This is a genomic window from Streptomyces sp. NPDC006174, assembly GCF_040614075.1.
Taxonomy (GTDB): Bacteria; Actinomycetota; Actinomycetes; order Streptomycetales; family Streptomycetaceae; genus Streptomyces.
This window is the reverse complement of the sequence record NZ_JBEXTJ010000001.1, coordinates 630,773-745,430: the sequence shown is the minus strand read 5'-3', so window position 1 is coordinate 745,430 and position 114,658 is coordinate 630,773. Positions and strand designations below refer to the sequence as shown.

The window sequence follows — 114,658 nt, the reverse complement described above, 5'->3', positions numbered from 1 at the left end:
TCTTCCTGCTCGCCTTCACCATCACCACCGTGACCGCCACGGTCGTCGCGGTGGCGCAGACGGCGATCCTCGGCGCCGGTGTCGACTCCGGCTCGGTGTGGCTGCGCGCCACCGTCGGCGTCGGGCTCTACATCGCGGCCCTCGGCCTGCTGTCGCTGGCCGTCGGCGCGATCGTCCGGCACTCGGCGGGCGCCATCACGGTCATGATCGCCGTGGTGCTGCTGCCGCTGGTCCTCGCGATGTTCATGTTCTCCGACAGCCTGCGCGACCTTCAGCGCTTCCTCTTCGAGTACTCGATCCCGAACCAGCTCGGCGCGCTGTACGGCACGGCGGTCACCGACTCCGGCCCGTCCGGCTGGGAGCCGCTGCTGCTGATGCTGGGCGTCGCGGCCGTGGCGATGGGCGGTGCCTATCTGGCGCTGGACCGGCGCGACGTCTGAGCCGGCGTACGTACGACTCTCAGTAGCGCGGCGCGTTCCGGGACCGCTGCACCCGCGTGGTGCGGCGGTCCTTCGCGTTCCAGCAGGCCTTGTGCCAGTGCCTGCGGTCGTCGATGCCGCCGAACTCGGGCCAGGCCACGAGGTGCGGGACGCCGGAGGGGATCTCCTGGTCGCAGCCGGGGCAGCGGTACCGCTTGCCCTGCGCGCTCGCGCCGCTCACCGGGCGGATCGACCACTCGTCGCCCTGCCAGCTCTCGGTGGCCCCTCCCCCGCCGTACCGTCCCAGCGCCGTACCGGGGTGTTCGTCGGGACTCTCGCCGCCACGGGGGCGGTTGCGGCGCGGGGACACGGGACACCTCACGGGGGCGGCACGGGCAGGTCGTGCTCCCAGCCTAGAGGCTGGCGCCAGGGGCAGGTGTCGGGTCGGGAAGGGCGGCGCGGTACGGCACGATCGGGCACGGGAGTGAGTTAGCGGAAAATCGCAACAACTTCACCTCGGACCGTGCCTTTGGCACGTGTCAGACGTTGTTGCCAGTGGGGGAGACACGCGTCGGCCGCGAGGAGGCAACACGCGATGCGCATCGGAACGTTCGTTCTGGCAGCTCAGTTCCCGGGCCAGGGACCGGGCGAGGCCCTGCACCGGGCCGTCCGGTCCGCCGAGGCGGCGGAGGAGTCCGGGCTCGACTCGGTGTGGCTGGCCGAGCACCACTTCGTGCCGTACGGGGCCTGCCCGTCCGCCACCACGCTGGCCGCGCTGATCCTCGGCCGGACCCGGCGGATCCGGGTCGGCACCGCCGTCAGCGTGCTGCCCAACCACCATCCGGTCGCGCTCGGCGAGCAGGCCGCGCTGCTCCACCTGACCAGCGGCGGACGGTTCTCGCTCGGGGTCGGCCGGGGCGGGCCGTGGGTGGACCTGGAGGTCTTCGGCGGTGGACTCGACGCGTACGAGAACGGCTTCCCGGAGGCGCTGGAGCTGCTGCTCGACTGGCTGCGGGAGCCGCGGGTCGCCGGGCGCGGGGAGCGGTTCGGCTTCCGCGAGGTGGCCGTGGTGCCGCGCGCGGACGAGCTGCTGGCCGACGGCTCGGCCGAGGGTCCCGAGGTGATCGTGGCGTGCACCTCGCCGAAGACCGTGCGGCTGGCGGCGGGCCGGGCGCTGCCGATGCTGCTCGGCATGCACTGCGGGGACGAGGAGAAGGCGGAGATGGTCGCTCTGTGGCGTACGGCGGCCCGCGAGGCCGGACATCCGCCGGACGTGGTGGAGCGGGCCGCACATGTGTCCGCAGGGGTGGCCCAGATCGCGGACGGGCCCGGGGACGCGGCGGAGACGCTAGTAAAGACGATGCCCGGCTGGCTGCGCCAGGGCCTGGACGCGCATGTCACGGTCGACGACCGGCACCGCGTGATGCGGGACCCGGTGGCGTACGCGGAACTGCTCTGCGGGCTGCATCCGGTGGGCTCGCCGAAGCTGGCCGCCGACCGGCTCGCGGCCACGGCCGAGCGGACCGGCATCACCCGCTTCGCGCTCCTGGTGGAGGGGTCGGGCGACCTGGCGGCGACCGAGGAGAACGTACGGCGCCTGGGCGCGGACGTGCTGCCGCTGCTCACCTGACCTGCGCCGCCTGTACATGCGAAACGACCTCGCGGTGGAGCGTGGAGCATGGAGCGTGATGCGTGATGCGTGATGCGTGATGCGTGATGCGTGATGCGTGATGCGTGATGCGTGATGCGTGATGCGGTGGAACGTGGTGCCGGTGGTACGGGAGCTGCCGCCCCGGAGCCAGTTGCACCTCCCGCGGCCCGAAGCGGCAGCAGAAGCGTTCAGCAGTCCCGTAGTTCGGGCGACTGGTTGAGCAACTGGCCCCTCACCGAAGTGAACTTGGCCAGCCGGTCGTCGACCGAGGCGTCCAGCGGGAACACCGCGACGCGGTGGCAGTTCTGGAAGGCGATACGCACTCCGAAGTGCCGCTGGAGCGCGCCGCGTATCGCATCACTGGCGAGCGCACGCAGCAGCTGGCCGCGCGCCTGCTCGTCCGGCGGCGGCGTCTGGTTGTCGGCGAACTGGCCGCCGTCCACCTTCAGCTGAGCCACCAGCGAGCTGATCATCTCCCACGCGAAAGGCAGGGAGGTCCGGACGCAGTCGACGAAGTCGGCTTCGTCGACCTCGCCTCGCTCGGCCTGTTCCAACAGCGCCGGTGAGACGTCGAGCGACATGGGTTCTCCTCTCGCGACCCCGGACGGTGACCGGGGCCTTACGGGCAGGGAAGAAGGGCGACGACGCAGCGTGCACGGGCGGCGACCTCCTGCATCCACGTTAAGCGCGCGGTGCAGGCCGCACCAGGAGATTGGGAACACAACCGGCCACCGAGCAAGGGGCGCAAAGAGGGGCAAGCCCCCTGTGCGCCTCCGTGCTGGGGAGCGAGTGACAGAGGTGGACTGATGGGGAAATCGCGTCGGGCCCCGGTAGTCGAGTAGCGTTGCCGACCATGCGTCTCGTCATCGCCCGTTGCTCCGTCGACTACGCGGGCCGGCTCACAGCCCACCTGCCCTCCGCCCCCCGTCTGATCCTGGTGAAGGCGGACGGCAGCGTCTCGATCCACGCCGACGACCGGGCGTACAAACCGCTCAACTGGATGTCGCCGCCGTGCACCCTGAAGGAGGGCGCCGGCGAGGAGGCGGGCGTCTGGACCGTGGTGAACAAGGCGGGCGAAAAACTGATCATCACGATGGAGGAAATCCTCCACGACTCCTCGTACGAGCTGGGCGTCGACCCGGGGCTGATCAAGGACGGTGTGGAGGCGCACCTCCAGGAGCTGCTCGCCGACCGGATCGAGATCCTCGGCGAGGGCCACACCCTGATCCGCCGTGAGTACCCGACCGCCATCGGCCCGGTGGACATCCTCTGCCGCGACGCGAACGGCGGGACGGTCGCCGTGGAGCTGAAGCGGCGCGGCGACATCGACGGCGTGGAGCAGCTGACCCGCTATCTGGAGCTGCTCAACCGCGACCCGCATCTCGCGCCGGTCAAGGGCGTCTTCGCGGCCCAGGAGATCAAGCCGCAGGCGCGCGTGCTGGCGACCGACCGGGGCATCGGCTGTCTGGTCCTCGACTACAACGCGATGCGCGGTATCGAGGACGACAAACTGCGCCTGTTCTGACCCACCGTCCGTCCACAGCCGGGTGTCCCATCGCGGGGCACCCGGCTTCCGTGTGTCAGGCCGCCGCCTCGGTGGGGTCGTCGCTCTCCGCCGGAGCGCCGGTGGTGGCCGTCGCCGTGGCGGTGGCGGACTCGGCGGGGCCGCTGGCGGAGGCGGAGGTGTCCGGCGGAGGCGGGCCCGGGTCCGGGGTCTCCGTGGGAGACGGCTCTGACGGGGTCGGATCCGGGTCCGGCTCCGACTCGGAGGGCGTCACGGTCGGGCCGGTGCTCGTGGACTGCGAGGGCCTGGGCGAGCTCCGGGTCGGGGTGGGCTCACCCGGGGTGCTGCTGCTCGGCCCGCTCGACGGCTCTCCCGTACCCGGTGAACTCCCGTCCGGCGACGAGGCGGACGGGGACGGCGAGCCGGAGGTGGTGGGCGCGGCGGAGGTGGAGACGCCCGGAGTGGCGGAGACCTCGTTGCCGGGGGCTCCGTCGTCCGGTGCGGGGACGTCGGCCGGCTGGTCGGCGGGGGTCTCGTCGTCCTCGGTGGACCCGGGTGACGACTGCTCGGTGGTGACGTTACGGCTGCCGCCCGGCTCCTCGGTGTCGCCGGCGGTGAGGCCGAGCGTGACGACGGTGCCGAGCACGGCGATGAGCAGCGCGCCGGCGCCCGCGGCGGCCAGGTTACGCCGCGCGCCGCCGAGGACCGCGCTCCCACCGCCCGCCTTCGGTGCGGCGGCCGGGAACGGGGCCACCACGGTCGGCTCCTCCTCGGCCGTCTGCCGGGCGAAGAGCGGCCCGGCCGGGAGGCCGAACGGCGGCGTACCGGCGAGGAGGTCGTGGCGTACGGCGGGCACCTCGTCGGCCACCTGGGGCCGGGCCGGAGGTGCGAAGCCGCCGGAACGGTCCGCGACGAGGGCCAAGGCGCGGCGGCCGGCCACCGCACCGGACTTGTCGGCGAGCGCGCCGCGCATGGAGATGGAGGTCTCCAGTTCCGTACGGGCCCGGTCGAGGTTGCCGGAGCAGAGTGCGAGGACACCCAACTCATGGTGGAAGTAGGCCTCTTCGGCGACCTCACCGGCGATCCTGGCGGCCTCCTGGCCCGCCCTGAGCGCCTTCTCCCAGGCGCCCCAGCTCATCCCCGCCGCCAGCGCGGGAGCGGCGCTGCGGGCCAGCAGGACGGCCGCGCTGGCCTGGCCCGCGTCGCCGTCGGGCACCAGGCGGCCCATCGCGGCGACGATCGCGTCGGACTCGGCGACGGCCCGCTGCGGTGTGACGGAAGGGTGCGAGACCCACCAGGCGTAGTGCTGGGCGGCGGTACGGGCGTGGGCTGCGGCTTCCTCCGCGTATCCGCCGGCCTCCAGCTGCGCGAGGACACCGGCGGCGAGCCGGTAGCGCGGGCCGGCCGGCGAGAGCAGTCCGCAGCCGGCGAGTTCACCGAGGGCGGCGTCCGCGTGGGTGTCGCCGACGAGGGCCGGCAGATGGGCCTGGTGGGGCACCTCGCCGCCGAGCGCGACGGTGAAGCGCAGGGTCTCGCGGGCCGCCTCGCTGAGCCGGGAGGCGAGCAGGACGGCGGGTGCGGCGCCTTCGCCGAGGCTCGGCAGCGGCACGTCCAGGGTCTCGGCGGTCGGCGCTTCGGGGACCGGCGGCGCGTCGTCCGGGCGTGGCTCGAAGTAGTCGTACTCGTCGAAGGCCGCGGGGTCCGTGTTGAGCCGGTCGCGCTGGCGCAGCAACGATCCGGCCTGGACGAAGCGGAGCGGCAGCCCCTCGGACTCGAACCAGAGGTCGCCGGCCCAGTTCCGCTCGTCCTCGGTCAGCGGGCGCTCGACGACCTTGGCCAGCAGCTCCAGCGAGGCGGAGCGGCCGAGGCCGGCGAGGAGGACCTCCTCCAGGTGCGCGTCGACGCCGGGCGGGGTGAGGTCGGGCGCGGTGCCGAAGAGGAAGGCGCACTCCGGGGTGGCTTCCAGGAGTCCGTCGAGCACGGCGCCGCCGATCTCCAGGTCGTCGACGATCACGACGGCGCCGATGGAGCGGACGAGCGCGAGCAGTTCCTCGGGTCCGGGTCGGTGGAGCGGGGCCTGGTGGATCGCGTCGAAGAGGCCGTACAACAGGTCGGCGGCGGTGCGCCGGTGGCCGCTGAGGCGGACGACGCCGTCGGGTGCCAGGTCCGTGCAGTCGGCGGCGACGGCGTCGAGCAGCGCGGTGCGGCCGGATCCGGCCTGGCCGGTGAGGCGGACGCTGCGGCCGCGGGCCAGCAGGGCCACCAGCCGCTCGCGCTCCTCCTGACGCTCCAGCAGCGGCAGCTGCGGAGCGGGCGGTCCCGCCGGTACGGGTGGTGCGCCGGCGCGTTCGTGGTCGGCGCGCTCGGTGGGTGTGCGGCGGACGGGCGGTTCGGGCTCGGAGCCGGGCGGGCAGGCCTCGACCTCGCTGCCGTCGACGGGGTTGACCGTGAGCAGGAGGTCGCCGACCGTGAGCTGGACGACGCGCACCTGCTGCGGTGCCGGCTGGCCGAAGTCGGCGGCGTTGGACTCCCGGGACGGCCGGCGACGGCCGTCGGAGGGGTCGGAGCCGTCGGCATTCTGCCCGTACTCTTCCGGCCCCTGGTGTGTCGGGTCCATCAACAAGTCCCCCAGACGCGTCGCGCTCGGTTAGCCCCTCCGGCCTCGCACGCCCCGCTGTCGCTTCCGGTCCGGTGCCTGCCTCGGGTGGGTGTCATGGGGCAGACGGCCGAACCCTAGACCTTCGCACAGTATCCACGCACGGGCGGGGTGCCATGCCGTCCGGGACGTCACATTCCGGTGAGGATTGCGCGTCTTGCGCCCCGGAGGTCCCTTCGTACGCGGACGCGCGGCCTCAGACGCGCGGCAGCGAGTCGGCGGCGATCCCGCCCTCGATCGCCAGGATGCGGTGCAGCCGGGTGGCGACCAGGAGGCGCTGCATCTGCGGCGGCACACCGCGCAGCACGAGTCGGCGTCCGGCCCGCCCGGCCCTGCGGTGGGCCCCCATGATGACGCCGAGTCCGGTGGCGTCCCAGGAATTCAGCTCGGTCAGGTCCAGCACCAGATCGCCGGCTCCGTCGTCGACGGCCGAGTGCAGGACCGTACGGGCGTCCGCCGCGCTTCGGACGTCGAGGCGGCCCCCGACGACCAGCTCGGCGTGGTCGCCCCTGATATGCATATGCGCTCCCCTGCTGTTGCTCCGTGGCGAGATCCGTCTGTCTGTTCTTCTCTTCCACAACTGACTGCCGCAGCGACAGGGAAGTTGCCGTCTGTAAGCGAACCGATACCGAATTCACTCGGTGGAGTGACGTCGGTTCGCCGGAGACCGCACACCGCCGGGTACACTCCCCGCCCCGACGGCGGTGGGCCGAAGGGGCAGGGATGCGGCTGCGGTCAGTACGTGTAGAAGCCCTGCCCGCTCTTGCGTCCGATGTCACCTGCGTCGACCATCCGGCGCATCAGCTCGGGGGCCGCGAACTTCTCGTCCTGCGACTCGGTGTAGATGTTGCCCGTGGCGTGGAGCAGGATGTCGACGCCCGTCAGGTCGGCCGTGGCGAGCGGGCCCATGGCGTGGCCGAAGCCGAGCTTGCAGGCGGTGTCGATGTCCTCGGCCGTGGCGACGCCCGACTCGTACAGCTTCGCGGCCTCCACGACGAGGGCCGAGATGAGCCGGGTGGTGACGAAGCCGGCCACATCGCGGTTGACGACGATGCAGGTCTTGCCGACCGACTCGGCGAACTCACGGGCGGTGGCGAGGGTTTCGTCGCTGGTCTTGTAGCCGCGGACGAGCTCGCAGAGCCGCATCATCGGGACCGGCGAGAAGAAGTGCACGCCGACCACGCGCTCCGGACGCTCCGTCACGGCGGCGATCTTGGTGATCGGGATGGCGGAGGTGTTCGAGGCCAGCACGGTGTTCTCGCCGACGACCTTGTCCAGGGCGCGGAAGATCTCGTGCTTGACTTCCAGCTTCTCGAAGACCGCCTCCACCACGACGTCCACGTCCGCGACGGCGTCGAGGTCGGTGGTCGTGGTGATGCGGGCGAGCGCGGCCTCGGCGTCGGACGCCTCCAGCCTGCCCTTGGCGACGAACTTGTCGTACGAGGCCTTGATGCCGTCCAGGCCGCGGGTCAGGGCCGCGTCGGTGACATCCCGCAGCACGACGTCCCAGCCCGCCTGGGCGGAGACCTGCGCGATCCCGGATCCCATGAGTCCGGCACCGATGACGGCGAGCTTCCTGGCCACGTTCGCACCCCTTGTTCTCTGTCCGCCTCTGCGGCGTCTGTTCACGGCGGTTCACATTGCTCTCCGGCGGAGATTAGTACCCGCCGGGGGCGCTGAGGCCGTGAAGAGATGCGCGTCACGTCTCGAATGACGGACATCACACCGAGACGTGTCATTCGGCTCCGCGCCACGCGTAGTTGAGGGCCTGAGCCTTAACTACGCTGGGCCCATGGTCAATCTGACGCGCATCTACACCCGGACCGGCGACCAGGGCACCACGGCCCTCGGCGACATGAGCCGCACCGCCAAGACCGATCTGCGGATCGCGGCGTACGCGGACGCCAACGAGGCCAACGCGGTGATCGGGACCGCCGTGGCGCTGGGGCAGCTGGGCGAGGACGTGGTGAAGGTCCTCGTACGGGTCCAGAACGACCTCTTCGACGTGGGCGCCGACCTGTCGACGCCGGTGGTCGAGGACCCGAAGTACCCGCCGCTGCGCGTGGAGCAGAGTTACGTGGACAAGCTGGAGGCGGACTGCGACCGCTTCCTGGAGGAGCTGGAGAAGCTCCGCAGCTTCATCCTTCCCGGAGGTACGCCGGGGGCCGCGCTGCTCCACCAGGCGTGCACGGTGGTCCGGCGCGCGGAGCGGTCGACCTGGGCGGCGCTGGAGGTGCACGGCGACGTGATGAACACCCTGACCGCCACCTATCTCAACCGCCTCTCCGACCTCCTGTTCATCCTGGCGCGCAGCGCCAACAAGGAGGTCGGGGACGTGCTGTGGGTGCCGGGCGGTGAGCGTTAGAGCCTGCTCGCGGGCTCGCGTCCGACCGCGTCGGTGTTCTTCGGTGCCTGCTTCGGGAAGAGCGTGTAGCCGCCGGCGATGATCACGTTGATGCCGATCACCAGGAGCATCGTCCGCTGCCAGCTCTGGAGCGAGCTGATGGCGCCGCCCGGACCGACGTACCAGACCGCCGCCTGGAGCAGGCCGAGCGCGACCGCCGCGGCGAGGATCCAGCGGGCGGCGGTGCGCCACTCGTGGACGGCTCGGGCCATGCCGTACTTCGGCGGTTTCACCGGCGGCGGGCCGCCGAACCAGCGGTGCGCGACCCAGGCGTCCACCTTCTTGATGGTGTGGTGGCCGAGGCCCACGGTGAAGCCGATGTAGACGGCGGCCAGTCCGTGCTTCCAGTCCGGCTCGGCGCCGTTCCTGAGGTCGATCACGGTCACCACCAGCAGCACGACCTCCAGCAGCGGCTCGCAGAGCAGTACGGCGGCTCCGAGCTTCGGCTTCCGCGCGACGTACCGCAACGCGAGTCCGGCGGCCAGCAGGACCCAGAACGCGACCTCGCAGGCCACGACCAGTAGGGCGATCACAGCACTCTCCTCCCGTTTCCTCCAGCCTCCCGTCCGCCGGGGCCGAAAACGTCGTCGGCGGTGAGGAAACGGGACTGCATCCTTCGATGTAGTGGCGCATCGGCCTGCGAAGGGAGGCCCGGCGGTGGTGCTGCGTGTTGGATGGAGAGGTGTTTCCCGCCATCCGCTTCCACCGCGACGACGTCGTCCTCGCCGTCTCCGGCCTGCTCGGCGGGCTGCTCCTGTGGCGGCTCGGCCTGCACACCCAAGGCGGCCGCCTCTTCTCCGCACCGTGGGTCACGCTCGTACCGCTGACCGCGATGGCCTCGGTGGAGCTGCTGCGGCGCAGCGCTCCGCGCACCGCGCTGGCCGTCGCCACGCTCGCGCTGGTCGCGGACCAGTTCACCCGTGGCAGCCTGGCGACCATCCTGATGTTCACGGACATCGTGTACGCGGCCGTGCTGTACGGGACGCCGGCCGCGGCCCGCCGGATCCCGGTGGCCACGCTGCTGATCACCGTCGCGTCCACGATCGGCTTCCTGGCCTGGTTCCGCAGGCCGGAGGCGCTGCTGATCGGTGTGGTCGTCGGGCTTGTCTCCTTCATTCCCGCGATCACCGGGGTCAGCGTGCGCAGCCACCGCACCGCCGCCGACACCGCCCGGCTGGCCGCCGTGCAGACCGCGCGGCTGGCCGAGATGGACCGGGTCCAGGCGGTGGTCGCCGAGCGGGCCAGGATGGCGCGCGAGCTGCACGACATGGTGGCGGGCCGCCTCTCGGCCGTGGCGATCCACTCCACGGCGGCCCTCTCCATCGACGACCCGGACACCTCGCGGAACGCGCTGAAGGTGATCCGGGAGAACAGCGTGGAGGGGCTCGCGGAGATGCGGCGGCTGATCGGGCTGCTGCGCGAGGGCGGCGAGGAAGGCGCTCCGGCTGCGGCGCCGACGCTGGCGTCGCTGGACGCGCTCATCGAGCAGGCGAACGTCAACGGGGCGCCGGGCGGGCTGGTCTGCACGCTGCAGGACAGCCGTGCGGCGGACTCGCCCGCGCTGCCGACGCCGGTCGAGCTGGCCGCGTACCGGATCGTGCAGGAGTCCCTCACCAACGCGCTCAAGCACGCGGCGCCGGGCCCGGTCACCGTGCGGCTCGGCCTGGCCGGCGAGGCGCTGACGGTCGAGGTGACCAGTGTGTCCGGCAGCCGTCCGGGGCCGACGGCGCCGGGTTCGGGGGCCGGTCTGGTGGGAATGGCGGAGCGGGTGGCGCTGCTCGGCGGGACGTTCGAAGCAGGTGGCGTGGGAGCGGAGTTGTGGCGGGTGCGGGCCGAACTGCCGGTACGGGAGAGGGAGATGCGGGAATGACGATCCGGGTGCTGGTCGCGGAGGACCAGGCGGCGGTACGGGCGGGGCTGGTGCTGATCCTCTCCAGCGCGCCGGACATCGACGTCGTCGGCGAGGCGGGCGACGGCGAGGAGGCGGTGCGGCTGGCGCGTGAACTCCGGCCGGATCTCGTCCTGATGGATGTGCAGATGCCGCGGCTGGACGGCGTGTCGGCGACCCGGCAGGTGGTGGCGGAGGAGCTGGCGGACGTCCTGGTCCTGACCACGTTCGACCTGGACGAGTACGTGTTCGGCGCGCTGCGGGCGGGAGCGTCGGGCTTTCTGCTGAAGAACACCGACGCCCGCGATCTGCTGGAGGCGGTACGGACGGTGGCGCGCGGCGAAGGGCTGATCGCGCCGGCCGTGACGCGGCGGCTGATCGCGGAGTTCGCCGGAACCACGCCCGTACGGAACGGGAGTTCGGCCGATCCGGCGGTGCTGGAGGCGCTGACGCGGCGCGAGCGGGAGGTGCTGGGGTGTCTCGGTGAGGGGCTGTCGAACGCGGAGATCGCGCTGCGCCTGGCGATGGCGGAGGCGACGGTGAAGACGCACGTCAGCCGGTTGCTGGCCAAGCTGGGGCTGCGGAGTCGGGTCCAGGCGGCGGTGCTGGCGCAGGAGTTGGGCGTCTGACGACGGCTGGGTGCCGGGCGCGGTCCGGGGCCGCGAAAGGCCGGATTCCGGTCCGAATTCGGGCCGGTTCCGGCCTTCGGTCTTTGGTCCAGACCTCTTGACGATTGGTCCAGACCTTCCTAATGTCACCCATCACACACTGCGGTGAGTACGAGAGCACCCGTACTCAGGGCGGCGCAGGGTTTGCAGTCCACCGAATCATCCCCGTTTGCTGGACCTCACCCGAGGAGCACCGTTGAGCACTGATACTCCCCCACGCCGTTCCCGATTCAGATGGATCCCGCTGCGCAGCGGCCGGTCCAAGGTCATCGCCGGTCTCACCGCGCTCGCCGTGCCGTTCGCCGCGATGGTGGGTCTCGCCACTCCGGCGGCGGCAGCCACCTCGGCCACCGCCACGTACACCAAGAAGTCGGACTGGGGCGGCGGCTTCGAGGGCCAGTGGACGGTGAAGAACACCGGCACCACGGCGCTCTCCTCCTGGACCATCGAGTGGGACTACCCCGCCGGGACCCGGGTCAACTCCGCCTGGGACGCCACCGTCACCAACTCGGGCAACAGCTGGACCGCCAAGAACCTCGGCTGGAACGGCAGCATCGCGCCCGGTGCCAGCCTCAGCTTCGGCTTCAACGGCTCCGGCCCCGGCGCGCCTTCCGGCTGCAAGCTGAACGGCGCCTCCTGTGACGGCTCCACCGTCCCCGGCGACAACCCGCCCTCCGTTCCCGGCGCACCCACCACCAGCGACGTCACCGACACCTCGGTGAAGCTGAGCTGGAGCGCGGCCACCGACGACAAGGGCGTCAAGAACTACGACGTCCTGCGCAACGGCGCCAAGATCGCCACGGTCACCGGCACCACGTACACCAACACCGGACTGACCGCCGGCACCGACTACACGTACGCCGTGCAGGCCCGCGACACCATCGACCAGCTCGGCCCCCTCTCCGCCTCCGTCTCGGTGCGCACCACCGGCGGTGGCGGCGGCGAGCAGCCCGGCGGCGACAAGATCAACCTGGGCTACTTCACCAACTGGGGCGTCTACGGGCGCAACTACCACGTCAAGAACCTGGTGACGTCCGGCTCCGCGGCGAAGATCACGCACATCAACTACGCCTTCGGCAACGTGCAGAACGGCCGGTGCACCATCGGTGACTCCTACGCCGACTACGACAAGGCGTACACCGCCGACCAGTCCGTCGACGGCAAGGCCGACACCTGGGACCAGCCGCTGCGTGGCAACTTCAACCAGCTGCGCAAGCTGAAGGCCCAGTACCCGCACATCAAGATCCTCTGGTCGTTCGGCGGCTGGACCTGGTCCGGCGGCTTCCCTCAGGCCGCACAGAACCCCGCCGCCTTCGCGCAGTCCTGCTACGACCTGGTCGAGGACCCGCGCTGGGCCGATGTCTTCGACGGCATCGACCTCGACTGGGAGTACCCGAACGCCTGCGGTCTGACCTGTGACACCAGCGGCCCGACCGCGCTGACGAAGCTCGCCGCCGCCACGAAGGCCAAGTTCGGCGCGGGCAACCTGGTCACCGCCGCCATTACCGCGGACGGCTCGGCCGGCGGCAAGATCGACGCCGCCGACTACGCGGGCGCCGCGCAGTCGTTCGACTGGTACAACGTGATGACGTACGACTTCTTCGGCGCCTGGGCGGCCAAGGGCCCGACGGCCCCGCACTCGCCGCTGACCCCGTACACCGGCATCCCGCAGGAGGGCTTCACCTCCGCCGACGCCATCGCCAAGCTGAAGGCCAAGGGCGTCCCGGCCAAGAAGCTGCTCCTCGGCATCGGCTTCTACGGCCGCGGCTGGACCGGCGTCACCCAGGCCGCTCCCGGCGGCACGGCGACCGGCGCGGCCCCGGGCACGTACGAGGCGGGCATCGAGGACTACAAGGTCCTCAAGAACACCTGCCCGGCCACCGGCACCATCGCCGGTACGGCCTACGCGCACTGCGGCACCAACTGGTGGAGCTACGACACCCCGGCCACCATCGGCTCCAAGATGACCTGGGCGAAGAACCAGGGCCTCGGTGGCGCGTTCTTCTGGGAGTTCTCCGGTGACACCACCAACGGTGAACTGGTGAGCGCGATCAACAGCGGTCTCAAGTAGCCCTCACGCCGTAACAACACCAGCGCCACCCCCCGAAAGCGCCGGGGAGACGGGTCCGCCCCCCGTCTCCCCGGCTTTTCGCCGTGTACGGGCCTTCGCCCTACGCCACGTTGACTCTCTGGCCGGGCGGTGCCGCCTCCAGCCAGGCGAGGAAGCCGGTCAGCGCGTCCTCGCTCATCGCCAGCTCCAGGCGGGTCCCGCGGTGGAGACAGCCGAGCACGACGGAGTCGGAGAGGAGCGCCAGCTCCTCCTCACCCTCCGGCAGGCGGCGGGCGATCACCTCGATCGCAGAACGCTCCAGGCCCCGACGGGGGCGAGGAGCGTAGGAGAAGACACGGAACCAGTCGACACGGTCACCGCTGTAGCGGGCGACGCCGTAGACCCAGCCTTTGCCGGAGGGGTCCGGCTCCTCGGAGACATCCCAGCGGAGCGAACAGTCGAAGGTGCCTCCGGACCGCTGGATCAGCCGCCGGCGCAGACCGAAGACGAACAATCCCACCAGGACCAGCACGATGACGGACACGCCCACCCACAACGCGAGGACCATCTCCACCGACCTCCTCGCATCGTCGAGTAACGGATAACGAACCGATTCGAACTGCATTGCACCTGCATCGCCTCAGCCGCGACACGGCTGGATTTCTCCAGCTCGGGCCGCGGCTGAGTAAAAACATCTGTCCGTGGGGGTGCTAGTGCACCGCCACCGCACGGAGACGGATCTCGGCGCGCCGCTCGGCGGCTCCGTCCGCGTCCGACTTCGCACGCTCTAGCGCACGCTCGGCGCGCTGGACATCGATCTCGTCCGCCAGCTCGACGATCTCAGCCAGCAGCGACAGCTTGTTGTCCGCGAACGAGATGAAACCACCGTGCACAGCGGCGATGACGGTACCGCCCTCGCTCGTGCGGATCGTCACCGGGCCCGATTCCAGCACACCGAGAAGCGGCTGGTGACCGGGCATGATGCCGATGTCGCCGGACGTGGTACGCGCGACGACCAGGGTGGCCTCGCCGGACCAGACACTGCGGTCCGCGGCGACCAGCTCCACATGCAGCTCAGCAGCCAAGGAGACTCCTCGGGTCACCACCCGGCCGCCTGGCCGGGTGTCGGTTCAATTCTACGGGGCGTGGTGAGGGGGGCGGGACCAGCCCCACCCCCCTCGGTGAGCCGACGGCTCAGGAGACGCCGAGCTCCTTGGCCTTCGCCTTGAGGTCGTCCAGGCCACCGCACATGAAGAACGCCTGCTCGGGGAAGTGGTCGTAGTCCCCGTCGCAGATCGCGTTGAACGCGGCGATCGACTCGTCGAGCGGGACGTCCGAACCGTCCAGGCCGGTGAACTGCTTGGCGGCGTGGGTGTTCTGCGACAGGAAGCGCTCGACGCGACGGGCACGGTGGACGACGAGCTTGTCCTCCTCGCCCAGCTCGTCGATACCGAGGATCGCGATGATGTCCTGGAGGTCCTTGTACTTCTGCAGGATCCCCTTGACGCGGCTGGCCGCGGCGTAGTGGTCCTGGGAGATGTAACGCGGGTCCAGGATGCGGGACGTGGAGTCCAGCGGGTCCACGGCCGGGTAGATGCCCTTCTCGGAGATCGGACGGGAGAGAACCGTCGTCGCGTCGAGGTGGGCGAACGTGGTGGCCGGGGCCGGGTCGGTCAGGTCGTCCGCGGGGACGTAGATCGCCTGCATCGAGGTGATCGAGTGACCACGCGTCGAGGTGATGCGCTCCTGGAGCACACCCATCTCGTCGGCCAGGGTCGGCTGGTAACCCACCGCGGACGGCATGCGGCCGAGCAGCGTGGAGACCTCGGAACCGGCCTGCGTGAAGCGGAAGATGTTGTCGATGAAGAGCAGCACGTCCTGCTTCTGCACATCGCGGAAGTACTCCGCCATGGTCAGGGCGGACAGGGCCACGCGCAGACGCGTCCCCGGCGGCTCGTCCATCTGGCCGAAGACGAGCGCGGTCTTCTCCAGAACGCCCGACTCGGTCATCTCGTCGATGAGGTCGTTGCCCTCACGGGTGCGCTCACCGACACCGGCGAACACCGACACACCGTCGTGCAGCTTCGCCACACGCATGATCATTTCCTGGATGAGGACCGTCTTGCCGACGCCCGCACCACCGAACAGACCGATCTTGCCGCCCTTGACGTACGGGGTCAGCAGGTCGACGACCTTCAGGCCGGTCTCGAACATCTCGGTCTTGGACTCGAGCTGGTCGAAGGCCGGGGCCTTGCGGTGGATCGGCCAGCGCTCGGTGATCTGCGCCTCGGCCTCCGGCTCGTTCAGGATCTGACCGAGGGTGTTGAACACCTTGCCCTTGGTGATGTCACCGACGGGGACGGTGATGCCCTTGCCCGTGTCGGTCACCGCGGCCTGGCGGACCAGGCCGTCGGTGGGCTGCATCGAGATCGCGCGGACCACGCCGTCACCCAGGTGCTGGGCGACTTCGAGGGTCAGCGTCTTGCGGGCGCCGGCCTCGGCCGGGTCGTCCACGTCGACGTGAAGGGCGTTGTAGATCTCCGGCATCGCGTCGACGGGGAACTCCACGTCGACGACCGGGCCGATGACCCGGGCGACGCGGCCCGTGGCAGCGGCCGTCTCAACTGTGGTCGTCATTACTTGTCACTCCCCGCGGTCGCGTCGGCCAGAGCACTGGCACCGCCGACGATCTCGCTGATTTCCTGGGTGATTTCGGCCTGGCGGGCCGCGTTGGCAAGCCGGGAGAGGCTCTTGATGAGATCCCCGGCGTTGTCGGTCGCCGACTTCATCGCGCGGCGGCGGGCGGCGTGCTCGGAAGCGGCGGCCTGCAGCAGTGCGTTGTAGATACGGCTCTCGACGTAGCGCGGCAGAAGGGCGTCCAGGACGTCCTCGGCCGACGGCTCGAACTCGAACAGCGGAAGGATCTCGCCCTTGCGGGTGCTCTCCTCCGCCACCTCGTCGAGCGAAAGCGGCAGCATCCGGTCGTCGAACGCGTTCTGCGTCATCATCGACACGAATTCCGTGAAGACGATGTGCAGCTCGTCGACGCCGCCCTCGGCCGTCTCCTTCTGGATGGCCTCGATCAACGGGGCGGCGATGCGCTTGGCATCGGAGTACGCCGGGTTGTCGGTGAAGCCGGTCCAGGAGTCCTCGACCTTGCGCTCGCGGAAGCCGTAGTACGCGACACCCTTACGGCCGACGATGTACGTGTCGACCTCCTTGCCCTCGGAGGCAAGGCGCTCCCGCAGCCGCTCCGCCGCCTTGATGGCGTTGGAGGAGTAGCCGCCGGCCAGACCGCGGTCGCTCGTGACGAGCAGGACCGCGGCGCGGGTCGGCGCTTCGGCTTCGGTGGTGAGCGGGTGCTTGGCGTTGGAGCCGGTCGCCACCGCGGTCACCGCACGGGTGAGCTCGGTCGCGTACGGCATCGACGCCGCCACCTTGCGCTGCGCCTTGACGATGCGCGAGGCGGCGATCATCTCCATCGCCTTGGTGATCTTCTTGGTCGCGGTGACGGCTTGGATGCGGCGCTTGTAAACGCGAAGCTGAGCGCCCATCGATCAGCCCTCGCCCAGGAGCTTGCCGTCCGAGGTCTCGAACTGCTGCTTGAAGGCGGCGATCGCGTCGGCGATCGACTGCAGCGTGTCGTCGGACATCTTGCCGCCCTCGGCGATGCTGGTCAGGAGGTCCTTGCGCTCGCGGCGCAGGTACTCCAGCAGCTCGGACTCGAAGCGGCGGATGTCCTCGACCGGGACGTCGTCCATCTTGCCGGTGGTGCCGGCCCAGACGGAGACGACCTGCTCCTCCATCGGGAACGGGGCGTACTGGGGCTGCTTCAGCAGCTCGACCATGCGCTTACCGCGCTCCAGCGATGCCTTCGAGGCCGCGTCCAGGTCGGAACCGAAGGCGGCGAACGCCTCCAGCTCGCGGTACTGGGCGAGGTCCACGCGGAGCCGGCCGGAGACCTGCTTCATGGCCTTGTGCTGGGCGGAGCCACCGACTCGGGAGACCGAGATACCGACGTTGAGCGCCGGACGCTGACCCGCGTTGAACAGGTCGGACTCCAGGAAGCACTGGCCGTCGGTGATGGAGATGACGTTGGTCGGGATGAACGCCGACACGTCGTTCGCCTTGGTCTCGACGATCGGGAGGCCCGTCATCGAGCCGGCACCCATCTCGTCGGAGAGCTTGGCGCAGCGCTCCAGCAGACGCGAGTGCAGGTAGAAGACGTCACCCGGGTAGGCCTCACGGCCCGGCGGGCGGCGCAGCAGCAGGGACACGGCGCGGTAGGCGTCGGCCTGCTTCGAGAGGTCGTCGAAGATGATCAGGACGTGCTTGCCCTGGTACATCCAGTGCTGGCCGATGGCCGAACCGGTGTACGGCGCCAGGTACTTGAAGCCGGCCGGGTCGGACGCCGGGGCGGCGACGATGGTCGTGTACTCCAGCGCGCCGGCCTCTTCGAGCGCACCACGCACGGAGGCGATGGTGGAGCCCTTCTGACCGATGGCGACGTAGATGCAGCGCACCTGCTTGTTCACGTCGCCCGAGCGCCAGTTGTCGCGCTGGTTGATGATCGTGTCGACGGCCAGCGCGGTCTTACCCGTCTGACGGTCGCCGATGATCAGCTGACGCTGGCCGCGGCCGATCGGCACCATGGCGTCGACGGCCTTGTAGCCGGTCTGCATCGGCTCGTGCACCGACTTGCGGACCATGACGCCAGGGGCCTGCAGCTCGAGGGCGCGGCGGCTGTCGGTCTCGATCTCGCCGAGGCCGTCGATCGGGTTGCCGAGCGGGTCGACGACGCGGCCGAGGTAACCCTCGCCGACGCCGACGGAGAGCACCTCACCGGTGCGCTGCACCGGCTGGCCCTCCTCGATTCCGCTGAACTCGCCGAGGACGATCGCACCGATCTCGCGCTCCTCGAGGTTGAGGGCGAGACCGAGGGTGCCGTCCTCGAACTTCAGCAGCTCGTTCGCCATGGCGGAGGGCAGGCCCTCCACCTTCGCGATGCCGTCGCCGGCAACGCTGACCGTACCGACCTCCTCGCGCGAGGCCGCGTCCGGCTGGTACGACTGGACAAAGTTCTCCAGTGCGTCCCGGATCTCCTCCGGCCGGATCGTGAGCTCCGCCATCTGGGTTCCCTGCTCTCCTTGTTGGGCCCGAAGTTTCTTAAGGGGGTCTGGGGGCCGACCCCCAGGAATCTTCTGCAATTTCTGCACGGCCCAACCGGGCCGCTGGTCTTGCTTGTTCTTCTGCGCTGCGCTGTGTCAGCCGGCCATGCGCCGGGTCGCCTCGTCGAGGCGATCCGCGACGGTGCCGTTGATGATCTCGTCACCGACGCGCACCGAGATCCCGCCGAGGACCGCGGGGTCCACGTCCAGGTTCAGGTGCATGTCGCGGCCGTACAGCTTCGCCAGAGCGGCGCCGAGGCGCTGCTTCTGCCGGTCGCTGAGCGGCACCGCCGAGGTGACGACGGCGACCGCGCGGTCGCGGCGCTCCGCGGCCAGCTTGGACAGGGATTCGATCCCTGCCTCCAGGCTACGTCCCCGCGGCTGCGTCACCAGGCGGACGATGATCCGCTCGGTGACCGGCTGCGCCTTGCCGCCGAGCAGGCTGCGCAGCAGCTCGCTCTTGGCCGAGGCGGTGGCCGTACGGCTGGTGAGCGCCGAACGCAGCTCCGTGTCGGAGCCGACGATCCGGCCGAACCGGAACAGCTCGTCCTCGACGTCGTCGAGGGCGCCGCCGCGCTGGGCGGCGGTGAGGTCTGCCGTGTTCGCCAGCTCCTCGACCGAGTCCACCAGATCACGCGACTGCGACCAGCGGGAGCGGACCAGCCCGGAGACCAGGTCGACGGCTTCGCCGCTGACCTGACCGCTGAGCAGGCGCGCGGCCAGCTCGGCCTTGCTCTCGCCGCTCTGGGCCGGGTCCGTGAGGACCCGGCGCAGGGAAACTTCGCGGTCGAGCAGCGCGGTGACCGATGCCAGGTCGTCGGCGAGGGCCGCCGCGTCGACCGACGTGTTGTCGGTCAGCGCGTCGAGCCGCTCGCGTGCGGCGGCCAGTGCCTCGCGGCTCGCACCGTTCATCGGGCAGCCTCGGCCTTCGCCTCGAGCTCGTCGAGGAAACGGTCGACGGTGCCGCTCTGCCGGGCGTGGTCCTGGAGGGACTCGCCGACGAGCTTGCCGGCCAGGTCGGTGGCGAGCTTGCCCACGTCCTGACGCAGCGCGGAGGCAGCGGCCTTGCGGTCGGCCTCGATCTGGGTGTGGCCGGCGGCGATGATCTCTTCGCGCTGCCGCTGACCTTCCGCCTTCATCTCCTGGATGATGACGGCACCCTGCTCCTGCGCCTCCTGGCGCAGACGAGCGGCCTCGTGGCGGGCCTCTGCGAGCTGAGCCTTGTACTGCTCAAGAACGCTCTGCGCCTCGGTCTGAGCCGCTTCGGCCTTCTCGATGCCACCTTCGATCGCCTCGCGACGCTCGTCCAGGGCCTTGTTGATGGCCGGGAGGAGCTTCTTGTAGAAGACGAAGAAGACGATGCTGAAGCAGATCAGGCCGATGACAATCTCGGGCCAGACCGGAAACAGCGGTGACTGCGGCTCCTCAGCTGCCAGATGCAACATGGTGGACCTTTCGTCGAAAACGTATCGTCAGGTCGCCTGGACTACTTCGGGTAGATGAAGGGCGCGACGAAGCCGATGAGCGCCAGGGCCTCGATGACCGCGAAGCCGAGCAGCATGTTCTGGCGGATGATGCCGGCCGCCTCGGGCTGGCGGGCGATGGCCTGCACACCGTTACCGAAGATGATGCCGATGCCGACGCCGGGGCCGATCGCCGCGAGGCCGTAGCCGATGGTGCCGATGTTGCCCGTGACGGCTGCGAGAGTCTCAGACATGGATCTGTGATTCCTTCTCTTGAGTGGCCGGTGGAGATTGCATCCACCGGACGTCTAGGGGGTGTCCGGGTGGTGGCCCGGGTGTCCTCAGTGCGCTTCTTCGAGCGCCTGGGACAAGTACGTGGCGGTCAGCACGGTGAACACGTAGGCCTGGAGCGCCTGAATGAACATCTCGAAGACGGTCAGGGCCAGCGTCACGGCGAACGAGGCGGTGGCGTACACGGTGCCGAGCACGGTGCCGAGCATGTACCAGGTCGCGATCGTGAAGACCAGGATGAGGATGTGACCCGCGAACATGTTCGCGAAGAGCCGGACCGCCAGCGTGAAGGGGCGCACGAAGATGTTCGAGACGAACTCGATCGGCGTCAGGATCACGTAGATCGGCTTGGGCAGGCCGCTCGGCACGCACAGGTTGCGGATACCGCCGACGAAACCGTTGTTCCGGAAGGTCACCGACATGTAGACGACCCAGACGAGCAGGGCCAGTCCGACCGGGTAGGCGATGAGCGAGGTCACCGGGAACTGTGCGAGCGGGATGATCGCCCACAGGTTCATCACCCAGATGAAGAAGAAGAGCGACACCAGCAGCGGGACGAAGGGCTCGCCCTTCTTGCCGATGATCTCCTTGGCGATGCCTCGGTGCACGAAGTCGTAGAGGATCTCGGCGACCGACTGCAGCTTGCCGGGAATGACCTTGGGCTTGGAGAAGCCGGCCCAGAACAGGCTCACGATGACGATCGTTCCGATGATCGCCAGCAGCATCGGCTTGTTGAAGTCGACCGGACCGATACTGAAGATCGGGTCGAAGATGAACGACCACGCGCTCGGGGCTGGGAATCCGCACGAGCCCTGGAACAGGTGGCAGTCAACCTCGAAGGCGAGCGTCTGGGCGTCAGCAGTCACCAGGAGCTCCTTCTGCATGGCGCATGGATACGGCTACCTCGTTGTATCGGAGCGGCTGGCAGCCGCAGGTCGGCACCGGACTGGTTCTTACGGTGAGGAGGCGGCGGCCGGGCCCGAAGCCTCGCGATGAATCAGGCGACAGCCGTGTTGTCCGCGCCCGCAGTACCGCAACCGAGACCGGACGATAGCAGCATGTCGAACAGGGCTTTATCCCGGCCCTACTGGTCATGCTTCCTCTTGGTTCCACCCGGGGCGTTTTGGCTCTCCGCCTCCGGATCGACGTACAGGGTCTTGCTCCTGGCGTGCAGAACGGTCTGCGTGGTGATCCAGGTGATCACCGAGACGACCAGCGTGAGGGCGAAGACCTGGAGGTCGAAGAGAGTCGTGTTCCTGATGGCCATGATGAGGCCGAGCAGGAGCACCAGCTGGACCGAGTAGACCAGCAGCCCCATGCCCTGGAAAAGATGCGGCATCGACCTGGCGACCCACTGCAACGCCAGCTGTCCGAGTGCCATGAAGAGGATGACCACCACGCAACCCACGACAGCGCCGATCGCTCCCTCGCCGCCGGCGACGAGCCCGCCGACAAGCGTGGCGATGGCTCCCACCGCGGCGGTGGGGGTGGCGATGCGCAGTACTTCGCGCATGTCGGACTGCATGGCGGCAGCTCCACTGGTCTTGGGGAGGAATGGGGCGTCGTCATGGACGAGCGTAGGCCCGGTCCGCGAGGCGGATTTCCGGGTCCGAGGACCGTCTCACTAGGGTCCTTCGGCTCCGTCACCGGGTCTCGTGAACGGTATCACAAACTATTTGATGAGGTCTTTACCTGGAAAGTGTGCCAACTGTCACACATGAGAGTTAATCCGCGCGTGTGTGCACGACAAGACGGCGCAATGTCTGGTAATGCACCGCGGAATCCGAATCGTCAGCGCGAAGAGTCGATCGACCGGCGTTCAGGGAGACGCGAACGAGCGCCGATCGCGGTCGCCCCGTTGACGCCGGACACTCCGACCGTCACCGGAGCCCGTTCGGAGCTCTCCTCGCCCATCTGAGCGTCTTCCGGGGCCTGTTGGGGCCCGGAGGTCGCGGGGGCCGGCTTCTCGTCGTACGAAGGTGAGGAAGCCTGCTCCGGAGCGGGGCGGCGGTAGCGCGGCGGGACGAAGCGGTTGGCCCAGTGCGGAGTACGCGGGGTGAAGCGCGGCATCAGGAGTAGAACCAGGCCTGCCGCGCTCGCCGCCACGATGACGAACACGATCCACGACGACGCCGAGTGGACCGAGTAGCCGACGGTGCCGAAGGCGATCAGAGCCGACCAGAAGTACATGATCAGCACGGCCCGGCTGTGCGAGTGGCCGATCTCCAGCAGGCGGTGGTGCAGGTGGCCGCGGTCGGCGGCGAACGGCGACTGGCCGTTCCAGGTGCGGCGGACGATGGCGAGGATCAGGTCGGCGGCCGGGATCGCGATGATCGTCAGCGGCAGCACCAGCGGGATGAAGACCGGGAGCATCGCATGGGTGGCGCCGCGCTCGCTGCCGTCGAAGAAGATCTGCATGACGTCCGGGTCGACCTGGCCCGTGATCGAGATCGCGCCCGCCGCCAGCACCAGGCCGATCAGCATCGAGCCCGAGTCGCCCATGAAGATCCGCGCCGGATGCATGTTGTGCGGCAGGAAGCCGATGCACATGCCCATCAGGATCGCCGCGAACAGCGTCGCCGGGGAGGCCGCCTCGATTCCGTACCCCATCCAGAGGCGGTAGGCGTACAGGAAGAACGCGGCCGAGGCGATGCACACCATGCCCGCCGCCAGCCCGTCCAGGCCGTCGACGAAGTTGACCGCGTTGATCGTGATGACGACCAGCGCCACCGTGAGCAGCGTGCCCTGCCACTGGGTGAGGGCGACCGTGCCGACACCGGGGATCGGCAGCCACAGGATCGTGAGGCCCTGGATGACCATGACGGCGGCGGCGATCATCTGGCCGCCGAGCTTGATCAGCGCATCGATCTCGAACTTGTCGTCGAGCACGCCGATCAGCCAGATCAGAGCAGCACCCGAGAGCAACGCCCGTGGCTCGTTGGAGAGTTCGAAGACACCCTTCAGGTTGAAGAGGTGGTCGGCGACGATCAGTCCCGCACACAGTCCGCCGAACATGGCGATCCCACCGAGCCGGGGTGTCGGCTCCCGGTGGACGTCGCGCGCTCGGATCGCGGGCATCGCCCCGACCGCGATGGCGAACTTACGCACCGGCCCGGTCAGCAGATAGGTCACCGCTGCCGTGACACAGAGCGTCAGCAGGTAATCACGCACGGGCTGCCCCACAGAATTCGCCGGCCATCCAAAACCCACACCCTAGTCTCAGGAACAAGGACTCCACGGTACGGGTGATGGTTGCACAGGGTTCGTCTGCCCCGGATGCGACGGAGTCCAGACTCCGGATACGGCACGGCCGACCACTCCGCGTACGGAACGGTCCGCAGCCGCGGATACGGAGCGCCGACTACGCCGGCTGCTGCGCGTACGGCGGATTGCGCGCGGCCAGCTCCCGGACCTCCGCCGCGATCGGGCTCACATCGCCCGGCTCCCGTACCGCCGCTCCGAACAGCGCCGCGATCCGCGCCATGTCTCCTTCGTTCATGCCCTGCGTCGTGACGGCCGCGGTCCCCAGCCGGATGCCCCGCGCGTCGCCGTACGGCAGCGCGCAGGTGTCCAGGACCATGCCGGCGGCCGACAGCCGCTCGCGGGCGGTGCGGCCGTCGACGCCGAGCGGGGCCGGGTCCGCGACGATGATGTGGGTGTCCGTGCCGCCGGTCGTCACCTCGAACCCTTCGGCCTCCAGCCCTGCGGCCAGCACCCGGGCGTGCGCGACGACCTGGTGCGCGTACAGCGTGTACGCCGGTGTCTCCGCCTCGCCGAACGCCACCGCCTTCGCCGCCACCGTATGCATCTGCGCACCGCCCTGCGTGAACGGGAACACCGCCCGGTCGATCCGCTCGGCCAGCTCCGCGCCGCACAGGATCATGCCGCCGCGCGGTCCGCGCAGCACCTTGTGCGTGGTGGCGCAGACGACATCGGCGTACGGCACCGGACTCGGCGCCGCGCCCCCGGCGATCAGGCCCATCGGGTGCGCGGCGTCGACGATCAGACACGCGCCGACCTCGTCCGCGATCTCCCGGAACAGCTCGTAGTCCGGGTGGCGCGGATAGGAGATCGAGCCGCAGACGATCGCCTTGGGCCGGCGGGCGCGGGCCAGGGCGCGGAGGCGGGTGTAGTCGATGAGCCCGCTCGAAGCGTCCACTCCGTACCCGACGAAGTCGAACCAGCGGCCGGAGAAGTTGCCGGACGCCCCGTGGGTGAGGTGTCCGCCGTACGGGAGTCCCATCGCGAGCACCGTGTCGCCCGGGCGCAGCAGCGCGGCGTAGGCGGCGAGGACGGCGGAGGAGCCGGAGTGCGGCTGGACGTTGGCGTGTTCGGCGCCGAAGAGGGCGGTGGCCCGGCGGACGGCGATGCGTTCGGCGGCGTCCGCGTGCTCGCAGCCGCCGTGGTGGCGGGCGCCCGGATATCCCTCGGCGTACTTGTTGGCGAGCGGCGAGCCGAGGGCGGCCAGGACCGCGGGCGAGGTGAAGTTCTCGGCGGCGATCAGCTGGAGGCCGGCGGCCTGCCGGTTCCGCTCGGCGAGCAGGACACCGGCGATCTCCGGGTCCTGGCGGAGCAGCGCGCCGAAGTCCTGGGGCAGGTCGTCGGGCGCGGTCGGCGCCGGGACGGGTGCGGGTGCGGCGGGAGAGGTGACCGGCATGGGACGGCTCCGGGCCTGGAGGTGGGTGCGCCGGCGAGGGGCCGGTTCAGCTCCAATGTAGGCCGGTGCGGAGCGGTGTGCCCGCTGTCGGAGCGTCCCGTACGCCGGTCGGCGCACCGGCGTACGAGGAGGAGTGCGTACGGCGGTCGGCGCACCGGCGCGCGGTACGGCGCGCGTACGTCCGTCAGAGCGGGGCGCGTACGCCGGTGAGCGCCGTGACCACCGGGTCGAGCGCCTGGTTGATCTCGTCGCCGATGGAGCGGAAGAAGGTGATGGGCGCGCCGTACGGGTCGTAGACCTCGTCCGCCTCGGCGGTCGGGGCCAGCAGCCAGCCGCGCAGCGCGGCGGCGGCGCGGACCAGGGCGCGGGCGCGCTCGACGACGCCTTCGTCGAGCGGGTCGGGCAGCGTGGCCGGGTCTATCGCGCGGACCAGCCGGGTGAACTCCTTGAGCGTGAAGGTGCGCAGGCCCGCGGAGTGGCCCATGGAGATGACCTGGGCGCGGTGGTCGCGGGTGGCGGTGAGGACCAGGTCGGCGCGGATCACGTGCTCGTCGAGCAGCTCGCGGCCGACGAACCCGGTGGCGTCGGCGCCGAAGTCGGCGAGGACCACCTCGGCGTTGGCCTCCATCGGCGCGCCCTCATGGCCCCAGGTGCCCGCGCTCTCCACGATCAGGCCGCCGCTGAGCGGGTCGCCGAGGCGGTCCATCAGGGCATGGCGGGTCAGCCGCTCGGTGATCGGCGAGCGGCAGACGTTGCCGGTGCTGACGTGGAGGATGCGGAAGGTGTCGGTCCGCCCCGCTATGCCACGCCCCTCGGGCGCGGTCAATTGGCCACCTCGAGGTCGGGGACCACCTTGCGCAGCTCCTCGACGGAGAGCGCGCCGGCCCGTAGAAGGACCGGGACCGTGCCGGTGACGTCGACGATGGAGGACGGCACGATGCCGGGCGTCGGGCCGCCGTCGAGGTAGACGGAGACGGAGTCGCCGAGCATGCCCTGGGCCGCGTCGCAGTCCTCGGGCGAGGGGTGTCCGGTGAGGTTGGCGCTGGAGACGGCCATCGGGCCGACCTCGGTGAGCAGCTCGATGGCGACCGGGTGCAGCGGCATCCGGATGGCGACCGTGCCGCGGGTGTCGCCGAGGTCCCACTGGAGCGAGGGCTGGTGCTTGGCGACCAGGGTCAGCGCGCCGGGCCAGAAGGCGTCGACCAGCTCCCAGGCCTGCTCGGAGAAGTCGGTGACGAGGCCGTGCAGGGTGTTCGGGGAGCCGATGAGGACGGGCGTGGGCATGTTGCGGCCGCGGCCCTTGGCGTCCAGGAGGTCGGCGACGCCTTCGGAGCTGAAGGCGTCCGCACCGATCCCGTAGACGGTGTCGGTGGGCAGCACGACCAGTTCGCCGCGGCGGATCGCGGAGGCGGCCTCGCGCAGCCCCGTGGTCCGGTCGGTGGCGTCGTTGCAGTCGTATCGCCGTGCCATCAGCCGGCCTCCTCGAGCGTGTACGGGTACGGGGTGTGGAGCCGGGGGCCGGTCACGGCATGGCCTTGCGGGCGGTGGCGAAGCGGGGCCGCTTGTTGAGGTCGGGGTGGTCGGCCGCGTCGGCCCAGCCCCGCTCCTCGGTGAAGATCCACGGCACCTGGCCGCCCTGGGTGTCGGCGTGCTCGATGACGACGAGGCCGCCGGGGCGGAGCAGGCGGTGGGCGGTGCGCTCGATGCCTCGGATGGTGTCGAGGCCGTCCTCGCCGGAGAAGAGGGCCATCTCCGGGTCGTGGTCGCGGGCCTCGGGAGCGACGTACTCCCATTCGGTGAGCGGGATGTACGGCGGGTTGGAGATCACCAGGTCGACTTGGCCGTCGAGCTCGGGAAGGGCGCTCAGCGCGTCTCCCTTGTGGACGGTGACCCTGGACCCCTCGGCGTTCTTCCGGGTCCACCTGAGGGCGTCCTCGGAGAGCTCCACGGCGTGTACGCGCGAGCGCGGGACCTCCTGCGCCATGGCGAGCGCGATGGCGCCGGAGCCGGTGCACAGGTCGACGACGACGGGCTCGACGACGTCCATCGCGCGGACGGCGTCTATGGCCCAGCCGACGACCGACTCGGTCTCCGGGCGGGGCACGAAGACGCCGGGTCCGACCTGGAGCTCCAGGTAGCGGAAGAAGGCGCGGCCGGTGATGTGCTGGAGCGGTTCGCGGGCCTCGCGGCGGGCGATCGTCTCCCAGTACCGGGCGTCGAAGTCGGTGTCGGGCACGGCGTGCAGCTCGCCCCGCTTCACGCCGTGGACGTAGGCCGCGAGTTCCTCGGCGTCGAATCGCGGTGAGGGGACACCGGCGTCGGCCAGCCGCTGGGTGGCCTGGGCCACCTCGGCGAGCAGCAGGTTCATCGCGGTTCTCCGTACGGTTTACGGGTGTGCGGGGCGGGCGGGTCGCTTACGCGTTGGCGAGCTTGGCGGCGGAGTCGGCGTCGACGCAAGCCTGGATGACGGCGTCCAGCTCTCCGTCGAGCACCTGGTCCAAGTTGTACGCCTTGAAGCCGACGCGGTGGTCCGAGATGCGGTTTTCCGGGAAGTTGTACGTACGGATCTTCTCGGAGCGGTCGACCGTACGGACCTGGCTGCGGCGCACGTCGGAGGCCTCCTGCTCGGCGGCCTCCTGAGCGGCGGCGAGGAGCCGGGAGCGCAGGATGCGCATGGCCTGCTCCTTGTTCTGGAGCTGGCTCTTCTCGTTCTGGCAGGAGGCGACCACGCCGGTCGGCAGGTGCGTGATGCGGACGGCGGAGTCGGTCGTGTTGACGGACTGGCCGCCGGGGCCGGAGGAGCGGTAGACGTCGATACGGAGGTCGTTGGCGTGGATCTCGACGTCGACCTCCTCGGCCTCCGGGGTGACGAGCACGCCCGCGGCGGAGGTGTGGATGCGGCCCTGGGACTCGGTGGAGGGCACGCGCTGCACGCGGTGCACGCCGCCTTCGTACTTCATCCGGGCCCAGACGCCCTGGCCGGGCTCGGTGGCGCCGTTGCCGCCCTTGGTCTTGACCGCGACCTGGACGTCCTTGTAGCCGCCGAGCTCGGACTCGGTGGAGTCGATGATCTCGGTCTTCCAGCCGATGCGCTCGGCGTAGCGCAGGTACATGCGCAGGAGGTCGCCGGCGAACAGGGCCGACTCGTCGCCGCCCGCGCCCGCTTTGATCTCCAGGAGCACGTCCTTGTCGTCGCTGGGGTCGCGCGGGACGAGGAGGAGGCGGAGCTTCTCGGTGAGCTCTTCGCGCTCCTTCTCCAGCTCCTTGACCTCGGCGGCGAAGTCGGGGTCGTCCGCGGCGTACTCGCGGGCGGTCTCGATGTCCTCGCCGGTCTGCTTCCAGGTCCGGTACGTGGAGACGATCGGGGTCAGCTCCGCGTAGCGCTTGTTCAGCTTGCGCGCGTTGGCCTGGTCGGCGTGGACCGACGGGTCGGCGAGCTTCTTCTCAAGACCGGCGTGTTCACCGATCAGTTCCTCGACCGCCTCGAACATTCGGGGGCTCCTGGTTGGTCTGAAATCTGCGGGCCTGCTGGAGTGCGTGACTGCCCGGTGGGTGTCCGGAAGAGCTCTCCCGTACGGCGGAGGGGCTCTCCACGGACGACCGAGGGCCTCCCTCGGACACCCGACCGGAAAAAACGCCGGTTCCGACGCCCCCGGGAAGAGGGCGCCAGGAACCGGCGCAGTGGCTCGCTACTTGCTGGCGGAGCCGGCAGCCTTGCCGAAGCGGGCCTCGAAGCGGGCCACGCGGCCGCCGGTGTCGAGGATCTTCTGCTTGCCCGTGTAGAACGGGTGGCACTCGGAGCAGACGTCGGCACGGATGGTGCCGTTGTCGATGGTGCTCCGGGTGGTGAACGACGCACCGCAGGTGCAGCTGACCTGCGTCTCGACGTACTCGGGGTGGATCTCGCGCTTCAAGGTGTCTCCTAGTTTCGGGAGGGCGCCGGGTCGTCCGCGCGGATTGCGCGGCCGTGAACCGGGGCCGACGTACCAGTCTGCCAGGACCGGCCGTATCTCCCAAAACCGGGGGCGGGCCGCAGGTATTCCCCGGAGGCCTCAGCGCACCACCTGTCCGGCGTCTCCCTTGTCCCCGGCGGACTTCTGCGTGGCGGAGGCCGGAATCGGCCGGTCCTGCTTCAGCGCCGCCCACACCTGCTTGCCGGCCTCCTCCTGCGGAAGGACCCGGTTCGGGTCGGCCGGGTCGTACTCCACCGGCAGGGTCACCATGTGCACGTTCTCCGCGCCGAGTCCCTTGAGGCCGCCGGCGAAGCCGGTGAGCTTCTTGACCGAGCCGAGGCCGGAGTCGGTGGTGAGCGCCTTGGTGGCGGCGTCCGCGAGGCCGAACAGCTTCTGCGGGCTGGAGAACACGCCGACGCTCTTCGCCTGCTCCATCAGCGCCTTGATGAACGCCTGCTGGAGCTGGATCCGGCCGAGGTCGCTGCCGTCGCCGACGCTCTTGCGGGTACGGACGAGGCCGAGGGACTCCTCGCCGTCCAGGGTGTGGGTGCCGGGCTCCAGGTCGAGGTGGCTCTTGGAGTCGTTGATGGCGGTCCTGGTGGTGATCTCGACGCCGCCGAGCTCGTCGATGAGCTTCTCGAAGCCGGTGAAGTCGACCTCGACGTAATGGTCCATGCGGATGCCGGACATCGATTCGACGGTCTTCACCGCGCAGGCCGGTCCGCCGACCTCGTACGCCGTGTTGAACATGGCCCGGCGCTCGGCGGGGACCGTCTCGTCGGTGGTGTCGCCGGCGCAGGAGGGGCGTTCGATCAGGGTGTCGCGCGGTATCGAGACGACGCTCGCCGACTTGTGGCCCTTGTCGACGTGCAGGACCATCGCCGTGTCCGAGCGGGCGGCGCCCTCGTCGGCGCCGTACTTGCCGTTGTCGCCGGAGCGCGAGTCCGAGCCCAGCACCAGGATGTCCTGCGAGCCGTCGTCCACGTCGTCGGGCCGGTCGTCGCCGAGCTTGGCGTCGATGTCGATGCTGGAGAGGTTGCCGTCGAGCGTGACGTACGCGTATCCGAGCCCGGCACCGCCGACGACCACCACGCCCGCCACCGTCCAGGCCGCGACGGCCTTCGTCCGGTGCCGGCGGGAGGGCTTCTTCCGGCGGGTGCCGGTGCCGCGTATCCGCCCCGGGGCTTTCTTCTGCTCGCTCACGCGTCTCCCTCGTTACGGCGCTCCACCTGCTCCTCACCCCCGGGCCGTGACGGTTCCAGGAGGGTTTGTCATCTCTTGATCAGACGGCGAAGCAGCAAGAAGGGTTGCACAGGGCCCTGTGTGGCCCCGGTGAACGGCGAAGAGCGCGCGGAGGCCGGACGGCGGCTCGCGGTGCGGTGTTCACCTGCGGTTTCGTGGTCCTGGCACGTATCGGCGGAGGCGTCGCGCCAAGAGTCGGCGTGTGGCAAAGGTCTCGGGCGACGCTCTCAGGAAACGCGCTGGGCCCCCGGCACCGTGGTGCCGGGGGCCCAGCGCGTCAACTGCCGTGGCTGCGTCAGTCGTTGCCGTTTCCGCTGCCCGGCGTCGTCTTCTGGATCTGGAGCAGGAACTCCGCGTTGGACTGGGTCTTCTTCATCCGGTCCAGGAGGAGCTCGATCGCCTGCTGCTGGTCGAGCGCGTGCAGCACCCGACGCAGCTTCCAGACGACCGCCAGCTCGTCGGTGCCGAGCAGGATCTCTTCCTTGCGGGTGGAGGACGCGTCCACGTCGACCGCCGGGAAGATGCGCTTGTCCGAGAGCTTCCGGTCGAGCTTGAGCTCCATGTTGCCGGTGCCCTTGAACTCCTCGAAGATCACCTCGTCCATGCGCGAGCCGGTCTCGACGAGCGCGGTGGCCAGGATGGTCAGCGAGCCGCCGTCCTCGATGTTGCGCGCCGCACCGAAGAAGCGCTTCGGCGGGTACAGCGCGGTCGAGTCGACACCACCGGAGAGGATGCGGCCGGAGGCGGGCGCCGCGAGGTTGTACGCGCGGCCCAGACGGGTGATCGAGTCGAGCAGGACGACCACGTCGTGACCCAGCTCCACGAGGCGCTTGGCGCGCTCGATGGCCAGCTCGGCGACGGTGGTGTGGTCCTCGGCGGGACGGTCGAAGGTCGAGGAGATGACCTCGCCCTTCACCGACCGCTGCATGTCGGTGACCTCTTCCGGACGCTCGTCGACCAGGACGACCATCAGGTGGCACTCGGGGCTGTTGACCGTGATCGCGTTGGCGATGGCCTGCAGGATCATGGTCTTACCGGTCTTCGGCGGGGCCACGATGAGGCCGCGCTGCCCCTTGCCGATCGGGGCCACCAGGTCGATGATCCGCGTCGTCAGGATGTTGGAGTCGGTCTCCAGACGGAGCCGGTCCTGCGGGTAGAGCGGCGTCAGCTTCTGGAACTCGGGACGGCCGCGGCCGGACTCCGGCGCCATGCCGTTGACCGAGTCGAGGCGGACCAGCGCGTTGAACTTCTCGCGCCGCTCGCCGTCCTTGGGCTGGCGCACCGCACCGGTGACGTGGTCACCCTTGCGCAGGCCGTTCTTACGGACCTGGGCGAGCGAGACGTACACGTCGTTCGGGCCCGGCAGGTAGCCGGAGGTCCGGATGAACGCGTAGTTGTCGAGGATGTCCAGGATGCCCGCGACCGGGATCAGGACGTCGTCGTCGGCCACCTGCACATCGCCGGCGAAGTCGTCGCGGCCACGGCGGCCACGGCGGTCGCGGTAGCGGCCGCGGCGGCCGCGGCGGCCGCCCGCCTCGTCGTCGAAGTCGTCCTGCGGACCGTTGTCACGGTTCTGCTGGCCCTGACCGCCCTGACCGCCCTGGCTCTGCCCCTGGCGCTGCGGACGCTGTCCGCCGCCGCCCTGCTGGCCCTGGTCGTCGCCCTTGCCCCGGCGGTCACGCTGGCGCTCACGGCGCTCACCGCGCTCGCCCCGGTCACCGCGCTCGCGGTCACCACGGCCCTGGCGGTCGCCACGGCGGCCCTCGGCGGTGTCGGCGGCGGCCTCGGCCTTCGCGTCGCCCTTGGGCTCGGCGCGCTCCTCGGTCTTCTGTTCGGCCTGCGGCTCCGCCGTGACCTCGGCCTTCGCCTCGGTCTTGGTGTCGGGGCTGCCCGCCTGCGCGGTGGCGCGGCGGCGACGGCGCTCGCCCGTGGGCTGCTCGTCGCTGGCCGGCTGGCCGGGGATGTCGATCTGCTGCTGGGCCGCCTTCTCGGCGGCGGCGGCCTCGTCCCCGGTGCGCGCCTTGGAGGTGGCACGCCGCTTGGGCTTGCTCTCCGCCGTCTCGGCGGGGGCCTCGGCGGCCTTGGAGGAGGCCTTGGGAGCGGCGGATCCGCCGCCGGCCTGCGCCTCCTTGATGACCTCGATCAGCTGGCTCTTGCGCATCCGCGCGGTACCCCTGATGCCGAGGCCGGACGCGACCTGCTGCAGCTCGGCCAGGACCATGCCGTCGAGGCCGGTGCCGGAGCGGCGGCGCCGTGCGGTGGTGCCAGAGGCAGCACCTTCGGCGGGCGCGGCGCTGTCGACGTTCTTGTCGGCAGTCACGCCCATCAGATCGGTGGTGTCGCTCACGAAGGGTCCTTCCCTGGAGCGGACGTCGGCCTTCTGGCTCGGCGACCGGTTGTGCTGTCCGACTGCGGTCTGTTGATCTTGCTGGATCGCGGACCTTGCCGGGGCGGTGGTCCGCCGGGTACGGCGGAGAGATGAACGTGCGGGGTCCGGCGCGAGATCCCCCTGCTCGGCCCACTCCTGGACGAGCGAGGGGTGTCGTGCCGGTTCCGGAGCGTGCTCGAAACTGCTCAGGCAGGCTGCTCAGGCAGTTGGGGAGGCTCCCGGAAGAATGGTGGTCCCGGAGGGGGACACGAAGCAACGCGCCTCAAAGACGTCGGTTGCAGACTTGAGGTTAACACTACCGGCTCCAACAAACATTCCCCCTCTCGGCCACCGGTAATCACCTGCGGTTACGCGGCCAGTGGCAGCACGGTGGCGCCCGTGGCGTCGAGCGCGAGCCGGTTGGCGGCCCAGCCCTCGCCCGCCAGCCGGGCGACCTTGTCGGCGGAACCCTCCTCCGCCAGCGCGAGCACCGTGGGGCCCGCGCCGGAGATGACCGCGGGCACGCCGTCGGCGCGCAGCCGGTGCACCAGCTCGACGCTCTCGGGCATCGCGGGGCCCCGGTACTCCTGGTGGATCCGGTCCTCGGTGGCGGCGAGCAGGAACTCGGGACGCCGGGTCAGCGCCTCGACGAGCAGAGCCGCGCGGCCCGCGTTGAGGGCCGCGTCGACGTGCGGGACGGTGCGCGGGAGCAGGCCGCGCGCCGTCTCGGTGAGCACGGGCCGGCCGGGCACGAAGACCACCGGAACGACGGACTCCGCGGGGTCCATCCGGATCGCGCGGGCCGCTCCGCCGTCCATCCACGCGAGGGTGAACCCGCCGAGCAGACAGGCCGCGACGTTGTCGGGGTGGCCCTCGATCTCGGTGGCCAGCTCCAGCAGGGCCTCGTCGTCGAGCCGGGCGTCGCCGCCGGTCGTGACGGCGCGGGCGGCGACGATTCCGGCGCAGATGGCGGCGGAGGAGGAGCCGAGGCCACGGCCGTGCGGGATCCGGTTGGCGCAGACGATCTCCAGGCCGCGGGGCTGGCCGCCGAGCAGGTCGAAGGCGGTGCGCATCGAGCGTACGAGCAGGTGGCTCTCGTCCCGGGGCAGCGTCTCACCGCCCTCACCCGCGATGTCGATGTGGAGCCCGGAGTCGGCGACCCGGACGACGACGTCGTCGTACAGCCCCAGCGAGAGGCCGAGGGCGTCGAAACCCGGACCCAGATTGGCACTGGTTGCGGGGACGCGCACCCTGACGGCGGCGGCTCGGAACGCGGGACCGGCCATCGGCTGGACGACTCCTTGTAAGGCGGCGGGGATTGCGGTGCGGTGGATCTGCGGCGGTGGGGATGGATGTACGGGGATGGGGCCGGTGGCCCGGCCCGTACGCGCCGTCACGACGGCGATCGCGCCGCGACAGAGCCGTCGGGCGGATGTCGGGCGGATGGGGTACAGCTTATCGAAGGAAGGTTCTGTCGCGACATAGGGCGCACAGGAGGCGCACGATGCGTGTCGCCCGCCTCCTATGCGCTCTCCGCCCCGATAAGTGGGCGGTTGAGCTGGGTTGTCTCGTGTTGACCCCGGCTCCGGGCCTCAGGTCAGACGAGGCCGAGCTTCTGTGCGGCGGTGGCCGCGTCGACCGGTACGGTGACCGGCTGCGGTGCGCCCGCGACGGCCCAGTCCGGGTCCTTGAGGCCGTTGCCGGTGACCGTGCAGACGATGCGCTGGCCCGGGTCGACCTTGCCCTCCTCGGCCGCCTTGAGCAGACCGGCGACCGACGCGGCCGACGCGGGTTCCACGAAGACCCCTTCCTGCGAGGCCAACAGCCGGTAGGCGGACAGGATCTGGCGGTCCGTCACCTCGTCGATGAAGCCGCCCGACTCGTCCCGCGCGGCCAGCGCGAAGTCCCAGGAGGCCGGGTTGCCGATGCGGATCGCGGTGGCGATGGTGGACGGGTCCTTGACGACCTCGCCGCGCACGATGGGCGCCGAACCGGAGGCCTGGAAGCCCCACATGCGCGGGGTGTGCGTGGCGACGCCGTCGCCGGCGTACTCGCCGTACCCCTTCCAGTACGCGGTGATGTTGCCCGCGTTGCCGACCGGCAGGACGTGGATGTCGGGAGCGTCGCCGAGCGCGTCGACGATCTCGAACGCGGCGGTCTTCTGGCCCTCGATACGGACCGGGTTGACCGAATTGACCAGCGCCACCGGGTAGTTGTCCGAGAGCGAGCGGGCCAGCGTCAGGCAGTCGTCGAAGTTGCCGTCGACCTGGAGGATCTTGGCGCCGTGGACGAGCGCCTGGCCCATCTTGCCGAGCGCGATCTTGCCCTGCGGTACGAGGACGGCGCAGACCATCCCGGCGCGCACCGCGTACGCGGCGGCGGAGGCCGAGGTGTTGCCGGTGGAGGCGCAGATGACGGCCTTCGCGCCTTCCTCCTTGGCCCGGGTGATGGCCATGGTCATGCCTCGGTCCTTGAACGAACCGGTGGGGTTGGCGCCCTCGACCTTGAGGTGCACCTCGCAGCCCGTGCGCTCGGAGAGGACCTGCGCCGGAACGAGCGGCGTACCGCCCTCACGAAGCGTGACGACCGGCGTCGTGGCCGTGACCGGAAGCCGGTCCCGGTACTCCTCGATGATGCCGCGCCACTGGTGGGTGCCCTTGCTGGTCATGGGTCCTTCACTCCCCTTCAACACGCATGATGCTGGCGACACCGCGCACGGTGTCGAGCTTGCGCAGCGCTTCGACGGTCCCGGAGAGGGCGGCGTCGGGCGCGCGGTGGGTGACGACGACGAGGGACGCCTCGCCGCCTCCGTCTGGACGTCCTTGCTGGCGGACGGTATCGATCGATACGCCCTGCTCGGCGAAGACCGTTGCCACCTGGGCGAGTACACCCGGCTTGTCGGCCACGTCGAGGCTGATGTGGTAGCGCGTGACGACCTCGCCCATGGGGCTGACCGGCAGGCGCGTGTAGGCGGACTCACCGGGTCCGGTGGCCTCGCCCAGTTTGTTGCGGCAGACCGCGACCAGGTCGCCGAGGACCGCTGACGCGGTCGGCGAGCCGCCGGCGCCGGGGCCGTAGAACATCAGCTGTCCGGCCGCCTCGGCCTCGATGAACACCGCGTTGTACGCCTCGCGGACGGAGGCCAGCGGGTGGCTGAGCGGGATCATCGCCGGGTGGACGCGGGCGGTGACGGACCGGCCGTCGGCGGCGCGCTCGCAGATGGCGAGGAGCTTGACCGTGCAGCCCATGCGGCGGGCGGAGGCGATGTCGGCGGCGGTGACCTCGGTGATGCCCTCGCGGTGCACGTCACCGATCTTCACGCGGGTGTGGAAGGCGATCCCGGCGAGGATCGCGGCCTTGGCGGCGGCGTCGAAGCCCTCGACGTCGGCGGTCGGGTCGGCCTCGGCGTACCCGAGGGCGGTGGCCTCGTCGAGCGCCTCGGAGTAGCCGGCGCCGCTGGTGTCCATCTTGTCGAGGATGAAGTTGGTCGTGCCGTTGACGATGCCGAGCACCCGGTTGACCTTGTCGCCGGCGAGCGACTCGCGCAGCGGCCGTACCAGCGGGATGGCACCCGCGACGGCGGCCTCGTAGTACAGATCACGGCCGTACTTCTCGGCGGCGGCGTGCAGGGCCGCGCCGTCCTCGGCGAGCAGCGCCTTGTTGGCGGAGACGACGCTCGCGCCGTTCTCGAAGGCGGTGGTGATGAGCGTACGGGCCGGCTCGATGCCGCCGATGACCTCGATCACGACGTCGATGTCGCCACGCTGCACGAGCGCGGTGGCGTCGGTGGTGACCAGTGCGGGGTCGATGCCCTCGCGCACCTTCGCGGGGCGGCGGACGGCGACGCCGACGAGTTCCACGGGTGCGCCGATGCGCGCCGTGAGGTCGTCGGCGTGCGTCGTCATGATGCGCGCCACCTCTGAGCCGACCACTCCACAGCCCAGCAGCGCCACCTTCAGCGGACGCGTACGCATCATCCGACCTCGTTTCTCATACCTGGACCCTGCTCATGTGTGGACCAGTCTCACTCACCGGACGGGCGTTTCTGACCCCCGTCCGGATCCTGAGATGACTATTTCATCAGCCGACATCGAGACGCAGGAGATCTTCCTCCGTCTCGCGCCGGACGATGACGCGCGCCTCACCGTCCCGGACGGCGACGACCGGAGGGCGCAGGGCGTGGTTGTAGTTGCTCGCCATCGAGCGGCAGTACGCGCCGGTGGCGGGGACCGCGATCAGGTCTCCGGGCGCCAGGTCGGCCGGGAGGAACGCGTCCTTGACCACGATGTCCCCGCTCTCGCAGTGCTTGCCGACGACCCGGACGAGCATCGGCACGGCGTCCGAGGTGCGCGAGACGAGCGCCACGCTGTACTCGGCGTCGTACAGCGCGGTACGAATATTGTCCGACATTCCGCCGTCGACACTGACATACGTACGCAGCCCTTCGAGGGGCTTGATCGTGCCGACCTCGTACAGCGTGAACGCGGTGGGGCCGACGATGGCGCGGCCGGGCTCGACGGAGATGCGCGGCGTGCGCAGCTTCGCGGCCTCGCACTCGCGGGTGACGATGTCGCTGAGCGCCTTGGCGATCTCGTGCGGCTCGCGAGGGTCGTCGTCCGAGGTGTACGCGATGCCGAGGCCGCCGCCGAGGTCGATCTCGGGCAGCTCGACGCCGTGCTCGTCGCGGACCTCGGCGAGCAGCTGCACGACGCGCCGGGCGGAGACCTCGAAGCCGGCCATGTCGAAGATCTGCGAGCCGATGTGCGAGTGGACGCCGATGAGTTCGAGCCCGTCGAGCGAGAGGGCCCGGCGCACGGCTTCGGCGGCCTGGCCGTCGGCGAGCGCGATGCCGAACTTCTGGTCCTCGTGCGCGGTGGCGATGAACTCGTGGGTGTGCGCCTCGACGCCGACGGTGACCCGGATCTGGACGCGCTGGCGGACGCCGTGGCGCTGGGCGATGTGGGCGACGCGGACGATCTCCTGGAACGAGTCGAGCACGATGCGCCCGACGCCGGCCGCGACGGCCCGCTCGATCTCGGCGACGGTCTTGTTGTTGCCGTGGAAGGCGATGCGCTCGGCGGGCATGCCGGCGTCGAGCGCGGTGGTCAGCTCGCCGCCGGAGCACACATCGAGATTCAGCCCCTCCTCCTTGAGCCAGCGCACGACGGCGCGGGAGAGGAAGGCCTTGCCGGCGTAGAAGACATCGGCGTCCGGCCCGAAGGCGTCGGCCCAGGCTCGGCAGCGGGCGCGGAAGTCACTCTCGTCGAGGAAGTAGGCGGGGGTCCCGAACTCCTCGGCGAGCCGGGCGACGGCGATCCCGCCGACGGTGAGGGCGCCGTCCGCGTCGCGGGTGACGGTACGGGACCAGACCTTCTCGTCCAGGACGTTGAGGTCGGCGGCGGGGGCGGAGTAGTGCCCCTCGGTCAGGACGTCGGCGTGACGGGGACCGGCGGGGTGTGCGGAGCGGCTCATGGTGAGGTCTCTCGGATTCGTCTTCGTCAGAGGTGTTCGGGCGCGCTGATACCGAGCAGGGACAGGCCGCCTGCCAGCACCGTCCCGGCGGCTTCGGCGAGAGCCAGCCGGGAGCGGTGGGCGGCCGAGGGTTTCTCGTCGCCGGAGGGCAGCGGCGGACAACTGTCGTGGAAGTCGAAGAACGCGTGCGCGACGGCTTCCAGCTGCCGGGCGACCCGGTCGGGCGCACGGTGACGGGCCGCGGCGAGGAGGACGCCGGGGTGGTCGGCGAGGAGGACGAGGAGCGGGCGAGCCGCGTCTTCGTACGGAGCCGCATCGGGGGCGGACGTGAACCCGAGGGCGGCGGCGCCGCGGGTGAGGGCGCGGGTCCTGGCGTAGGCGTACCGGACCCGGAAGAGCGGGTTGGCCTGGCCTTGGACGAGCAGGTCGTCGCCGAGCGGCGCGCGGTCGTGCGAGGCGGGCCGCAGCAGCCCCCAGCGGACGGCGTCCGCGCCGAGTCGTTCCAGCAGCTCGGCGGCGGTGGCGTGGGCGGGCATGGCCCGGATCACGGTGACGGCGGCCGGAGTCGTCCCGTACGCATCCACCGTGACACCGAGGCGGCTCCACTCGACGTCGCCCGGCCCCTCCTCGCAGCCGACCCGGACCCGGGCGCCTTGGGCGGCGAGGAGCCGGCGTACGGCATCGGCGGCGACGGCCGCGCGCACTTCGGGCGCGTGATGGAGCCGGACCTCCTCGTCCCGGAGCGCGTCCCCGTGCCCGTATGCGCTTCCCTGCTCCCGTACGGCGTCGAGCACGGCCCGATCGCCGGTGGCCGGGGCATCCAGGGTGAAGCTCAGGAAGCCGGGCCCGGTGACCTCGACCCGCCCGATGCCGGGCTCGGCGGCGACCCGTTCGCGCAGGATGCGGGCGACCTCCAGGGCCGGCAGCCCGGCGTCCCCGGCGAGCTGGAGCGCGACCGCACAGGCGTAGTCGCCGCTGCCGCCGGGCCGGGTCCTCTCCACCCGCACGCGCGCGGGCACGGAGGCGCGCAGCGCATCCTCGTCGACCGCGCGGCGCACGGCGTGCAGCACGGTCCGGGAGAGCTCGGCGGGGGTCACGGGACAAGCGTATGGGAGGAGGAGGGGCACTCCGCGACCCGGTTTCGCCATGCGGTCAGGTGGGCCCGCGTCACCGCGTGCCGGGGGGGGGTCGGTCGGCCGGTGGTGGTCTGCGTGCGCCGGGCCGGTCGGCCGGTGGTGGTCCGCGTGCGCCGAAGCCGGTTCAGCGGTGATGGCGCGCGCCCGCCTCAGCCGGTGGTGGAGGCCCCGTAGCTCAGCCGGTGGTGGAACCGGCCCGTCCGGCGCCGCTCCGCCCGTCGACCGGCGGCCGCTCCTCCCCCGCGGCCAGCCGGTGCACCATCCGCACCAGCTCGCTCGGCTCGAACGGCTTCGCCAGGAACGCGTCGACCCCGGCCGAGACGCCCGCTTCCACCTCGTACGGGCTGCAAGCGCTGATGACGGCGATCGGCAGATGGCGGGTCCGGGGGTCGGAGCGCAGGCCGGACGCGGTCTCCAGGCCGCCGAGGCGCGGCATCACGACATCGAGGGTGATCACATCGGGACGGATCCGGTGGACCATGTCCAGGCACTCGACACCATCGGCCGCGGTCACGACCTCGAAGCCCTCCAGCTCGAGATTGACCCTGATCAGCTGCCGGATGACCTTGTTGTCGTCGACAACAAGCACGCGGCCGTACGCCCCTGACACCCTTCGAGAGTAGGTCGGCCCCGGTGACCGCGTCCGGCGTTTGACCACTTCCGCCCCGGACGGGGGACGGGCTGACGCGACGGAATACCTGTTCACGGAGACCCTTCGGGAGCTGGTAGTGTTTCACCCGTCGCAGAGCAACACCGCGATACGCCCCCGTAGCTCAGGGGATAGAGCATCGGCCTCCGGAGCCGGGTGCGCAGGTTCGAATCCTGCCGGGGGCACTTCGCAGGAAGTGCCGACAAGACCCCGCCACCAGCGTTCACGCCGGCAGCGGGGTCTTCGCGTATCCGGAGGCGGCTACGGCGGTCAGCGGTGCCCGCACAACGCCCGGTGATAGCGGATGTGGTCCTGCTCGATGACGTGGTCGGCATGGAGCTTGAGCTCGTACTCCACGGCACCTGTCGAATTCCTCCGCACCGTCCAGTCCTCCTCGATGTAGATGGCGAACCTGTCGAACTCGACGTGATGGTTGGGGCACAGGCACAGCAGGTTGGACAGCTGATCGGGGCCGAGGTGGGGCCCGCCGAGCCCGCGGATGTGAGCCGCCTCGCTGTAGTGGCTGTCCATCGTCTCGACGCGGGCTCCGCACACCTGGCACGCGTCGTCGTACAGCTCCTTTATGTGCCGGACGAGCCGCGTGTCCCGGTCGGGCCGGAACGAGGTCTGCCTGCTGCGAGACACGCTCCCTTCACGGCCGGCAAGCTCACCGCTCGCACTGGCGTATCCCGCGAGACCGACGCGCTCCAGCAGGGCCGCCCGATCGACATCGGGGAGGTACCGGGAACAGATCAGGCCGATGGCTTCGGCGCGTGCCAGCGAGCGGCGGAGCACCTTCGCCGCCTCCTTGCCGAAGCCGGCCCTCGCCCCTGCGGCGGTCAGCTGGGACGGGGTCGGCGTACTCCCCCGCGTATCGATTCCCTCCACGTCCCAGAGGCCGCTGCTGCGCAGGTGCCAGAAGGGGTACTGGGGCGTGACCCGCGAGTCGGGGAGTCCGAAGTCCCGCAGCAGCGGCCCGACCTCCTCGCGGAACGTCTGCCACCCGACCAGGTGGTCCCGCGTGTCTTCCTGCTCGGCGGCCAGGCGGCCGATGGCCCAGAGGAGGGTGATGGGCTTGTGGCGTGACGGTCGCCGGTCCTTGATGTGGGTCTGCAGATTCCTCAGCGCACCGAGCACGTCTTCTTCGCCGCTGTTCGTCGTCACGACCATCAGGCTAGCCACAGGCGCTGACGACCAGCTCAGGCCCTCGTCCGTCACCCGAACGAGTGGCATGCCCTTCTGGCATATGCCAGAACCTGGGAACGCGAGGCAGAATCTGAGCCACCGCCCCAGTCGGTCCCCGCAGGCCCGGGTGATCGAGCGCCTGTACGGAAAGGATGTCTGCGGAAGCTGGTACTCGGCTGTCCGGAGGGGGACGCATGCGGGGGCACGAGCACAGCAACAACGACCTGAGCGGTACGGTGCACGGCTTCGTGGTGCAGGCCGGGAGCGTGCAGGGTGGCATTCATGTGTCGGGAGGCGGGGCGCGGGAAGAGGTGCCGCCGCCCTGGCAGTTACCGCCATCGGTCCGGATCACCGACCGTACGCACGAGCTCCGCACGCTGGAGCTGCACCGGTGCCGGGCCACGGAGGACGGGCATCCCACGCTGGCGGCGGTGAGCGGGCTCGGCGGAGTGGGGAAGACCGCGGTGGCGCTGGCCTGGCTGCACACGCTGCGGCCGGAGTTCCCGGGTGGTCAGCTGTACGCCGATCTGGGCGCCCAGGCGCCGGACGGTCCCGCCGACCCCGGCGAGGTGGTCGGGCGGTTCCTGCGGGCGCTCGGTGTGCCGGCCGGTCAGGTGCCGTCGCCTCTCGGTGAACGCGTCGCGCTCTACCGGTCGTTGACCGCCGACCGGCGGCTGGTGGTGCTGCTCGACGACGCGGCGACCGCCGCCCAGGTGCGGCCCCTGCTGCCGGGCGGGCGGTGTGTGACGGCGGTGACCAGCCGGCGGCGGATGCCGGGGCTGAGCCTCGACGGCGGCCATGTGCTCCACCTGGATCCCCTCTCGCCCGAGGCGGCGATCGAGCTGCTCGACTCGACGCTCGCCGACGGCCGCGTCGCCGCCCAGCCCGAGGAGGCGCGGGCGCTGGTGCTGCTCTGCGCCGGGCTGCCGCTCGCGGTGCGGATCGCCGGCGCGCGGCTGGCGGCCCGGCCCCGGCAAGGGATCACCGCGATGGTGCGGGCACTGTCGGAGGAGCACGAGCGGCTGGAGGCGCTGGCCATAGAGGGTGACCATGACGTACGGGCGGCGCTGGACCTCTCGTACCAAGGGCTGCCGCCCGTCGCGGCCCGGCTCTACCGGCTGCTGGGGCTCCATCCGGGCCGCGAGTTCGGCGGGCCGGTGGCGCGGGCGCTCCTCGGCGAGGATGCCGTCGACGCGCTCGACGCGCTGTACGACGCGAATCTGCTCGTCGATGTCGCCGAGGCCGCGGGCGGCGAGCGCTACCGGTTCCACGATCTGGTGCGGCTGCACGCCGCCGCACGGGCCGCGCAGGACGAGAGCGGCGACGAGCGGACCGCCGCGCTGCTGCGCATCGGCCACCACTACCTCGCCTACACCGGCCGGGCGGAGGAGATCATCGAGCCCGGACGGCCTTCCCTTGAGAAGGAGGTCGGGACCGAGTCCGTGGTCGAGGAGGACTTCGGGCAGCTCGGGACGGAGGCGGCGCTGGACTGGCTGGAGCGGGAGCTGCCCAATCTGATGGCGGTGGTCCGCCTCGCCCGTCCGATGGGCGTCCCGGAGCTCGCCTGGCAGCTCACCGACGCGCTGTGGCCGCTGTTCCCGCGCCGCAAGCGGTACCTGGAGTGGCACGAGGCGCACCAGGAAGGGCTGGTGGCCGCCGAGGAGGCCGGGAACGGCGAGGCCGTCTGCCGGATGCTCACCTCCGGCGCGCTCGGAAAGCTCGCGGCCGGTGCCCATGCCGAGGGGCTGGAGATGTTCGAGCGGGCCGCGGCCTCCTTCCAGGAGCGCGGTGACGCTCTCGGCCATGCCCGGACGCTGAACTACCGCGGGCTGGCCCATCAGCGGCTCGGGCAGCCGGACCGCGCGGCCGAGCTGTTCGCCCGCGCGGCCGACACGCTGCCTGCCTGCGGCGATCTCCGGGCCGGTGCGCTCGCGCGGTTCAACCTGGCCGATGTCGCCTTCTCCCAGGGGCGGTACGAGGAGGCCGTCGTCGACGCCGAAGCCGCCCGCCTCACGCTGGAGGCGGCCGGCGACCCGTACAACGCGGCACGGGCCGCCGGCCTGACCGGGCGGGCCTGTGTGGCGCTCGGCCGGCTCGGTCGGGCGGAGGCCGAGCTGTCGGCGGCGCTGTCCGCGTTACGGGTCCAGGCCGCCGGGTTCGAGGCGGCCCGCGTCCTCGGAGGTCTGGCCCAGCTCTCCGAGCGGCGCGGGCAGCCCCATCAGGCCCGGCAGTTCTACCGGGAGGCGCTGTCCCTGTACTCCTCCGTGGGCCGGTCGGGGTCGGCCGACGCGGAGGAGGCGCGGGCCCGGCTCGCGGCCCTGGAACCGGCACCGGCCCCCGAAGCTCCGGCCCCCGAAGCCCCTGGGCCGAGCCCGTCCGGGGAGGCCCAAGGCGATGCCGGTGAGTAGCCGCGTACGGTCCTGACGACCCGTACGGCGGCCGGGTCCCAGGCGGCCGGGTCCAGGCCCGCCACCAGCCAGACGTGGGCCACCGAGGCCCAGACCGCCCAGGAGTGCGCCGGCCACCCCGGCTCACGGACCACCTCCCGGACCCGGCCGCCGAGCCGCAGCCAGCAGCGGTCGCCCTGGTACACGGCCACCACCAGGGCGCCGGGATGGCAGTCGGCGAGGTCGGCCGCGTACCGGGCGGGGTTGTCGTGCGGCGGGAACGCGGCACCCGGCAGATCCGCCACCAACACGTCCGCCAGCAGCGGCATCGGGTGCTGCGCCGTCAGCCGTACGCGTACGTGCTCGTCCACGACGCGCACCGCGCGCTCCGCGTGGAGCAGCGTGGCGCCGGTCCGGCGGACGCCTTGCTGCGGGACGTCCTCGGTGAGCCGTACGGTCGGTGGGGTCATCGGGCGGGCCCCCGTTCCTCGTGGCGTACCGTCACCGGCAATGGCGCGTGGTCCGCGCGCGGGCGGACGGCGGGGGCGCGGAGGTGGAGTTTGCGGTAGATCAGGGCACGCATCCTGGTGGCGAACCGGCCCGGCTCCGAGGTGATCCGGGCCGCCACCTGCTCGTACCGCTCCGTGCGGTAGGCCGCGGCGGCGCGGGCCAGCTGGCGGCCCAAGGGGCGGTCGGGGTGGAGTCGCGGGGCGATGGAGGCCAGTTCGGCGGCGGGTGAGCCGGGGTCCAGGTCTCCCTCCGGGACGTTGCCCATGAGGACCGGGACGCCGGTCATCGATCCGTAGAGCGAGACGGAGCCGTGGTCCCCCACGATGTGGTCGGCGGCGACCAGCGCCCCGACCCAGTCGGCGTACTGGCTCACCACCAGCAGCCCCGCGCGCCCGAGGTCCGCCAGCCAGCTGCGGATCTGCCACTCGCCGTGCGCGTTCCAGACGTGCGGGTGGAGCAGGAGCGCGACCCGGTACTCCTCCCGGGGCAGCTCGTCGACCAGCCGTTCCAGCAGCTCCCACTGCCGGCCGAGCAGCGAGCCCGGCCCCCAGGTGGAGCAGGCCAGCACCAGCCGCTGCCGCGCGCCGACCCCCAACGCGTCGCGGTAGAGCGCCCGTTGCGGCAGGCTCGCGGTGATCCGGTCGAAGCAGGGGTCGCCGACCACCTCCGCCGCCGGCAGCGCTTCCGGGCATTCGCGGCCCAGCCGGGTCAGCTCCTCGTGGTGGGCCAGCACGATCGACTCGGGCACCACCCGGCCGTCCTGGATCAGCCACTGCCGGTTCAGTCCGTAGACCACGCGTCCGGCGACCCGGCGGCCGCGCTGCCCGGCGGGGAGCAGCTTGTTGTGCCCGGCGCCGTGCGGCAGCACGATCACCGGGGCGTGTAACTCCTGCAGCCCTCCGTGGGCGGCCGCCAGCGCCAGGTCGAAGGGCATCTGGACCGCCTGGTGCCAGGGCAGGACCAGGCCGCCCAGCCGCTCCAGGAAGGTGTCGACGCCGTGGCTGAACACATCGGGTGCCGGAGTGAAGAACACCTGCACCCGGGCGTCGCCCTCCAGCAGTCGTACGGCTTCGAGCAGGCGCTGCCCGGCGGTGACCGTGTGCACCACGGCGAGCACCTTCTTGCGGGTCCGCCGCGTGGCCCAGCGGTCGACGTCCAGGCGTACCGGTACAAGGGGCCGGTGTGGGTCCGGCATGGTCAGGCTCATCCGATCAGTCCCCGTTTCCGTCGCCGCGGGCCGGCAGGCCCGCGGGGACCGCGACTGGTGGCGGCCCGGAACGCATCTGCCCACGGGCGTGGACGGGCGGCGTGCAGGAATCCTGCGTTCCAGCTGTACGGCGAAAAGCGCTGCGCCGTGCGCCCCGCTCGCCCCCCTGTGCGCCCTGGTCCGGGCCCGGGGCTCAGGGAACAGTGGACTGTTCCGCACAGACGTGCGGACGCCGCCGACGGCGGCAGGAAGTGGCGCACCCATCGGGGGGCTACATGGACCTTCTCGCTCTGGGACCCCTGGAACTGTGGCACGGGAACCAGCAGCACATCCTCGGTTCGGTGAAACAGCGCAGTGTGCTCGCGGTTCTGGTGCACGCGCGCGGCGAGCCCGTCTCCATGGACACGCTGATGGAGCGGGTCTGGGGCGACGAACCGCCCCGCACCGGCCCCGACACCCTGCAGACCTACCTCTCCCGGCTGCGCGGCCATCTGCGCGAGGCGGTGGGCCCGCTCGTCCGGCTGGACCGGGTGCCGCCCCGGCTGTACCAGCTGCGGCTGAGCGACCAGAACGACCTGGACCTGGTCCGCTTCCAGCGCTTCCGCACCGAGGCCGCCGTGGCGGCGGAGCAGGGCCGGACGGACTGGGCGATCGGGCTGCTGCGGACCGCCGAGAACCTGTGGCGCGGCGAGCCGCTGCCGGAGAGCTCCAGCGAGTGGGCGGCATCGGTGCGTACGCGGCTGGTGGAGGACCACCGTCACGTCCGGGAGGAGCGCATCCGGCTGGAGCTGGAGCTTGGACGCCACGCCGATCTCATCGGCGAGCTTAGGGAGTTGGCGGTGGAGAGTCCGCTGGCGGAAGGCGTGGTCGGCTCGCTTATGCTGGCGCTCCACCGCAGCGGCAGGCACAGCGAGGCGCTGGAGCTCTACCGCACGACCCACACGCGGCTGCGCGAGCTGGGCCTGGACCCGGGGGCCGACCTGCGGGCCCTGCACCAGCGGATCCTGGAGCAGGACCGGGGCCTGACGGAGCCGCGCCCGGCCACCGCCACCGCCAGCCCGCGCCCGACACCGACCACCGCGCCGCCTGCGCCGGCCCTTACCTCTGTCTCTGTCCCGCCCGACGCCCCCGCCCCGGCCGTCCAGCCCCCGAACCCGCACCCACCTCCCGTACCTCCTTTACGCAACAACCTCCCGCGTGACACCCGGGACTTCACCGGCCGTGCGCGGGAGCTGAAGCTGCTGCGCGACGGGCTCACCGGCGACGGTTACGCGCTGCCGCTCGCCGTGCTGCACGGGATGCCCGGCATCGGCAAGACCGCGCTCGCGGTGCATGCCGCGCACCGGCTGGCCGACGCGTATCCGGCCGGTCAGCTGTACGTCGATCTGCACGGGTTCAGCGGCCGGCGGCCCGTCGATCCGGCCGAGGCCCTGGCCTTCCTGCTGCACGCGGCCGGGACCACCGGCCGGCTGCCGGAGACGCTCGACGGACGGGCGGCCGAGTGGCGGGAGTGGACCGCGCGCAACCGGGTGCTGGTGGTGCTCGACAACGCGCGGGACGCCGCTCAGGTCCGGCCGTTGCTGCCCGGTTCGGCCGGATGCCTGGCGATCGTGACGAGCCGCAACCGGCTCTCCGGGCTGGACGGGGCCTCCTCGCTGCTGGTGGACGCGCTGCCCGACCAGGAGGCGGCGGCCCTGTTCACGCGGATCGCCGGTACCGCCCGCACCTCGCGGGATCCGGACGCGTTGAAGCTGCTGGTGGACGCCTGTGGCCGCCACCCGCTGGCCACGACGCTGCTCGCGGGCCGCTTCCGGCACCGGCGGATCTGGGACCTGCGTCACCTGCTGGAGCGGCTGGCGCAGTCGAGCGATCCGCTGGACGAGCTGGACGAGGAGGTGTTCGTCTCGGCCTTCCGGTTCTCGTACGCGGAGCTGGCGCCCGGGACGCGGAGGCTGCTGCGCCTGCTCGCACTGCACCCGGGGCCCGACGTCACGGCGGCCGCCGCCACCGCACTCTCCGGAAGCGGGACCGGCGCCGGGGCGGAGGACGTACGGCGCAGCATCGAGGAGCTGCTGGACTCGCATCTGCTGGCGGAGCCGGTGCTCGGCCGCTACCAACTGCATGACCTCACCCGGGCGTTCGCGCTGCGCATGTGCACCGCCGAGGAGCCGGAGAGCGCTCGCGCCGAAGCCGTCGGCCGGCTCCTCGGCTACTACCTCACCTCCGCGCACCGGGCCCACCGCCTCACGCACCCGCGCCGCAGAGCACTCGAACCCGAGCAACGCTCGCCGTACGCAGCCGAGTTCGGTGACGCCCAGGAGGCGGCGGCCTGGCTGGACGCCGGGCGGGCCAACCTGCTGGCGGCCGCCCGTACGGCCGCCGCGGAGGATCCGGACCACGCGGCGCTCTTCCCGCACGCGCTCGCTCCTTCCTTGAGGATCTGGGGCAGTTGGGCGGTCTCCAACGAGCTGTACGGCGCGGCCGTGGAGGCGCTGCGCTCGCGCGGCAACCCGGTGCTGCTGGCGCGGACGCTGGTGGAGGCGGCGGACATGCTGGCACAGAGCGGGCACGGCGAGGCGCTGAGCTGCGCGGGCGAGGCGCTGACGCTGTTCCAGGACCTCGACGACCCGGCGGGGTGCGCCGACGCCTCGTTGCAGGCGAGCCGCGCGCACCTGGCCGCCGGCCACACCGGCCCGTCGCTGCGCATGGTGGCGCAGGCCCTGGCCCTCTACCGGCAGCTGGGCGACCTGCACGGCGAGGCGGAGTGCCTCAACGTGGAGGGAGCGGCGCTCCACCACGAGGGCCGGTACGACGAGGCGCTCGGCCGGGCGCGGCTCACGCTCCAGATGCACGAGGGGACGGGAGACCTGCTGGGGCAGATCCGGGCGTTCAACAACATCGGTGAGATCCACCGCCTCCAGGGACGCATCGAGCACGCCCACGACCACTTCGAACGGTCACGAGTGCTGGCCCAACTCCACAGCGGCGAGCAGGAGTTGGCCATACTGGACATGAACCTCGGCGCGGTCTACCAGGCCATGGGCGACATCCCGCGGGCGCTGGCCGGCTTCCGGCGGGCGCTGGAGAGCCACCGGGTCCGGGGAGACGCGCTGGGCGAGGCGAACGCGCTGATCAGCATGGGCGGCGCCCACGCCGAGAACGGCGACGGCGGCGAGGCGCTGCTCCACTTCACGCTGGCGGAGGAGGTCGCCCGGAGCATCGACAGCGCCTACGAACGCACCCGGGCCCTGCTCGGCGTGGCCGACGTCCACCAGGCGGCGGGCCGCCCGGACGTGGCGTTCGAGGTCAACGGCCAGGCGCTCGACCTGGCCGAACGTACCGGCTCCCGCCCGGCCGCCGCCCGCGCGCTGGCGGGACTGGCCCGGGCGGCGCTGCGCCTGGGGCGCGGCGACCCGGCCCGGGAGTACGGCGAAAGGGCGGTGGGGGTGTACCGGAGCCTGGGGTCCGAGGCCGAGGCGGAGAGCTTGTGGCGGTTGCTGCTGGAGGTGACGAGAAGGACCGGCTCCTGAGCCTTGCCCGGGTGCCGGTCCGTTCGGCCGTGGTGCGGATCAACCGCCGGCGACGTGGCCCGTCGGGCCGGACGGCACTACCACATCCACTGGAGGAGCTTGTAGAACATGCGCCTGACAACTTCCTTCACTATGGGCCGAGTTGGCCGTGATCCCAGGGGTCGAAGATCCGACTAAGCGATCATGGCACAGGCGATGGGTCACGGAAACCAAACATGGTCATCCGTTCGGGTGATCGTGTTGCGGATGCGCGGTCAACACCCCTCACTCCGGGCTCATTTGGCCCCATAGGTCACTGATCGATACGACAACACGTGCAAAATGCCGATGCGGCCACGCGTGAACCGAGCTGGCCCCGGGCAGAGTTCCGACGACTTGTAGGGCTCGGCGGTGGGGGGACCGTGATGGAGTCGACTGACCGGTACGGGAGTGCGGGACAGGGCGTGTCCGGGGGCGGGTTCGGTGGGGCTGTTCCGCCGCCGCCTGCCGGTCCGCCCGGGTCAGGGGCTCCGCCGCCGCCGTCCGCTCCGCCGACCGTCGGGCCGCCGCCCGCCGGGGCCGGGCTTCGGGCCGTCGCGGCCGGGCTGCTCAATCTGACCGGGCTCGGGCTCGGTTACGCGCTGCTGGGGCGGTGGGGGCGGGCCGTCGGATGCTGGATCGCCACCGGGGTGCTGCTGTTCGTGGCGCTGCCCGCCGATCCGGACGGGGTGCCCGCGCGGGTGCTCGCCGTCTATCTGTTCCTGCTCGTCCTCGCCGCGGCCGACGGGGCGCGGATCGCGCTGCGTTCCGCGCTCGGTGGGTCCTGGCGGCCGGTGGTGGCGGTCGGGCTGGGCGTGGTGCTGCTGGCCGTTCCGGTCGGTGGGACCGTGGCATACGGGGCCGCGCGGGACGAGGCGCGGGAGGAGATGCTGCTCGACCGGCTGGAGAGCGGGGACCGGAAGGTCGCGGCCGCGGCCACGCAGCCGTTCGGGACGGTGAAGAGTGAGTACGAGGGGGCGCTCGGGGTCTACCGCGCGCTCGACCGGGACCATCCCGACTCCCGGGCGGCGAAGCTCGTGCCGGACCGGCTGAAGGACTTCTACGACGCCGTCTCCTCGCCGTACACCGGCAAGCAGCACTGCGATGCCGTCGAGCCGCTGACCTACCTGCGGACGCTGCCGGAGGCGGTCGGCGAGGAGCTGCTCGGCGACCTCGCCGGATGGCCCGACGAGCCGCTCGCGGAGTCGCTGTACGGGTGCGGTGTGTCGCGGCTGGGCGGCGCTGCCGCCGGAGGGTCGGCGGAGTTCGGTGAGCTGTTGCGTACGTTCCCCGAGTCCGCCTCCGCGCGGCAGGTGGCTCCGGCCATCGGCGGGCGGATCGACGGGCGCGTCACGGAGGTGAAGGGCGGCGATCCGTGTGCGGCCACCGAGGCGTTGCGCGGCCTGCGCTCCACCGTCTCCGCGCTGCCCGCCGAGAGCGTCCCGGGGCTGAGCACCAAGGCCGGCAAGGGGATCCAGGACGGGGTGTACGCCTGCGGGGTGGACCAGTTCCAGGAGAAGGAGTTCGGCGAGGCGCGGACGACGCTGGCCGACTTCGCGCGGTCCTACAAGGCCGACGGACGCGCGGCGCAGGCGCGGAAGATCGCCATCGCCGCCGAGATAGCCGACGACCGGGCGGCGGCCGGCAAGCGACTGCCGCCGTCGAGTCCGCCCGGCGGGCCCAGGATGGAGCTCGTCATCAGTAATGACGCGCCCAACGCGGTCGAGGTGCTCTACACCGGGCCGGTCACCGGCACCGTCACGCTCAAGCCCTGCGGCGACTGCCGGCGCTACAGCGCGTCGGCCGGTCCCGCGCTCGCCTGCAAGGCCAGTGGCAGGAGCTACCCGAAGGCCCGGCTCCAGCTGCCGGCGGGCGAATACCACTTCCTCTACAAGCACGGTACGGGCGCCACGTCCCGGGTGGACAGTTACGCGGCGGGGTCGAAGGTCCAACCCGGGTACACGTACACCAGCTGCACCTACGTCATCGAGCGCAGCCCGCTCGGGCTCGACCTGCCCACGCTGCCCGACTACATCAACCCGGCGTCGGCTCCGCAGCTCAGCCCTTCGCGCGCGGGCTCTTCTCGATGACCCGGCCGTCCAGTTCGGCGGTGAGGAAGGCGCCGCCGTACGTGTCGGAGACGTACACGCGCAGCACCGGGCGGTCGTCGTGGAAGGGCGAGGACGGGTCCAGGATGACGTAACTGCTCTCCGGCTCCGGGATGTTGAGGCTCGTCCTGGCGGTCCGCAGCAGGGCCGGCAAGGCGTCCCAGTCGACGGATTCCAGGTCGACCGCCTTGTCCCCGGACATGAGCGTGCCGCCCATGTCGTCGTTCTTCGCCTGTCCGTTCCGGTAGCTGAACCGGTCGTAGAGGCGGGAGTTGGACTTCAGCGGCGCCTGGGCCGAGGCGTGCTCGCCGTAGAGCGTGAAGTCGGTGACCTTCGTGCCGCCCATCAGCGGCTTCAGCGCGGCGATGGCCTGCCGCGCTCCTTGCGGAGTGAGGAGGTCGGCGGGCGCCTCCGCACCGTCGTCGCCGTCGTCGTCCGCGCCGGACTCCTCGTCGTCCACGACCGGTTGGCCCGCTGCGGTGGGCGGCACGGCGGTGCGGTCGTTCGCCGGGGCGCTCGCCGTGGTGTCCGGCCGGTTGCTGCCCTTCGCGCCGTCATCACCGCCGCCTCCGCCTCGGAAGAACGACGGGTCGATCATCCAGAAGGCGCCTGCCAGCACCGCCGCCGAGACGACGGTCGCGGCCGTGCTGATGATCCGGGTCCGGCGCTGGAGGCGGTGTCTGTGCTCCTCGTCACCGGTGACCGTCGGGGCCGTGGCCGGCGGCGGTGTCGGAGGCGTTGCCGGGCCGGCGTACGGGTTGTTCGCGTACGGGTGGTGCGGTGCGTCCACCGGAGTGGCGGAGGGCGGTGGAGTGGAGAAGGCCGACGGGTGGCCGAAACCGGCCGGTGGCTGCGGCGGCTGCGGCTGCGGCGGCTGCGTGCTGGACGGCGGAGGCGATCCGTAGGCACTCCTGGGGTCCTGGGCCGGCTGAGGCCTCGCCGCCTCCGCCAGCATCCGGTCCAGGGTCGCCGCGTCAGGGCGGGCCGGGATGTCGCGGGTCAGGAGCGCCTTCAGTACGGACGTCAGCGCACCGGCCCGTACCGGCGGCGGCACCTCCTCGTCGAGCACGGCGGCCAGAGTGGCGAGCGTGGTGGCCTTGCGGAGCGGATGGTGGCCCTCGACCGCGACGTACAGCATCATGCCGAGCGACCAGAGGTCCGAGGACGGGTCACCCTCGGTGCCGCGGATGCGCTCAGGGGCTATGTAGTCGGGCGAGCCGATCAGCGCGCCGGTCATGGTGAGGCTCGTCGACTCGCGGATCGCGGCGATGCCGAAGTCGGTGAGGACCGGGCGGCCGTTGGTGCGCAGCAGGACGTTGGCGGGCTTGACGTCGCGGTGCTGGATGCCGGAGGCGTGGGCGGCGTTGAGCGCGGAGAGGATGCCACGGCCCAGTTCGGCGGCCTGGGCCGGGTCCATCGGCCCTTCGGCCAGCCGGTCCTGGAGGGAGGAGCCGGCCACCAGCTCCATCACGATCCACGGATAGCCGTCCTCGCCGGGGTCGACGATGTGGTGGACGGTGACCACGTTCGGATGGTCCAGGCGGGCCAGGGCTTGCGCCTCGCGCAGGACCCGGGCGCGGAGCGTGCGGGCGCCTTCCGGGTCGTACTCCGCGAGCGCCGGATCCGGAGGCCGTACCTCCTTCAGGGCCACGTCACGGTGGAGCGCCTCGTCGTGGGCCCGCCACACCATGCCCATGCCGCCGCTGCCGAGCCGCTCCACCAGCGTGAAGCGGCCGTCGATCACCCGTCCCGAGGGGGCCTCTGCGCTCATGCGCCGTAGCGTACGGGTGCGGTACGACAGGAGGGAGCCGGGGCGGAGGTCTGTGCCGGGATCGGTACGCGGGCCGGTCAGGCGGAGGCTCGTTTGCGCGGCGCGGCCGTCTTCTTCTTGGTGGCGCTCCGGCCGCTCGACGCCGTCTGCTTCTTCGCCGAGGACGAGCCTGAGGACGCCGAGGACGATCCTTTGGAGGACGAGGCGGAGGACGTCGACCTGGCCGCCGTCTTCTTCTGCGCCGTCTTCTTGGCCGAGGACGCGGAGGACGCCGTGGACTTCTTACCGCCCGTGGACTTCGGCGTGGACTTCTGCGGCGCGGACTTCCGAGGCGCCGCCTTCTTCTTGATCGGATGGACCTCCGCCATGTCCCCTTCGGCCTCGGCCCCCTCCTCCTCGTCCTCCTCACCGCGCGACTTCTTCGCCGCGCGGACGCTGCTCTCCAGCGCCGCGATCAGGTCGATGACCTTGCCGCCGCCGCTCTCCTTCGACTCCGACGGCCGCACCGCCTCGCCCGACGCCTTCGCGGCGACCAGCTCCTCCACCGCCTCCCGGTAGTCGTCGTGGAGGCTGTCCATGTCGACCTCGCCGAGCGTGTCCATCAAGGCGTCGGCCAGGTCGAGTTCGGCGTCGCGGACCGTGACGTCGCCGTCCGGTGCGACGCCTTCCGGAGCGCGGATCTCGTCGGGCCAGAGGAGGCCGTGCATCGCGATCACGTCGTCCACGACCCGGAGCATGCCGAGCCGTTCGCGGCCGCGGAGCGCGTACTTGGCGACGGCGACCTTGTTGCTGCGCTTCAGGGCCTCGCGCAGCAAGGTGTACGGCTTGGCGGCCGGGACCCCGTTGGCGGAGAGGTAGTACGCCGCGTCCATCTGGAGCGGGTCGATCTCGTCGGCGGGCACGAAGGCGACGATCTCGATGGTCTTGGCGGTGGGCAGCGGGAGCTGGGCGAGATCCTCGTCGGTGATCGGGATCATCGTGCCGTCGGCGTCCTCGTACGCCTTGCCGATCTCGCCGCCGGACACCTCCTCCTCGTCCAGCTCACAGACCTTGCGGTAGCGGATCCGGCCACCGTCGGCGAGGTGGATCTGCCGGAAGTGGATCGCGTGGTTCTCGGTGGCGTTGACGAGCTTGATCGGGATGCTGACCAGCCCGAAGGAGATCGCACCGTTCCATATGGACCTCACCGTTCACCCCTTGTGGCCGCCGAAGACGATTGAGTAGGTTTTCGCCTGTTTCGTGTGACTCTTATCCTATGACGCCGATCACGGAGGTGGAGGGGCGGCGCCTCTCGCTCAGCAATCTCGACAAGGTGCTGTATCCGGCCACCGGGACCACCAAGGGCGAGGTGCTGCACTACTACGCGGCCACCGCGGCGGGCGTGATCCTGCCTCATCTGCGCGACCGGCCGGTCTCCTTCCTGCGCTATCCGGACGGGCCCGACGGGCAGCTCTTCTTCACCAAGAATCCGCCGCCCGGTACGCCCGACTGGGTGGAGACCACTCCGGTCCCGCGCAGCGAGGACCCGGGCGCCCGCCAGGTGATGGTCCAGGACCTTCCCGCGCTGATGTGGGCGGCCAATCTGGTGGTGGAGTTCCACACTCCGCAGTGGCGGGCACAGGCGCCGGAGATCGCCGACCAAATGGTCTTCGACCTGGATCCCGGCGCTCCCGCGACCATCGTGGAGTGCTGCGCGGTGGCGCTCTGGCTGCGGGAGCGGCTCGCCGCCGACGGACTGTCCTCGTACGGGAAGACGTCCGGCTCCAAGGGCCTGCATCTGCTGGTCCCGCTGAAGCCGGTTCCGTCGGTTGAGGTGTCCGCGTACGCCAAGCGGCTCGCGGTGGAGGCCGAGAGCGCGCTCCCGGCGCTGGCCCTGCACCGGATGAAGCGCGCCCTGCGGCCCGGCAAGGTCTTCGTCGACTTCAGCCAGAACTCCGCGTCGAAGACCACCGCCACCCCCTACACCTTGCGCGCCAGGCCCGAGCCCACCGTCTCCGCGCCGGTCACCTGGGAGGAGATCGAGCGGTGCCGGAGGCCCGAGGAGCTGGTGTTCCGGGCGGACGACATGGCCGGGCGGCTGGAGCGGTACGGAGACCTGCTCGGCCCGCTCCTCGACCCGGAACGGGCTCGACCGCTTCCGGCGGATCCGCCGTGACGCACAGCCAACTCACAGGCTCCCTTTCGGCCGTCCCGTCATGGCAGGGTCATGACCTGGTCACGGCCTGAGGAAAGGCCACAAGTGGCGGGTGGATTGTCGGAGCCGTGGTGCACACTCTGCGCAGGCGCTTTCTTCGGGACGCGCAGCAGGGGCATGGGGAACAGGTGTGCCGGAGACCGGTGGAGCCTCCGGACGCTGCCGTGACGTGGGGAGGGGATGGCGTGTTCTCGGGGATCGATGAGGTCGACTGGGCGTCGATGGAGCATGCCTACGGGCCCGCCGACGACGTGCCGGTGCTCCTGAGGGGGCTCGCCTCCGCCGATCCGGCGGAGCGGGAGAGCGCGCTCGACGGCATGTACGGAGCGGTGCACCACCAAGGAGACGTGTACGCCTGCACGCTCGCGTGCATCCCGTTCCTGTTCGAGCTCGCCGTGGACCCGGAGGTGCAGGACCGCGGCAGCGTCGTCGAGCTCCTCACCAGCATCGGCGGCTTCGATCTGGACGAGGACGACGACGAGATCGACGAGGACGAGATCGAGGGCGCCGCGAACTACGCGATGGCGGCGGCCGCGGTCACCGCCGGAGCCGGAGTCTTCTTCGATCTGATCGCCGACGAGGACCCCGGCGTGCGGCTCGCGGCCCCGCTGGCGCTCGCCACACTGCACCGGCATCCCGTCCGGGTCCTCGCACTGCTGCGGGAGCGGCTGCCGGCGGAACCCGACGAGGAGGTGCGGCTCGCCCTCGTGGAGGCGGCCGGACGGATAGCCCTGCGCCACCGTCCACTGGCGGGCCGGGTGGCGCAGTGGCTGACCCTGCTGGCGGACCGGGAGCGCGCGCCCGGACTGCGGCTCGCCGCCCTGGCCCAGCTGGCGCGCTGCTCACCCGACGCGCTGCCCCGCGATGTGGTGCCGGTCGTGTCCGGGCTGCTGCGCGAGCTGCGTACGGCACCGGACGGCGCGCCGGAGCTCGACCAGGACGGCGAGCCGGACGTTGACACCGAGGCGGAGCCGGAGGCCGAACCGGTCGGCTGTACGGACGTGGCCCGGGCCGAACAGGCCGCGGCACCGACCTTGGTGGGCCAGTTGCGCGCGCTCTCCGCCCAGGACAACGCCGGACGCGGCGCGCCGTGGGCCGCCGATCTGCTGCGCACGCTGCACGTCGGCCTCGACGACCGGGTCGGTGACCGGACGGCTCTCCTCGTCGACCAGCTCCGCAGCCCGGACCGCTGGCAGCGCATCGACGCCGTACGGATGAGCGGCGGGCTGATACGGGCCTGGCGCGGCTCGTACGAGGAGCTGGTGGCGCTCGTCGGCGACCAGCTGGCCGACCCGGATCCACGGCTGGCGGACGCCGCCTCCCACGTACTGGAGGAGCTGTTCTCGCTGGCCGCGCCGACCGCCGACGCGCTCGCGGCCCGGCTGGCGGCCGATCCCGGCGGCTGGGTGAAGGAGTGGGCCAGCGGTCCGCCGGGGCTGGGCTCCACGGTGAAGGCGCTGGCCCGGCTCGGCGACGCCCGTGCCGTGCCCGCTCTGGCGGCGGCCCTGGAGCTGCCGGAGGTGCCGCACGACGTGGGTTTCGCGGTCACGCATCTCGGGCCGGCCGGCCGTCCGCTGGCCGGTGCGCTGCGGCGCAGGCTGGCCGGAGTGGCGCTGGACGAGGGCGCGTACGACCGGGCGAGCCCGCTGCTGGCCGGGCTGACCGGGCTGCGGGCGGGCGAGGCGACGCCGGAGGTGCTGCGGGTGCTGCGCGGCGCGCCGGAGTACCGGGGCGAGTGGCTGCGTACGGCGGCGCTGCGGGCGCTCGGCTCGTTCGGGCCGGCCGCGCGGGAGGCCGTGCCGGAGCTGCGGGCGATGCTGCGGCGGCCGGGGACGGCGACGGAGGCGGCCGAGGCGCTCTGGGCGGTGGCCGGGGACCGGGACGCGGTGCTGCCGGTGCTGATCGAGGGGCTCGGCTCGGACCAGGTGCACGACCGGCGCGGAGCGGCGACGGCGCTGGGTGCGCTCGGGCCGCGGGCGGCGGTGGTCGCACCTCGGCTGCGCGGGCTGCTGAGCCACGAGGAGCTGTGGCTGCGGGTGGACGCGGCGATCGCGCTCTGGGAGGTGACCGGACGGCAGGAGGAGAGTACGGAGGTGCTCCTCGCCGCCTGGGAGCAGAACCGCCATGTCCGCGTCCGGGTGGCAGAATGCCTGGCACGGATGGGTCCGGTCGGCCCGGCGTCCGCGGCGGCACAGGTGCTGCGCGCCGAGCTCTGCTCCGTACGCCGTCACAACGCGCTGGACGGCGGGTACGGGAGCCATGACACCTATGAGGACGAAAAGCTCCTGGCGCTGTGCCGGCAGGCACTCCGGGGCACGGGGAAGACGGGAAAAGGAAGCACGGCATGATCATTTTCGGTACCAAGGGCTATCTCTACCAGCTGGCCATCCTGACGATGGTGTGCGGCTGGTGCGGCAATCCGGCGGCGCACACGCTGCGCAAGCGGGTCACGAAGTTCACGCTGTTCTTCGTGCCGCTCTTCCCGTTCTCGACGAAGTACGCGACGCAGTGCACGTTCTGCGGCGGTGAGCAGCAGATATCCAAGGAGCAGGCCGACCAGCTGCTCGCCCAGCACGGCGCCGGTCCGGACGGCGGCCAGGGCCAGGGCCCGCAGCAGCCGGGCTTCCAGCAGCCGGGACAGAGCCCGTTCCAGCGCTGAAGCCTGCCGTACGGGTACGAAGTGGGCATTGCGTACGGACACGTCCTAGGGTGTAGCCCCTTGTCACCCTTCGTCCTTCGTCCCTGAGGAGGGCCGGCCGTGCGCCCGCTCGCCGTCCGTACCGTCGCAGCCGCCGTGGCCGGGCTCGCCCTGCTCAGCGGCTGTGGTTCGGCCGGCGGGCTGGAGAGCGCCGGCGAGGCCCCGTCGGCCGTCGAGCCCGCCCGCCTCTGGCCCGGCCTGCCGCCCGCCTCAGCCGCTCCGTACGACTACGGCGAAGGCGAGACGGCCAAGATCCCCGGGATCACCGTGCCGGGCGGCGACGTGCACCGGCTGGACCCGGTCGCGGTGACACAGGCCGGGCTGAAGGCGAAGACGAACCGGGACAGCGGGCTGGACGAGCTGCCCGACGCGACGGTTCGGCAGATCCGGGCCTGCCGGACGTCTCCGGACGCCTGCCCGGTGCTGGCGCCGTACTACTTCGACCTGACCGGTGACGGCAGGGACGAACTGGTGCTCGGCATCCGGATGCCCGAACGCCAGCTGGCCGTGCACGCGTACCGGGCCGACGGAGCCGACCGGAGCGGACTGACCCGGATCATGTCCACCTCGGACGCGGTGATCAGCGTGGAGCTGGCGGGCAAGGACCTGATCCTGCGGGCGCCTTCGGTGATCTCCGGGTACGAGTACCGCACCGCGTGGTCCTGGGACGAGCGGCAGCAGGCGATGCTGGCCACCCGGGACGAGATCCTGCGCGTACCGGAGCGGCGCGAGGACACGGACCGCGGCCGGACACCGAGCCCCTCGGACTCCGCATCGGCCGCCCGATGAGACGGCGCCGCTTCCGCTCACCCGCCTGGACCGCGACCCTCACCTGGAAGTCCGCCGTCTTCCTCACCGCCATGTGCTGCACCCTCGCCGCCCTCCTCGGCGTCCTCGTGCACACCGCGGTGACCCGGCAGACGGTCTCCCACGCCCGCGAGAAGGCGCTGGCCCGGCTGGAGGTGGTCACCGACGCGTACGAGGCCGGCGAGCCGCTGCCGAGGGGCTCCGGCATCGACCCTCCGGGCCTGCCCGCCTCGCTGCGCGACCTGGCCGCCGACGGCGAGCGCGGCACCATCGTCGCGGACGGCCCGCACCGGCCCGGCGATCCGGACGGGCGCGGCGGTCCGGCGATGTGGGCGGCGGGCCCGGCGGACGGCCGGGCGCTGGCCACCTGGACGGACTACAGCCACAGCGCCCACACCATCGGCGGCCTGGACCGGGCGATCATCGGCTCCTCGCTGCTGGCCATCGCCGCCACACTGGTCGTCGGCCTCTTCGCCGTCGGCCGGGTCACCCGCAGGCTGCACCAGACGGCCCGGGTGGCCCGCCGGATCAGCGCCGGCGACCTCGACGCCCGGGTCGGCGACCCTCGTACGGCCCGTCCCGTGCGCGGCCAGGACGAGGTGGCGATCGTCTCGGGCGCACTGGACACCATGGCCTCCAGCCTCCAGCGCAAGCTCCAGACGGAGCAACGGTTCACCGCCGATGTGGCGCACGAGCTGCGGACTCCGCTCACCGGTCTCTCGGCCGCCGCCGAGCTGCTGCCGCCGGGCCGTCCGGCGGAGCTCGTACGGGACCGGGTGCGGGCGATGCGGTCGCTGACCGAGGACCTGCTGGAGATCTCGCGCCTGGACGCCCGTACCGAACAGGTGGACCTGGCCGTGCACGACCTCGGGCCGGTGGTGGAGCGGCTCGTCCGGGCCTCCGGCACGGAGACCGAGGTGCGGGTCGTGGATCCGGCTCCGGTGGAGACCGACCGGCGGCGGCTGGAGCGGGTGCTCGGCAACCTGGTGGCCAACGCGCACCGGCACGGCACCGGCCCGGTGGTGCTGGCGGTGGAGGGTGCGGTGGTCTCCGTACGCGATCATGGCGCGGGCTTTCCGGCGTACCTCCTGGAAGGCGGTCCGCAGCGGTTCCGCACGGACGGCGCAGGCAAGGGCCACGGACTCGGGCTGACCATCGCCATGGGCCAGGCGGCGGTGATCGGAGCGCGGCTGGAGTTCCTGAATCCCCCGGACGGCGGGGCGCTGGCCCGGCTGACGCTGCCGGAGTACGTACGCCTCGGTGACGGCGATTCCGCCAGGAACAAGGGTGACGAGGGCGCGGGAACGGCCGGTCCGGGCTGACGTCACGCACAGTGCGCGTTGCGGACGCTCCGTGGCCAACTTAGCGTGACGAGGGCGAGCCCGGCTCGCGTCCCCCACGGCCCGTTCCTTCCTCCTGGAGGCAGCATGTCCCCCCTGTCCCGCCCCGCGCGGTTCCGCCGGATCGGTCTCTGCGTCGCCACCGGCGCCCTCGCGGCGGTCACGGCCGCCGCTCCCGCTCTGGCGGCGGACCCGCACCCCGTCGACCACCGGAACGAGGCCACGACCTCGGCCCCGTCGTCCGACGAGCTCTCCGCCTCAGCCCTCCAGCGCGAGCACGAGGCCCGCCAGGAGGCGCAGACGCAGAACCAGGCGAAGCCCCAGGCCCCCAAGAAGACCTACAAGGGCCGGGTCGTCGCCAGTCCGTACCTGCTGCTGCGCGACAAGCCGACCCGTAGCAGCAAGGTCGTGGGCTCGGTGAAGTACGGCACCGTCGTCAACATCTTCTGCAAGACGACGGGCGACAACGTCGACGGCAACAACCGCTGGTACCTGCTGACCGACGGCACGTGGGCGTGGGGTTCGGCGCGCTACATCGAGAACATCGGCGCGGCGCCGCGCTTCTGCTGACCGCACCGCACGGCACACCGCGTCCGCCTGGAAGCCACCGGCTTCCAGGCGGACGCGCTATGACATAAGGGAAATACGGCACGCCTCTTGCTACGTTGCGATCCATGACCGCAACGACGGCGGACGCTCCCCCGCCCGAGCTCCGCCTGCCCAGACGGCGCGGGGTCGAGCTCTCGCTCCTCATCGGGGCCGTCCTGATCTCCGTCTACGGTTACGCGGCCGTCGGCCTCGCCCACGACGGTGCCGTGCCGCCCGATGTCGCCGGTTACGGCGCCGGGCTCGGCACGCTGGCGCTGCTGGCCCATGTCGCGGTCCGCTTCCGGGCTCCGTACGCCGATCCGCTGCTGCTGCCGATCGCCGTCCTGCTCAACGGGCTCGGCCTGGTGCTGATCTACCGGCTCGACCTGGAGACCCCGCGCGACCAGGCCGCGCCCACGCAGCTGATCTGGTCCACGCTCGGCGTCGCGCTCTTCGCCGTCGTCGTGGTGCTGCTCCGCGACCACCGGGTGCTCGCGCGCTACGCCTACCTCTCGGTCGCCACCGCGCTCGTCCTGATGATCGTGCCGATCTTCTTCCCGGCGGTGAACGGGGCGAAGATCTGGATCCGGATCGGCGGACTCTCGTTCCAGCCCGGCGAGTTCGCCAAGATCCTGCTCGCGGTCTTCTTCGCCGCCTACCTCGCCGCCAACCGCAACGCGCTCGCCTACACCGGCCGCACGTTCTGGAAACTGCAACTGCCCACCGGCCGGGTGCTCGGTCCGATCGTGGCGATCTGGCTGCTCAGCGTCGGCGTGCTGGTGCTGGAGCGGGACCTCGGCACCTCGCTGCTCTTCTTCGGACTCTTCGTGATCATGCTGTACGTGGCGACCGGCCGGACCGGCTGGATCGCGGTCGGGCTGCTGCTGGCGTCCGTCGGCGCGTTCGTCGTCGGCTCGTTCGAGCCGCATGTGCACAGCCGGGTGCAGGACTGGCTGGACCCGTTCGCCTCGATCGACGCGGGCCGGGGTCCTGGCCAGCTGGCGCAGTCGCTCTTCGCGTTCGCGGCCGGCGGCATGCTCGGGACCGGTCTCGGGACGGGCCACTCCATCCTCATCGGCTTCGCCGCCAAGTCCGACTTCATCCTGGCGACGGCGGGCGAGGAGCTGGGCCTGAGCGGCCTGACCGCCATCTTCCTGCTGTACGCGCTCCTCGTGGCGCGCGGCTACCGGGCCGGGCTCGCGCTGCGCGACCCGTTCGGACGGCTGCTGGCCATCGGTCTCGCCTCGATCCTGGCGCTCCAGGTGTTCGTGATCGCGGGCGGAGTGATGGGGCTGATTCCGCTGACCGGGATGGCGATGCCGTTCCTGGCGCAGGGCGGCTCGTCCGTCGTCACCAACTGGATCATCGTGGCGCTGCTGATCCGGCTCAGCGACGTCGCGCGCAGACCGCAGCCGGAACAGGTGGAGACCGGGGTCATCGCGAGCGCTGCCGGCACAGCGAAGGAGGACCGGTGATCCGTTACATCCGGCGGGCCGCCGCGCTCTGCCTCGTGCTGCTCGTGGCGCTGCTCGCCAACGCGGCCCGCGTCCAGCTCTTCGAGGCCGACGAGCTGGACGCCAACCCGGCCAACCGCCGTACCACCATCGCCCGTTACGACCAGCCGCGCGGCGACATCCTGGTCGGCGACCGGGCCGTGACCGGCAACAAGGAGACCGGCGAGCAGCTCAGCTTCGAGCGCACCTATCTGCACGGCCCGCTGTACGCGCCGGTGACCGGATACGCCTCGCAGACGTACGGCACCACGCTCCTGGAGAACACCGAGGACGGCGTCCTCTCCGGTACGGACTCAGCTCTGGCCCCGTTCTGGAACGAGTTCACCCGGGGCCGGCAGCCCGGCGGCAACGTCGTCACGACGATCAAGGAGTCGATGCAGCGCGCCGCGTACGCCGGACTGAGCGGCCGGCGCGGCGCGGTCGCCGCGCTGGAGCCGTCGACGGGCCGGATCCTGGCGCTGGTCTCGACGCCGTCGTACGACCCCGAGCGCCTCTCCGGCACCGGCCCGGCGGTCACCGAGGCGTGGACCCGGCTCAACGCGGCCAAGAGCCTGCCGATGCTCAACCGGGCCATCCGGCAGACCTATCCGCCGGGCTCCACCTTCAAGATCGTGACGGCGGCGGCGGCGCTGGACGCCCGGGTGGTGAAGGACGCGGACGCGCCGACCGACACTCCGTCGCCGTACGTCCTGCCGAACACGCGGACGGTTCTGCCGAACGAGGCGCGCGGCTGCGAGAAGGCGTCGCTGGCCGACGCGATCCGGGTCTCCTGCAACACGGTGATGGCCCACCTGGGCGTGCAGGTCGGGCTGGAGGGAATGGCGGAGACGGCGGAGCACTTCGGCTTCAACGAGAAGGAGCTGCGGATCCCGTCCGGAGTGGCGGAGAGCAACTTCGACACCGACATGAGCCAGGACCAGCTCGCGCTCTCCTCGATCGGCCAGTTCAACACGACCGCGACGCCGCTCCAGATGGCGATGGTGGCCGCCGCCGTGGCGAACCACGGCGACCTGCGGTATCCGTACCTGGTGGAGCGGGTGACCGCGGCGGACGGCGACACGGTCCAGCAGCAGGGTCCTCGCTCCTACGAGCGGGCGATGAGCCCGTCCACGGCGGTGCAGCTCCAGCGGATGATGGTCGACGTGGTGGAGAACGGCACCGGGTCGAACGCGGCGATCGACGGCGTGACGGTCGGCGGCAAGACCGGCACGGCGCAACACGGCGTCGACAACTCGGGCCTCCCGTATGCCTGGTTCATCTCCTGGGCCCAGGCTCCGGACTCCGGCCGACCGGCCGTCGCGGTCGCGGTGGTCGTGGAGGACGCGGCGGCGGACCGGGCCGACATCAGCGGCGGCGGCAGCGCGGCCCCGATCGCGCGGGCGGTGATGGAGGCGGCGCTGGAGGAGTGAGCTGTGCCTTCCGGCGAGACTGGGGCCATGACGAGGAGACCGTCCGCCGTGGCGCGGGCCCTGGAGCGGATCGCCCGGCTGGACCCGGCGCTCAACGCGTTCACCGAGGTCTGGCCGGAGGAGGCGTTGGCCCGTGAGCCGGAGGCTCGACAACTGCCGCTGCGCGGGCTGCCGTTCGCCGTGAAGGGCCCGACCGGCATCCGCTCGTACGCGGCCCGCCGACTGATCGCGGCCGGCGGCGTCCCGGTCGGCGCGACCTCGGTGCCCGGGCCCGGCACCTACTGGCAGACCTGGGGCCAAGGCGCGCACGGCCGTACGGTCAACCCGTGGCGGGCCGACCGTACGCCCGGCGGTTCGTCGGCGGGCGCGGCGGTCGCGGTGGCGGCCGGAATGGTGGAGCTGGCGACGGGCAGCGACGGTGCCGGGTCGGTGCGCATCCCGGCCGCGTGGTGCGGCGTGTTCGGGCTGAAGACGACGAACGGGCTGCTCCCGTCGCCGGACCGGTCCGGCCTCGCGTCGGCCGGGGTGCTGGCCAGGTCGGCGGCGGACGCGGAGCGGTACGTACGCCATGTGCTGCCCGGATACGAGGAGCTCGCCGCGCCCAGGGCCTTTCGTTTGGATCAGGCCGGATCAGGGAGCGGGGTCCGGTGCGTACAGCTGCAAGGCGGAGGAGGCAGTCGGATGGGGTCTCCCCTGCTCGAACGGGGTCGAGAGCTCGGGGAAGGAGCATGGGCGACTGACGACACCGGAGGGGGCCCCTCCCTGCGCGAGCGAAGCCGAGAGCTTGGGGGAGCGCGTTCCGGGGCCCGCGAGCCAGGCACGATCCAAACGAGAGGCCCTGGCCTGCCGCCGGCGGCCGTGTACAGCGAGGACCTGGGGTTCGCGGAGGTGGACCCGGAGGTGGCGGCCGTGGTGCGGGCGGCGGTGGACCGGCTGGTCGCGGCCGGGACCGTACGCCTGGTGGAGGTTGCGTGCGGGCTGCTCGATCCGGGCCGGGCCTGGCAGGCGGTACGAGACGGGTCACCGGACGACGCCGGGGCGGTGGCGGTCCGGCGGGCGAACGACGAACGGCTCGACGCGCTCTTCGCCGCCGCGCCCCTGCTGCTGAGCCCGGCCACACCGAACCGGCCGCACGGTCACGAGGGCCCGGGTGATCTGTACTCGACCGCGTTGACCTGGGCGTTCAACCTGAGCGGCCATCCGGCGGCGAGCCTGCCCGCCGGATAGACGCAGGACGGCTGCCCGGTGGGGCTCCAGCTGGTGGCGGCGCGCGGGACGGACGTCTCGCTGCTCGGAATGGCCCGCGCGGTGGAGAACGCTCTGCCTACCGTGCGGCCATGACCTCCATCGGGACGCAAACAGGCGGCGGAACACACGAGTTGGCCCAGGTGAACATCGCGCGGCTCAGATTTCCGCTGGATTCACCGCAGTTGAAGGACTTCGTGGACGGGCTGGACCCGGTGAACGCGGTCGCCGACGAAGCCGAGGGTTTCGTGTGGCGGCTGCGCTCGGACTCCGGGAACGCCACCGACGTACCGGTGTTCGGGGACGAGTGGCTGATCGTGAACCTGTCGGTGTGGCAGGACGCGGAGGCGCTGACCGGGTTCATGTACGCGGGCCGGCACCGGGAGTTGCTGCGCCGGCGCCGCGAGTGGTTCGAGCAGGTGAGTGAGGCGATGACCGCGCTGTGGTGGGTGCCGGCGGGTGAGCGCCCGACGGTCGCGGACGCCGAGGAGCGCCTGCTGCACCTCCGCGAACACGGCCCGACGGAACGGGCGTTCACGCTGCGCGCTCGCTTTCCGGCACCGGCGGCGGCGCACTGACCGACGCGGGCGCCGCGCACCCTGCGATGCGTGGCGCCGCGTATCGCGGGGTGCGTGGCGTCGCTCAAACCAACGTGCGCGGCGCCCGCGTCAGCCGATCGGCCGGCGGATCTCCTCGCGGATCTCGGCGGTCTCGGCCGCCGCCGCCTCCAGGTCGATCGTCGACGCGTCCTTCAGAGCGGTCTCGGCGCGGATGATCCCCACCGACACTCCCGTGTTGTCATCGCCCCAGGCGCACATCGGAACGTTGGCCTTGATGCCACCCTTGTCCGACTGGAGCACCTGGCACTCCAGCGTGACGTCGTACCCGGCAGGAGTGAACTTCTTCGGCGGTACGACGACGGTCGCGCCCTCTCCCTCGGCCCCGCCGTCCATCATCTTGCCGGTCATCACGTCCGGGTCGGCGAACCTCCCGTACATCCCGGAGATCACCAGCGCCCCGCCCTTGGCCGAGCTGTACTGGCCGACCACCGCCTTCGCGTCCCGGACGGTGGGGTCGTACATCTTCTCGATCTTCTTGCCCTCGGTCGACGAGAGGTCCTGGGCCAGGGTGAACTCGCCGTCCAGCAGCTTCTGTTCCAGGACGAGTTTGTACTCGGCGTCCGGGAACGCCGCGTCGGTGGTCTTCCCGGCCAACTGGGAGACGCCGAAGGCGATTCCGCCCGCCAGCACGACCGCGCCCACCACGATGCCGACGATCAGCCCGGTCCGCTTCTTCCGCGGCGGCTGCGCCCCCGGCCCCTGCGGCGGCCACCCGCCCGCGCCCGGACCGCCCCAGCCGGCCGCACCGGGCTGCTGCTGACCCCAGCCGCCGCCCTGCTGAGGCGCGGCCGGAGGCTGCTGCGGGTAGCCGTAAGGCTGCTGCGGCACCCCGGGAGCGGCGGCCGGCGGGCCGTAGGGGTTCTGCTGCGGGTGCGGAGGCGGCGGGCCGTACGGGCCCTGCGGCGGCTGAGGCGGGGTGGTCATGCGCTCACGGTACGACACGTTTGCGAACGGAATTTCAATACGGCCGGATTCGGTACCGGGCCGGAACAATTCCCGGAACAATTCCCCCGACGACCGGACGCCCGATGCTCTCCTTCACTCCAACGGCTCGCGCCTGCGCAGCCATTCCTTCGGCGCCGAGACCGTCCCGACCGCCGCCCGCCAAGGTTCCGTGGTGAACGGGGCCCGTGCGGCGCGCCGCACTCCGTCCATCGAATATCGGCGGCGCGAGAACACGGGCCGCCGATCGTGATGTGCGGACCCGCCGGAATCACGTCACACTGCGCACCGGCGCTTTCCCGTATTTCCTCCGGCGCTCGCCGCAGACGTCGCCGGAGTTCCGGCTCGCCACCGGTCAGGTCATGGAGTGACTGCCTTCCGTGGACTTCTCGGCGGTCGCTTCCTCCTTGGTCGATGGCCTGGTAAATGCCTCGTCAGCGCCTGGTCGACACCTGGCAGGCGGTGAATGCCGGTCCCGTCACCTCATTCCCCGGCTTCCCGCCGCTCGAATCGTTGCTTCCGCCCTGCGGCGATACGGTGATTACGGGCTTCGCCCATGGAGCCCGGTCTCAGTCATTTGCTCAGAGGAGGAATTATGGCCAACCCCGAGCAGGACCCGAACCAGCAGGAGGGCCCCGCGGACGGCGGAGCGGCCGGCACCCCGGGCGTGCACGACGGAGGCGCCGACGGCGGCGCGGACGGCGGAGCCGAAGGACCGGCCGACGGCGGAGCGGCCGGCACCCCTGGCGTGCACGACGGAGGCGCCGACGGCGGAGCCGAAGGACCGGCGGACGGCGGCGCGGCGGGCACTCCCGGCGTCCATGACGGCGGAGCCGACGGCGGTGCGGACGGTGGAGCCGAAGGGCCCGCGGACGGCGGCGCGGCCGGCACCCCCGGCGTCCACGACGGAGGCGCCGACGGAGGTGCGGACGGAGGTGCGGACGGCGGCGCGGATCAGTCCGGCAGCCGCTCTTGAGCACGTCCCGAACCACACTCCAGGACGTCGGCGCCGCCCCGGGCGCCGGGGTCCTGGAGACACGTCTGACCGGGCTGAGCAGGGAGGAGTTCGCCCGCGACGTCTGGGCCAGGAAGCCGCTGCTCACCCGCACGAGCGATTTCTCCGACCTGTTCTCCACGGCCGCCGTCGATGAACTGATCTCGCACCGCGGCCTGCGTACGCCCTTCCTCCGCGTCGCCAAGGACGGTGCCACCCTTCCCGAGTCGACGTTCACCTCACCGGCCGGCGTCGGCGCCACCATCGCCGACCAGCTCGACGACACCGCCCTGTGGCGTGCGTTCGCCGACGGCGCCACGCTCGTGCTCCAGGCGCTCCAGCGCACCTGGGGGCCGGTGGCTGACTTCGCGGCCGGGCTGAGCGCGGAGCTGGGCCATCCGGTGCAGGCCAACGCCTATGTCACCCCGCCGCAGAACCGTGGGTTCGACGCCCACTACGACGTACACGACGTGTTCGTCCTCCAGATCGAGGGCACGAAGCGCTGGCTCGTCCACGAGCCCGTACACCCCGATCCGCTGCGCGACCAGCCCTGGACGGATCACCGGTCCGCCGTGGCCGAGGCGGCGCGCGGCGAGGCTCACCTCGATGCCGTCCTGGAGCCCGGCGACGTCCTATATCTGCCACGGGGCTGGCTGCACGCCGCCGAGGCGCAGGCCGGGGTCTCCGTGCATGTGACGCTGGGCATCCACACCTGGACGCGGTACGCACTGGCCGAGCAGCTCGCGCAGGCGGCCCTCGCCGCACTGCGCGACGACCCCCGGATGCGGAGCACCCTGCCCCTGGGCGTGGACGGACCGGACGGCGAGCTCGACGCGGTCCGCGAACTCCTCATCGCCGCCGTCACGAAGGCCGACCCCGCTCCGCTCTTCCACCGGGCCCGGCGAGGTCAGGAGCGCCCCGCACCGCTGGGGCCGCTGGCCCAGCTCGCCGCCGTCGACGGCCTCGGTCCGGACACGCCCGTACGGCTCCGCGCGGCGCTGGAGGCGCGCCTGGCGGGCTCGCGCCTGACCACGCGCGTCGGCTGGCTCGACTTCTCCGAGGCCGACCTGCCGTCCGTGTCCCGCCTCCTGGACGGCGAGGCCCGGGCCGCCGGTGAGCTCGGCGTCGCGCTCGTCGGACGACTGCTGCGCGCGGGCGTGCTCGTGCCCGCCGGAGAGTGACCCGGTCTCGGTGACCACGACAGGACGGTTCTTCTGCGCGGACGCCGCCCGGACGCGCGGCGACTCGATCGTCGGCACGGCACCGCACGGCACCGCCTGGGTCCTCATCGAGTACCGGGGCGGCTGGCCGGCCAACGGCTTCGACGGCCTCGGCCTGGAGCCCGGGACCAAGGCGCTGGTGTTCGCCGCCGCCCAGGCGGTGCGGGCCCGCGTACTGCTCGTACGGCGCCACGGCCGCCAAGGTCTCCAGGGTCCGCCACGCTGGGCCGTACTGCGCTACGACGCCACCGGCGCACACCGCCAGCAGTGGGGCACCTGGGGCCGCGACGAGGACCTGGCGCAGATCGTCCCGGCCCTCGCCGCCCCAGGAGAGCCCGGCGGCCGGCCGGTCGTCCTCGTCTGCGCCCACGGCCTCCACGACGCCTGCTGTGCCGTGCGCGGACGGCCGGTGGGACGCGCTCTGAGCGAGCGGTGGCCGGAGCTTGTGTGGGAGTGCACGCATGTGGGCGGTGACAGGTTCGCCGCCAATGTCGTCGTCGTGCCCGACGGTGTCTACTACGGGAATCTCGACGCCGGCTCGTCCCTCACGGTGGTCGAAGAACACCTGGCCGGCCGTATCCACGCCGAGCACCTGCGCGGGTACACCGACCTGTTCCCGCCGCAGCAGGCCGCCGTCGCCGCCGTACTCGACCGCTTCGGCCCGGCGGGCCGGCACGACTACGCGGTCGCCGGGACGGTCCGCGACGACGACGGCTGGCGGATCCGTATCACCGGCCGGCCGCCCGCTCCGGCCGTCGTCGACGTGGAGGTGCGGGCCCGGCGCACACCGCGGAACCAGCTGACCTGCCGCGGCCCGGCGACGAGTTCGGCCGTGGTCTACGACGCCGTCTCGGTCCGGCCGGGCTGAGGAAGCGCCTGGTGGTCACGGCGCTCGCCGGATCGCCTCAGGCCGCCTCCCGCCCCTCCCCGATCGCCTCCGCGACCTCCGCCACCCGCGCCTCCTCCTCGGCGGCGAAGCGTTCGCGGTCCAGCTCCTCGGCTATCTCCTCGTCCTGGGACATCAGCAGGTCCAGGTTGGAGTCACCGAGTTCCAGGACGCCCATGTCGACGTACGCCCTCTGGAGCCGCGGACCCCACAGGCCGATGTCCTTGACGCACGGCACGATCCGGCTGAACAGGAGCTTGCGGAAGAGCTGGAGGAACTCGGAGTGCTCCGAGAGGTCCTTCGCCTCCTGCTTGCCGATGCCGAAGTTCTCCAGGACCTCGACACCGCTGAGCCGGTCGCGCATGAGGTAGCAGCCCTCGATGACGAACTCCTCGCGCTCGCGCAGTTCGGCGTCGCTCAACTGCTTGTAGTAGTCGCGCAGCGCCATCCGCCCGAAGGCGACATGACGGGCCTCGTCCTGCATGACGTACGCGAGGATCTGCTTGGGCAGCGGCTTGGTGGTGGTGTCGCGGATCATTCCGAAGGCGGCGAGCGCCAGGCCTTCTATCAGCACCTGCATCCCGAGGTACGGCATGTCCCAGCGGGAGTCGCGCAAGGTGTCGCCGAGCAGGCCCTGGAGGTTGTCGTTGACCGGGTAGAGCATGCCGATCTTCTCGTGGAGGAAGCGGCCGTAGATCTCCGCGTGCCGGGCCTCGTCCATGGTCTGCGTGGCGGAGTAGAACTTGGCGTCCAGGTCCGGGACGGACTCCACGATCCTGGCCGCGCAGACCATCGCGCCCTGCTCGCCGTGGAGGAACTGGCTGAACTGCCAGGAGGTGTAGTGCTTGCGCAGCTCGCCACGGTCCCTCTCCGTCATCTTCGCCCAGTGCGGAGTGCCGTACAGCGTGAGCGCCTCGTCGGGTGTGCCGAGCGGGTCGGTGGGGTCGACCTCCAGGGACCAGTCGATGCGCTTGTTGCCGTCCCACTGCTTGTCCTTGCCCTTCTGGTAGAGGGCGAGGAGGCGTTCGCGGCCGTCGTCGTAGTCCCAGCTGAACCGGGCGGCTCCGGTGGCGGGGACCTGCCAGAGCGGTTCGGACGGCGGGGTGGTGTAGAGGTCATGAGTGGACACGGACGGCTCCTTCGCCTCGGCTGACTCGAACGGCCTGGCAGGTCCTGACAAGTTCCGTACTGGCGAAGGCGGTTGAGAGCGTCCGCCCGCCGCCTCCCCTCGCAGGTTCACACGTTGGTAGACGGCGGGTCAACAAGTCGTGCGGAGTCGTGCGCAAGGGATTGACTGCCTTGCTGACAAGCAGTCTCATAAGGAGTGACCGCCGGTAACACCGGTGCCCGGCAACTTCCGTGCCTGTGAGGTGCTCCCGCCATGACGACCGAGCCGACCGAGATGACCGCGACGTCCGCGACGTCCGCGACCACGCGCGAGGCGACCGATCGCGAGGTGAACGCGCGCGATGTGACCCTGCTCCGGGACGCGCTCGGCCCGCTCCGCGACCGTGAGCAGGTCGCCGCGCGCCTGCTCGAATCCTCCGCCAAGCACTCCTTCGACCCCGACACCGAACTCGACTGGGACAGCGCGGTCGAGGAAGGCAAGTGGTTCTGGCCGCCGGAGCTGCTCTCGCTCTACGACACCCCGATGTGGCACCGGATGTCCGAGGAGCAGCGCCTGGACCTCTCCCGGCACGAGGGCGCGGCCCTCGCCTCGCTCGGCATCTGGTTCGAGATCATCCTCATGCAGCTGCTGATCCGGCACGTCTACGACAAGCCCGTCACCAGCAACCACGTCCGCTACGCGCTCACGGAGATAGCCGACGAGTGCCGGCACTCGATGATGTTCGGCCGCATGATCGACTGGGGCGGCGCACCGACGTACGAGGTGCCGCGCGTCTACCACCAGCTGGGGCGCGTCCTGAAGACCGTCTCCACCACGCCCGGTTCGTTCGCCGCGACCCTGCTCGGCGAGGAGATCCTCGACTGGATGCAGCGGCTGACCTTCCCGGACGACCGGGTGCAGACGCTGGTGCGCGGCGTGACCCGTATCCATGTCATCGAGGAGGCCCGGCACGTCCGGTACGCACGCGAGGAGCTGCGCCGCCAGATGGTGACCGCACCGCGCTGGGAGCGCGAACTCACCAAGGTCAGCTGCGGCGAGGCGGCGCGGGTCTTCTCCCTCTGCTTCGTCAACCCGCAGGTGTACGAGAACGTCGGCCTGGACCGCCGCGAGGCCGTCGCCCAGGTGAAGGCGAGCGGCCACCGCACGGAGGTGATGCAGACCGGATCGCGGCGGCTGACGGACTTCTTCGACGACATCGGGCTGCTGAACGGCGTCAGCCGTCGGCTGTGGCGCAGTTCAGGTCTGCTGGCCTGAGGCCGTGCCGACCGGAGGCTTTAGGCTCGTGGGCATGACGTCCACCGCCGCAGCCCCGCCGCCGCCCCGCGCGTACCGCAGGCTCAGTGTCGAGGAGCGCCGCGCCCAGCTCCTCGTCGCGGCGCTCGGCCTCTTCGCCCACCGGGCGCCCGACGAGGTCTCGCTGGACGAGGTGGCGGTGGCGGCCGGCGTCTCGCGGCCGCTGGTCTACCGCTACTTCCCGGGCGGACGGCAGCAGTTGTACGAGGCCGCGCTCGGCTCGGCCGCCGACGAGCTGAAGCTCTGTTTCACCGAGCCGCCGGCCGGCCCGCCCACCGAGCGCGTCGCCCGCGTCCTGGACCGCTACCTCCGCTTCGTCGACGAGCACGACACCGGGTTCAGCGCGTTGCTGCGCGGTGGCAGCGTCGTGGAGACCTCCCGCACGACGACGATCGTGGACGGCGTCCGGCGGGCGGCGGCGGAGGAGATCCTCAGCCACCTCGGCCGGATCGGCGGCAGCGGCCCGCAGAGCGCCGGGCCGAGGCTGCGGATGATGGTCCGCAGCTGGATCGCGGCCGTGGAAGCGGCGTCGCTGATCTGGCTGGACGAGGGCAAGCGGCCGGCGGCGGCCGAGCTGCGCGGCTGGCTGGTCGACCACCTCATCGCGCTGCTCGCCGCGACGGCGGCCACCGACGAGGAGACCGCGGCGGTGGTACGCGACCTGCTGGCGCTGGAGACCTCCGACGGCCCGGCCGGACGGCTGGCCGAGCTGGTCATCCCGGTCGTCGCCGATGCGGCGCACCTGCTGCCGCAGGCCCCTGCGGCAGACTGACCCGGTGAAGAGCGAGAACACCCCTTTCCGAGGCGGCCCGCTGGACGGCCGGGTCCTGCCGGTCCTGGTCGGCCCGACCGGCCACCCGCCGAAATGGTACGAGGTCCCCGTCCCCTCCCCCGACGGCTCCCCGCCCACCGTCCACGCGTACGAACGCGTCCCGGCCGGCTACACCGAGCGGCTCGGCCTCCAGCGCGGCTGGGTGTACGAGTACGCTCCCGGCGGCCGCAAGCGCACCGCGCTCAAGTGGCCCTGGTCCAAGCCCTGAACGCCCGCTTCCGGAGGCGCAGGCTTTAAGATCGACGGTCAGGTGCCGAGGGACGGGTCACTCGGGCGCCGGAGGACGGTCACAAGGGGGGGTGCGCCATGGAGGCGCTGCGTAGCGAAGATCCACGCCGTTTCGGTCGCTTCACCGTGCTGGCCCGCTTCCAGGAAGCCGCGAGCGCCGTGCAGTACGTGGGCCGGGACACCGGCACCGGCGAGCTCGCCGTGATCACCGCCGCCCGCCCCGCGCTCGCCGCCGTACCGGCGTTCCGGCGCCGCTTCCAGGCCGAGGCCCGCACCGCCGAACGCCTCGCGGGAGGCTGGGTGTCGCCGCCGCTGGAGACCGGCGAGGACGAGCTCCTCTGGACCGCGACGGAGTACGTCCCCGCGCTGCCGCTGGCCGAGGCGGTCGGCATCGCGGGCCCGCTGCCGGAGCGCGCTCTGCGGATACTGGGGGCGGGCATCGCCGAAATCCTTTCCCGGGTGCACGCGGGCGGCTCGGTGCTCCAGGGGCTGGCCCCGGGCACGGTGCTGCTGGCCGAGGACGGGCCCCGGCTCACCGCGTTCGGCCCGCTGGGCGCCGCGGCGACGGCGGAGGCGCGGCCGGGCGGGCAGCTCTCGGTCCGGCTCGGCTACCTGACGCCGGAGCAGGTGGAGGGCAAGGAGGTCGGCACGCCGTCCGACCTGTTCGTGCTGGGCCTGCTGCTGGCGTACGCGGCCACGGGAGCGACCCCGTTCACGGAGGGCCCGCCCGAGGAGGCGGCCCGCCGCATCGCCGAGGCCGACCCGGAACTGGACGCCGTACCGCAGGAGTTGCGCGCCCTGATCGCGGCCTGCCTGTCCAAGGACCCGGCCGAGCGTCCCACGGCCGGCACGGTCGCCGCCGAACTGGCCCTGGAGGGCGCGGCGGGCCTGGCCCGAGGCGGCTGGCTGCCTGAGCGACTGGCGGCGGCGGTCGCGGAGCAGGAGGCGCGGGTGCGGGGGTTGGCGGCGCCGGAGGAGGACGCGCGGCCTGCGGAGGACGCGGTGGCGGTGGCGGGCGGTGCGGCAAGCGGTACGGCTGCGGGCGCGGTGGCCGACTCGGGGACGGGCGTTACGGCGGGCGGTACGGCTCCGGATGCGGTGGCCGACTCGGTGACAGGCGGTGCGGCAGACGAAGGACCGGCGGACGTCTCGGCAGGCACAACGGCAGAGGCGCCGACAGACACACCACCAGGCGCACCCACAAACACACCTGCCACACAGTCCCCGGCCGACCTAAGGGCCACTGTGGCCACCACCAGCAAGGCCACGGAGGTCGCCACCACCGACACCACCGGGAACATCGGCGAGGACCGGGGCACCACCCGCTTCCTCAACACCGGCCCCAAGCCACCGCAGTCCGACCGCGCCACCACCCACCTAGCCCTCCCCCAAGGCCTGCCCCCGGCCCCGGGCAACACTCCCGCAGCCCTCCCGGCACCGGCCCACCACCACACCTACGGCAGCCCCGCCCCCTACCCGGCAGCGGCACTCCCGACCTCCGCCACCACAGCCCAAGGCCACAACGGCAACGGCAACGGCCCCATGGTCGCGTTGCCGTTGCCGCCCGCGCCCACGCCTCCGTCCGGCTCCGCCACCAGCCGCCGGACCCTGATCGCCATCGCGGCGGCAGCGGTCGGCGGACTCGTCGTCGGCGGCGGCGCGGTCGCCGCGATCGGCGGCGGAGAGACCGCGGTCGCCACGGACGCCAAGCCCGCACCGCCGAAGCCGCGCCGCACGCTCCCCGGCCGGCCCCCCGAGCCGCGCTGGAGCTACTCCCACCCGGCCTCCGAGTCCGCGCCGCTGACCACCGCGCTCTGGCGGGACCGGCTGCTGGTGGTGACCAGCGAGAGCCAGGCGAGCGCCGTCGACGTGAGCACCGGCAAGCGGGTCTGGCAGCGCGCGGACGCGGCCAAGGGCCAGGCTGCGCTGGTCGCGGGCGACCTGTGCTTCGTGGCGAGCCCGACGGAGTTCCTCTGGCTCGCGCCGAAGGACGGCACGGTCGTGCACCGCGTGCGGTACGCGGACGGCTTCACCGACCTGCCGGACCTTCAGGTGGGACGGCTGGCGGGCCACTCCGGGCCGGTGGTCTGGTTCACCGGCTCGCGCACGGTCACCGTGAAGGCGCCGAAGCCGAAGAGAGGCAAGAAGAGGGCGGCGGACAAGCGGGTCGTCCAGGCGTACTTCCTCGCGTACGACATCGTCCGGCGCGCCGAGGTCTGGCGTACGCCGGTACCGGCGGGCCGCGCGCCCGGCACACCGCTCTACCGGGTCGTGGCGGAACGCTCGGCCGATCTTCTCGTCCGGCAGGACGCGGTCACCCTGACGGCGGCCGAGGTCAAGGCGGCCAAGGGGAAGGGCTCCGTCCGCTCCTTCGACCAGCAGACCGGCAAGCTGCGCTGGACCAAGCAGTACGGCGCGTCCGGCCCGGACGCGGCCGTCACGGGCGACGAGGACGGGATCCTGTACGCGGGGGTCGGCGCCGACCTCCAGTCGTTCGAGGCGGACACCGGCAAGCCGCTGTGGCGGGTCGCGGGCACGGCGGGCTCTGCCTTCGGCACTCCGCTCGTGGCCGGCCCCTACCTCCACACCACCGAGCGCAGCCGGCAGATCGGCGCGGTGGAACGGGAGAGCGGGCGCCTGGCCTGGCGGCGCTCGACGGAGGTGCCGGGTATCGGCAACGCACCCGCCCTCACCCTGAGCGGCGGCGGCAAGACGCTGCTCGCCTCCGACGCCACTCAGGTCACGGCGTTCTCGGCGGCCGACGGGGAGCGGCTGTGGAAGTTCCAGGACATCGGAGTGGCCGACCCGAAGGGCGCCACGGTGAGCGCTCCGTACCGGACCCTCGCCGTCGGCTCGCACATCATCGTCCAGCGGGACAGGGCCTTCTACGCCTTCCCGGTGGCCTGAGCCGGGACCTTCTCGTCGCTGCGGCCGTCCGGGGCATCCCCCGGGCGGCACGCCGTGCGGTGCTTGCATGACCTGACACCAGGTGACCGGATTGATCGGATTAGCTCGCTCGCTTGTGGACGAGTCCGAATCTTCCGGGCCCCGTCTCCGTAACGGAGGTGATGTCATGTCAGGCAGACTCCTGCGCGCGGTCTGCGCGACCGCACTCGCCACGGCCCTGGCGGTCGCTCCCGCCACCGCCGCACCGGCCGAGCCGATCCCCGTACCGTCGGAGGAATCCGTACCACCAGAAGACACACCCGAGACCGACACACCGGAGGCGGACGAGCCGGAGGCGGACGCGGCAGAGGTGGACGCGGAGACAGCACTGGCCGCCCCCGGGGCGGCACCCGAAGCCGGTGCCCCCAAGAGCGTCACGACCCTCCTCCGCGAGCTGCAGACGCGCTACCAGGCGGCGGAAGAGGCCAGCGAGACCTACAACGCCACCGCCGAGAAGCTGAAGCAGCGGACCGCGCAGGCGAAGAAGGTGAACGGTGAGCTGGCCAAGGCGCGGGCCGCGCTGGAGCTCAGCCGCGGGGACGCGGGACGGCTGGCGCGGGAGCAGTATCAAGGGCGCACCGAGTTCTCCGCCTACCTCCAGCTCCTGCTGGCCCGCGACCCGCTGCGCGCTCTGGACCAGAGCCATGTCGTCGAACGGGTGGCGGCGGGCCGCGCGGCGACCGTGGAACGCCTCACCACCGACGCCCGCCGCGCCGACACCTTGGCCGCCGCCTCGCGCAAGGCGGTCGAGGAGCAGAAGAGGCTGGCCGCGCGGCAGAAGAAGCAGCGCGACACCGTGCGCGGCAAGCTGAAGGAGGTGGAGACACTGCTGGCCACGCTCTCCGCCGGGCAACTGGCCCAGCTGGCCGGGCTCGAAGAGCAGGGCGTGGCGGCGGCCCAGCGCGAACTGGTCGCCTCCGGCGCGCTCAGCTCGACCCGGCCGCCGACCCGTCAGGGCGGTGACGCCATCACGTACGCGATCGACCAGATCGGCAAGCCGTACGTCTGGGGCGCCGAGGGCCCCGGCTCCTTCGACTGCTCCGGCCTGACCTCGCAGGCCTGGGCGACGGCGGGCCGCCCGATCCCGCGCACCTCGCAGGAACAGTGGAAGCAGCTCCCGAAGGTCCCGATCTCCTCACTCCGCCCCGGCGACCTGGTGATCTACTTCCCGAAGGCGACGCACGTGGCGCTGTACATCGGCGACGGCCTGGTGGTCCAGGCCCCCCGCCCCGGCACCAAGGTGAAGGTCTCCCCGGTCGCGTCCAACCCCCTCCTCGGCGCCGTCCGCCCCGACCCCGCCGGCACACCCCTGTCCACGTACACCCGCCCGGCCCTCCCCGAGGGCGCCCGCGACGGCTCGGACACGGGGTACGGCGTGGACCGGGCGCCGGAGTAGGCCTGGTGGCCGGAGCAACGGCCACCAGGCCAGCGGGACGCTCAGGCTCCGGAGACCGAGGCCAGGTACGCGTTCGTCTTCTCCGGGTCGAAGAAGAAGTTGTCGAAGTCCGCCGGGTCGTTGAAGCCGTTGGCGAAGCGGTCCGCGACCGGCTGGAGCTGGCCGGCGGCGCCGATCAGGTTCAGTACGTGCTCCGGCGGGGCGCCGAGCATCGCGTTGGTCCACTTCACGACGTGCTGGGCGGTGTCCCAGTAGCGGTCGAAGGTGGACTGCATCCAGGCCGCGTCGAACTCCTTGTCACCGTGCTCCAGGATCGAGTCCAGATAGGAGTCGGCGCACTTGGAGGCCGAGTTGGAGCCCTGGCCGGTGATCGGGTCGTTGGCCACGACGACGTCCGCGACGCCGAGGACCAGACCGCCGCCGGGGAGGCGGCCGATCGGCTTGCGGACGGTGGGGGCGTAGCGGCCGGCGAGGGTGCCGTTGGCGTCGGTCAGCTCGACCTTCGTGGCGCGGGCGTACTCCCACGGCGTGAACCTCTCCATCAGCTCCAGCGTCTTCGCCAGGTGCTCGGAGGGGTCCTTGATGCCCTGGAACGCGTCGAGCGGGCCGCCCGGGATGCCTTCCCAGAAGAGGATGTCGGCGCGGCCGGAGGTGGTCAGCGTCGGCATCACGAACAGCTCGCCGACGCCCGGCACCAGGTTGCAGCGGACCGCGTCGAACTCCGGGTGCTCCGGGCGCGGGCCCATGCCGTGGACGTAGGCGACGGCCAGCGCGCGCTGCGGGGCGTCGAACGGCGAACGCGCCGCGTCCCGGCCGAACATGGAGACCAGCTCGCCCTTGCCGGCCGAGACCATCACCAGGTCGTACGTACGCGAGAAGTAGTCCAGGTCGGAGACGGCCGCCCCGTGGATGACGAGCTGCCCGCCGCGCTGGGCGAAGGTCTCCATCCAGCCGGCCATCTTCACGCGCTGGTCGACCGACTGCGCGTACCCGTCGAGCTTGCCGACCCAGTCGATGGCGCGCGAGGAGTCCGGCGCGGCGACGGAGACACCGAGGCCCTCGATCCGCGGAGCCTGGGACTCCCAGAAGTTCAGCTGGTAGTCCCGCTCGTGCTGGAGCGCGGTGTGGAACATGCACTGCGTCGACATGACCCGGCCGGTGCGGATCTCGTCGGCCGTGCGGTTGGACATCAGCGTGACTTCGTAACCTCGGGACTGCAGCCCGAGGGCCAGCTGGAGTCCGGACTGGCCGGCTCCGACTATGAGTATCTTCCGCATCGCGGCTCTCCGTTGTGTGTGATCAAGGCGATCTGTGCGATCTAGGCAGGCGTGACGTCGAGAGCATGGCCGACCAGGGCCAGCAGCGACTCGACGACCGTGATCCTGTTACGCGCGTCCATGATCACTATCGGCACGTGCGGCGGTACGGTCAGGGCCTCCCTGACGTCCTCCGCCTCGTAACCGGGCGTTCCCTCGAAGTGGTTGACCGCCACGATGTACGGCAGCCCGCAGCTCTCGAAGTAGTCGAGCGCCGGGAAGCAGTCCTCCAGACGCCGGGTGTCGGCCAGGACGATCGCGCCGATCGCGCCGCGTACCAGGTCGTCCCACATGAACCAGAAGCGCTGCTGGCCGGGCGTGCCGAAGACGTACAGCACGAGGTCGTCGTCCAGAGTGAGCCGACCGAAGTCCATGGCCACCGTCGTGGTGGTCTTCTCGGGCGTCGCGGAGAGGTCGTCGGTCTCCTCGCTGGCCTGGGTCATCAGCGCTTCGGTCTTCAGCGGCGTGATCTCGGAGACCGAGCCGACGAACGTCGTCTTGCCCACGCCGAAGCCGCCCGCCACCACGATCTTGGTCGCGGTGGGCGCGCGGGTGTGGTCGAGCTGCCAGGCCTGGAGCGACTCCTCGGCCTGGTCCTGAGGCCGGGACGGCCGGTCGTCCCGGGGCCCCGGCCGGCGCGGGGCGAAGAGCGGCGCCTCAGAGACGGCGGAGTCCATTGAGCACCCTTTCGAGCAGTGCGCGGTCGGGCTGACCGGTGCCGTGACCGGTTCCGTACACGCGGATCTTTCCTTGGTCGGCCAGGTCGCTGAGCAGCACCCGGACGACTCCGAGCGGCATCTTCAACAGGGCCGAGATCTCCGCGACCGTACGCATCCGGCGGCAGATTTCGACGATGGCCTGGAGCTCCGGCATGACCCGCGAGGCCAGGTTGCCGTTGGTGAGCTCGCGGCGCTCCTCAGGTGCTTCGAGGGCGGCGACGAACGTCTCGACGAGCAGGACGTGCCCGAACCGCGTGCGGCCTCCGGTGAGGGAGTACGGGCGGACCCTGGCCGGGCGCTTGTCGGCGCCGCGGACGGGGAGGCGGGGAGAGGGCTCGGCTGCGGCGGTCGTCACTGGGTACTCTCCATCGATGTGCGCAGCTCGCTGCGGAGTTCGGGGGTGAGGACGTGTCCGGCCCGGCCGACGAAGAGGGCCATGTGGTACGCGACGACGCTCATGTCGCAGTCAGGCGTGGCGTGGACGCCGAGGAGGGAGCCGTCGCTGATCGACATGACGAAGACGCTGCCTTCGTCCATGGCGACCATGGTCTGTTTGACTCCGCCGCCGTCCATCAGCTTCGCGGCTCCGACGGTCAGCGAGCCGATGCCGGAGACGATGGTGGCCAGATCGGCGCTGGACCCCTTGGGTCCGTCCGACGGTCCTGCCGCCTTCACCTCGTGGTGGCCGGGGTCGGAGGAGAGCAGCATCAGCCCGTCGGACGAGACGACGGTGACCGAGTGGACCCCTGGCACCTCCTCCACGAGATTGCTCAGCAACCAGTGCAGGTTCCGGGCCTCGGTACTCAGCCCGAACGTGCTGGGCGCAGTCAACTGCGTGCCTCCTCGACTGTGTCCCCCGTCTCTCCGTTCCGGCGGTCCGTGCGGCCGCCGGTCTGCTCGGTCGTCCCTGTGTCGTGTGCGGTGCGTGTGGCGCCCGCGGTGCCGGTGATGTTCGCGGTGCCCGTGGTGTGTGCGGTGCTCGTTGCGGGCGTGGTGCCGTTGGTCTCGTGCCCGGTACGTCCGGTGGTTACGCCCTCGTGGTCGGCGAGGGCGATGGAGCCGCTGGACTCGGCGATCTCGGCCTCGACATCGCGTCGGCCCTCCTTCGCCGCCTGGTGGAAGCTGCCGAGCCTGCGGCGCAGGTCGTCCCGGTCCAGGCTGCCGGTGCGGCCGGTGGCGGGAGCGCCTTCGGGCTGGAGAACCTTGGGCGTGCGCTTGGGCAGGCCCTTGTCGGTGACCCGGGCGGGCTGCGGCTTCCGGGGGCCGGGCACGGTGTCGGCGGCGGCCTCGCCACGGGGCGCGGGACGGGACTCGGGCCCGTCCGTGGACCGGTCGCCCGGAGCGCTGTCGGCCGGACGCTCGTGGCGGTCGGGGCCGATGGCGTACGGGTCGGAGGGCTGCGGGACCGCGGCGGTGGCCGGGTCCGCCGAGGGCTTCGGCAGCCGGACCTGCATCGTGACCTCGGAGTCCGACTCGGCGGGCGCGCCCGCGGCCATGGGACCTTCCGCGCGCGCCTCCGTGTCAGGGCGCTGCTGCGGTACGTCGGTGGCTTCGGGACCCTCCGCGTCCTCGACGGACGCGGGCTCCTTCGCGCCGGCCTCGCGGATCGCCCGCTCGGCGGCGGCGATCATCGGGTCGACGGCGGGCCGGGCGACGGAATCGGCGGGCTCGGGCCGGGCCTCCGGCGTCGGCGCGGCCAGCTGCTCGGGCTCGACAGCGGGCGCCTGCTCGGACGTCGTCCCAGGCTCGACCGGCGCCTCGGCAACCGTCTCCGGCGCGGCAGGCTCGGCAGGCGCCGCGGCGACCGGCGGCAGGACCGGCGTACGGCTCGGCAGCGCGTTGGAGTTGGCCTCGGCCACCGAGCCCGGCAGGTTGAGCGCCGGCGCCTCGCCCGGCAGTTGTACGGCGGGCGGCGGCGATGCGGGAAGCGAGTTGGGCAGCAGGGTCTGCGGCAGGACGACGACGGCCGTCACTCCACTCCCCTTCTGCTCGCGCAGCTGGACCCGTACGCCGTGCCGGGCGGCCAGCAACGAGGTGACCTGGAGCCCGAGTCCGGCCCCGTCGGCACTCTGCTCCCCCGCCTCGAACGAGGCCGGGTCGGCCAGCCTCGCATTGAGCTCGCCCATCCGGACGCTCGACATGCCGATGCCCGCGTCCTGCACGGAGAGCATCACCTCGCCGGTCTCCAGCAGCCAGCCGGAGAGCTCCACATGGGAGTCCGGCGGCGAGAAGGAGGTGGCGTTCTCCAGGAGTTCGGCCAGGAGGTGGCTGAGGTCGTCGGCGGCGAACCCGGCGATCTGGGCGTGCGGCGGCAGGGACTGGATGGTGACCCGCTCGTACCGCTCGATCTCGCTGACGGCCGCGCGGGCCACGTCGACCAGCGGGATCGGTCCGGCGTGGGCGTGGCCGTGCTCGGCGCCCGCGAGGACGAGCATGTTCTCGCTGTGCCGGCGCATGACCGTGGCCATGTGGTCCAGCTTGAACAGAGTGGCGAGGCGCTCCGGGTCCTGCTCGCGCTCCTCCAGGCTCTCGATGACGCCGAGCTGGCGCTCGACGAGGCCGAGGTTGCGGAGCGAGAGGTTGACGAAGGTGTGGTGGACCGTGTTCTTCAGCCGCTCCAGCTGGGCGGCGAGCTCGGCGGCCTGGACCTGGAGTTCGGCGCGCTGGAGGGTGAGGGCCTCGCGGCCCGCGATCAGTTCGGCGCGCTCGGCGTTGAGGTTCTCGTAGCGGCCGGTGAACTCCTGCTGGAGGCCGGTGAGCTTGGCGTGCAGCGTGTTCATCGACCGTACGACCTGGGCGAACTCGTCGTTGCGGCCGGTGTAGCGGACCGGTTCGGCGGTCGCGGGCTCGTCCGCGAGGCGGGCGGCGCCGATGCGCAGGACGGCGAGCGGCTGGGTGAGCGTGCGGGCGACGGCGGTGGAGACGCCGACGGCCAGCAGGAAGCAGCCGCCGAGCAGCGCGATGCTCAGTTCGAGGGCGGTGACGTCGTCGTCGCGGATGCCTTCCAGCCGCTGGACCTGGGCGGTGCCGAGCGCGGACTCGACGCTGCGCATCCGGTCGACCCGGGCGGAGAGCGCGGCCTCCAGCTTCTTGGCGCTGGTGTCGCGCTCGCCCTCGGAGAGCTCGGGCCGGTCGGTGAGGCGGGTGAGGTACTTCTCCGCGCTGTTGATCTCGGGGCCGGTGACGGTGGCGGAGAGCTTGTCGCGGGCGACGGGATCGGCCGCCTGGTCGAACTCGGCGAGCGAGGCCAGCTCGCGGACCCGGGCCTGCTGGGCGGCGGCGCTCAGCTCGTCCCGGTCGCGGTCGGCCCGTTTGGTCGCGTCGTCCTCGCCCTCGACCGGCAGCCCGGTGAAGGGGTCGATCTGCGGAGCGGCGGGCTCCGGGGTCGGCACGGCGAGGGCGGCGAGGAGGAGCCCGCGGGTGGCGGAGGCCTGCTCGACGGCTCCGCCGAGGGCGAGCGGGGCGCGGGTGGCGTCGGCGGCGCGCGGCGGGGTCTTGTCGGCCAGCTCGGCGGAGATGCCGTGCAGCTTGGCGATGACCTCGGAGTACGCCTGGTGGGCCTCCAGCGCCGAGCCCTTGCCGGTGAGCGCGTCGCGGCGGAGCGAGGGCACGGCGGAGAGGTCGCGCCGCAGGGCCGCCGGGGCCGGCTCGTGGATCTCGTCGATCTGCTGGTCGACCCGGGTGGTGCGGGTGAGGCGGCTCTCGGTACCGGCCTCGCCGTCATCGGCGCGGCCGCCCGCGATGTACGCGGTGACGGCGTCCCGCTCGTCGGCGAGGGAGTGCGCCAGCGTGACGGCCTGCCGGTTCAGCTCGGAGAGGGTCACCAGCCGCTGGGACTCGGCCAGATCGGTGGAGGCGCTCAGCGCCGCGGGAGCGCCCGCCGCGATGACGATGACCCCGACGACGGCGACACCGGCGACCAGCCGGCTCCGTACCCGTACGGTCCGCTTGGTGGCGACAGGAGCCGGAGGCATCGCCCCGGAACCGTCGCGCGTGCTGCCCTTGCTCCGCGGCCGCTTCTTCTGCACCGGTGCTCGCAATCTTGACTCGTCCACCCTTGAAGCAGAGGTGACGCTCGGTCACGTAGAAGGACCCCCGCTCCTGGTACGGCTTCTGACCATTCCAGTGCTTTTGAGAGGGGGGCGCGCATCAACCGCTCCGCCACTCGAACGAGTGAACATCACTCTTGAGTTGGCGAACAAGTCTCCCCACGTGCGCCTCTGACCATGCATAGGGGGCGGGGTGGAACTTCGGCGCGGCCTTTGGCAAGATGCCCGCCCGCACTCCTCCGGAGCCCGCCCTCCGCGTACCGGGCCCGCGTTGACCTGCTGGTACGGCTGGAAACCGCTCCCGTGCGGGCTCCGTGAAGACCTCGTGCAGACTGGCCTCATGCGCCTCGAACTCGCCACCGTCCCCGGCGATCCCGAACGCCCCAACGAGGACTGGGTGTCGGCCGCCCTCCCGGCGTCCGGCCAGGGCGGAGCGCTGGTGGTGCTCGACGGGGTCACGCCACCGGCGGAGGACGACGGTTGTGTGCACTCCGTCCCGTGGTTCACCGCCCGGCTGGGCGGCGCGCTGGTGGAACTGTCGGGTTCACGGCGAGATATGGACCTGGCCGAGATTCTCTCCGCGTCCATCCGGCGCACCGCCGACGCCCACCGGTCGACCTGTGACCTTTCTCACGCGCGTACGCCTCAGGCGACCGTGGCTCTGGCGCGTTGGAGCGAACACGCGATCGAGTACCTGGTGCTCTCCGACGCGGTGCTCCTGCTGGAGGCGCCGGACGGCACGGTCCGGGCGGTCCTGGACGACCGGCTCGACCGGTTGCCGCCGGGTTCGCTGGCCTCGGCGGCGACGGTCGACGGCCTGCTGCGGAACAAGGAGGGCGGCTTCTTCACCGCGGCCGCCGACCCGGCGGTGGCCGCCCGCGCGGTGACCGGCACCGTCCCGGCCGCCGAGGTCCGCTCGCTGGCCGGGCTGACGGACGGGGCGAGCCGGTGGACGCAGGTGTTCCGGGAGGGCGACTGGGCGGGCGCGCTGGAGCTGCTGCGCAAGGCGGGTCCGCAGGGGCTGATCGATCGCGTACGGGAGCTGGAGGCGGCCGACGCGGCCGCCGGGCGCGTACGGCTGCGGCGGAGCAAGACGCACGACGACGCGACGGCGGTGTTCGTGGAGGTGTAGAGGCGAGGCTTCACTCCTCCGCGCGGCTGTTCAGCTGGTGCAGCAGCGTGGAGCTGTAGAGGCGAGGCATCACTCCTCCGCGCGGCTGTTCAGCTGGTGCAGCAGCCGGGCCAGCTCGGCCACCTCGGCCCGGTCCCAGGCGGCCAGCTTGCGGACGTACTGCCCGCGCCGGGCGTCGCGGACGCTGCGGAAGCGGGCGAGGCCCTCGTCGGTCAGCCGGACGAGCCAGGCGCGGCCGTCCGCCGGGTCGGGTTCGCGGGCGACCAGCCCGAGCTCCTCCAGGGCCCGCAGCTGCCGGCTCATGGTGGCCTTGCCGACGCCGAAGTAGGCGGCCAGCTCGGTGGCCCGCTGCCGGCCTGCCGACTCCAGGCGGACGAGCAAGCCGTAGGCGGCGGGCTCCAGTTCGGGGTGGACCCCGCGGGCCATCTCGCCGGAGCTGGCCCGCGCGCGGCGCAGGAAGACAGCCAACTCGCGCTCCAGCGCCAGGAATTCGTGGTCCACACCAGTTCCGGCGGTGGCGTCCGGCTCCGGCGCGTTCTCGCTCCCGTGCACGTCAGTACCCCTCGTACGGTTTCCTGCCGATGAAAGTTTCTTCCACGGCCGGTCAACGCCGCAGCTCGGCCAGTATTTCGCAGGCGTAGGACAACGGCGGCGGCCAAGGCCTCTTCCGTGCGCCGGGTCCACGTGCGCGTGGACGTCAGCGGCCACCAGGACAACGTGGCCTGGCAGACCCTGTGGAACAGCGGCGTGAAGTGGGCCCACGCGAAGGCCACCGAGGGGACGTACTACGAGAACCCCTGCTTCCCGCAGCAGTACAACGGCTCCTACAACGTCGGCATGATCCGTGGCGCGTACCACTTCGCCACTCCGAACACCGCGAGCGGCGCCGCGCAGGCCAACTACTTCGTGGACAACGGCGGCGGCAGGGTCCCGCGACGGCCGGACCCTGCCGGGCGTGCTCGACATCGAGTGGAACCCGTACGGCGCCCGGTGCCACGGCCTCAGCCAGGCCGGAATGGTGAACTGGATCCGGGACTTCACGACGGTCGGCGAGGTGCCGGCCGGCTGGGGCCTGTGGCTTGGATCAGGCCGGACCCCGCGAGCCTGGCCTGATCCAAACGACAGGCCCTGGCCCATCCACACGACGTGGCAGTACACCTCGACCGGCCCCACGGCCGGCGACCACAACCGCTTCAACGGCGCCCCCGACCGCGTACAGGCGCTCGCCAACGGCTGACCCCTCGACCGAGCCCGCCCCGGTGACATCGCTCCAGGTCACCGGGTTCTCACGCGGCCTCTCACCCCACTATGCACTCCATGTATACGCACTATGTATAGTCCTCGGCGTACCGCACACCTGTGCGGATATTTCCGCGCAAAGGAGTGGTGTGCCGTGCCCAAGAAGATGAGCCTGCTCGGCGGCGGGTTGGCCGGCGCGCTGGTGACGACGCTCACACTGGCGCTCGGCGGGTGCTCGATGGAGACGACGGCTCCGGGCTCGGCACGGCAGGACGCGGCGTCCGACGCCAAGGGCTCGTTCGGCCGGGCCGACTGCCGTAAGGCGAAGTGCATCGCGCTCACGTTCGACGCCGGACCGGGCAAGGACACTCCGGAGCTGCTGGACATCCTCAAGGAGAAGAAGGTCCACGCGACCTTCTTCCTGCTCGGCAAGCACCACGTCCTCAAGCACCCGGAGACCGTGCGGCGCATCCAGGACGAGGGCCACGAGGTGGCCAACCACACCTGGACGCACAAGATCCTCACCGACCAGGAGCCGGACGAGATACGGGCCGAGCTGGAGAAGACCCAGGTGGCGATCGAGAAGGTCACCGGCAAGAAGCCCCGGCTGATGCGCCCGCCGCAGGGCCGCACCGACGACAAGGTCTCCGGGATCAGCGAGGAGCTGGGCCTCTCCCAGGTGCTGTGGAGCGCCACCGCCAAGGACTACTCGACGAACGACTCGGCACTGATCACGAAGCGGATCGTGGGCCAGGCGAGCAAGGACGGCATCATCCTGCTGCACGACATCTACCAGGGCACCGTGCCCGCCGTGCCCGGGATCATCGACGCGCTGCAGAAAGACGGCTACACCTTCGTGACCGTCCCGGAGCTGATGGCCCCGGCGGTGCCGGAGCCCGGCACGATCTACCGCCCGTGACCTGCGGTCACAACATGCGGAACGGCCCGCTCCCGTTGACTCGGGAAGCGGGCCGTCCGTACCGGCCGTGCACCTGATGCCGCGCCCGTCACTGCGTGGCGGTCAGGCCGCGGCCGGGATCCTCTCCTCGGTCCTGGCCGAGGCCGGGGCGAGGGCGATCTCCAGGACCTGGCGGACGTCGGTGACCGGGTGGACGTCCAGCTTCTCCAGCACCTCGGCCGGGACGTCGTCCAGGTCGGCCTCGTTGCGCTGCGGGATCACCACGGTGGTGATGCCCGCGCGGTGCGCGGCCAGCAGCTTCTGCTTCAGGCCGCCGATCGGCAGGACGCGCCCGGTCAGGGACACCTCACCGGTCATCGCCACATCCGTACGGACGAGGCGTCCGGAGAGCAGCGAGGCCAGGGCCGTCGTGAGCGTGATGCCGGCGCTCGGACCGTCCTTCGGCACCGCACCGGCCGGGAAGTGGATGTGCACACCGCGGTCCTTGAGGTCCGCGACCGGCAGCTCCAGCTCCGCGCCGTGCGACCGCAGGAAGCTCAGCGCGATCTGCGCCGACTCCTTCATGACGTCGCCGAGCTGACCGGTCAGGGTCAGTCCGGACGCGCCGGTCTCCGGGTCGGCGAGCGACGCCTCGACGAAGAGGACGTCACCTCCCGCACCGGTCACCGCGAGCCCGGTGGCCACACCCGGCACGGCGGTGCGCCGCTCGGACGGGTCCTGAGCGGACTCGGGCACGTGGTGCGGGCGCCCGATGAGGCCGCGCAGGTCGGCGTCGGTCACCGTGAACGGCAGCTCGCGGTCGCCCAGTTCGTGCTGGGCCGCGACCTTGCGGAGCAGCCGGGCGACGGCCCGCTCCAGATTCCGTACGCCGGCCTCGCGGGTGTACTCACCGGCCAGCTTGCGCAGCGCCGACTCCTCCAGCGCGATCTCGTCCTTCTCCAGACCCGCTCGCTCCAGCTGGCGCGGGAGCAGGTGGTCCCGGGCGATGACGACCTTCTCGTCCTCGGTGTAGCCGTCGAGCCGGACCAGCTCCATGCGGTCGAGCAGGGCCTCGGGGATGGCTTCGAGGACGTTGGCGGTGGCGAGGAAGACGACGTCGCTGAGGTCGAGTTCGACCTCCAGGTAGTGGTCGCGGAACGTGTGGTTCTGCGCCGGGTCCAGGACTTCGAGGAGAGCTGCGGCCGGGTCGCCGCGGAAGTCGGAGCCGACCTTGTCGATCTCGTCGAGCAGGACGACCGGGTTCATCGAACCGGCCTCCTTGATCGCTCGCACGATCCGTCCGGGAAGAGCGCCCACGTACGTACGCCGGTGGCCCCGGATCTCCGCCTCGTCCCGGACACCGCCGAGCGCGACCCGGACGAACTTGCGGCCCATGGCATGCGCGACGGACTCACCGAGCGAGGTCTTGCCGACACCGGGCGGACCGACGAGCGCGAGCACGGCACCGCCGCGGCGACCGCCGACCACACCGAGCCCTCGGTCGGCGCGCCGCTTGCGCACCGCGAGGTACTCGGTGATGCGCTCCTTCACGTCGGCGAGGCCGGCGTGCTCGGCGTCCAGGACGGCCTGGGCGCCACGGATGTCGTAGGCGTCCTCGGTGCGCTCGGTCCACGGCAGTTCGAGGACGGTGTCCAGCCAGGTCCGGATCCAGGAGCCCTCAGGAGACTGGTCACTGGACCGCTCCAGCTTCTCGACCTCCTTGAGCGCGGCCGTCCGGACGTGCTCGGGCAGATCGGCGGCCTCGACGCGGGCCCGGTAGTCGTCGGACTCGTCCTCCGGATCACCGTTGAGCTCGGAGAGCTCCTTGCGTACGGCGTCCAGCTGGCGGCGCAGCAGGAACTCGCGCTGCTGCTTGTCCACGCCCTCCTGGACGTCCTTGGCGATGGACTCGGCGACATCCTGCTCGGCCAGGTGCTCGCCCAGCCACTGGATGGCGAGCTTCAGCCGCGCGACCGGGTCCACGGTCTCCAGGAGCTGGACCTTCTGCGCGGTGGTCAGGAACGGCGAGTATCCGGAGTTGTCGGCGAGCGCCGAGATGTCCTCGATCTGCTGGACCCGGTCCACGACCTGCCAGGCGCCGCGCTTCTTGAGCCAGCTGGTGGCGAGCGCCTTGTACTCCTTGGCCAGCTCGGCGGCGGAGCCCGGCAGCGGCTCGGGCACGACGGCATCGATCACCGTCCCCTCGACCCAGAGCGCCCGCCCCGGCCCACTGGTCCCGGCCCCGATCCGGACCCGGTCCCGCGCCCGGATGAGCGCACCCGGGTCGCCGTCGCTCAGGCGTCCGACCTGCTCGACGGTCCCGAGGACACCGGTCCCCGTGTACGTCCCGTCGATCCGCGGCACCAGCAGCACCTCGGGCTTGCCGCCGCCGGGCCGGGCAGCGGCCTGCGCTGCCTCCACGGCGGCGCGCACCTCGGCGTCGGACAGGTCCAGCGGCACCACCATGCCGGGCAGGACGACCTCGTCGTCGAGCGGCAGCACGGGCAGGTCGATCGGTGTGAACGCCTTGGACTCGGTAGTCATGATCTCCCCTTCGGCAGGCAAGTTGAGCTATGTGGACTCAATGCTTGTGAGCCGCCGAATGTTCCCCGAGCGCTGTTCGCTGTGAGCGATCACGGCCCGGAAGCCTGGTGCGCCCTCTGTCCACGGGAGCGTCCGGCACGGAACGGCTATTCCCCGGGACCGCTCTTCCTGCCCGGTGAACCGGATACGGTCCGGCGGGCGATAGGGAGGGTGTGAGGCTGTTGCGCCCTGCGGGGGGAGACCGGGATGACGGTACGGAGACGGAAGGCGACGACGCGTTGGTGCGCGCCGTGGCACGCGGCGACGCGGAGGCGCTGGGCGCGCTCTACGACCGGCATGCCGGGTGGCTGCACGCCCGGCTCGCCCGGCGGTGCGCGGACGCGGAGACCGTACGCGAAGTGCTCCAGGACACCTTCGTGACCGTGTGGCGCTCCGCCGCCTCGCACCGGGGCGCGCAGGTCGGCGGGTGGCTGTGGGTGATCGCCTCGCGCCGGCTCGTCGACACCTTGCGGGCCGGTGCTCGTGCCGGCCGGGCACCGAGCCCGGTGCCGGAGGCCGTCGCACCCTCCGCCGAGGACCGGGTGCTGGCGGGCCTGGAGTACGGGGACGTGGGCACCGCGCTGGCCGGGATCTCGCCGGAGCTGCGCGAGGTCCTGCGCGCCACGGTCGTGGACGGACTGTCGACGAGGGAGGCGGCCGCGCTGCTCGGCATCCCCGAAGGCACGGTCAAGACCCGCGCGATGCGGGCGCGGCGCGAGCTGCGGGCCGCGCTGGAACGGCTGGCGCCCGAGGGTGACGCGTTGGGAGGTACGGCATGAGGCGCGAGGGTTCCGGGCCGGGCCCGGACTGGCACGTGGGCGAGGAGCCGGCCGCGCGCTACGCCGCCGGTACGGCTGCCGAGAGCGAAGCCTGGTCCCTGGAGAAGCATGTCGAGGCGTGCGGGGACTGTGCGGCCGTGGTGTCGTCGGCGGTCCGGGCGGTGGCGGAGACCGGGGCGGTGCTGGCCGGTATCCGGGCGGTGGTGCTGGAACGGGCGGCGGCGGAGGCGCGCGGGGCCGCCGGCTCCTGGGCGTACGCCGAGGGGCCAAAAGCGCACGCGGGCGCCGAGTCACCGGCGTACGCGGAAGGGCCGCAGGCAGGCGTGAGCGCCGGCCCGAGCCCGTACGCCGGTGGCCCGGGAGCACACGCGGGCGCGGAACCACCGGTGTACGCCGACACCACCATCAGCACCGGTACAGGCGCGGGGGCCATGGGGGTGCCTCCGCGTCTGTCACGGGCCGCCCGGGTTCTGTGGGCGGCCGGGCCCGCCTTGCGCGGGGCCTGGCTGGTGGCGCTCGGCGTCGTCGTCCTCGGGGCCGTCGCACTGTCGTACGGGGCCGGGCTCGGGGCCTCCGTACGGCCGTTGCTGCTGGTGACGGCGCCGGTGCTGCCGCTCGCCGGGGTCGCGCTGTCCTACGGGCGGCACGTCGATCCGCTGTACGAGATCGCCGCCTCGACCCCGGCCGGCGGGCTGCGGCTGCTGCTGACCCGGGCCGCCGCCGTCCTCGCGGTGAGCGTCCCGGCGCTGACCCTCGCCGGGGCGGCGCTGCCGGCTTCGGCGGGCGGACCGGGAGCGGCCGCCTGGCTGCTGCCGGGGCTGGCGCTGACGCTCGCGGCGCTCGCGCTGGGCAGTTTCGTCGGCAGCCGCCGGGGGGCGGCTGCCGTCGGTGCGGCCTGGCTGGCCTTCGTCGTCGCTCCTGCCGCCGCCGTACCGGCCGGTACGGCGCTGATGGCGGGGGCCGCACCGTACTTCGCCGGACCCGCCGTACAGAGCGGCTGGGCCGCCGGGGCCGTGGCGTGCGCGCTGCTGCTCGCCGCCCGCCGCCGTTCCTTCGACCATCTGGAGACACCGTGAGCGCCAAGGTCGCCGGCCTGACCGTCCGGCACCGCAGAACGACCGCTCTGGACGCCGTGGACCTGGACTTCCGCCCGGGTGTCCACGGGCTGCTCGGGCCCAACGGTGCCGGCAAGACCTCCCTCATCCGGGTGCTGGCCACCGTCGCGGCCCCGGACGCCGGGCAGGTGGAGCTGCTCGGCAGCGAGGTCGGCCGAGGAGGAGATCACCGCGAGCGGGCCTCCGTACGGCGCCGGCTCGGCTATCTGCCGCAGGAGTTCGGCTACTACCCGGGGTTCACGGTCCGCGAGTTCGTCGGATACGTGGCGTGGCTCAAGGAGATGGACGGAGCGGCGGTCGCGGCGGCGGTGGAACGGGCCGTGGAGCGGGTCGGGCTCGGCGAGCGGATCGACGCCAAGGTGAAGACCCTCTCCGGCGGCATGGTGCGGCGGGTCGGCATCGCGCAGGCGATCGTCAACGAACCCGCACTCCTGCTGCTCGACGAGCCGACCGCCGGTCTCGACCCGGAGCAGCGCGTCGAGTTCCGGTCCCTGCTGCGCGAGCTGGGCCGGACCTCCACGGTGATCGTCTCCACGCATCTGGTCGAGGACGTCGCCGCGGCCTGCACCGATGTGACGCTGATCGAGGCGGGCCGGATCGCCTACCGGGGCACGACCGCCGAACTGATCGAGCTGGGCGACGCGGCGGACGGGCCCGGCGGCAACCCGATCGAGCGCGGCTACACCGCAGCGCTGCGCGCACACCGTACGGCGGTGAGGGCGTGACCGGCACCCTGACCCCGGCGGAGCCCGTCACTCCGCGCCGCGTCCGCCATCCGGCGCGTGCCGCGTTCCGGGCCGAACTGCGGCGCGGGATCGCTCCCTGGGTCGCGCCCGCCATGGCCCTCACCATCGCCGTGCCGATGATCAGCAAGGCCGCCCAGTGGCAGGGCGGTTGGGGCGATACGCAGGGGCTGCTGCATTCGCTGACCACCTTGATCGGCGGGCCGCCGGCGGCGGCCGCCGGGTGCTGGCAGGGCGGACGTGAGCACCGGCGGAGGACCACCGCTCTCTGGCTCTCGGTGCCGCGCGGCCGTCCTGCCCAACTGGTGATGGCGGCGCTGCCGGTGGCGGTGTGGGCGGTCGTCGGTCACCTGGCGGCCGTGGTGGGAGTACTGGCCGCGACCTGGCCGTACGCCGGGGCCGGCGGCCCCTCGGTGGGCATGATCGTCCTGGACACCTGGTTCCTGGTGTGTGCCGTGTTCACCGGGTTCGTGGTGGGACGCCTGTGGCGGTGGCGGCTGGCCGCACCGGTGCTCGCGGCGGCCACCTACCTCACTCTCGGCATCCCTTCGTACTCCGAATCCGGCCTCCGCTTCCTGAACCCGGCCGAGCAGTACTACCTGTCCGACCGGGTGCCGGTGGCGTGGTTCGTGCCGGTGATGGTCCTCTGGCTCGGCGCTCCGGTGGTCGCTCTGGTCACCGCGTACGCCGTCCGGCGCCGCTTCCTCGCGGTCGTCCCGCTGGTGGCCGCCGCCCTCGTCGCTCCGGCGATCGTGAGCGGCGGTGACGGCCTGTTCCGGGAGGACCCGGTGGCGCGACGGCTGATCTGTACGGAGTCGGTGCCGCAGGTCTGCGTGAGCGGGCTCGACGGCCCGCTGCTGTCCCAGGTGTCCGACGCGCTGGCCGGTCCGCTCTCCCGCCTGGACGGGGTTCCGGGGGCTCCGCGGCGGTACGTCCACGCCCCCGAGGGCGGACCGGCCCCGGCCGGCACCTCCCTGCTGCCGCACCACACCCGAGGCTGGACCGTGGTGCGCGGTAGGCTCCCCGATCCCGCCGACTACGCCCACCAGACGGTCCGGCGCATCGCCCAACGCGACTGCCCCGTGGCCGTGCTCATGGCGGAGGACAGCGCGACCCAGCGCATGTGGGAGACGGATGACGCCGTGGCGCGGTGGCTGGCGCCCACGGACGGCCCCGGCCTGGACACGCCCCACCCGGCCCGGCTCACGGCCATGGGCGACGCCGAACGGCGGGCCTGGCTCGGCCGCTATCTGGCCACCCGTACCAGCTGCGACCCGAAGGCGGTGCCGACGCTGTGACGACGACCGTCCGCACGACGCTGCCCGTCCTCTATCTGCGCTCCCGCGCCCTCCCGGCGACCCTGGCCGCGCTGGCGGCCATCGCCGTGCTCGCCGCGTGGGCGGCCGACTGGCTGCAGGGCCGGCCGCAGTTCGACCACACGGCCCGCGTCCCGGTCCTCGCGCTGGCCCCGCTCCTTGCCGCCGCCGCGATCGGCACCGGGTTCCTCTCGCACACCGGGGAGCTGGACCGGACGGCCGTGCGCCGCTGGTGGCCCCGGCGGCTGGTGTACCTGCTGGCCCTCACCGCGCTCACGGCCGGGGCGCTGGCGCTGGCCGTGCCCGGCCATCCGGAGCAGTTCGGCGCGCCGGCGATGGTGCGCAACGTGGTGGGCGCGACCGGGGTGACGGCGGCGGCGGCCGTGGTTCTGGGAGCGCGGGCGAGCTGGCTGCCGATGACGGCGTACGGAGGCGCGGTCTATCTGGCGGCGCCGCGGACACCGGGCGGAGCGGCCGCGTACTGGGCCTGGCCGATGCAGCCGGGGCCCGAGGCGGCGGCCTGGGCGGTGGCCGGGACGGCGTACGTGGCGGGGGCCGCGCTCCTGGCGCTGCGCGGCGCGCACCCGGGCCGCTGACCGTCACCGGAGTACCGGAGTACCGGAGCCGTAACCGGCCCTCCATGGCGTACGTGACGGTCGCGAGCGGACGCCGTGAAGATCGAAACCGCTGGGCCGGGGGCTGCCGCTCTCCTAAGATCCGCCCCATGGAGCCCGACACCCAGACCTACACCTGCGCCATGATTCCGCCCGCTCCCACCACTCTCGACCGCCGCGAAGGCCCCTACGGCGAGGTCGTTCTGCGGGAGCGCGGGGAGCACTTCGAGATCATCGCCAACGGGTGCTTCCTGATGGACACCTCCGACGGGCGCTCCGAGCGGCTGCTGGTCGACGCCGCTCTGGGCGCGCTGCCCGTCGGGCGGACCGGGCCCTCCGTGCTGATCGGTGGGCTCGGCGTGGGGTTTTCGCTGGTGCGGGCCGCCGAGGAGGCGCGGTGGCGGCGGATCGTGGTGGTGGAGCGGGAGCAGGCGATCGTCGACTGGCACCGGCGGGGGCCGCTGGGGCGGATCTCCGGGGCGGCGCTGGCCGATCCGCGGACCGAGGTGCTCCAAGCGGATCTGGTGGCCCACCTCCGTACCGCCACGGAGCGTTACGACGCGCTCTGCCTGGACATCGACAACGGGCCCGACTGGACCGTCACGGAGGACAACGGCAGCCTCTACTCCCCCGCCGGGCTGGCCCGCTGCCATGGCCGGCTGACCCCGGGCGGTGTGCTCGCCGTCTGGTCCGCGCAGCCGTCTCCGGCCTTCGAGGAGGCATTGCGGAATGCCGGGTTCAGCGGGGTTCGGACCGAAGAGGTGGCTGTTGCCCGAGGTGTGCCGGACGTGGTCCATCTCGCGTCGCGGAGTCTCTGAAGGGGCCGCGAAGCCCCCTGGCGGTAGGTACGGGTCCGGCGGGAGACGGGGCAACCTTCACAAGGCCGACGATCCGCCGCTCCGTCCGGCCCGGTCTCGCAGCCTCGGGACAACACCCTGCGTAGCCGGGAGCCCTCCGCTGCCTTTACGCTGCTGACCGGCACATAGGGATCACCCACGAAATCCACGAGCGAAGACCGTGCCTCGCAGGGGTTGGCCCCGGCGAGAACGGGCAGGGGCGGGGCGATGGAACAGACACACACCACCCACAACGGCGTCGCGGCCACCCCAGGGGCTCAGCGCCGGGTGCTGGTGGTCGAGGACGACGCCACGATCGTCGATGCCATTGCCGCCCGGCTGCGGGCGGAGGGCTTTCTGGTGCAGACCGCGCTGGACGGGCCCGCGGCCGTGGACGCGGCCGAGGCCTGGCAGCCCGATCTGATGGTGCTCGACATCATGCTTCCGGGCTTCGACGGCCTGGAGGTCTGCCGCCGGGTGCAGGCGCAGCGCCCGGTGCCGGTGCTGATGCTCACCGCGCGCGACGACGAGACCGACATGCTGGTCGGGCTCGGGGTCGGCGCCGACGACTACATGACCAAGCCGTTCTCCATGCGGGAGCTGGCCGCCCGGGTGCACGTCCTGCTGCGGCGGGTGGAGCGGGCCGCGCTGGCCGCCGTCACACCGCGCAGCGGCATACTGCGCCTCGGCGAGCTGGAGATCGACCACGCGCAGCGCCGGGTGCGGGTGCGGGCCGAGGACGTCCATCTGACGCCGACCGAGTTCGACCTGCTGGTCTGCCTGGCCAACACTCCGCGCGCCGTCCTCTCGCGTGAGCAGCTGCTGGCCGAGGTCTGGGACTGGGCGGACGCCTCGGGCACCCGTACGGTCGACAGCCACATCAAGGCGCTGCGCCGCAAGATCGGCGCCGAGCGGATCCGTACGGTGCACGGCGTCGGTTACGCCCTGGAGACCCCGGCCCCATGACCCGGCCAGGGTCGGGGATGCGGCCCTTCTCCATCAAGGCCAAGCTCGGCACGCTGGTCGTGGTCTCGGTGTTCATCACCACCGGGCTGCTGATCGTGGCTCTGCGGACCCGGACCGAGTTCCAGTTCATCACCGTGTTCTCGGTGATCGCGACGCTGCTGATCACGCAGTTCGTGGCGCACGGTCTGACCGCGCCGCTGGACGAGATGAGAGCGGTGGCCCGGTCGATCTCGCACGGCGACTACACGCGCCGGGTGAGCGGCGCCGGGCGGCGGGACGAGCTGGGCGACCTCGCGCAGACGATCAACCGCATGGCGGACGATCTGGAGGCGGAGGACCGGCACCGGAAAGAGCTGGTCGCCAATGTGTCGCACGAGCTGCGCACGCCGATCGCGGCGCTGCGGGCCGTACTGGAGAACGTGGTGGACGGGGTCTCGGCCGCCGATCCCGAGACGATGCGTACGGCGCTGAAACAGACGGAGCGGCTCGGCCGGCTGGTGGAGACGCTGCTGGACCTGTCCCGGCTGGACAACGGCGTGGTGGCGCTCAAGGCACGCCGTTTCGAGGTCTGGCCGTATCTTTCGGGCGTACTGAAAGAAGCCAATCTCGCCGCGTCACAGCGGCACCTCTCGTCGGGATCGGGCAACCACTCCCGTACGGATGTCCATCTGCATCTGGACGTCTCGCCGCCGGAGCTCACCGCGCACGCGGACGCCGAGCGGCTGCACCAGGTGGTGGCCAATCTCATCGACAACGCGGTCAAGCACAGTCCGCCGCACGGCCGCGTGACGGTCCTGGCGCGGCGCGGTGCGTACCCGGAGTCGCTGGAGCTGGAGGTCGTCGACGAGGGCCCGGGCATCCCGGAGGCGGAGCGCCACCGGGTCTTCGAGCGGTTCAACCGGGGCCAGGCGCCCTCACCGCACGGTCCCGGCAGCGACGGCGGTACGGGACTGGGCTTGGCGATCGCCCGCTGGGCGGTGGATCTGCACGGCGGCCGGATCGGTGTGGCCGAATCCGCTCGGGGCTGCCACATCCAGGTCACACTTCCGGGGCTGGCCGAGCGACGCGGTTGACGATGCGGTTGACATAGGGTTCGAAGCGGAAGGGCGTGTTCATCCGCGTCCTGAGGGAAGGGGATCCTGCAGAGGATCTCCACGGGATACGGTCTTGGGACCGTATCCACGGTCCTGCGTACCCGAAGTGCAGTGGAACCTCGCTTGTTTCCCGCCATTTCCTGCGCCGAAACCCGCGTTGCGATGTGATGTGCACGACGAAGCACCGGCCCGGTCTGCAAGGAACGGTTTGGGGGGCGTAGCCTTGATTTCCGCTGTCCATCACCTTGTGAAGCGGAAGAGGGCGGTTGCCGCCGTGTCGTCTCAGTCCCCCAGTAACTCGAGCATCTCGACCGACCAAGCCAGCCCGGGCACCAACCCGGCCGCGGCTTTCGGCGCCAATGAATGGCTCGTCGACGAGATCTACCAGCAGTACCTCCAGGATCCCAGTTCGGTCGATCGCGCCTGGTGGGACTTCTTCGCCGACTACAAGCCGGGCACCTCCGGCACGGCGGACAAGCCCTCTCCCGACGCCGCAGCCTCGGGGGCTGCGGCAACCGAGGCCCCGGCCGCCGCCACCCCGGCGAAGCCCGCCGCCGCTGCTCCGGCAGCCCCGGCGCAGGCCGAGCAGGCCGACACCAAGCCCGCCGAGGCGAAGACGGAGGCGAAGCCCGCCGAGGCGAAGGCCGAGGCCAAGGCCGCCCCGGCTCCGGCCCCGGCGAAGCCCGCCGAGGCCAAGCCGGCCGCCAAGCCCGCCGCCGCTCCCGCCAAGGCGAAGGCCGAGGCAGAGACCAAGGCGGACGAGTCCACCGCGGCCCCGGCCGGCCCGGAGTACGTGACGCTGCGCGGCCCCTCCGCCGCTGTCGCGAAGAACATGAACGCCTCGCTGGAGCTGCCGACGGCCACGTCCGTCCGCGCGGTGCCGGTGAAGCTGCTCTTCGACAACCGCATCGTCATCAACAACCACCTCAAGCGCGCCCGCGGCGGGAAGATCTCCTTCACGCACCTCATCGGGTACGCGATGGTGCAGGCCCTCAAGGCCATGCCGTCGATGAACCACTCCTTCGCGGTGAAGGACGGCAAGCCGACCCTGGTCAAGCCGGAGCACGTCAACCTCGGCCTCGCCATCGACCTGGTGAAGCCGAACGGCGACCGCCAGCTGGTCGTCGCGGCCATCAAGAAGGCCGAGACGCTCAACTTCTTCGAGTTCTGGCAGGCGTACGAGGACATCGTCCGGCGCGCCCGCATCGGCAAGCTCGGCATGGACGACTTCTCCGGCGTCACCGCCTCGCTGACCAACCCCGGCGGGATCGGCACCGTCCACTCGGTTCCCCGCCTGATGCCCGGACAGGGCCTCATCATGGGCGTCGGCGCGATGGACTACCCGGCGGAGTTCCAGGGCACCTCCCAGGACACGCTCAACAAGCTCGGCATCTCGAAGGTCATGACGCTCACGTCGACCTACGACCACCGGGTCATCCAGGGCGCGGCCTCCGGCGAGTTCCTGCGGGTCCTGAGCCAGCTGCTGCTCGGCCAGAACGACTTCTACGACGAGATCTTCAAGGCCCTGCGCATCCCGTACGAGCCGGTCCGCTGGCTCACGGACATCGACGCGTCGCACGACAACGACGTGACGAAGGCCGCGCGGGTCTTCGAGCTGATCCACTCCTACCGGGTCCGCGGCCACGTCATGGCCGACACCGACCCGCTGGAGTACCGCCAGCGCAAGCACCCCGACCTCGACATCACCGAGCACGGCCTCACCCTGTGGGACCTGGAGCGGGACTTCGCGGTCGGTGGGTTCGCCGGCAAGTCGATGATGAAGCTCCGCGACATCCTCGGCGTGCTGCGTGAGTCGTACTGCCGCACCACCGGCATCGAGTTCATGCACATCCAGGACCCGAAGCAGCGCAAGTGGCTCCAGGACCGGGTCGAGCGGCCCCGCGCCCAGCAGCCCGAACGCGAGGAGCAGCTGCGCATCCTGCGCCGGCTGAACGCGGCCGAGGCGTTCGAGACGTTCCTGCAGACGAAATACGTCGGTCAGAAGCGGTTCTCGCTGGAGGGCGGCGAGTCCGTCATCCCGCTGCTCGACGCGGTTCTCGACTCCGCCGCCGAGGCCCGCCTCGACGAGGTCGTCATCGGGATGGCCCACCGCGGCCGGCTGAACGTGCTGGCGAACATCGTCGGCAAGTCGTACGCGCAGATCTTCCGCGAGTTCGAGGGCAACCTGGACCCTCGCTCGATGCACGGCTCCGGCGACGTCAAGTACCACCTGGGCGCCGAGGGCACGTTCACCGGTCTGGACGGCGAGCAGATCAAGGTCTCGCTGGCCGCCAACCCCTCGCACCTGGAGGCGGTCGACCCGGTCCTGGAGGGCATCGCCCGCGCCAAGCAGGACATCATCAACAAGGGCGGCACGGACTTCACGGTCCTGCCGGTCGCGCTCCACGGCGACGCGGCCTTCGCGGGCCAGGGCGTCGTCGCCGAGACGCTCAACATGTCGCAGCTGCGCGGCTACCGCACCGGCGGCACCGTGCACGTGGTGATCAACAACCAGGTCGGCTTCACCGCCGCCCCGGAGTCCTCGCGCTCCTCGATGTACGCCACCGACGTGGCGCGCATGATCGAGGCGCCGATCATCCACGTCAACGGTGACGACCCGGAGGCCGTGGTCCGCGTCGCGCGGCTCGCCTTCGAGTTCCGGCAGGCGTTCAACAAGGACGTCGTGATCGACCTCATCTGCTACCGCCGTCGCGGTCACAACGAGGGCGACAACCCGGAGTTCACCAACCCGCAGATGTACACGCTGATCGACAAGAAGCGCTCGGTGCGCAAGCTCTACACCGAGTCCCTGATCGGTCGCGGCGACATCACGCTGGAAGAGGCGGAGCAGGCGCTCCAGGACTTCCAGGGTCAGCTGGAGAAGGTCTTCGCCGAGGTCCGCGAGGCCACCTCGCAGCCGGCCGCTCCGCACATCCAGGAGCCGCAGGCCGCCTTCCCGGTCACCGTGGAGACCGCGGTCTCCGCCGAGGTCGTGAAGCGGATCGCCGAGTCCCAGGTCAACATCCCCGAGTCGATCACCGTCCACCCCCGTCTGATGCCGCAGATGCAGCGTCGCGCGGGCTCGGTGGAGAACGGCACGATCGACTGGGGCATGGGCGAGACCCTGGCCATCGGTTCGCTGCTGATGGAGGGCACTCCGGTCCGGCTCGCCGGCCAGGACACCCGCCGCGGCACGTTCGGCCAGCGCCACGCGGTGCTGGTGGACCAGGTCACCGGCGAGGACTACACGCCGCTGCTGTACCTCACCGAGGAGCAGGCCCGGTACAACGTCTACGACTCGCTCCTCAGCGAGTACGCGGCGATGGGCTTCGAGTACGGCTACTCGCTGGCCCGCCCGGAGTCGCTGGTCATCTGGGAGGCCCAGTTCGGTGACTTCGTCAACGGCGCGCAGACCGTCGTGGACGAGTTCATCTCCTCGGCCGAGCAGAAGTGGGGCCAGACCTCCGGCGTCACGCTGCTGCTGCCGCACGGCTACGAGGGCCAGGGCCCGGACCACAGCTCCGCTCGCCCGGAGCGCTTCCTCCAGATGTGCGCGCAGGACAACATGACGGTCGCGATGCCGACCCTGCCGTCGAACTACTTCCACCTGCTGCGCTGGCAGGTGCACAACCCGCACCACAAGCCGCTGATCGTCTTCACGCCGAAGTCGATGCTGCGTCTGAAGGCCGCGGCGTCGAAGATCGAGGAGTTCACCGTCGGCGGCTTCCGTCCGGTGATCGGCGACGACAGCGTCAAGGCGGAGAACGTCCGTAAGGTCGTCTTCTGCGCGGGCAAGCTCTACTACGACCTGGACGCCGAACGCGAGAAGCGCGGCGACACGGAGACCGCGATCATCCGCCTCGAGCGCCTGTACCCGCTGCCGGGTGCGGAGATCCAGGCCGAGATCGCCAAGTACCCGAACGCCGAGAAGTACCTCTGGGCCCAGGAGGAGCCGGCCAACCAGGGTGCGTGGCCGTTCATCGCGCTCAACCTGATCGACCACCTGGACCTGGCCGTCGGCGCGGACGTGCCGCACGGCGAGCGCCTGCGCCGCATCTCGCGGCCGCACGGCTCGTCCCCGGCGGTCGGCTCGGCCAAGCGTCACCAGGCCGAGCAGACGCAGCTGGTCAACGAGGTCTTCGAGGCCTGAGGACCGCACGGCTGAACACCCGGGAGACCCGGTTCCGCGCTTGTCGCGGAGCCGGGTCTCCGGCGTGTCCGAGCCCTGCGGCGCCTCGCTATCCTTTTCGCATGTACTTCACGGACCGTGGCATCGAGGAACTGGAGAAGCGGCGCGGCGAGGAGGAGGTCACCTTCGAGTGGCTCGCCGAGCAGCTGCGTACGTTCGTCGATCTCAACCCCGACTTCGAGGTGCCGGTCGAGCGCCTCGCCACCTGGCTGGCCCGGCTGGACGACGAGGACGACGAGGACGCGTAGGGCCTGTCGTTCTGATCAGGCCCTGACCCGCGAGCCGCTCAGGAGGCGCCCGCCCTGGCCCGGTGGTACGCGAGCCCCAGCGCGCCCTGTGCCAGGAGTACGGCCCCGGCGGCCGCCCATCCTCCGCTGCGCCGGTGCGCGCCCCACAGCAGGATCGGGAGCCCGGCCGCGAGCTGGGCGGCGGCGATGGCACGGGCGCGCGGGCCGCGCACCCACGGGCCGAGGCTGCTGCTCTCCACCGCGTCGAGTTCGACCCGTACGGCATCACGCCATCCGGCCCACTCGACGCGCTCCACTCCGCGCTGCACCGCCGCCACACTGCGCAGCCGGTCGGCGCTCTCGCCCGGGCCGAGTCCGGTCGGCAGAGTGAGTCCCGTGCGGCTCAGGACCGCGAGCAGGCCGCGCAGCCGGGCCTCGGCGTCCGACTCCGGGTCGGGCCGGGTCAGCTCCTCCAGCGCCTGGAGGTCGAGTACGGGATCGAGGCCGAGCCGGGCCGCGAACGTACGCATCGCCTCGTCCTCGCCCACCGGCGTACCGTCGGCCAGCCAGACGTAGCCGACGGGACGGCGGAATCCGGCGGCGAGCGTGTATCCGGCCCGGTCGCCGTCCCACCACAGGGCCAGCACCGGCCAGCTGGAGCCGACGGCCAGAGCGCCGGCCCAGCCGCCGACGACCCGGTCGACCGGCTCGGGATCGCCGCCGGACGGACCGGTTCCGCGCCAGGGCTTCCCTTCCGGTACGAGGACGCTCCACTCCTCGCCCGCGCGCGTCAGCAGCATCTGCTCGCGCAGCAGGTGGGCGAGCGGCCGTACGGTCTCGGGGTCGGCGCGGCACATCAGGAGCGCCCCCGTCGATGTCGCGTTCATATGCACACGCTAGGGCAATTTGCCCGACTCTGTTGGCGTTTGACCCCATCGCGCTCCTCTGTATGGCGCTTGACTTCCCTCATCCGCGATATATCGTGTTCTTTACGAGACGCGATATGTTGCGTCGCCATCTTCTCCGAGAGGTCCTATCCATGGCTGTGTCGAAGCGGACCGTCGCCGAGCCGCAGAAGCTCACCTTCGACGACCCGGTGACCTCGCTCCACGTACGGGTCGTCGGCGGCACGGTCAACGTGGTCGGGACCGATGAGCCGGGCGCGCGGCTGGAGGTCTCCGCCATCGAGGGGCCGCCGCTCCTGGTGACGTACGAGGGCGGCCGGCTGACGGTGGCGTACGAGGATCTGCCGTGGCAGGACCTGCTGCGCTGGCTCGACCCCAACGGGCGCCGCCGCAGCGCGGTCGTCTCGCTCACCGTGCCCGCCGCCGCCTCGGTGGAGGTCGGTGTGGTCGGCGCCGGGGCCGTGGTCTCCGGGATCAGCGGCCGTACCGACGTACGCGGCATCACCGGCGACATCGCGCTGGTCGGGCTGACCGGCGCGGTCCGCGGAGACTCCGTCTCGGGCAGCCTGGAGGCGCAACGCGTCACCGGGGACCTGCGCTTCCACTCGGTGGCCGGCGATCTGACGGTGGTGGACGGGGCCGGCGCCTCGGTCCGGGCCGAGTCGATCAGCGGTGACATGGTGCTGGACGTCGACCCTTCGGGCGCGGCTTCGGACCGGCCCACCGACATCCGGCTGACCACGGTCTCCGGCGAGATCGCGATCCGGCTGCCGCATCCGGCGGACGCCAAGGTCGAGGCCAACACCGCGAGCGGAGCCGTCTCCAACGCCTTCGAGGACCTGCGGGTCGGCGGGCAGTGGGGCGCGAAGAAGATCACCGGCACGCTCGGCGCCGGCACGGGGACCTTGAAGGCGACGACCGTGTCCGGTTCGATCGCCCTGCTCCGCAGGCCGCCGGCCGAGGACGACACGCACGGTGCCGAGCCGACCGGAAAGGTTCTCTGACATGGCCCCCGTTTTCGCGCACGGCCGACTGCGCCTGTATCTGCTCAAGCTCCTGGACGAGGCCCCACGCCACGGCTACGAGGTGATCCGCCTGCTGGAGGAGCGCTTCCAGGGCCTGTACGCGCCCTCCGCCGGCACCGTCTATCCGCGGCTCGCCAAGCTGGAGGCCGAAGGCCTGGTCACCCACGCCACCGAGGGCGGCCGCAAGGTCTACTCGATCACCGACGCCGGACGCGCCGAGCTGGCGGGCCGCAGCGGCGAACTGGCCGACCTGGAACTGGAGATCCGCGACTCGCTGGCCGAGCTGGCCGCCGAGATCCGCGACGACGTGCGCGGCGCGGCCGGCCGGCTCCGCAGCGACATGCGGGCGGCCGCCACGGAGTCGCGTACGGACCAGCGCAAGCAGTCCTCTCCCTTCGGGGACCTCGGCGACTTCGGAGACCTCGGCAACCTGGGCGACCTCGCGGACAGCAAGGCGTGGCGCGCGGCGAAGGAGGACATGAGCCGGGTCAAGAAGGAATGGCAGGAGCAGGCGCGCCGAGCGAAGGACGAGTCGCGGCGCGCCCGCGAGGAGGCCCAGCAGGCCCGCCGCCAGGCCAAGGAGGCGCAGGACAGGGCGCGCGAGCAGATGCAGAACGCCGCCCGCCAGGTGCAGGAGCACTTCGCCCGCGGCGACTGGCCCGCCGGCGTACGGGATGGGCTGGCCGAGATCACCGGACAGCTCGGCGGCTTCGCCCGCACCGGCGGCTGGTCCTCGTTCGGCAAGCCGTGGGCCGCCGGATCCGAGGCCACCGGGCCCGCCGAGGCGGCCGGAGCGCCGGAGACCGTCCACGACTCCGGCTGGGGCGAGGACGTCCCGGTCACGGACGACCCGGCGCGCGACCTGGACCGCCTGCTGGACCGGTTCCGCGACACGGTCCGGGACACCGCCCGCGACCACGGGGTCACGGAGGACCAGCTGGCCGAGGCCCGCGGCCACCTGGGCGCGGCGGCGGCGCGGATCGAGGCGCTGTTGAGGCCGGAGGACGAGGAGAGCTGAGGAGCGGCGGGGGCTGGTGCGGGTGCGGGTGCCTTGTTGCAGGCACCCGCACCCGTACGCCCTCGTCCGCGTCCGCACCCGCCTCCGCGTACCTCACCCCGCCTCGGCGTGTCCCTGGCCGTCGGCCTCGGGCCCGTACAGCGCTCGGTGCACGGTCGCGTACGTCGCGCCGTGTTCGGCGAGGACGTCGGCGACGGTTCCGGGGGTCGCCGTGAGGGCCAGGAGCAGGTGTTCCTCGCCGATGAACCGGTCGCCGCGTCCCAAGGCGACCCGGAGCGACTTCTCCAGGATGCTCTTCGCGCCCGGAGTGAACGGCCGGTGTCCCGATGACCACCACCGGCGGCTGCGCCGGTCGGCGGCGAGAGCGCCTTCGCCGTGAGCTCCTTCGACCCGGTCCACGATGGCGCCGACGTCGATGCCGAGCCCGGCGAGGGCCTCGGTGTCGGCCTTGGTGAGCCCGCCTCGGCGGCGGGCCTCGGCGAAGGCGGTGTCGAGGGAGGCGCGGCGGTCGCTCAGCCCGAGGGTGGCGAGGGCGAAGGAGGCGCGGCTGCCTTCGCGTTCCAGCAGCGCGAGCAGCAGGTGTTCCTCGGTGACCGATCCGGCGCCGACGCGCTCCGCCTGCGCCACGGCTCCCTTTACGGTCACGCGTGCTCCTTGAGTGAAGCGTTCGAACATCAGCGCCTCCCGTACTTCTTGTGCACGGCCTGCCGGCTGACACCCAGCTCGGCGGCGATCTCCTGCCACGACCATCCCTGGACGCGGGCACTGCGTACCTGTACGGCTTCGAGCTGCTCCAGCAGCCGCCGCAGCGCGGCCACCGCCCGCAGCCCGACGCGCGGGTCGCGGTCACCGGCACGTGCGGCCAGATCCGTTGCTTCGGTCATGACGTCAACCTACATTGACATTGCAGAATCGTCAATCAAAGTTGACATCATCGTCCGCGAGCCGGGCATGCCGCTCGACGTCGTACCGCAGGCCGCCGTAGCGCAGCTTGGCCCGCTCGATCCCTTCGGCCGCGAAGCCGGACCGTACGGCGACCCGGCAGGAGGCCGGATTGTCGGTGCGGTGGCCCAGCTCCAGCCGGTAGAGGCCGAGTTCGCCGAACGCCCACCGCGCCACCGCACGCACTCCGGCGGGCGCGACGCCACGGCCGCGCGCCGCCTCGGCGGTCCAGTAGGAGATCCAGCCCGTGCCATGGACCCGGTTGACGGCCCGGACGGCCACACAACCGACCGCCTGGCCCTCCTCGCCCACGACGGCCCAGGAGTAGCCGGTCCTGGCTCCCCGCTCCCGCGTACGGTCCGCGATCCAGGCCAGCGCACCGGCCCGGTCGGCGACGGGCCGGTCGCTCTGGCGGTCCATCTCGGCCGGGGCGAAGGCGCGGAGTACGGCGGAGGCGTCGGCGGGGAGCCAGGGGCGCAGCAGGAACCCTTCAGGGGCGGTCAGTTCGTCCATGCGGGCCAGCCTCCCGCACGGTCACCACCACCTCCGCCCCGGGCCACGCCACCACGGCCAGGCGGCCCCCGTACGGCGCCTTGCCGAGGACATGGGCGGCCCGTCCGGTCACGGAGACGCGCCAGCCACGGGTGGACGGCGGCAGGGCCAGCTCCGTGATCCCGGGACGGGCGGCCGCACGGTAGGCGAGCCGGTAGGAGCGGGTGGCAGCCTCGTACGCGTCGGAGCGGACCGCGCCCGCGACGGCGGGTGCGTACGGAGTCGCCGTCTGCTCCTTGTTCGTACGGAAGCGGCCGCGCTCGTCGACCGCGCAGTAGCCGCCGCCGTAGCACCAGACGTATCCGGCCCAGCCGGAGCTGTAGCGGCTGAGAGAGGCGACGGCCTCGCGGTAGAAACGGCCCATGCTGGGGAGGGAGTTGTTGAGCGGACCCCATTCGCCGACGACCACCGGCATCCGGTGGCGGACCGGATAGGCGGTGACGGCGGCCTCGTACGCCTCGATCCAGCCGGCCGCCGGGTCGTAGTCCGCGCCGGCCTCCATGGCGGTGTTGTAGAAGTGCGGTGCGTAGACGGTCCGGCTGTCGTGGATCCGGCCGAGGCCGGTGGGCACGCCTTCGCCGACGATCGGGGTCGGCTCGACGAAGAGCCAGGTGGAGCGGTCCTCGGCCCGGATGGCACGGGCGAGGCGGTTGTACATCGGCGTGAGGTGCTGGGCCTCGATGCGGCGGGCGGCGGTCGCCAGGTCCTCGCCGTCGCGCAGCTCGCCCATCGGCTCGTTGATCAGGTCGTAGCCGATGACGGCCGGGTGGTCGCGGAACCGTTCCGCCAGGACCTGCCACATGGCGTCCTGGGCGCGTCGCAGGTCGGGGTCCTCGTAGAGGTGGGTGAAGGCCCGCTGGACGGCGGGCTGGAAGTACTCGGAGAACCAGTCGTCGGGGTTCGGCGTGAATGGCAGCCCGTCGGTCCTGGTGGCCCATTCCGGAATGCCGCGATGGCCGAAGGCGGGCCCGAAGACGTCCTGGTGGGCGTCGATGAGGACATGGATGCGGTGCCGGTGCGCCCAGTCCAGGATGCGTTCGATCTTCCGGAGGTAGCGCTCGCTGTACTGACCGCGCCGGGGCTCCAGGTCGTCCCAGAAGACCAGCAGCCGGGCGAAGTTGAACCCGTTGGCGCGCAGGTCGCGGAAGTGCCGCTCGGTGATGGCGCTCAGCGCGGCCTCGCCACGGTTCGCCTTGTCCTCGACGTTCCAGCCGCGCAGGGTGAGGGTGCGGCCCCCGCTGTCGGTCAGGGGCGGGATGGAACGTTCGTACGTCGACGGGTCGGCGGCCTGAGGGGATGCGGGGTGCGCCGAGGCGGCGGGAGCGAGGGCTCCCGCCGCCAGGACGGACGCGACGACAACTGCTATGAGTGCTCTGCCCATACGCATGGGCGGCATCCCATCAGCAAAGCTGACACTTGTTCAAGTATGGTGCGGTGACGAATTCGTTGGGACTACTCCGTCGGCCGGAGCACGATCTTTCCGAACTGCTCGCCGTCGGCCAGCCGCTGGAACCCTTCGCGGGCCCGGTCCAGCGGCAGCACCTCGTCGATGACCGGCCGTACGCCGGTGGTCGCACAGAACGCCAGCAGGTCCTCCAGCTCGTCCTTGGAGCCCATCGTGGAGCCGACGACCTTGAGCTCCAGGAAGAAGATCCGGGTCAGCTCGGCGTGCGAGGGCCGGTCGCCGCTGGTGGCCCCGGAGATCACGAGGGTGCCGCCCGGGCGGAGCGACTTCACGGAGTGGGACCAGGTGGCGGCGCCGACGGTCTCGATGACGGCGTCCACCCGCTGCGGGAGCCGCGCGCCGGGCTCGTACGCCTCCAGTGCGCCGAGCTCCACCGCGCGCTTCCGCCGGCTCTCGTCGCGGCTGGTGGCGAAGACCCGGAGCCCGGCGGCCTTCCCGAGCACGATCGCGGCCGTGGCGACCCCGCCGCCCGCACCCTGGACGAGCACCGAGTCGCCGGGCCGCACACCGGCGTTGGTGAAGAGCATCCGGTACGCGGTGAGCCAGGCGGTCGGCAGACAGGCGGCCTCCTCGAAGGAGAGCTCCTTGGGCTTGGGCAGCACGTTCCAGGTGGGGACGGCGACCTGCTCGGCGAAGGTGCCCTGGTAGCGCTCGGTGAGGATGGAGCGCGGCTCCTCGGGCCCGACGCCGTGGCCGGACTGGCCGATCACGGAGTGCAGCACGACCTCGTTACCGTCTTCGTCGATGCCGGCGGCGTCACAGCCGAGGATCATGGGAAGCCGGTCCTGCGAAAGGCCCACGCCCCGCAGCGACCAGAGGTCGTGATGGTTGAGCGAGGCGGCCCGGACGGTGACGGTGCTCCACCCGGAGCGCTTTTCCGGCGCCGGGCGTTCGCCCAGCTCGAGGCCGTTGAGGGGCTGGTCGGGATCGATGCGGGCTGCGTAGGCGGCGAACATGGCTTGACGATAGGCGCGGCGGGCCGCCCACGTAAGCGCCTCCGCGTGTGACGCACGCCAACATTCCAGCCGCTCCGGCGATCGAGGAGCCGGAGGCCCGAACAATCAAGCCCCTCCGGCGATCGACCAGCGGAGGCCCGCACCACCAAGCCCCTGCGGGCTGGAAATGGCCGCGCCTCAAACGCCGGCCGAGCAAAAAAAGGGGGCGGGGCCCGTCCGATACAGGCCCCGCCCACCGCTCAACGCGAGGTTAGCGCCGAGCCACACCCTCCGCACGCGCCGCCGCGGCCACGGCCGCCGTGACCGCAGGCGCGACCCGCTCGTCGAACGGCGACGGGATCACGTAATCCGCCGCCAGCTCATCGCCGACCACATCGGCCAGCGCGTTCGCCGCGGCGATCTTCATGCCCTCCGTGATCCGCGACGCCCGCACCTGCAGCGCGCCCGCGAAGATCCCCGGGAACGCCAGCACGTTGTTGATCTGGTTCGGGAAGTCGGACCGCCCGGTCGCCACCACGGCCGCGTACTTGTGCGCGATCTCCGGGTGGACCTCCGGATTCGGGTTGGCCATGGCGAAGACGTACGCACCGGGCGCCATCGACGCCACCGCCGCCTCCGGCACCGTACCGCCGGAGACACCGATGAAGACGTCCGCACCGGCGAGCGCCTTCTCCAGCGAACCGGAGATCCCGGCGCGGTTGGTCAGCTCGGCCAGCTCGCGCTTGACGTCCGTCAGGTCGTCCCGGTCCCGGCTGACGATGCCCTTGCGGTCGGCGACGGCGACATCGCCGATACCGGCCTCCAGCAGGAACTTCGCGATGGCCACACCCGCCGCGCCCGCGCCGGAGATCACGCCGCGCAGATCGCCGAGCGTGCGCCCGGAGAGCTTGGCGGCGTTGCGCAGAGCGGCGAGCGTGACGACGGCGGTGCCGTGCTGGTCGTCGTGGAAGACCGGGATGTCGAGCCGCTCCTGGAGCTTGCGCTCGATCTCGAAGCACCGCGGCGCCGAGATGTCCTCCAGGTTGACCCCGCCGAAGGAGGGGGCCAGCCGGACGACGGTGTCGACGATCTCGTCGGCGTCGGTCGTCGCGAGTGCGATCGGCACCGCGTCGACGCCGCCGAACTGCTTGAAGAGGATGGCTTTGCCCTCCATCACCGGGAGGGACGCCTCGGGCCCGATGTCACCGAGGCCGAGCACGGCGGTGCCGTCCGTCACGACGGCCACGACCTGGGACTTCCAGGTGTAGTCGTGGACGAGCTCGGGATTGTCGGCGATGGCGCTGCAGACCTTCGCCACACCCGGCGTGTACGCCAGGGAAAGGTCGTCCTTGTCCCGGATCGGAACGGTGGACTGCACGGCCATCTTTCCTCCCCGGTGGAGGGCGAAGGCCGGATCGAAGGGCTCGTCGGCCCCGGTGTCCGCTGCGCTCGTGCGCTGGATGCCACTGTCGGTAGTGCTGTCGCTGCGAGGATTGACGATCTCCGCTGCCATGGTGTTGACCCCTTAAGTCTTCATCGTTTGAGGGTGGCCACTCCTGGTTGAGGAGGGGTGGGCGGGCACCGCGTCCGTGCCCTGCACCAGGCGGTTGGCCCGCCCCGGCAGGGAGAGGTACGTACGCGCGGGCGCGCCGCACACGCGCCCTGAGCCCCGGATGAGGGGTGTAAACGTCTTTCTTACCGGACCGACCCGGTCCCGCACGAGTCCATTCCGATGCGGTGACGTGACTCATAGTCGAATATCTGGACAAGTCGGCAAACCGGCATAAATGCCGCCCGGCGGGAGAGACGCACCGAAGATTCTCCGGCCACGAGAAGGGTTCGCGACAGATGGTCCGGCCCCGAGGTACCGGCCACGCGAGTTCGGGGGTCGCCCGTTATCCGATTTTGACATGGCTGGGCCCCTGAATGGGTCAGTCCAAATGGCAGGATGCCGTCATCAAACGAGGTGACGACACTCGAAGGTGCGTGCCAAGCCTCTCCGAAAGCACCCTCACCCTTCACCTGCCGGAGGATCCCGACATGACCGCAAGTATCATGCGTCGCAAGACCGCGAAGTCCCGGATTGCGGCGGTCGGCGCCATCGCGGTCGCCGGCACCCTGCTGCTCACCGCCTGCGGCGACCAGACCGAGAGCGCCTCCTCGGAGGGCGGCGACGCCACGGCCACCAAGGCCGGCGCCCCGCTCTTCTCCAAGCTGCCGGAGAAGTACCAGAAGTCGGGTGTCATCAAGGTCGGCACGAACGCCGAGTACGCCCCGATGGAGTCCGTCGAGAACGGCAAGATCGTGGGCGTCGACCCCGACATCGCCGCCGCTCTCGGCAAGCAGCTGGGTGTGAAGTTCGAGTTCACCTCCGGCTCCTTCGACGGGCTGATCACCGCCCTCAACTCCGGCCGTCACGACATCGCCATGTCGTCCATCACGGACAACAAGCAGCGCCAGGAGGGCCTGGACGACTCCGGCAAGAAGCTGGGCGAGGGCGTCGACTTCGTCGACTACTTCCTGGCCGGCACCGCCGTGTACACGAAGAAGGGCAACCCGCAGAACATCAAGTCCATCGAGGACCTGTGCGGGAAGCCCGCGGCCGTCCAGCGCGGCACCACGTACGAGGAAGCCCTCAAGAAGCAGTCCAAGGCATGTACGGACGGCGGCCAGAAGGCCATCAAGATCGAGTCGTTCGAGAACGACACCGAGGCGCAGACCCGCGTGAAGTCCGGCGGTTCGGTCGCCGGTGTCAACGACTACCCGGTCGCGGTCGACCTGGCCCGCAAGGCCGACGGCGGCAACGCCTTCGAGGTCGTCGGCGAGCAGATCGACGCCGGCCCGTTCGGCATCGCCGTCAAGAAGGACAACACGGGGCTGCGGGACGCCCTGAAGGAGGCCGTCGACGCGATCATCGCCGACGGTTCGTACCAGAAGGTGCTCGACAAGTGGGGCGCCGGCACGGGAGCGATCGACAAGGCCGCCATCAACGGCGGCAAGTGACCGGACGCTTCACCGAAGGGCAGTCACCATGACTGACAAGTTCGACAAGACACCCCCCGGCTCACCGGCCGGCCAGGTGTCCGTCTCCAAGGCCGCCACCACGGCCCCGGAGAACATCAAGGCCATCCCGGTCCGCCACATCGGCCGCTGGATCAGCGGCATCGTGGTCATCGGCCTCCTCGTGGCCCTCGGATACGCCTTCTCGCAGGGCAACATCCAGTGGCAGGCCGTCGGCGACAAGCTGTTCGACAAGAACGTCGTCGCCGGAGCCGGCCGCACGCTGCTGATCAGCGTCCTGGCCATGGTGCTCGGCGTGATCCTCGGTGTGATCCTGGCTGTGATGCGGCTCTCGAAGAACCCGGTCACCAGCTGGGTGGCCTGGCTGTACATCTGGTTCTTCCGCGGCACCCCGGTCTACGTACAGCTGCTGCTCTGGTTCAACCTGGCGCTGATCTTCCCGGTCCTGAACATCCCGTTCATCTACAAGGACGAGATGACGGACGTCATGACCCCGTTCATGTGCGCCCTGCTGGGACTCGCGCTGAACGAGGCCGCCTACATGGCGGAGATCTGCCGCGCCGGCATCCAGTCGGTCGACGAGGGCCAGACGGAGGCGTCGCACGCGCTCGGCATGACCCAGGCGAAGACCATGCGCCGCGTGGTCCTGCCGCAGGCGCTGCGGGTGATCATCCCGCCGACCGGCAACGAGTTCATCAACATGCTGAAGACCTCCTCCCTGGTCTACGCGGTCACCTACAACGAGCTGCTCCGTTCCACCTCGCAGATCGGCTCCACGTCGTACGCCGTGATGGAGATGCTGTTCGTCGCGTCCATCTGGTACATCGTGATGACCAGCGTGTTCAGCGTCGGCCAGTACTACCTGGAGCGCCGCTACGCCCGCGGCTCGCTGCGCTCGCTGCCGCTCACGCCGCTGCAGCGCATCAAGGTGAACCTCGCCTCCTTCAGCAACCGGCCCTCCGGAGGTGTCTCCGCATGACCACCCCCATGGTGAAGGCCGAGGGCGTCCACAAGTCCTTCGGCGCCGCCCACATCCTCAAGGGCATCGACCTGGAGGTCGCCCCGCGTGAGGTGTTCTGCCTGATCGGCCCGTCCGGCTCCGGCAAGTCCACCTTCCTGCGGTGCATCAACCACCTGGAGCAGATCAACGCCGGCCGGCTCTCGGTCGACGGCGAGCTGGTCGGCTACCGGCAAAAGGGCGACAAGCTCTACGAGCTCAAGGACAGCGAGGTCGCCCTCCAGCGCCGCGAGATCGGCATGGTCTTCCAGCGCTTCAACCTGTTCCCGCACATGACGGCGCTCGAGAACGTCATGGAGGCGCCGATCCAGGTGAAGGGCGAGGCCAAGGCCGTGGCCCGGGCCCGCGCCGAGAAGCTGCTGGACCGGGTGGGCCTCGCCGACAAGGCGAAGAACTACCCGACCCAGCTCTCCGGCGGTCAGCAGCAGCGCGTCGCCATCGCCCGCGCGCTGGCGATGGAGCCGAAGCTGATGCTCTTCGACGAGCCGACCTCCGCGCTCGACCCGGAGCTGGTCGGCGACGTCCTGGACGTCATGCGCGGTCTGGCCGAGGACGGCATGACGATGATCGTCGTCACCCACGAGATGGGCTTCGCCCGCGAGGTCGGTGACGCGCTGGTCTTCATGGACGACGGCGTGGTGGTCGAGTCGGGCCACCCGCGCGACGTGCTGGGCAACCCGCAGCAGGACCGGACGAAGTCGTTCCTGTCGAAGGTGCTGTAGCTCGCTCCACGGGAGAGGGCGGTACGGACACGACGTCCGTACCGCCCTCTTCCGCATTCCGCGGCGCCGCCTACTTCACGGCGAGGATCAGGCTGTCCGAAGGCGAGGACCAGACCGCGCGGGCCTCTCCGAAGCCGGAGGCGAGCAGGGTGCGGGTGTGCCAGGCGGCGGAAGGCATGTCGCCGTCCGCGTGCTCGCCGTAGATCGCGAACCGTTCGGCGGTGGGTCCGGCGAGGACCGGGTCCTTGGCTGCGAGCGCCCACCACTCGGCCCAGTCCAGCGCGCCGGCGGCCTTGGCGCGGTCCATGGCGGCGTGCCGGTGGGCGCGTTCGGCGGCGTTGATGCGCGGGGTGTCGGGGTCGATGGTGCGGTCGGCGTTCATGAAGAGGCCGCCGTCCCGGACGAGCTTGCCGAGCTGCCCGTACAGCACGGCCAGCGGCTCGCTGTGGAACCAGTGCAGGGCGGTGGCGGTGAGGACGGCGTCGTACGAGGTGTGGGGCAGCCGGGCCGTCCACTCCGGGTCCTTGAGGTCGGCGGTGTGGAAGGTGACCCGGTCGTCGCCGTCGAAGGTGCCGCGGGCTATGGCCAGGAGCGCGGGGTCGAGGTCGACGCCGGTGCTGGTGGCGTCCGGGAACCGCTTGAGGAGCCGGTCCGTAATACTTCCCGTACCGCACGCGAGGTCCAGGACCCGGGGCGCGGGACCGGCGACCGCCTCGACCATGTCCAGCATCACCCGGAACCGCTCCTCGCGGTCGGGCATGTACCACTCCTGCTGCCGGTCCCAGCTCGCCTGCCAGGACTGCCAGTCGGTGCTCGTCCCCGTCTCCGTCACGCCAACCTCCAAGTAAGCCTCATGAACGTCGGCCACCCATTACACTGACCGACACCCCGACCCTAGACCGACCCAGTAAGGACTACAAGTGGAACTGGCCTATTACTCGGACTACGCCGTGCGCCTGGTCAACACCGAGGAGCCGGCCCGCAACAAGGACGCCCTCACCTCGGTCGAGGCGGTACGGGAGCTGTTCGGCGCCAACCAGCAGGCGGCGCGGCGGACGGCGGAGGCGGACGTGACCCGCTTCCGTTCCGTACGGGGCCGGCTGCGCGCGGTCTTCGAGGCGGCCGACGGCGGCGACGAGACGCTCGCGGTGGACCTGCTCAACTCGCTGCTGCTGGAGTTCCCGGTGAGCCCGCAGATCTCCGGACACGACACCCGGGACGAGGACGGCCGGCCGGACTGGCACATGCACCTGGCCGACCACCCGTCGAACGCGACCGCCGGATACGCCGCGATCGCGGCGATGGGCCTCGCCTTCCACCTGACCTCGCACGGCGTGGACCGGCTCGGCCTCTGCGAGGCGGCGCCGTGCCGCAACGCCTACCTGGACACCTCGACCAACCGGTCCCGGCGCTACTGCTCGGACCGCTGCGCGACCCGCGCCAACGTGGCCGCCTACCGGGCCCGCAAGCGCGCGGAGTCGGACCGGACGGGCCTGAGCGCCGAGACCGCCCAGCCGAGCAGCCCGGTCACCGAGCGCTGACCCTTCGGCGTGCTCGCCGGAGGCCGGTAGCGGGCTCGGACCCGGGCCAGTACGAGCCCCTCGGGCACGACCCCGTAATCCGTGCTGTCGCCGCCCGCGAACGTGTTGTCGCCGCGCACCCACCAGCCGCCGGGCCGCCGTTCGACCGCCCGCTTCACCACCAGCAGGTCCTGCTGGAAGGGGTGACGCAGGATCACCACGTCACCGGGGCGCACCGGCGCCCCGTACCGCACCAGCAGCAGGTCCCCGTGGTAGAGCGTGGGCACCATCGAAGGCCCCGTCACCTCCACCACCCGCAACGACCGCCGCCGCCCGGCCCGTCCGCCTCCGGACACCCGTCCCCACTCCGGCATCCCGGCCACCTCCCGGTCCTCCTCCGGCACACCGTGCCGCGTACCGCTCCGTACATTCGGCCGACGGCCCGAATCCCGCCCCGGACTTTTGACCTAAGCCCTAGGGGCAGCCACGGAAAGCGGCGCTCCACGGAGTAATGTCCCACCTGAGAAGACGATCACGAGGAGGACAGCTCCATGCTTTCCCGCCTGTTTGCCCCCAAGGTGAAGGTCAGCGCCCACTGCGACCTGCCCTGCGGCGTCTACGACCCGGCCCAGGCCCGTATCGAGGCCGAGTCGGTCAAGGCCGTCCAGGAGAAGTACCAGGCCAACGAGGACGCGGACTTCCGCACCCGCGCCATCCTGATCAAGGAACAGCGCGCCGAGCTCGCGAAGCACCACGTGTCGGTGCTCTGGAGCGACTACTTCAAGCCCCCGCACTTCGAGAAGTTCCCGGAGCTGCACCAGCTGATCAACGACACCCTGAAGGCGCTCTCCGCGGCCAAGGGCTCGAACGACCCGAAGACGGGCCAGAAGGCTCTGGACCTGATCGCCGAGGTCGACCGGATCTTCTGGGAGACCAAGAAGGCTTGATCTTCCCCGGGCCGTCCGGGCGCGCGCTAGCGCGCGCCCGGACGGCCCGCACGACCGCACCCCGGCCGCAGGGCGCCGGCAACGGCGGCCCTGGCGGACCGGGTGGGGTGGGTGGCGCCGGGGCAGGCGTTTAGGGG

The 114,658-nt window shown here is 71.5% G+C and carries 99 protein-coding genes, 1 tRNA gene and 2 pseudogenes (1 of these 102 only partly in view); 49 read left to right on the top strand and 53 right to left on the bottom strand.

Features of this window, described 5'->3' with window-relative positions; all coding sequences use genetic code 11:
- On the top strand, positions 1-440 hold the 3' portion of the coding sequence (locus ABZ267_RS03410) for an ABC transporter permease subunit (protein ID WP_356748049.1). 418 nt of this gene lie to the left of the window's left edge; 440 of the gene's 858 nt are visible here — the last part of the coding sequence; its start codon lies off the left edge, out of view; the stop codon is at positions 438-440.
- A 19-nt stretch (positions 441-459) separates the two neighbouring features.
- Here ABZ267_RS03410 and ABZ267_RS03405 read toward each other — a convergent pair whose 3' ends face one another.
- Positions 460-789, bottom strand: a complete 330-nt coding sequence (locus ABZ267_RS03405; RefSeq protein ID WP_356748047.1) for an ATP/GTP-binding protein — start codon at positions 787-789, stop codon at positions 460-462.
- Between the two features lie 225 nt (positions 790-1,014).
- On the opposite strand from ABZ267_RS03405, the gene ABZ267_RS03400 reads away from it, so the two are divergent.
- On the top strand, positions 1,015-2,049 hold the full coding sequence (locus ABZ267_RS03400; protein ID WP_356748045.1) for an LLM class flavin-dependent oxidoreductase: 1,035 nt from the start codon (positions 1,015-1,017) through the stop codon (positions 2,047-2,049).
- A gap of 209 nt (positions 2,050-2,258) precedes the next feature.
- Here the strand turns inward: ABZ267_RS03400 and ABZ267_RS03395 are convergent, their stop codons facing one another.
- Positions 2,259-2,651 (bottom strand): SCO5389 family protein, encoded by a 393-nt coding sequence (locus tag ABZ267_RS03395; RefSeq protein ID WP_003966234.1) that lies wholly within the window; start codon positions 2,649-2,651, stop codon positions 2,259-2,261.
- Between the two features lie 272 nt (positions 2,652-2,923).
- Here ABZ267_RS03395 and nucS point away from each other — a divergent pair, with 272 nt between their 5' ends.
- Complete coding sequence (nucS, locus tag ABZ267_RS03390) at positions 2,924-3,595, top strand: endonuclease NucS (protein ID WP_356748043.1); 672 nt, start codon at positions 2,924-2,926, stop codon at positions 3,593-3,595.
- 55 nt (positions 3,596-3,650) lie between these two features.
- On the opposite strand, the gene ABZ267_RS03385 is transcribed toward nucS, so the two are convergent.
- From ABZ267_RS03385 to ABZ267_RS03375, 3 genes are all read right to left on the bottom strand, one after another.
- Entirely contained in the window at positions 3,651-6,191 is a 2,541-nt protein-coding gene (locus tag ABZ267_RS03385; RefSeq protein ID WP_356748041.1) for an ATP-binding protein, read from the bottom strand.
- Between the two features lie 235 nt (positions 6,192-6,426).
- Positions 6,427-6,750, bottom strand: a complete 324-nt coding sequence (locus ABZ267_RS03380; protein WP_018492200.1) for an STAS domain-containing protein — start codon at positions 6,748-6,750, stop codon at positions 6,427-6,429.
- A 215-nt stretch (positions 6,751-6,965) separates the two neighbouring features.
- Positions 6,966-7,814, bottom strand: a complete 849-nt coding sequence (locus ABZ267_RS03375; RefSeq protein ID WP_356748039.1) for a 3-hydroxyacyl-CoA dehydrogenase family protein — start codon at positions 7,812-7,814, stop codon at positions 6,966-6,968.
- Positions 7,815-8,022: 208 nt separating this feature from the next.
- Here ABZ267_RS03375 and ABZ267_RS03370 point away from each other — a divergent pair, with 208 nt between their 5' ends.
- Positions 8,023-8,595, top strand: a complete 573-nt coding sequence (locus tag ABZ267_RS03370; RefSeq protein ID WP_356748037.1) for a cob(I)yrinic acid a,c-diamide adenosyltransferase — start codon at positions 8,023-8,025, stop codon at positions 8,593-8,595.
- Here the strand turns inward: ABZ267_RS03370 and ABZ267_RS03365 are convergent.
- The gene (locus tag ABZ267_RS03365; protein WP_356748035.1) at positions 8,592-9,167 is read right to left on the bottom strand and encodes a hypothetical protein; all 576 of its coding nucleotides are present in this window, start codon (positions 9,165-9,167) and stop codon (positions 8,592-8,594) included. The genes ABZ267_RS03370 and ABZ267_RS03365 overlap by 4 nt on opposite strands.
- A 149-nt stretch (positions 9,168-9,316) precedes the next feature.
- Here ABZ267_RS03365 and ABZ267_RS03360 point away from each other — a divergent pair, with 149 nt between their 5' ends.
- From ABZ267_RS03360 to ABZ267_RS03350, 3 genes are all read left to right on the top strand, one after another.
- Entirely contained in the window at positions 9,317-10,504 is a 1,188-nt protein-coding gene (locus ABZ267_RS03360) for a histidine kinase (RefSeq protein WP_356748358.1), read from the top strand.
- Positions 10,501-11,151 carry a response regulator transcription factor gene (locus ABZ267_RS03355; protein WP_356363701.1) on the top strand — a complete coding sequence of 217 codons (651 nt, stop codon included), beginning with the start codon at positions 10,501-10,503 and terminating at the stop codon, positions 11,149-11,151. The genes ABZ267_RS03360 and ABZ267_RS03355 overlap by 4 nt, the downstream gene beginning before the upstream one ends.
- A 235-nt stretch (positions 11,152-11,386) precedes the next feature.
- Positions 11,387-13,261 carry a glycoside hydrolase family 18 chitinase gene (locus ABZ267_RS03350; RefSeq protein WP_356748033.1) on the top strand — a complete coding sequence of 625 codons (1,875 nt, stop codon included), beginning with the start codon at positions 11,387-11,389 and terminating at the stop codon, positions 13,259-13,261.
- Positions 13,262-13,361: 100 nt separating this feature from the next.
- On the opposite strand, the gene ABZ267_RS03345 is transcribed toward ABZ267_RS03350, so the two are convergent.
- The 25 genes from ABZ267_RS03345 to ABZ267_RS03225 form a co-directional block, all read right to left on the bottom strand.
- Entirely contained in the window at positions 13,362-13,808 is a 447-nt protein-coding gene (locus tag ABZ267_RS03345; RefSeq protein WP_030569125.1) for a DUF2550 domain-containing protein, read from the bottom strand.
- 142 nt (positions 13,809-13,950) lie between these two features.
- Positions 13,951-14,325: a F0F1 ATP synthase subunit epsilon gene (locus ABZ267_RS03340; protein ID WP_356748031.1), complete on the bottom strand. Its 375-nt coding sequence runs from the start codon at positions 14,323-14,325 to the stop codon at positions 13,951-13,953.
- A 109-nt stretch (positions 14,326-14,434) separates the two neighbouring features.
- Complete coding sequence (atpD, locus tag ABZ267_RS03335; protein WP_356748029.1) at positions 14,435-15,877, bottom strand: F0F1 ATP synthase subunit beta; 1,443 nt, start codon at positions 15,875-15,877, stop codon at positions 14,435-14,437.
- Positions 15,877-16,794: a F0F1 ATP synthase subunit gamma gene (locus ABZ267_RS03330; RefSeq protein WP_356748027.1), complete on the bottom strand. Its 918-nt coding sequence runs from the start codon at positions 16,792-16,794 to the stop codon at positions 15,877-15,879. The genes atpD and ABZ267_RS03330 overlap by 1 nt, the downstream gene beginning before the upstream one ends.
- A 3-nt stretch (positions 16,795-16,797) precedes the next feature.
- The gene (gene atpA / locus ABZ267_RS03325) at positions 16,798-18,369 is read right to left on the bottom strand and encodes a F0F1 ATP synthase subunit alpha (RefSeq protein WP_356748025.1); all 1,572 of its coding nucleotides are present in this window, start codon (positions 18,367-18,369) and stop codon (positions 16,798-16,800) included.
- 135 nt (positions 18,370-18,504) lie between these two features.
- A complete protein-coding gene (locus ABZ267_RS03320) occupies positions 18,505-19,320 on the bottom strand; it encodes a F0F1 ATP synthase subunit delta (RefSeq protein ID WP_356748023.1) in 816 nt (271 codons plus the stop codon).
- Complete coding sequence (locus ABZ267_RS03315; RefSeq protein WP_015611376.1) at positions 19,317-19,853, bottom strand: F0F1 ATP synthase subunit B; 537 nt, start codon at positions 19,851-19,853, stop codon at positions 19,317-19,319. Before ABZ267_RS03315 ends, ABZ267_RS03320 begins: the two co-directional genes overlap by 4 nt.
- A gap of 41 nt (positions 19,854-19,894) precedes the next feature.
- Positions 19,895-20,125, bottom strand: coding sequence for an ATP synthase F0 subunit C (atpE, locus tag ABZ267_RS03310; RefSeq protein ID WP_015611375.1), 231 nt, complete (start codon positions 20,123-20,125; stop codon positions 19,895-19,897).
- Positions 20,126-20,212: 87 nt separating this feature from the next.
- Positions 20,213-21,046: a F0F1 ATP synthase subunit A gene (gene atpB, locus ABZ267_RS03305; RefSeq protein ID WP_356748020.1), complete on the bottom strand. Its 834-nt coding sequence runs from the start codon at positions 21,044-21,046 to the stop codon at positions 20,213-20,215.
- Between the two features lie 200 nt (positions 21,047-21,246).
- Entirely contained in the window at positions 21,247-21,687 is a 441-nt protein-coding gene (locus ABZ267_RS03300; protein ID WP_356748018.1) for a hypothetical protein, read from the bottom strand.
- A gap of 266 nt (positions 21,688-21,953) precedes the next feature.
- Positions 21,954-23,345, bottom strand: coding sequence for an MraY family glycosyltransferase (locus tag ABZ267_RS03295; protein ID WP_356748016.1), 1,392 nt, complete (start codon positions 23,343-23,345; stop codon positions 21,954-21,956).
- A gap of 178 nt (positions 23,346-23,523) precedes the next feature.
- A complete protein-coding gene (gene glyA / locus ABZ267_RS03290) occupies positions 23,524-24,819 on the bottom strand; it encodes a serine hydroxymethyltransferase (RefSeq protein ID WP_356748014.1) in 1,296 nt (431 codons plus the stop codon).
- A 184-nt stretch (positions 24,820-25,003) separates the two neighbouring features.
- Positions 25,004-25,645 carry a protein-tyrosine-phosphatase gene (locus ABZ267_RS03285; protein WP_356748012.1) on the bottom strand — a complete coding sequence of 214 codons (642 nt, stop codon included), beginning with the start codon at positions 25,643-25,645 and terminating at the stop codon, positions 25,004-25,006.
- Positions 25,642-26,289 (bottom strand): L-threonylcarbamoyladenylate synthase, encoded by a 648-nt coding sequence (locus ABZ267_RS03280; RefSeq protein WP_356748009.1) that lies wholly within the window; start codon positions 26,287-26,289, stop codon positions 25,642-25,644. Before ABZ267_RS03280 ends, ABZ267_RS03285 begins: the two co-directional genes overlap by 4 nt.
- A gap of 52 nt (positions 26,290-26,341) precedes the next feature.
- A complete protein-coding gene (prmC, locus tag ABZ267_RS03275; protein WP_356748006.1) occupies positions 26,342-27,187 on the bottom strand; it encodes a peptide chain release factor N(5)-glutamine methyltransferase in 846 nt (281 codons plus the stop codon).
- 46 nt (positions 27,188-27,233) lie between these two features.
- The gene (gene prfA, locus ABZ267_RS03270) at positions 27,234-28,310 is read right to left on the bottom strand and encodes a peptide chain release factor 1 (RefSeq protein WP_356748004.1); all 1,077 of its coding nucleotides are present in this window, start codon (positions 28,308-28,310) and stop codon (positions 27,234-27,236) included.
- Between the two features lie 198 nt (positions 28,311-28,508).
- Positions 28,509-28,733 (bottom strand): 50S ribosomal protein L31, encoded by a 225-nt coding sequence (rpmE, locus tag ABZ267_RS03265; RefSeq protein WP_356748002.1) that lies wholly within the window; start codon positions 28,731-28,733, stop codon positions 28,509-28,511.
- Positions 28,734-28,871: 138 nt separating this feature from the next.
- Positions 28,872-29,975 (bottom strand): LCP family protein, encoded by a 1,104-nt coding sequence (locus tag ABZ267_RS03260; RefSeq protein ID WP_356748000.1) that lies wholly within the window; start codon positions 29,973-29,975, stop codon positions 28,872-28,874.
- A 334-nt stretch (positions 29,976-30,309) separates the two neighbouring features.
- Complete coding sequence (gene rho / locus ABZ267_RS03255; RefSeq protein WP_356747998.1) at positions 30,310-32,361, bottom strand: transcription termination factor Rho; 2,052 nt, start codon at positions 32,359-32,361, stop codon at positions 30,310-30,312.
- A 389-nt stretch (positions 32,362-32,750) separates the two neighbouring features.
- Entirely contained in the window at positions 32,751-33,668 is a 918-nt protein-coding gene (thrB, locus tag ABZ267_RS03250) for a homoserine kinase (protein WP_356747996.1), read from the bottom strand.
- Positions 33,669-33,979: 311 nt separating this feature from the next.
- Complete coding sequence (gene thrC, locus ABZ267_RS03245; RefSeq protein WP_356747994.1) at positions 33,980-35,050, bottom strand: threonine synthase; 1,071 nt, start codon at positions 35,048-35,050, stop codon at positions 33,980-33,982.
- Positions 35,051-35,057: 7 nt separating this feature from the next.
- Positions 35,058-36,359: a homoserine dehydrogenase gene (locus ABZ267_RS03240; RefSeq protein WP_356747993.1), complete on the bottom strand. Its 1,302-nt coding sequence runs from the start codon at positions 36,357-36,359 to the stop codon at positions 35,058-35,060.
- A gap of 103 nt (positions 36,360-36,462) precedes the next feature.
- Positions 36,463-37,854 (bottom strand): diaminopimelate decarboxylase, encoded by a 1,392-nt coding sequence (gene lysA, locus ABZ267_RS03235; RefSeq protein ID WP_356747991.1) that lies wholly within the window; start codon positions 37,852-37,854, stop codon positions 36,463-36,465.
- 26 nt (positions 37,855-37,880) lie between these two features.
- The gene (gene nrtL / locus ABZ267_RS03230) at positions 37,881-38,951 is read right to left on the bottom strand and encodes an ArgS-related anticodon-binding protein NrtL (RefSeq protein ID WP_356747990.1); all 1,071 of its coding nucleotides are present in this window, start codon (positions 38,949-38,951) and stop codon (positions 37,881-37,883) included.
- A gap of 214 nt (positions 38,952-39,165) precedes the next feature.
- Positions 39,166-39,600: a response regulator gene (locus ABZ267_RS03225; protein WP_356747988.1), complete on the bottom strand. Its 435-nt coding sequence runs from the start codon at positions 39,598-39,600 to the stop codon at positions 39,166-39,168.
- 152 nt (positions 39,601-39,752) lie between these two features.
- Here ABZ267_RS03225 and ABZ267_RS03220 point away from each other — a divergent pair.
- A tRNA-Arg gene (locus tag ABZ267_RS03220) sits at positions 39,753-39,824 on the top strand.
- A gap of 85 nt (positions 39,825-39,909) precedes the next feature.
- Here ABZ267_RS03220 and ABZ267_RS03215 read toward each other — a convergent pair.
- The gene (locus ABZ267_RS03215; protein WP_356747986.1) at positions 39,910-40,803 is read right to left on the bottom strand and encodes an HNH endonuclease; all 894 of its coding nucleotides are present in this window, start codon (positions 40,801-40,803) and stop codon (positions 39,910-39,912) included.
- A 215-nt stretch (positions 40,804-41,018) separates the two neighbouring features.
- On the opposite strand from ABZ267_RS03215, the gene ABZ267_RS03210 reads away from it, so the two are divergent.
- The gene (locus tag ABZ267_RS03210) at positions 41,019-43,232 is read left to right on the top strand and encodes an NB-ARC domain-containing protein (RefSeq protein ID WP_356747985.1); all 2,214 of its coding nucleotides are present in this window, start codon (positions 41,019-41,021) and stop codon (positions 43,230-43,232) included.
- A gap of 445 nt (positions 43,233-43,677) precedes the next feature.
- Here ABZ267_RS03210 and ABZ267_RS03205 read toward each other — a convergent pair whose 3' ends face one another.
- Positions 43,678-44,928: a hypothetical protein gene (locus tag ABZ267_RS03205; protein ID WP_356747984.1), complete on the bottom strand. Its 1,251-nt coding sequence runs from the start codon at positions 44,926-44,928 to the stop codon at positions 43,678-43,680.
- Between the two features lie 275 nt (positions 44,929-45,203).
- On the opposite strand from ABZ267_RS03205, the gene ABZ267_RS03200 reads away from it, so the two are divergent.
- Complete coding sequence (locus ABZ267_RS03200; RefSeq protein WP_356747982.1) at positions 45,204-48,458, top strand: BTAD domain-containing putative transcriptional regulator; 3,255 nt, start codon at positions 45,204-45,206, stop codon at positions 48,456-48,458.
- A 404-nt stretch (positions 48,459-48,862) separates the two neighbouring features.
- Positions 48,863-50,566: a hypothetical protein gene (locus ABZ267_RS03195; RefSeq protein ID WP_356747980.1), complete on the top strand. Its 1,704-nt coding sequence runs from the start codon at positions 48,863-48,865 to the stop codon at positions 50,564-50,566.
- On the opposite strand, the gene ABZ267_RS03190 is transcribed toward ABZ267_RS03195, so the two are convergent.
- Positions 50,535-52,355 carry a serine/threonine-protein kinase gene (locus ABZ267_RS03190; RefSeq protein WP_356747978.1) on the bottom strand — a complete coding sequence of 607 codons (1,821 nt, stop codon included), beginning with the start codon at positions 52,353-52,355 and terminating at the stop codon, positions 50,535-50,537. The genes ABZ267_RS03195 and ABZ267_RS03190 overlap by 32 nt on opposite strands.
- 77 nt (positions 52,356-52,432) lie before the next feature.
- Positions 52,433-53,542: a Ku protein gene (locus ABZ267_RS03185; RefSeq protein WP_356747976.1), complete on the bottom strand. Its 1,110-nt coding sequence runs from the start codon at positions 53,540-53,542 to the stop codon at positions 52,433-52,435.
- Between the two features lie 68 nt (positions 53,543-53,610).
- On the opposite strand from ABZ267_RS03185, the gene ligD reads away from it, so the two are divergent.
- The 10 genes and pseudogenes from ligD (at position 53,611) to ABZ267_RS03135 (ending at position 64,728) form a co-directional block, all read left to right on the top strand.
- On the top strand, positions 53,611-54,510 hold the full coding sequence (ligD, locus tag ABZ267_RS03180) for a non-homologous end-joining DNA ligase (protein ID WP_356747974.1): 900 nt from the start codon (positions 53,611-53,613) through the stop codon (positions 54,508-54,510).
- Positions 54,511-54,734: 224 nt separating this feature from the next.
- On the top strand, positions 54,735-56,897 hold the full coding sequence (locus ABZ267_RS03175) for a PBS lyase (protein WP_356747972.1): 2,163 nt from the start codon (positions 54,735-54,737) through the stop codon (positions 56,895-56,897).
- The gene (locus ABZ267_RS03170; RefSeq protein ID WP_356747970.1) at positions 56,894-57,208 is read left to right on the top strand and encodes a zinc-ribbon domain-containing protein; all 315 of its coding nucleotides are present in this window, start codon (positions 56,894-56,896) and stop codon (positions 57,206-57,208) included. Before ABZ267_RS03175 ends, ABZ267_RS03170 begins: the two co-directional genes overlap by 4 nt.
- Before the next feature lie 99 nt (positions 57,209-57,307).
- Positions 57,308-58,036 carry a hypothetical protein gene (locus tag ABZ267_RS03165; RefSeq protein ID WP_356747968.1) on the top strand — a complete coding sequence of 243 codons (729 nt, stop codon included), beginning with the start codon at positions 57,308-57,310 and terminating at the stop codon, positions 58,034-58,036.
- Positions 58,033-59,376: a HAMP domain-containing sensor histidine kinase gene (locus tag ABZ267_RS03160; RefSeq protein ID WP_356747966.1), complete on the top strand. Its 1,344-nt coding sequence runs from the start codon at positions 58,033-58,035 to the stop codon at positions 59,374-59,376. Before ABZ267_RS03165 ends, ABZ267_RS03160 begins: the two co-directional genes overlap by 4 nt.
- 105 nt (positions 59,377-59,481) lie before the next feature.
- On the top strand, positions 59,482-59,964 hold the full coding sequence (locus ABZ267_RS03155; RefSeq protein ID WP_356747964.1) for an SH3 domain-containing protein: 483 nt from the start codon (positions 59,482-59,484) through the stop codon (positions 59,962-59,964).
- 104 nt (positions 59,965-60,068) lie between these two features.
- Positions 60,069-61,457, top strand: a complete 1,389-nt coding sequence (locus tag ABZ267_RS03150; protein WP_356747962.1) for an FtsW/RodA/SpoVE family cell cycle protein — start codon at positions 60,069-60,071, stop codon at positions 61,455-61,457.
- The gene (locus ABZ267_RS03145) at positions 61,454-62,905 is read left to right on the top strand and encodes a penicillin-binding transpeptidase domain-containing protein (RefSeq protein ID WP_356747960.1); all 1,452 of its coding nucleotides are present in this window, start codon (positions 61,454-61,456) and stop codon (positions 62,903-62,905) included. Before ABZ267_RS03150 ends, ABZ267_RS03145 begins: the two co-directional genes overlap by 4 nt.
- A gap of 27 nt (positions 62,906-62,932) precedes the next feature.
- Positions 62,933-64,129, top strand: a pseudogene (locus tag ABZ267_RS03140) (amidase family protein); the annotation flags it as partial.
- Between the two features lie 113 nt (positions 64,130-64,242).
- Positions 64,243-64,728, top strand: a complete 486-nt coding sequence (locus ABZ267_RS03135) for a DUF3291 domain-containing protein (RefSeq protein ID WP_356747958.1) — start codon at positions 64,243-64,245, stop codon at positions 64,726-64,728.
- 90 nt (positions 64,729-64,818) lie between these two features.
- Here the strand turns inward: ABZ267_RS03135 and ABZ267_RS03130 are convergent, their stop codons facing one another.
- Positions 64,819-65,694, bottom strand: coding sequence for a hypothetical protein (locus ABZ267_RS03130; protein WP_356747956.1), 876 nt, complete (start codon positions 65,692-65,694; stop codon positions 64,819-64,821).
- A gap of 613 nt (positions 65,695-66,307) precedes the next feature.
- Between ABZ267_RS03130 and ABZ267_RS03125 the strand changes: the two genes are divergently transcribed.
- From ABZ267_RS03125 to ABZ267_RS03115, 3 genes are read left to right on the top strand one after another with little or no spacing between them, the layout of a single operon-like run.
- A complete protein-coding gene (locus ABZ267_RS03125) occupies positions 66,308-66,688 on the top strand; it encodes a BatC protein (RefSeq protein WP_356747954.1) in 381 nt (126 codons plus the stop codon).
- Positions 66,685-67,887, top strand: a complete 1,203-nt coding sequence (locus ABZ267_RS03120; RefSeq protein ID WP_356747952.1) for a cupin domain-containing protein — start codon at positions 66,685-66,687, stop codon at positions 67,885-67,887. The genes ABZ267_RS03125 and ABZ267_RS03120 overlap by 4 nt, the downstream gene beginning before the upstream one ends.
- A gap of 10 nt (positions 67,888-67,897) precedes the next feature.
- Complete coding sequence (locus ABZ267_RS03115; RefSeq protein ID WP_356747950.1) at positions 67,898-68,794, top strand: sucrase ferredoxin; 897 nt, start codon at positions 67,898-67,900, stop codon at positions 68,792-68,794.
- Between the two features lie 37 nt (positions 68,795-68,831).
- Here the strand turns inward: ABZ267_RS03115 and ABZ267_RS03110 are convergent, their stop codons facing one another.
- Positions 68,832-69,941: a ferritin-like domain-containing protein gene (locus ABZ267_RS03110; protein ID WP_356747948.1), complete on the bottom strand. Its 1,110-nt coding sequence runs from the start codon at positions 69,939-69,941 to the stop codon at positions 68,832-68,834.
- A 273-nt stretch (positions 69,942-70,214) separates the two neighbouring features.
- Between ABZ267_RS03110 and ABZ267_RS03105 the strand changes: the two genes are divergently transcribed.
- The 5 genes from ABZ267_RS03105 (at position 70,215) to ABZ267_RS03085 (ending at position 76,636) form a co-directional block, all read left to right on the top strand.
- Entirely contained in the window at positions 70,215-71,195 is a 981-nt protein-coding gene (locus tag ABZ267_RS03105) for a diiron oxygenase (protein WP_356748356.1), read from the top strand.
- Between the two features lie 34 nt (positions 71,196-71,229).
- On the top strand, positions 71,230-72,006 hold the full coding sequence (locus ABZ267_RS03100) for a TetR/AcrR family transcriptional regulator (protein WP_356747946.1): 777 nt from the start codon (positions 71,230-71,232) through the stop codon (positions 72,004-72,006).
- A gap of 4 nt (positions 72,007-72,010) precedes the next feature.
- Entirely contained in the window at positions 72,011-72,274 is a 264-nt protein-coding gene (locus ABZ267_RS03095; protein WP_356747944.1) for a hypothetical protein, read from the top strand.
- A 98-nt stretch (positions 72,275-72,372) separates the two neighbouring features.
- Positions 72,373-75,201: a PQQ-binding-like beta-propeller repeat protein gene (locus ABZ267_RS03090; RefSeq protein ID WP_356747942.1), complete on the top strand. Its 2,829-nt coding sequence runs from the start codon at positions 72,373-72,375 to the stop codon at positions 75,199-75,201.
- A 166-nt stretch (positions 75,202-75,367) separates the two neighbouring features.
- Positions 75,368-76,636, top strand: a complete 1,269-nt coding sequence (locus ABZ267_RS03085; RefSeq protein ID WP_356747940.1) for a C40 family peptidase — start codon at positions 75,368-75,370, stop codon at positions 76,634-76,636.
- 41 nt (positions 76,637-76,677) lie between these two features.
- On the opposite strand, the gene ABZ267_RS03080 is transcribed toward ABZ267_RS03085, so the two are convergent.
- The 5 genes from ABZ267_RS03080 to ABZ267_RS03060 are packed head-to-tail and all read right to left on the bottom strand — an operon-like array spanning position 76,678 to position 82,699.
- Positions 76,678-77,913, bottom strand: coding sequence for a styrene monooxygenase/indole monooxygenase family protein (locus ABZ267_RS03080; RefSeq protein WP_356747939.1), 1,236 nt, complete (start codon positions 77,911-77,913; stop codon positions 76,678-76,680).
- A gap of 41 nt (positions 77,914-77,954) precedes the next feature.
- A complete protein-coding gene (locus tag ABZ267_RS03075) occupies positions 77,955-78,629 on the bottom strand; it encodes an ATP/GTP-binding protein (RefSeq protein WP_356747937.1) in 675 nt (224 codons plus the stop codon).
- A complete protein-coding gene (locus ABZ267_RS03070) occupies positions 78,610-79,026 on the bottom strand; it encodes a DUF742 domain-containing protein (RefSeq protein ID WP_015611323.1) in 417 nt (138 codons plus the stop codon). Before ABZ267_RS03070 ends, ABZ267_RS03075 begins: the two co-directional genes overlap by 20 nt.
- The gene (locus ABZ267_RS03065; RefSeq protein ID WP_356747935.1) at positions 79,023-79,502 is read right to left on the bottom strand and encodes a roadblock/LC7 domain-containing protein; all 480 of its coding nucleotides are present in this window, start codon (positions 79,500-79,502) and stop codon (positions 79,023-79,025) included. The genes ABZ267_RS03070 and ABZ267_RS03065 overlap by 4 nt, the downstream gene beginning before the upstream one ends.
- The gene (locus ABZ267_RS03060) at positions 79,499-82,699 is read right to left on the bottom strand and encodes a nitrate- and nitrite sensing domain-containing protein (protein WP_356748354.1); all 3,201 of its coding nucleotides are present in this window, start codon (positions 82,697-82,699) and stop codon (positions 79,499-79,501) included. The genes ABZ267_RS03065 and ABZ267_RS03060 overlap by 4 nt, the downstream gene beginning before the upstream one ends.
- 361 nt (positions 82,700-83,060) lie before the next feature.
- On the opposite strand from ABZ267_RS03060, the gene ABZ267_RS03055 reads away from it, so the two are divergent.
- On the top strand, positions 83,061-83,852 hold the full coding sequence (locus ABZ267_RS03055; RefSeq protein ID WP_356747933.1) for a hypothetical protein: 792 nt from the start codon (positions 83,061-83,063) through the stop codon (positions 83,850-83,852).
- Between the two features lie 69 nt (positions 83,853-83,921).
- Here the strand turns inward: ABZ267_RS03055 and ABZ267_RS03050 are convergent, their stop codons facing one another.
- Positions 83,922-84,404 (bottom strand): MarR family transcriptional regulator, encoded by a 483-nt coding sequence (locus ABZ267_RS03050; protein WP_356747931.1) that lies wholly within the window; start codon positions 84,402-84,404, stop codon positions 83,922-83,924.
- Positions 84,405-84,542: 138 nt separating this feature from the next.
- On the opposite strand from ABZ267_RS03050, the pseudogene ABZ267_RS03045 reads away from it, so the two are divergent.
- Positions 84,543-85,089, top strand: a pseudogene (locus tag ABZ267_RS03045) (GH25 family lysozyme); the annotation flags it as partial.
- A gap of 168 nt (positions 85,090-85,257) precedes the next feature.
- Positions 85,258-86,010, top strand: a complete 753-nt coding sequence (locus ABZ267_RS03040) for a polysaccharide deacetylase family protein (protein ID WP_356748352.1) — start codon at positions 85,258-85,260, stop codon at positions 86,008-86,010.
- Positions 86,011-86,112: 102 nt separating this feature from the next.
- On the opposite strand, the gene lon is transcribed toward ABZ267_RS03040, so the two are convergent.
- A complete protein-coding gene (lon, locus tag ABZ267_RS03035) occupies positions 86,113-88,533 on the bottom strand; it encodes an endopeptidase La (RefSeq protein ID WP_356747929.1) in 2,421 nt (806 codons plus the stop codon).
- A gap of 212 nt (positions 88,534-88,745) precedes the next feature.
- Here lon and ABZ267_RS03030 point away from each other — a divergent pair, with 212 nt between their 5' ends.
- From ABZ267_RS03030 to ABZ267_RS02985, 10 genes are all read left to right on the top strand, one after another.
- Positions 88,746-89,351 carry an RNA polymerase sigma factor gene (locus ABZ267_RS03030; protein ID WP_356747927.1) on the top strand — a complete coding sequence of 202 codons (606 nt, stop codon included), beginning with the start codon at positions 88,746-88,748 and terminating at the stop codon, positions 89,349-89,351.
- Positions 89,348-90,427, top strand: a complete 1,080-nt coding sequence (locus ABZ267_RS03025; protein WP_356747925.1) for a zf-HC2 domain-containing protein — start codon at positions 89,348-89,350, stop codon at positions 90,425-90,427. Before ABZ267_RS03030 ends, ABZ267_RS03025 begins: the two co-directional genes overlap by 4 nt.
- The gene (locus tag ABZ267_RS03020; protein WP_356747923.1) at positions 90,424-91,191 is read left to right on the top strand and encodes an ATP-binding cassette domain-containing protein; all 768 of its coding nucleotides are present in this window, start codon (positions 90,424-90,426) and stop codon (positions 91,189-91,191) included. The genes ABZ267_RS03025 and ABZ267_RS03020 overlap by 4 nt, the downstream gene beginning before the upstream one ends.
- Positions 91,188-92,507, top strand: coding sequence for a hypothetical protein (locus ABZ267_RS03015; protein ID WP_356747921.1), 1,320 nt, complete (start codon positions 91,188-91,190; stop codon positions 92,505-92,507). The genes ABZ267_RS03020 and ABZ267_RS03015 overlap by 4 nt, the downstream gene beginning before the upstream one ends.
- On the top strand, positions 92,504-93,121 hold the full coding sequence (locus ABZ267_RS03010; protein ID WP_356747919.1) for a hypothetical protein: 618 nt from the start codon (positions 92,504-92,506) through the stop codon (positions 93,119-93,121). The genes ABZ267_RS03015 and ABZ267_RS03010 overlap by 4 nt, the downstream gene beginning before the upstream one ends.
- A gap of 128 nt (positions 93,122-93,249) precedes the next feature.
- Positions 93,250-93,957: a spermidine synthase gene (locus ABZ267_RS03005; protein ID WP_356747917.1), complete on the top strand. Its 708-nt coding sequence runs from the start codon at positions 93,250-93,252 to the stop codon at positions 93,955-93,957.
- 246 nt (positions 93,958-94,203) lie between these two features.
- A complete protein-coding gene (locus ABZ267_RS03000; RefSeq protein WP_015611314.1) occupies positions 94,204-94,941 on the top strand; it encodes a response regulator transcription factor in 738 nt (245 codons plus the stop codon).
- Entirely contained in the window at positions 94,938-96,014 is a 1,077-nt protein-coding gene (locus ABZ267_RS02995; RefSeq protein WP_356747915.1) for a HAMP domain-containing sensor histidine kinase, read from the top strand. The genes ABZ267_RS03000 and ABZ267_RS02995 overlap by 4 nt, the downstream gene beginning before the upstream one ends.
- 295 nt (positions 96,015-96,309) lie before the next feature.
- Positions 96,310-100,185 (top strand): multifunctional oxoglutarate decarboxylase/oxoglutarate dehydrogenase thiamine pyrophosphate-binding subunit/dihydrolipoyllysine-residue succinyltransferase subunit, encoded by a 3,876-nt coding sequence (locus ABZ267_RS02990; RefSeq protein WP_356747913.1) that lies wholly within the window; start codon positions 96,310-96,312, stop codon positions 100,183-100,185.
- Between the two features lie 101 nt (positions 100,186-100,286).
- Positions 100,287-100,472, top strand: a complete 186-nt coding sequence (locus tag ABZ267_RS02985) for a DUF6104 family protein (protein ID WP_003966321.1) — start codon at positions 100,287-100,289, stop codon at positions 100,470-100,472.
- A 38-nt stretch (positions 100,473-100,510) separates the two neighbouring features.
- Here the strand turns inward: ABZ267_RS02985 and ABZ267_RS02980 are convergent, their stop codons facing one another.
- The gene (locus tag ABZ267_RS02980; protein ID WP_356747911.1) at positions 100,511-101,338 is read right to left on the bottom strand and encodes a hypothetical protein; all 828 of its coding nucleotides are present in this window, start codon (positions 101,336-101,338) and stop codon (positions 100,511-100,513) included.
- Positions 101,339-101,490: 152 nt separating this feature from the next.
- Between ABZ267_RS02980 and ABZ267_RS02975 the strand changes: the two genes are divergently transcribed.
- Both ABZ267_RS02975 and ABZ267_RS02970 read left to right on the top strand, forming a co-directional pair.
- A complete protein-coding gene (locus ABZ267_RS02975) occupies positions 101,491-102,360 on the top strand; it encodes a hypothetical protein (RefSeq protein ID WP_356747909.1) in 870 nt (289 codons plus the stop codon).
- 1 nt (position 102,361) lies between these two features.
- Positions 102,362-103,399, top strand: coding sequence for a helix-turn-helix transcriptional regulator (locus tag ABZ267_RS02970; protein WP_356747907.1), 1,038 nt, complete (start codon positions 102,362-102,364; stop codon positions 103,397-103,399).
- Positions 103,400-103,492: 93 nt separating this feature from the next.
- On the opposite strand, the gene ABZ267_RS02965 is transcribed toward ABZ267_RS02970, so the two are convergent.
- The 6 genes from ABZ267_RS02965 to ABZ267_RS02940 form a co-directional block, all read right to left on the bottom strand.
- Complete coding sequence (locus ABZ267_RS02965) at positions 103,493-104,074, bottom strand: Clp protease N-terminal domain-containing protein (protein WP_356747905.1); 582 nt, start codon at positions 104,072-104,074, stop codon at positions 103,493-103,495.
- Positions 104,074-104,283 carry a sigma factor-like helix-turn-helix DNA-binding protein gene (locus tag ABZ267_RS02960; RefSeq protein WP_006127526.1) on the bottom strand — a complete coding sequence of 70 codons (210 nt, stop codon included), beginning with the start codon at positions 104,281-104,283 and terminating at the stop codon, positions 104,074-104,076. The genes ABZ267_RS02965 and ABZ267_RS02960 overlap by 1 nt, the downstream gene beginning before the upstream one ends.
- A gap of 31 nt (positions 104,284-104,314) precedes the next feature.
- Positions 104,315-104,854 (bottom strand): GNAT family N-acetyltransferase, encoded by a 540-nt coding sequence (locus ABZ267_RS02955; protein WP_356747903.1) that lies wholly within the window; start codon positions 104,852-104,854, stop codon positions 104,315-104,317.
- The gene (locus tag ABZ267_RS02950; protein WP_356747901.1) at positions 104,832-106,280 is read right to left on the bottom strand and encodes a cellulase family glycosylhydrolase; all 1,449 of its coding nucleotides are present in this window, start codon (positions 106,278-106,280) and stop codon (positions 104,832-104,834) included. The genes ABZ267_RS02955 and ABZ267_RS02950 overlap by 23 nt, the downstream gene beginning before the upstream one ends.
- Positions 106,281-106,345: 65 nt before the next feature.
- Entirely contained in the window at positions 106,346-107,314 is a 969-nt protein-coding gene (locus ABZ267_RS02945; protein ID WP_356747899.1) for a zinc-binding dehydrogenase, read from the bottom strand.
- A 250-nt stretch (positions 107,315-107,564) separates the two neighbouring features.
- Entirely contained in the window at positions 107,565-108,806 is a 1,242-nt protein-coding gene (locus ABZ267_RS02940; protein ID WP_356747898.1) for an NADP-dependent malic enzyme, read from the bottom strand.
- A 527-nt stretch (positions 108,807-109,333) separates the two neighbouring features.
- On the opposite strand from ABZ267_RS02940, the gene ABZ267_RS02935 reads away from it, so the two are divergent.
- Genes ABZ267_RS02935 through ABZ267_RS02925 form a run of 3 tightly spaced genes read left to right on the top strand, consistent with a single transcriptional unit; the run spans position 109,334 to position 112,054 of the window.
- Positions 109,334-110,296 (top strand): ABC transporter substrate-binding protein, encoded by a 963-nt coding sequence (locus ABZ267_RS02935; protein ID WP_356747896.1) that lies wholly within the window; start codon positions 109,334-109,336, stop codon positions 110,294-110,296.
- A gap of 28 nt (positions 110,297-110,324) precedes the next feature.
- Positions 110,325-111,293 (top strand): amino acid ABC transporter permease, encoded by a 969-nt coding sequence (locus ABZ267_RS02930; protein WP_356747894.1) that lies wholly within the window; start codon positions 110,325-110,327, stop codon positions 111,291-111,293.
- Positions 111,290-112,054 carry an amino acid ABC transporter ATP-binding protein gene (locus ABZ267_RS02925; protein WP_018509991.1) on the top strand — a complete coding sequence of 255 codons (765 nt, stop codon included), beginning with the start codon at positions 111,290-111,292 and terminating at the stop codon, positions 112,052-112,054. The genes ABZ267_RS02930 and ABZ267_RS02925 overlap by 4 nt, the downstream gene beginning before the upstream one ends.
- 70 nt (positions 112,055-112,124) lie before the next feature.
- On the opposite strand, the gene ABZ267_RS02920 is transcribed toward ABZ267_RS02925, so the two are convergent.
- Positions 112,125-112,886 (bottom strand): class I SAM-dependent methyltransferase, encoded by a 762-nt coding sequence (locus ABZ267_RS02920; protein WP_356747892.1) that lies wholly within the window; start codon positions 112,884-112,886, stop codon positions 112,125-112,127.
- 88 nt (positions 112,887-112,974) lie between these two features.
- On the opposite strand from ABZ267_RS02920, the gene ABZ267_RS02915 reads away from it, so the two are divergent.
- The gene (locus ABZ267_RS02915) at positions 112,975-113,595 is read left to right on the top strand and encodes a CGNR zinc finger domain-containing protein (protein WP_356747890.1); all 621 of its coding nucleotides are present in this window, start codon (positions 112,975-112,977) and stop codon (positions 113,593-113,595) included.
- On the opposite strand, the gene sodX is transcribed toward ABZ267_RS02915, so the two are convergent.
- Entirely contained in the window at positions 113,508-113,948 is a 441-nt protein-coding gene (sodX, locus tag ABZ267_RS02910; protein WP_356747889.1) for a nickel-type superoxide dismutase maturation protease, read from the bottom strand. The two genes, ABZ267_RS02915 and sodX, sit on opposite strands and share 88 nt — an antisense overlap.
- A 177-nt stretch (positions 113,949-114,125) precedes the next feature.
- On the opposite strand from sodX, the gene sodN reads away from it, so the two are divergent.
- Positions 114,126-114,521, top strand: a complete 396-nt coding sequence (sodN, locus tag ABZ267_RS02905; protein WP_164614990.1) for a superoxide dismutase, Ni — start codon at positions 114,126-114,128, stop codon at positions 114,519-114,521.
- Positions 114,522-114,658 lie beyond the last annotated feature (137 nt).

Coding starts and splice junctions, on each gene's coding strand:
- ABZ267_RS03090 (WP_356747942.1), top strand. CDS start 72,373: ATGGAGGCGCTGCGTAGCGAAGATCCACGCCGTTTCGGTCGCTTCACC.
- ABZ267_RS03355 (WP_356363701.1), top strand. CDS start 10,501: ATGACGATCCGGGTGCTGGTCGCGGAGGACCAGGCGGCGGTACGGGCG.
- ABZ267_RS03395 (WP_003966234.1), bottom strand. CDS start 2,651: ATGTCGCTCGACGTCTCACCGGCGCTGTTGGAACAGGCCGAGCGAGGC.
- atpA (WP_356748025.1), bottom strand. CDS start 18,369: ATGGCGGAGCTCACGATCCGGCCGGAGGAGATCCGGGACGCACTGGAG.
- ABZ267_RS03040 (WP_356748352.1), top strand. CDS start 85,258: ATGAGCCTGCTCGGCGGCGGGTTGGCCGGCGCGCTGGTGACGACGCTC.
- atpE (WP_015611375.1), bottom strand. CDS start 20,125: ATGTCTGAGACTCTCGCAGCCGTCACGGGCAACATCGGCACCATCGGC.
- ABZ267_RS02975 (WP_356747909.1), top strand. CDS start 101,491: ATGGCTGTGTCGAAGCGGACCGTCGCCGAGCCGCAGAAGCTCACCTTC.
- ABZ267_RS02935 (WP_356747896.1), top strand. CDS start 109,334: ATGACCGCAAGTATCATGCGTCGCAAGACCGCGAAGTCCCGGATTGCG.
- sodX (WP_356747889.1), bottom strand. CDS start 113,948: ATGCCGGAGTGGGGACGGGTGTCCGGAGGCGGACGGGCCGGGCGGCGG.
- ABZ267_RS02965 (WP_356747905.1), bottom strand. CDS start 104,074: ATGTTCGAACGCTTCACTCAAGGAGCACGCGTGACCGTAAAGGGAGCC.
- ABZ267_RS03205 (WP_356747984.1), bottom strand. CDS start 44,928: ATGAGCCTGACCATGCCGGACCCACACCGGCCCCTTGTACCGGTACGC.
- ABZ267_RS03080 (WP_356747939.1), bottom strand. CDS start 77,913: ATGCGGAAGATACTCATAGTCGGAGCCGGCCAGTCCGGACTCCAGCTG.
- ABZ267_RS03380 (WP_018492200.1), bottom strand. CDS start 6,750: ATGCATATCAGGGGCGACCACGCCGAGCTGGTCGTCGGGGGCCGCCTC.
- ABZ267_RS03315 (WP_015611376.1), bottom strand. CDS start 19,853: ATGTTGCATCTGGCAGCTGAGGAGCCGCAGTCACCGCTGTTTCCGGTC.
- ABZ267_RS03400 (WP_356748045.1), top strand. CDS start 1,015: ATGCGCATCGGAACGTTCGTTCTGGCAGCTCAGTTCCCGGGCCAGGGA.
- atpD (WP_356748029.1), bottom strand. CDS start 15,877: ATGACGACCACAGTTGAGACGGCCGCTGCCACGGGCCGCGTCGCCCGG.
- ABZ267_RS03085 (WP_356747940.1), top strand. CDS start 75,368: ATGTCAGGCAGACTCCTGCGCGCGGTCTGCGCGACCGCACTCGCCACG.
- ligD (WP_356747974.1), top strand. CDS start 53,611: ATGACGCCGATCACGGAGGTGGAGGGGCGGCGCCTCTCGCTCAGCAAT.
- ABZ267_RS03005 (WP_356747917.1), top strand. CDS start 93,250: ATGGAGCCCGACACCCAGACCTACACCTGCGCCATGATTCCGCCCGCT.
- ABZ267_RS02930 (WP_356747894.1), top strand. CDS start 110,325: ATGACTGACAAGTTCGACAAGACACCCCCCGGCTCACCGGCCGGCCAG.
- ABZ267_RS03320 (WP_356748023.1), bottom strand. CDS start 19,320: ATGAACGGTGCGAGCCGCGAGGCACTGGCCGCCGCACGCGAGCGGCTC.
- ABZ267_RS03160 (WP_356747966.1), top strand. CDS start 58,033: ATGAGACGGCGCCGCTTCCGCTCACCCGCCTGGACCGCGACCCTCACC.
- ABZ267_RS03150 (WP_356747962.1), top strand. CDS start 60,069: ATGACCGCAACGACGGCGGACGCTCCCCCGCCCGAGCTCCGCCTGCCC.
- thrB (WP_356747996.1), bottom strand. CDS start 33,668: ATGGCCGGTCCCGCGTTCCGAGCCGCCGCCGTCAGGGTGCGCGTCCCC.
- ABZ267_RS02985 (WP_003966321.1), top strand. CDS start 100,287: ATGTACTTCACGGACCGTGGCATCGAGGAACTGGAGAAGCGGCGCGGC.
- ABZ267_RS02970 (WP_356747907.1), top strand. CDS start 102,362: ATGGCCCCCGTTTTCGCGCACGGCCGACTGCGCCTGTATCTGCTCAAG.
- ABZ267_RS03130 (WP_356747956.1), bottom strand. CDS start 65,694: ATGACCACCCCGCCTCAGCCGCCGCAGGGCCCGTACGGCCCGCCGCCT.
- ABZ267_RS02950 (WP_356747901.1), bottom strand. CDS start 106,280: ATGCGTATGGGCAGAGCACTCATAGCAGTTGTCGTCGCGTCCGTCCTG.
- ABZ267_RS03330 (WP_356748027.1), bottom strand. CDS start 16,794: ATGGGCGCTCAGCTTCGCGTTTACAAGCGCCGCATCCAAGCCGTCACC.
- ABZ267_RS03105 (WP_356748356.1), top strand. CDS start 70,215: ATGACCGCGACGTCCGCGACGTCCGCGACCACGCGCGAGGCGACCGAT.
- ABZ267_RS02925 (WP_018509991.1), top strand. CDS start 111,290: ATGACCACCCCCATGGTGAAGGCCGAGGGCGTCCACAAGTCCTTCGGC.
- ABZ267_RS03370 (WP_356748037.1), top strand. CDS start 8,023: ATGGTCAATCTGACGCGCATCTACACCCGGACCGGCGACCAGGGCACC.
- ABZ267_RS03240 (WP_356747993.1), bottom strand. CDS start 36,359: ATGATGCGTACGCGTCCGCTGAAGGTGGCGCTGCTGGGCTGTGGAGTG.
- ABZ267_RS02995 (WP_356747915.1), top strand. CDS start 94,938: ATGACCCGGCCAGGGTCGGGGATGCGGCCCTTCTCCATCAAGGCCAAG.
- ABZ267_RS03190 (WP_356747978.1), bottom strand. CDS start 52,355: ATGAGCGCAGAGGCCCCCTCGGGACGGGTGATCGACGGCCGCTTCACG.
- prfA (WP_356748004.1), bottom strand. CDS start 28,310: ATGTTCGAGGCGGTCGAGGAACTGATCGGTGAACACGCCGGTCTTGAG.
- ABZ267_RS02955 (WP_356747903.1), bottom strand. CDS start 104,854: ATGGACGAACTGACCGCCCCTGAAGGGTTCCTGCTGCGCCCCTGGCTC.
- ABZ267_RS03170 (WP_356747970.1), top strand. CDS start 56,894: ATGATCATTTTCGGTACCAAGGGCTATCTCTACCAGCTGGCCATCCTG.
- ABZ267_RS03300 (WP_356748018.1), bottom strand. CDS start 21,687: ATGCAGTCCGACATGCGCGAAGTACTGCGCATCGCCACCCCCACCGCC.
- lysA (WP_356747991.1), bottom strand. CDS start 37,854: ATGAGCCGCTCCGCACACCCCGCCGGTCCCCGTCACGCCGACGTCCTG.
- ABZ267_RS02980 (WP_356747911.1), bottom strand. CDS start 101,338: ATGAACGCGACATCGACGGGGGCGCTCCTGATGTGCCGCGCCGACCCC.
- nucS (WP_356748043.1), top strand. CDS start 2,924: ATGCGTCTCGTCATCGCCCGTTGCTCCGTCGACTACGCGGGCCGGCTC.
- ABZ267_RS03210 (WP_356747985.1), top strand. CDS start 41,019: ATGCGGGGGCACGAGCACAGCAACAACGACCTGAGCGGTACGGTGCAC.
- ABZ267_RS03345 (WP_030569125.1), bottom strand. CDS start 13,808: ATGGTCCTCGCGTTGTGGGTGGGCGTGTCCGTCATCGTGCTGGTCCTG.
- sodN (WP_164614990.1), top strand. CDS start 114,126: ATGCTTTCCCGCCTGTTTGCCCCCAAGGTGAAGGTCAGCGCCCACTGC.
- thrC (WP_356747994.1), bottom strand. CDS start 35,050: ATGACCAGCAAGGGCACCCACCAGTGGCGCGGCATCATCGAGGAGTAC.
- ABZ267_RS03055 (WP_356747933.1), top strand. CDS start 83,061: ATGCGCCTCGAACTCGCCACCGTCCCCGGCGATCCCGAACGCCCCAAC.
- ABZ267_RS02940 (WP_356747898.1), bottom strand. CDS start 108,806: ATGGCAGCGGAGATCGTCAATCCTCGCAGCGACAGCACTACCGACAGT.
- ABZ267_RS02945 (WP_356747899.1), bottom strand. CDS start 107,314: ATGTTCGCCGCCTACGCAGCCCGCATCGATCCCGACCAGCCCCTCAAC.
- ABZ267_RS03385 (WP_356748041.1), bottom strand. CDS start 6,191: ATGGACCCGACACACCAGGGGCCGGAAGAGTACGGGCAGAATGCCGAC.
- lon (WP_356747929.1), bottom strand. CDS start 88,533: ATGACTACCGAGTCCAAGGCGTTCACACCGATCGACCTGCCCGTGCTG.
- ABZ267_RS03025 (WP_356747925.1), top strand. CDS start 89,348: ATGAGGCGCGAGGGTTCCGGGCCGGGCCCGGACTGGCACGTGGGCGAG.
- ABZ267_RS03280 (WP_356748009.1), bottom strand. CDS start 26,289: ATGGCACGGCGATACGACTGCAACGACGCCACCGACCGGACCACGGGG.
- prmC (WP_356748006.1), bottom strand. CDS start 27,187: ATGAACCTGCTGCTCGCCGAGGTGGCCCAGGCCACCCAGCGGCTGGCC.
- ABZ267_RS03125 (WP_356747954.1), top strand. CDS start 66,308: ATGGCCAACCCCGAGCAGGACCCGAACCAGCAGGAGGGCCCCGCGGAC.
- ABZ267_RS03155 (WP_356747964.1), top strand. CDS start 59,482: ATGTCCCCCCTGTCCCGCCCCGCGCGGTTCCGCCGGATCGGTCTCTGC.
- ABZ267_RS03200 (WP_356747982.1), top strand. CDS start 45,204: ATGGACCTTCTCGCTCTGGGACCCCTGGAACTGTGGCACGGGAACCAG.
- atpB (WP_356748020.1), bottom strand. CDS start 21,046: ATGCAGAAGGAGCTCCTGGTGACTGCTGACGCCCAGACGCTCGCCTTC.
- glyA (WP_356748014.1), bottom strand. CDS start 24,819: ATGCCGGTCACCTCTCCCGCCGCACCCGCACCCGTCCCGGCGCCGACC.
- ABZ267_RS03000 (WP_015611314.1), top strand. CDS start 94,204: ATGGAACAGACACACACCACCCACAACGGCGTCGCGGCCACCCCAGGG.
- ABZ267_RS03075 (WP_356747937.1), bottom strand. CDS start 78,629: ATGGACTCCGCCGTCTCTGAGGCGCCGCTCTTCGCCCCGCGCCGGCCG.
- ABZ267_RS03195 (WP_356747980.1), top strand. CDS start 48,863: ATGGAGTCGACTGACCGGTACGGGAGTGCGGGACAGGGCGTGTCCGGG.
- ABZ267_RS03135 (WP_356747958.1), top strand. CDS start 64,243: ATGACCTCCATCGGGACGCAAACAGGCGGCGGAACACACGAGTTGGCC.
- ABZ267_RS03100 (WP_356747946.1), top strand. CDS start 71,230: ATGACGTCCACCGCCGCAGCCCCGCCGCCGCCCCGCGCGTACCGCAGG.
- ABZ267_RS02960 (WP_006127526.1), bottom strand. CDS start 104,283: ATGACCGAAGCAACGGATCTGGCCGCACGTGCCGGTGACCGCGACCCG.